The organism is Rhodococcus sp. IEGM 1381 (assembly GCF_030056795.1).
Classification (GTDB): domain Bacteria; phylum Actinomycetota; class Actinomycetes; order Mycobacteriales; family Mycobacteriaceae; genus Rhodococcoides.
Map to the genome: position 1 here is coordinate 288,188 of NZ_JASHKQ010000002.1, position 115,343 is coordinate 403,530.

A 115,343-nucleotide genomic window follows, 5' to 3' on the forward strand; every position below is an offset into this window, starting at 1 on the left:
CGAGTGGGTGCAATTGGTGCAGCGGAATACGGTGTCGCCACCCTGCTCGCAGCGGATGTACCGTCTCGTACCCGTCGACGATGTCCTCCAGGAGGGGGCACCCGAAGAGCGCCAACATTGCCAGATCGGTCTCACGGTGCCCGCCGTGCGCCGCCGGGTCGATCATCACCACGCCTTCCTCGGTCCAGAACACGTTGCCGCTCCACAGATCTCCGTGAATTCGGCTGGGCGGCTCCGCATCGTCGAAATCGCCGCCCGCAACGCGTCGGCACGCCGATTCGACGGTGGCAGCCTCAGTGGGCGTCACGGTGCCCGCGTCGACGGCGATTCGCAGAAACGGCAGTACCCGGCGGGCTGCGTAGAACTCACCCCACGTCCGGTGCACCGAATTGCTCATGGGCCGAGCCCCGATGAACAATCGGCCGGAGAAGGGCGCACCGTCGGAGCCTGCCGGCGGCGCGCCGAATCCATCAGCTCCACCGTTGTGCATCAGTGCCAACGCTTCACCGAATCTTCTCGCCGCGGGCTGCGTCGGATGCGCCGCGATCAGGCGTTCGAGTTCGATGTGTGTCGGCCCGTACCCGAGGACTCGAACTACAGGCGCGCCCGCCTCGCCGAGCCAGTGGAGCCCGGTTGCCTCGGCGGCAAAGAAGTCGGGAAGCGCCTGGGGGTTTCGTTTTACGAACGTATCGGAGGGTCCACTCACGAAGATCGACCCTACGCATGGCGTGTACGCACGGCCGCGTACCTGCCGACGTCATTAGTATGAGCTGATGGGATTCATCAACTCGGAAGTGCGCACGAGCATCATGCGTGAGCTGGCAGTGCAATCGACCATCGATCCGGTCACGGAGGTTCGCCGGAGGGTGGACTTTCTCAAGGATTATCTGTCGTCGACCCCTGCGACGGGCTTCGTGCTCGGTATCAGTGGCGGGCAGGACAGCACACTCACCGGCAAGCTCGCCCAACGGGCCGTCACGGAGCTGCGAGCCGACGGCCACGAGGCCGAGTTCGTCGCCGTTCGACTCCCCTACGGCGTACAGGCCGACGAGGACGATGCGTCGATAGCGCTCCGGTTCATCGACCCTGATCGGACGGTGACGGTCAACATCAAGGCGGCTGCCGACGCGTCGGCGGCCGCCACGGCAGACGCACTGGGAACCGCCGAGGTCCGCGATTTCGTTCGGGGCAACATAAAGGCTCGCCAGCGCATGGTCGCGCAATACGCCATCGCCGGAGAACTCGGCTACGTCGTGGTCGGTACCGACCACGCGGCCGAGGCCGTCACCGGGTTCTTCACCAAATTCGGCGACGGTGGTGTCGACCTGACTCCCCTCACGGGCCTGAGCAAGCGTCAGGGTGCCGCTCTGCTCCGTGAACTCGGTGCACCGGAGAGCACGTGGCGAAAAGTCCCCACGGCAGACCTCGAGGACGATCGTCCTGCACTGCCGGACGAGGAGGCACTCGGCGTGACGTACGAGCAGATCGACGACTATCTCGAGGGCAAAGACGTCTCCGACGACGTCGCCGACAAGCTGGAGAAGATGTTCATGGCGACCCGCCACAAGCGTGCGGTGCCGGTGACGCCGTTCGACGACTGGTGGAAGAGCTCCCACTGAGCCGGGCGGCCGGACGCCGGGCCGAACCCAACGATCAGCCGCCCGCGAACGGCGGCAACACGTCGACCCGGCTGCCGATCGCACGGCCCAGATCGCGCGTGAGGTCCTCGCCGACGAGATAGGCAGACACTCGCAGGATCGGGTCCATCGGCGCGCCGTGCCGGGACCGGATCACCTCTCGCAGGTCGGCGAGAGTGGCTCCGATGGGCACGGTGACGTACTCCGAGTCGCACCCCGACGCGTCGACGGCAGCGGCGAAGTACCGCACTTCGACCTCGGTCGAGGGCTCGGTATCCCCGCTCGACTGCAGGTCAACCACCGATGGCCCCCATACTGCGGGTCGGTGGCACAAAACCCTCGGCGTCGATACCGTGTCCGGCCCATTTGTTCCACATCGCTCCGCGCCACACGGCGGCCAACTCGTCGTCGGTGGCACCGCCCCGCAGCGCCGCGCGCAGATCGGTTTCATCGTCGCTGAACAGGCAGGACCGAATGGTTCCTTCGGCGGTCACTCTCGTGCGGTCGCACTCTCCGCAGAACGAGCGCGTGACCGACGCAATGATTCCGACGGTGGCGTCGGTACCGTCGACGCTCCACTCCTCGGCCGGTGCCGACGGATCGGCGCGCCCTACCTCACGCAAAACGAACTCGGTGGACAACTCGTCTAGCAAGGTCTGGGCATCGATCATGTTCGCGCGAGCCCACTCGTGGTCGGCATCGAGCGGCATCTGCTCGATGAATCGGAGTGCCACCCCTTCGTCGAGACACCAGCGCAGTAGATCGACTGCACCGGACAGGGTGTCGCGCATCAGAACTGCGTTGATCTTCACCGGACCGATGCCTGCTCGCTTCGCCGCTCGGATGCCGGCCAGCACCGACGGCAGTCGGTCGCGTCGGGTCAGCCGCGCGAAATCTTCGCGGTCGACCGAATCCAGGGACACGTTGACTCGGGTCAACCCGGCATCGACCAATGCCGCGGCCCGATGCTCCAGACCGACTGCGTTGGTGGTCATCGACAGCGGTACACCTGCCGCAACATCGGAGCACAGTCGCAGAATCTCGTCGAGGTCGCGGCGCATGAGGGGCTCGCCGCCGGTGAACCGCACGTCGCGAATACCCAGCAGCCGCACGGACACCGACACCACTCGCGCGATCTCGGCCGGCGTGAGCAGGTTCGCGGCAGGAATGGCCGGAAGCCCCTCCTCCGGCATGCAGTAGGTGCACCGCAACGAGCACTTCTCGGTGATGGAGATACGCAAATCGCGCGCGACTCGGCCGAAGCGGTCGATCAGATGGGGTACATCCGGCCGATCCGCCACGGAATTCACCAGCGGCGACCGATCGGTCGGAGCAACACCGCCGAACACCGGAATGCCCAGCGAGGTGACACTGTCCACCGTCACCTCGTACCTCACCTTCGTCGATCTCGAACACGCCTGTCGTAAGCATGTCTACCCAGTATGCCGCAGCCCACACTCGTCGGCATTGTCGGCGTGCTTAGGATTGGCACCCATGACTGCTGAGCACAAGCGCGCGATCACCGGACCAGCGCAGTGAGCGCGGTATCCGTCGAGGAGCATGCCGCCGCGGTCGAGACTCTTCTCGCGGCGCTGGGCACCAGAACTGAGCAGCGAATCCCCCTGGCCGAGGCCCTGGGACGAGTCTCGTTCGAGGATGTGCGGTCGCCGGTCGATCTGCCACTGTTCCGAAATTCGCAGATGGATGGTTACGCAGTCGATTCTCGTTCCGTCACCACGACCCCGGTGACGCTGGAGGTCTCGACGATCATCGCCGCAGGCCCTACGGAATCGGCCGCTCTCGTTCCAGGCAGCGCGGCGAAGATCATGACCGGCGCACCCATTCCCGACGGGGCCGACACCATCGTCCCCGTCGAGGACACCACGATACCGTCGGCTGGTTCGGTGACGATCGAAAGAGGCCGCGGCGCAGGCGAATTCGTTCGTGAACAGGGAAGCGACGTGCGCGTCGGAACAGTTCTGGTCGAGGCCGGTCGGGTACTCGAACCCCGGCACATCTCGGTTCTCGCGGCTGTAGGTTTTGCCGAGGTCGACGTGCGTTCGCGTCCGCGCGTGGCCGTCGTGACCACCGGTGCCGAACTGGTCGAGGCCGGATCGACTCTCACTCCCGGCCAGATCTACGACTCGAACGGCATCACTCTCGCGGCACACCTACGGGCCAGCGGCGCGGAAGTGGTTGCGGTCGCGCGTAGCTCCGACGACCCGAAGCGATTTCGCGAGGTTCTCGACGAAGCAAGACGATCGGCGGAACTGATCATCACGTCCGGCGGCGTCTCGATGGGTGACTTCGAGGTGGTCAAGGACGTCCTCGGGCCGCTCGGCGGCACCTTCGGGTCGGTCCGTATGCAGCCGGGCGGGCCGCAGGGCATGACACTGTTCGACGGTATTCCTGTACTCAGCTTCCCCGGCAACCCCGTCAGTACGGTTGTTTCGTACATCATGTTCGCGCGCAACATAGTTCGGCGAGCAGCCGGTCTTCCTCCAATAATCCCCAGCACAGCGACCTTGCACGAATCCGTCGTGTCACCGCCGGGCCGTCGACAGCTTCTTCGTGGCCGATTGCGTGACGACGGCCGAGTGCAGCTCGTGGCAGGCCCGGGCTCCCATCTGGTCGCGGCGCTGGCATGGGCCGACGTTCTGATCGACATCGACTCAGAGACAACCGAACTCGCTGCAGGATCCGACGTGGAGGTATGGCCGCTGTGACCACCGACGCACCGCAAACACACCTGTCTCATCTCGACGATCAAGGCCGCGCTCGCATGGTCGATGTGGCACACAAGAAGGAGACCTCGCGCACGGCCGTCGCCGCCGGTGAGTTCGTCACCACTGCCGAGGTCATCGCGCTCGTGCGGGCGGACGACATGCCCAAGGCCGATGTACTCGCCACTGCCCGCATCGCGGGCATCTCGGCGGCGAAGCGTACGTCGGAGCTGATCCCACTGTGCCATCAGCTCGCGCTCTCGTCGGTGAAGATCTCGTTCGGTTTCACCGACTCGTCCATCACGGTCGAGGCCACGGCGCGCACCACCGGACGCACCGGAGTGGAGATGGAGGCCTTGACCGCGGTCGCGGTCGCCGGACTGACGCTGCACGACATGGTCAAGGCCGTCGACCCGGGTGCCACGATGAACGGCGTTCGACTGATCACCAAAGACGGTGGCAAGCATGGCTATTGGCAGCGAGACGGGGAACCGATCACCCCCGCCGCCGACGCTGCCCCGACGTTCGACACGACGCGATCCGCAGTGGTGCTGGTGGCTTCCACCGGCGGCGCGAACGGAACTCGACCGGACACCACCGGCCCCACCATCGCGTCCTGGTTGACCGATCGAGGCTTCAGCGTGCGGGGTCCGCTGGTGTATGCCGACGCCGACATAGCAGTGGGCCTGCGGGACGCGTTGCGCGGCGAACCGTCGTTGATCGTCAGCACCGGAGGCACCGGCGTATCCCCCACCGATGCGACTCCCGAGGCAACCGCAGCTCTTCTTGACATCGACATGCCGGGGATCGCCGACGCGATTCGCACCCGCGGAACGTCCGCGACGCCACACGCGGTGCTCAGCCGAGGGGTTTCGGGGCTCATCGGCCGCACGCTGACAGTCAATCTGCCGGGCTCGCCGGGAGGCGTCAAGGACGGTCTCGCGGTTCTCGATCCACTACTCGACCACGTGTTGGCACAGATCGCCGGAGGGGGACCCCACGATGAGTGAACTCGTCGCTCGAATTTCCAGTGAACCGTTGAGCACCGCCGAAGTGGAGGCAGCCGTACAGGATTCACGCCACGGTGCCGTAGTTCTGTTCAGCGGGATAGTCCGCAACCACGATGGTGGCCAGGCGGTGGAAACTCTCGAATACCGCGCCCATCCCGACGCGGAACGCTTCTTGAACAGATGCTGCTCCGAGGTCTCCGCCGAGACCGGCCTCGAGGTCGCGGCGGTACATCGCGTCGGAGACTTGCGCGTCGGCGACCTCGCGCTCGTGGCAGCCGTCGGATCGGCCCATCGCGCAGAAGCATTCGAAGCCTGCGCGCGATTGGTCGAACGCATCAAGGCCGAGGTCCCGATCTGGAAGCGGCAAGGATTCGAGGGCGGACGCACCGAATGGGTCGGACTGTAGGAGTTCTACCCGGCGTCCAGATAACGGTGGACAGGAAGCATCGACGACGCATCGCAGTGCTCGGATCGCTCCCGGACGCATGCGCGTAGTCGTGTCTCGACGGCCGCTGCATCGAGGTCTGTACCGATGAGCACCAGTGAGGTCTGCTCGGTCTCACCCCGCGCCCACGACGTCGTCTCGAACCGAATGTGTCGGCCTACGGTGTGCACGATGAACTTCTGCGAATAGCCCGCTATGGCGAAGTGCACGAAACCTTTGATGCGGTAAAGATTTCCGGTGGGATTCTCCAGAAACTCGACCATTCGCCGCGGTTCGATGGGATCGGTGCTGACAAATTCGGTGTGAGCGTACTGGGCGTGCAGGTGATGCTCGTGGTCGTCGTCGCTGTGGTTCTCCCGTAGGAGCTCGTCGAACGACAATTGAACGGCGATCGCCGATTCGACCGACAGGTTCTCCCGCCGGTCGAACAGCAGCAGCGGATCCACCCGACCGAACGCGACCGGGACGACGGGGACGTCCCCCACGATGGAGCGCACGGTGGATACGACTGCGGAGCGACCGGAATCCGAGACCGCATCCGATTTGTTCAACACCACCAGATCGGCCAACTGCAGATGCTGGTCGATCTCGGGATGCAGTACGCGGGTCTGCGGAAACTCCACCGCGTCGACGACCCCCACGAGCCCGCCGTAGACGATGAACTCGTTCTCGCTGCCTCGGACCATTCGGATCAGATTGCGAGGTTCGGCGAGGCCACTGGCTTCGACCACGATGACATCGATCGCCGAACGGCGATGCGCGAGGGCGTCGAACATTGCATCCATGTCGCTGATGTCCACCGCGCAACAGATGCATCCGTTACCGAGGGAGACCATCGAGTCGACCTGCCCCGCCACGAGCATGGAGTCGACGTTGATCGCTCCGAAATCGTTGACCACGACGCCGATTCGAATTCCGGCATCGTTACGCAGCAGGTGATTGAGCAGAGTCGTCTTGCCCGCGCCGAGAAAGCCCGCGACTATCACCACCGGAATTCTTCGACGCGTCACGGCGTCCGAGACTACCGGGCAGCGACAATCTGTTTCAGCAGGCCTTGCGCGAAGGTGGACACACTGCTGACGTTGTCCGGGGTCGCGAGCCCCTTCAGACCGTCGACGCCGAACGTCTGAATGTACGGAGAGACGCTTTCGAGCAATCGAGAGAGCGAACTACGGCCCTCGACTGCGGTCTTCGCTCCGGTGGCCGACGGTGTGGCAGGGGCAGCGTTGTCGGTCGTCTCGGCGGGGGCCGCGGCAGTCGTCGCGGCCGGTGTGGCCGCGGTCGTGGGCGACGTCTCGGCACCGAGCAGATAGTCGATTATTCCGGTCGAAATTGTGATTGCGTGCTTCAACTGACCGTCGGAGCTCTCGAGAAGGGCCGCATCGTCGGGGTTCGATCCGTTGCCCATTTCGACGAAGACCAGCGGGACAGTGGTCAGTGCGGGCCCGGCCACATCCGAGCGCTCCTGAATTCCCTCGTCCACGCCTGCATAGTTCGCGGGGGCGAAGCCGGCCCGAACGTACGAGTCTCGCATCAGGCTCGACGCCGAACGCCCTCCTTCGGACTGGGCCTCATCGGCCGCTGCGTTCGGAATAGGCAACGTGGGCACTATCAGATGAAATCCGTGCTTGCCGTCATCGGTCGTCGCGCTCGTGGAGTCCGCGTGAATACTCACGGCGACGTCGGCTCCGGACTCGCTCGCGGCGCGCGCCCTGTCGTCGACGCATCCGCCCCACCCCGAGTCGTCGGCTCGGCTCGTCTTCACCGTTGCACCCAGGCTCTCCAGACTCGACCTTACGAGTTCGCTGACTTTCCAGTTGATCGTGTGCTCGGGCACGCCGTCCACGGTGGTCATTCCGGTGGTCTGGCAATCCTTCGTCCCGCCGCGTCCGTCGTTCACCTGGCGCTGCAGGTTCTCCGAATGTGCGGTGCCCTGGTGGCCCGGGTCGAGGAAAACCGTCTTACCCGACAACTCGCTACCAGTAGCCGACGGTGACGGTGTGGTTGGTGCAGCCATGGCAGGGGCGGCGACGATGACACCCGCACCGAGTATTCCCGCGCACATCAGGACCGCTGTTGCCGACCTGGTGATTCGTGCAGATTTCATATGCTCTCGAGCGCACCGGAGTGACTGGTGGCGCTACTCCCCTCTCGGCCCCTCGGTTGCGCTGATCGGAGCGAGTCGCCGATAACACGGGACACACACGAAACAGCAGACACTTGCGCCTCAAGTGAACCAGATGTCGTCATCGACGCGCCTTGGAAAATCTTTCGTTAGTGAAATGAGTGCGTTTCGTAATCGATCTGTTGCGAACGCGCCGTTGCTTCTCAGAACAGCGCGCCGACTCCCCCACTCGGACCATCGCGAACCGACTCGGGGATGGAAAAGCGCTCACGAACCGGCCAGTCAGTCTTTGATTTCGATAAGGACCGACATCGCGTCGGGGCAATGTTCTCGCATACACCTCAGCGTTTCGGTCACCGCTTGATTCGATTCCTGACAATTCTGCGAATCGAGTAACAATTCCCCGGCCCGCGTGGATAAACACATTGTCCGGCCGTATAGTCGTCTCAGTTCGATCTGGACATCCCCGCATCATCCCCTGCACCATTGGAGAGCTTCAGCATGGCCAGAAAAGTCTATGTGCAATTGGTCGACGACATCGACGAAAAACCGATCGAATCGGGTGGCGAACACATAACCTATTCGGTCAACGGGGTCAGCTACGAAATCGACCTGAGCGACAAGAACGCCAAGGAATTTCATCGAAAGCTCGACTATTACATCGAACACTCCACCAAGGTCGGTGGAAAGCGGACGAAGAAGTCGAGTACTTCTGCAACCGGTGCGAAGCGCGACGCCAATCAAACCAAAGCCATCCGAGAATGGGCCAAGGCGAACGGCCACAATATCTCCGCACGAGGCAGAATTCCCGCCGAGGTCGAGCAGGCCTTCGACGCAGCCCACTGAGTCACCGCTCACCTACAGCACCGAAGCAAGAAAAAGCGCCGCTCGAGAGCGGCGCTTTTTTGTTTCCTGAAACAGAATACCTCGGTGGATCCAACAATCTCGGTGGAGCTAAGGGGACTCGAACCCCTGACCCCCACACTGCCAGTGTGGTGCGCTACCAGCTGCGCCATAGCCCCGAGTTACTGCGTGCAACCGCTCATGCGGTTGCTCGAACGAAGTTACACCATCGGTCGCAACAGCAACAAATCACCTGGTCCGGCCGGTACCGAGAACTCGACCACCGGCCGCACCCATGGCAGTGGATCAGTTGATCGAGGCCAGCCATTCCGAGTCACCGAGAGCATCGACCACCTGTCCGTCGACCAGTACCCCCGGGGTCCCGCGCGCTCCCGACGCCGCCAGCGCGTCCCGTCCGGTGTTCGCGTCCGTCACCGCGGCGTCGCGTTGCGCGCCGCTGGCTATGCACTCCGTTGCCAGCTCGCTCGCTCCGGAGGAACGAGCGAGCTCCGCTAGTTCGGCGTCGGTTCTGTCCGAGTCTGCGCCTTCGCCTGGGCGGAATTCGGAGTCGAACAACCCGCCGTGAAAAGCGGAGTAGACTCGGGCGTTCTCCGTCGCTGCCACACAGTGCGACGCCGCGACGGCCCGTGTCGAATAGTCACCCGAGGCCGACTGCGGATTGAGAAAATTGACCAGGTGGTAATTCACCGAGACAACGCCGTCGTCGATCTTCTGAGCCAATTCCTGACCGTGCTTCGCTTCGAGATCACCGCAGAACGGGCACATCGCATCCTCGTAGACATCGATCACACGCTGCGCTCCCGGACGCGCCAGCTGCACCACACCGTCACCTGGCAACGACAATTCGACCTCAGGATTCTTCACGGTTCCGTAGCCATCGTTGCGTGGGGCGTCGCTTCCGCTCTGCCACATGATCGCAACCACGATGACGATCACCACCACGACGAATGCGATACCGCCCAATACGTACGTCACTGTGTTGGACGTAGCCTGCGGCGTGTGTTTCGTGCTCGACATCTTCTTCTGACTCACAGAGCGAATACTACGGATATACGCGTCAGCTGCGTTCGCGCCCGAGGGTGTCCGGAACGCGAGACCACCAGATTCCGGCCACCAGCAGCAGTGCACCCGTCACAGCGAAAGCGGGACCGAACGAGGCCTGCTGCACGATCAAGCCCGCCACGATCGGGCCGATCACCGCGCCGACATCGGAGGCCATCTGGAAAGCAGCCAGCACCGGCCCTCCGCGCGCTTTCGATCCGATCACATCGGCAACCGATGCCTGCTGCGCTGGACTCATCAGACCCGAACCGATCCCGGCGACAAACGACACCACCAGAAACAGCACCGGATCGTGCACGTATCCCATCACGACCGTTCCCAGGCCGCACACCGCCAAACCACCCACCATGAAGGGCTTACGTCCGCGCACATCGGAGAGCCGGCCGGCACTGGTGAGTACCACCGCATTTCCCACTGCGAACACGGTCAGAGCAATACCGACGAAGACCTCGGATCGCTGCATCGCCTCGACGACGAACAACGGCACCAACGCCACCCGGACACCGAACACTGCCCAACCGTTGGCGAAGTTCGACGCCAATGCGGCTCGATATGACGGGATTCGGAGTGCGACGAGCAGCGACATCGTCGGCGGTGCCGCGCCCTTATCCGGCTTCACGAGATCGGAATTGCCGAGGGTGAAGTACACGACGGCAGCGGCGATCACGAGAGCGACGGCATAGATGACGAACGGCACCCGCAGACCGAATCCGACGAGCGCACCGCCGACGAGCGGACCACCGATGGTTCCGAGCAAGAAGGCGGTCGCATACAGGCCCGAGATGCGACCACGGCTGGTGGGCGGACTGATCCTGATCAGCAGACCGAGAGCAGACACCGAGAACATCGTCGACCCGATTCCGCCGAGGCCGCGAAAGACCAGCAACTGCCAGTACGTCTGAGCCAGGGCGCACGCACCGGTCGACACCGCAACGATCATCAGTCCGATCAGGTAGACCGGTCGCTCACCGAGCCGCTGAACCAGCGAGCCACTTGCCGGGGCGAACACCAACCGCATCAGAGCAAATGCACTGATCACCGCAGACGCAGCAGCGACGCCGACCCCGAATTCACGGGCGAACTGCGGCAGGGCGGGGGCGACGATGCCGAAACCGAGAGCGATGACGAACGCCGCCGACACAAGCACCCAAATCTCGGGTGGGAGTGTGGTTCCCGGTTTCGATGCCGCCTCGGGAGTCGAACCCTCGTGCTCGGCAGAATCGGACGGATCGGGTGTGGGCGAGTTCGTCACGAGCTCTCGAGTGCGGAGGACACCAATTCGCGTGCTGCAGCTTGGACCTCGGCCAGGTGCTCCTTGCCGTGGAACGATTCCGCGTAGATCTTGTAGACGTCCTCGGTTCCGGACGGACGAGCCGCGAACCAGGCGCTCTCCGTCGTCACCTTCAGCCCACCCAGCGCGGCCCCGTTCCCCGGAGCCTCGGTCAGCGTGGCGGTGATCGTTTCGCCGGCCAACTCGGTGGCAGTGATCTGGTCGGGCGAGAGCTTGGCGAGCACGGACTTCTGCTCACGCGTGGCCGGTGCGTCGACGCGAGCGTACGAGGGATCGCCGAACTTTGCGGTGAACTCCGCGTAACGCTGAGACGGCGTCGACCCGGTGACCGCGGTGATCTCCGACGCCAGCAGCGCGAGGGTGATGCCGTCCTTGTCGGTGGTCCAGACCCGACCGTCGTGTCGGAGGAACGACGCACCGGCGCTTTCCTCACCACCGAAGCCGAGCTCGCCTGCCAATAGGCCCGGCACGAACCACTTGAATCCGACCGGCACCTCGAGCAGACGACGGCCTAGTCCTGCGACGACGCGGTCGATCATCGACGAACTCACCAGTGTCTTGCCCACCGCCGCCGTCGGCGACCATCCGGGGCGGTGGGTGAACAGATAGTCGATGGCAACCGCGAGGTAGTGATTGGGGTTCATCAGACCACCGTCGGGAGTGACGATCCCATGTCGATCGGAGTCTGCATCGTTACCGGTGGAGATGTCGAAGCGGTCGCGGGCAGCGATGAGCGACGCCATCGCATTGGGCGACGAGCAATCCATCCTGATCTTGCCGTCCGTGTCGAGCGTCATGAAGCGGAACGTGCCGTCCACCAACGGATTGACGACGGTCAGATCCAGGTTGTGGCGCTCGGCGATGGCGTCCCAGTAGTCGACACTGGCGCCGCCGAGCGGATCGGCACCGATGCGAATCCCAGCCGCGCGGATCGCATCGAGATCGACTACGTTCGGCAGGTCGTCCACGTAGGTGCCGAGGAAGTCGTACCGCGAGACGCTTCCCGCGAAGGCCTGCGCCAGCGTCACGCGCTTGATGCCCGAGATACCCTCGCGCAGAAGATCGTTGGCACGTGCAGCGATGATCGACGTCGCGTCACTGTCGGCCGGTCCGCCGTGCGGAGGGTTGTACTTGAAGCCGCCGTCCCGTGGCGGATTGTGGGACGGTGTGACCACGATGCCGTCGGCCTTCGCGGCCGGTCCCGACTCGTTGTAGCGAAGGATGGCATGACTGACGGCAGGGGTCGGGGTGTACCGGTCTCCGGAATCGACGAGTACGTCGACGTCGTTGGCGGCCAACACCTCCAGCGCCGTCGTCCATGCGGGTTCGGACAAGGCGTGAGTGTCCCGGCCGATGAACAGGGGCCCGGTGATCCCCTGCGCAGCGCGGTATTCCACGATCGCCTGCGTCGTCGCCACGATGTGAGCCTCGTTGAACGCCGAATCCAAGCTCGATCCGCGATGCCCGGACGTGCCGAAGACCACCTGCTGGCTCGGCTCCGACACATCGGGAATCCGCGAGTAGTACGCCGTCACGAGTTGCGAAAGATCCACCAGATCCTCCGGCAACGCAGTGGTTCCAGCTCTCTCGTGCGCCACGATGCGCCTCCTCGTTTGTGGACGAACCGAATTCGATCGATGAATCGAACTCCTCGACCAACCCTAACGCCGCCACCTCGCCCACGAGCTACTTGCTGGGTCCTTTCGGCGGACGAGGGAGGAAATAGCTGGTCCGCTGCTGGTACTCGCGATACCCCGGCCGCTTTTCCATGCTGCGCTCGAGCAACCGGGCACCGGTGGCGAACACCAGAAAGTACGTCATCGCGATGGGAGACAGGAGCGTGAACACTCCGGGCCACGCCGACGCCGAGACGAGGAACAAGCCCCACCACACCGCGGCGTCGCCGAAGTAGTTGGGATGCCGAGTCCAGGACCACAGACCACGATCCATGATCTTGCCCTTGTTCGACGCGTCGGCCTTGAAGGCTTTCAACTGCGCATCGCCCACTGCCTCGAACGTCCATCCGAGCATCCAGACCAGTACGCCGAGTACGACGACGGTTGGGACCGATCCGTGTGCGACAGCGGATACCTGCAACGGCAGGGACACGAACCACACTGCAACCGCCTGCGTCAGATAGATCTTGCGCAGGGCATACACGGTTTTGTTTCCGGTGGCCTTGGACAGCAGCTCGGTGTATCGCGGATCCTCACCGTGCCCGCGTGAGCGCTGAAAGACATGCAGTGCAAGACGAAGTCCCCATACACCGACGAGCGCGAGCAGAAGCAATCGACGCCATAATTCACCTGTTCCGGTCGCAGCCGAGATCAGCGCGATCAGAACGAAGCCGCCGCCCCACGTCACGTCCACGACGTTGTGCCGTCCGATACGCGCACCGATGAGGACGGTGACGATCATCAGGACTGCGGTACCGCCGAGGCTCGCCAGCGATACGGTCAGGAAGTCCGACCAGTTCATCCGGTGGTGGTCCAGGTCGGCCGCACCGGTTCCATCTCGGACGGTCCGTTCTCGGACCTGACCGCCAGGATCTGGTCGACGCCCATCCTGTTGTCCCGGAACGCCATTCCACCGCCGATCAAGTACAGCCGCCATACGCGTGCGACCTCTTCCCCGACCATCGCCACCACGTCGTCGAAGCGCGCCTCGAAGCGCTCGGTCCAGACGTCGACGGTTCGGACGTAATGCTCCCGAAGGGCGTGCACGTCGCGAACCTCGAGTCCGGCCTCCTCGATCATTGCGACTGTCCGCCCGACCGGGCGCATGTACATGTCCGGCGCGATGAACGATTCGATGAATGCTCCGCCGCCGGGGTTGTCGCCTTCCCTCCGCGACATCTGCTGGATCAGCACCCGTCCACCCGGCTTGACGTTGGCATGCAGTGCGGCGGTGTAGGTCGGGTAATTGGACTCCCCCACATGCTCACCCATTTCGATCGACGCCACCGCGTCGAAAGGCCCGTCCGGAATTTCCCGATAATCCTGGATCCGGATCTCGACCTTGTCCTGCAGTCCTCGGTCGGCGATTCGCTTGTCGATGAAGGCTTTCTGTTCGCGCGAGATGGTCACTCCGACGACCTGCGCTCCGTACTCCTGAGCCGCGTGCAGGCTCAGCGAACCCCAGCCGCAGCCGACGTCGAGAAAGCGTTGCCCTACACCCTTGTCGAGCCCGATCTTGCGACAGACGAGGTCGAGTTTGTCGCGCTGGGCATCATCGAGGGTGTAGTCCGGCGAATCCGAGGTCCAGTACGCCGACGAGTACGCCATGTGCGAGTCGAGTACGAGTTCGTAGAAGTCGTTGGAGAGATCGTAGTGATGGCTGATCGCAGCGCGGTCACGGAGCATCGAGTGCAGCCGGCCCTTCACCGAAGCCTGCGACATGGGCGGTGGTAGTGGTCGGCCGAACACTCCGAGATCCTTTGCCAGTCTTGCCAATCGCAGTAGCGACGCCGGCCCCGGTCGGACGGCCGAGAGTCGGCGCTCACGCACCACACCCCAGACGTGATCGAGGGCCGCGGCAAGATCGCCCTCGACGTCCAGTTCCCCGGTGACGTACGCCTGCGCAGCACCGAGTTCACCGGGGCTCCACAGCAATCGACGAAGGGCGCTCGGGCTCCGCAACAGCACCCTCGGTGCCGCGGCATCTCCTGCAACGGATCCGTCCCACGCCTGCAGCCGGACGGGAAGCGGACCACCCACCAGGGGTTCTATCAACTCGGCAATCCGATGCGCGACACCGACACTTCGATCGGTCCGGTCCACGGTGGGTGTCGAGGTGGTCATCGGTTGTCCCTTCGGTCGAGCACGATCTGCTGAACATCGAGGTACCCGGATCGAAATCCGGCCTCCGAGTAGCACAGGTAGAAGTGCCACATTCGCGCGAACACCTCGTCGAAACCGAGGTCCTCTGCCTCGCTGCGGCATTCGCTGAAGCGACTGTCCCACAGTGCGAGGGTTCGCGCGTAGTGGTCTCCCATGGACAGACGCTCGCGAACCCGAAGCGAGGTGTGCTGCTCGGTCACCTCCTCGATGGCCCGCACCGACGGTAGGAACCCGCCGGGAAAGATGTACTTGTGCACCCAGGTGTACGTGTTTCGAGTAGCCAGCATCCGGTCGTGCGGCATCGTGATGGCCTGGAGGGCAACCCGCCCACCCGGCGCGAGCAACGAGTCGATCGTCTCGAAGTACGTTCCCCAGTACTGGTGACCGACGGCCTCGATCATCTCGACCGACACGATCGCGTCGTACTCGCCGTCGACCAGACGATAGTCGAGGAGATCTATCTGGATTCGATCTCCGTAACCCGCAGCGGCACAACGTTTACGCGCCAGTTCCTGCTGTTCGGTCGACAATGTCACCGAGCGTACCGTCGCACCACGAGCGGCCGCACGGATAGCCAGCTCGCCCCATCCGGTGCCGATTTCGAGGACCCTGGTTCCATCGCCGACGCCCGCGCGGTCGAGTAGCCGATCGATCTTTCGACACTGAGCGTCGGCGAGTTCCTCACTGTCGTTGCCGCTTCCCGATCCGGCGAACAACGCACTCGAGTAAGTCATCGTCTCGTCGAGGAAGAGTTCGAAGAGGTCGTTCGACAGATCGTAGTGCCGGGAGATGTTGGATCGCGTGTTCTTGGTCGTATTCCGCTCGCTCCGTGGAGGTTTGGGAATATAGAGCCCTCGGAGGCGCTGCAGGGACTTCGGAATCAGCGACGCCATTCGCCGGGCGAAGACCTCGAGCACAGCAGTGAGGTCCTCGGCATCCCAGTCTCCGGCCATGTATGCCTCACCGAATCCGATGAGTCCACTGTCGCCGACCCGTGCGGCGAAGTCGTGTGGCCGATAGACGGTCATCAGCGGCGCGTCGGCCGACCCTGCCCCGATCACTTCGCCGTCGGGCATCTCCACCCGGACCTGCAATCCCGCGACCGCACGACGGAAGAGGAAGTCGGCGACCGGCGCGGCGGCAGTAACCTTCATACCTCCGGGAACATGGGCGATCTGAGGCCAGACCCGCGGATCGACCGACGGGTGCGGACCGGCAGCGGAACCGTACGGGTTCGACACAGAATTGGATTTCGACACAGTTGTCATCTGTGGGCCCCTTCCTTCTGGAATTTTCGTTCCCCCGGAGGGGCAGGTTTCTGCACGATCTTCAGACCCCGCGCCCAGAGCCGAATTCCTTGCCAGCGGATCTGTACCACCACTCGCAACGGCGCAATCGGGATCTCGAGTGCGGTTCGAAGAATCGACCGCGTCGTCACCTCGCGTCGACGGCCGTCGACGGTTGCCACGAACGGAGGCTGATCGGGCCGTTCGAGGACGATCGACAGCCGGAGTGCTGCGTCCGGCTCGGGTAGCCGCATGGAGTATTCACCGTCGACGTCGTTGAACGGCGAGACGTAGAACTCCTTGGTCGTGCGGGCCGCGCCGCGATGATCGGTGTGCAGCAGATACCGGTATCGCTCGCCGTAGGTGTTGTGCACCTCCGCCACCACGCAGCGGAGCTCTCCGTCACGATCGTGACACCAGTACACACTCAATGGGTTGAACGTGTGCCCGAACACCCGCGCGCTGGCCAGCATCGTGATCCGTCCGCCGCCCAGATCGATACCGTTCTCCGCCAGGAACGCGTCGACGTTCTCGCGAAGGGTGGCGTCGGGGTCACCGAGGTGGTCACGGGGATCGAACGAGGCCAGCGGTCGCAGTATCCGGGGCAACTCGGGGAGTGCGTCGAGGTCGACGAACCAGCTGTAACTCTTGTACGAGAACGTGTTTCGAATCGGCGCGCGTCGCACGTGATCGATCCGAGTGAGATACAGCGCCGCTCCGTGTGCGCGGGTGGCCGGCAGAACGGACGTCAAAGCCACGTGGCCCCCACCCGTTGTGCAGCGCGCGCTCCGGACAACGCACCGTCCTCGTGGAATCCCCAGCCGTGGTACGCCCCGGCGAACGCCACCGTGTCGGTGTCCAATTCGGGCAGACGACGCTGCGCTGCCACGGATTCGGGGGTGTACTGCGGGTGCTCGTAGGTCATTTCGTCGAGTACCGTGTTCGGGTCGATGCGATCCGCTCCACCGAGGGTGACCAGCATCCTTCGATCGGTTTCGTCCAAGCGCTGCAACCTCGTCAGGTCGTAGCTGACCAGCACCCGATCGGGCCTGGCGGTGCAGGTCGGGAGGTGGTAATTCCACGAGGCCCGTGCCCTGGTGTTTCGCGGCAGCACCGACGAGTCGGTGTGCAGAGCAGTGTGATTGACCGAATACGGCATCGCTCCGAGAACGCTGTGTTCGAGCGCAGTCGGTTCTGCGAGCATCTTCAGCGCTGCACCGGGATGGACTGCGACCACGGCTGCGTCGAACGTGCGCAGGTCGTCGTGGCCGTCCCGGATCTGCACGGAGTCCTGCGACTTGTAGACCGCGCGCACCGGGGTATCGATCAACACCTCGTCGATGTGCGACGCAACCCGGCGAACGTATTCGATCGACCCGCCCGTGACGGTGCGCCAGGTGGGAGATCCTGTGACGGTGAGCATTCCGTGGTGCCGAAGAAAGGAGAACAGGTAGCGAGCCGGGTAAGCGAGCGCAGTGTCCGGATCACACGACCACACCGCCGACACCAACGGCGTCATGAAGTGGGACTCGAAATATGCCGAGAACGAATGGTCGTCGAGAAATGTACCGAGTGTGGTCTCGGAATCCACCGAATCCGGATTGTCCAGAAGTTCGGTCGCCAGCCGGTGAAACCGCTTGACATCGAGCAACATCGACACGAATCGCGGCTTGAACACCGCCGTGCGTTGCGCGAGGATTCCGCGCATGCCCTGGCCACCCGAGTACTCGAGCCCGCACCCGTCGCAGCGCACGGACATGCTCATGTCCGAATCCTGAGTGGGCACATCGAGCTCGTCGAACAGTCGAAGCAGCGTCGGATACGTCCGGTCGTTGTGCACGATGAAACCGGTGTCGACGCCCACCGGACCGGCGGGGCCGTCCACGTAGTGGGTGTCCGCATGGCCGCCGAGGCGGGAGTCCGCCTCGTACAACGTCACCGACGAGTTCTTCGACAGTGCGTATGCGGCCGTCAGGCCGGCGACGCCACTCCCTACCACCGCGACGCGACGGCGCGTCACGACTGTTTGCCCATGCAGTCGACCTGCGCATCGGCGGCGATACCGAGAACGAAGTCACGCGTGGCCTGCGACCAGAGCCGCGGATTGCGGAGCATGAAATGCCCACCCGGAACGGAGAGGTAGCGAGCAGTCGCCCCGCGCTCCACCGCACGTTCGGTCGCCCGGAGTGAGGTTCGCGGATCGGTCCACCTGTCGGCAGTTCCGTGCATCACGAGCAGCTTCTTACCCGGTCCGAACGCATCGGCCTCCGCCCCCTCCGGCCACCACGGGGCCAAGGCGACGACACCCACGATAGAAGGGTCGTCGATCAGGGCAGCGGCTGTGCGGCCACCCATCGAATGGCCGACGACCACCACGTGAACGTCGGGATGCTCGGCGCGGATTCGGTTCAGTGCCCACCGGGCGTCCTCGACCGCCGTCCGTTCGGGGGCGTTCCAGCCGCGGAACCGGTACTGCAGCTGTTGAACCGATATGCCGCGTGCTCGGCCTGCCCGCCGAAGCGTCCAGGTGAACGGCCACATTCGCAGACCGGCCAGGTGCCACGATCTGCTGCGCGCCCGGCTCACGTCCTTTCCGCCGCCAAGGACCAACACGACCAACGCAGGATCGGACACCCGCCTGCCGGTGCGCAGTACTGGAGTCGGCTCGTTACTCATGCCGGTTATTCGGCACCGCGGCCGCTTCGGGTGGGATCGGTTCGAAAGGGGCGATTGTGACCTGTCCGACACAGACAAGAAGACCGGGCCGAGAGTGTGTCTCTCGGCCCGGTCTTCTGCGGTGGAGCTGCCGGGAATCGAACCCGGGTCCTCTGCTGCATTGCCAGGGCTTCTCCGTGTGCAGTCCGCTATGTCTCTACTTGGATCTCCCGATCTCGCGAACAAGTCAGGATGACGATCCCAGCCACTGTTTGATGTTCCTCATCATCCCGCGGCCGGATGAATCGGTGAGCCCTCTAGCTGATGCCAGCACCCGGGCCGAGGGCAAGCCCGGACTGACAGACACGCAGTCGCTACTTAGGCAGCGAGTGCGTAGTCGCGCTGATTGGAATCGGCGCTTATAAGGTTGCGATGACGCTTACGGTGGTCTCTCGCCTGCACCGACACGCTTCCCCTGACTCAACATACAAAGTCGAAACCGTTCAGCCCCGTATGTTCCCGAACACCGTGTCCGGGCTGTTCAGTGTAACGCCTCGGATGGCCACATTCATCCCATTAACTGTCGGCACGGCGATCCGTCGCGTGCGATGCGGCATCGGCGTCCACACGCTGCACGACAGTGCGCAGCATTCGGCGCGCCACGACCAACCGTGCCGGCAGAGACGCGTACCAGACTGCGCGACCGGCCAGTCCGCGCGGGAAGAACACCAACCGCTGCTCGATCGTCGGCTGCTTCGCGGTTCCGCCCACCGTGAGATCCAGCCACGCCTCGCCGGGCAGCCGGGTCGAAGACTTGAGCCGGGTGGTGTGTTCGGTGCCCGACGCCGAAGCGTCGGGTCCGGTGGCGTCGCGATGCCAGCCGGTGAGAACGTCGGCGTCGGCCAATCGCTCGAGTGCGGGCCTGATCGCGGTCGACTGCGCTGCGCTGCGGGCAACCCGGGTGTCGGTGTAGACGACCTCCCCGGCCCAATCCGGATCCGAGGGCAGCGGATCCGACGGTGCCGCGGTACCGGTGGCGTCGGTCCACCTCGTCTCGACCTCGCCGTCGTCGATCTTGCGCAGGGCCAATCTCACGGAATCTCGGTAGCCGGTCAAACCGCCGTCCGGGCGCGGTACGACGGCGTCGATGTCCATCTCGTGACCGACGGCGTCGTACTGCAGCGATTCGATGAGCGGCATCGCCAGCCCGCGGGGAATGGGTGTGACCAGCCCGATCCAGTGGCCGGCCAAACGCGGAGTCAACACCGGAAGCACGATGATGCGGCGCTGCCTCAAGCCGGCGACGTCGGCGTAGATGTTCATCATCTCTCCGTACTGCATGACGTCGGGACCACCGATATCGAAGGTCCGGGATTCGGCGATCGGCGCGCTCGCGGCCCCGATCAGGTAGTGCAACACGTCGCGCACAGCGATGGGCTGGATTCGATTGTGTACCCACCGCGGCGTGGTCATCACCGGAAGCCGGTTGGTCAGGTGGCGAATCATCTCGAACGACGCCGAACCCGATCCGATAACCACCCCCGCCTGCAGCACCACGGTGGGAACGCCCGACTCGATCAGAATGCGACCTACCTCGGCACGAGACTTCAGGTGGGGCGACAACTCCCCGGTAGGCGGGTGCAGTCCGCCGAGGTACACGATGCGACCGACGCCGCACTCGGCAGCAACGGCCGCAACGTTCTCGGCGCTGTCGCGTTCGGTATCGGCGAAATCTGAATGGCCTGCGGTGCCCATCGAGTGCACCAGGTAATACATGATGTCGACTCCGGTCAGCGCCTCCTTCAGCGATTCCCGGTCGCTCAGATCGCCCTTGACGATCTCGACGTCCGCCGCCCACGGCACGTTGTCGAGCTTGCTTGGGGTGCGAGCAAGCACTCGGACCCGGTACCCCTCGTCGAGCAGACGCGGTGCCAGACGCCCGCCCAGGTATCCCGTGGCACCGGTCACCAGGACGAGGGGAGGGCGTCCGTCGTCCTGAGCCGCGGGGATGTCGGACGGCGAATCGGAAGCTGTCATAAACGAGGTCATTACCCCCGAGCGGGTGAGTTCAACCTGCGAGGGCGATCATCGCGATCGCGCCGAGCGCCAGCGCCATTCCGATCTTCTGCAGAGTGCCGACTCTTTCGCCGAGCATCACCATGGCCAGCAAGACCGTTGCTGCCGGATACAACGAAGCGATGACGCTCACCAACGAGAGAAGACCGTCCTGATAGGCGTAGATCAAGGCGGCATTGGCGACCACGTCGAGCACGCTGACGAACGCCGCAAGTTTGAGCACGCTGCCGTGCGGGGGCGAGAAGTGCCCGGAAGCCAGGGCTACCACCCAGACCACCGCGGTTGCCGATGCACGCGACGCCGCAAGCGGCCACAGTCCACTGCCATCGCCGATCTGGTGCAGAAAAATGAACGCGAATGCGAACGTCACGCCCGAACCGACCGTCAACCAGGCCACGGTTCGGGTGAACCTCATCTCCCGACCGCCTGCCACTTCACCGGTCACTTCGTCGGGCGACTCCTTGCTGACGAGCACCACTGCTACCAGTGCCACCGCAATGCCGACGAACGCGATGACGCCCGGCCGCTCACCGATCCACAAACCGACCAGCACCGGAATTCCGGCGACCAGTACCGCGGTGACAGGCGAGACCACTGCCATCGGCCCGGCCGCGAGCGCGAGGTAGAACCACCACACCGCGACGCCGCCGGCAACACCCGAGGCCAGTCCCCACAACATCGCCGAGAGTTCGATCGTGCCGCCGACGAACGGTGCGACGAGCAGAACGATCACCAGAGACAGCGGGTAGGACACGATGACCACCCGGAGGGCGGCGACCCGGCGGGATGCGACACCGCCGACGAAATCGCTCACCCCATAGCCGACGGCAGCTACCAGAGCGAGCAGAACAGCGGTCAGCGCATTCCCTTCACACGACGCCCCAGCTCACGAGTGACCTCGCGTTCGGCGGTGCGCTTGGCCAGCGACTGTCTCTTGTCGTAGTCCTGCTTGCCCTTGGCCAGCGCCAGTTCGACCTTGACCTTGCCGTCGGAGAAATACATCGACAACGGCACCAGCGTCAGGTTTCCCTCTTTCACCTTGCTTGCCAGGCGGTCGATCTCGCGGCGGTGAAGGAGGAGTTTGCGGTTACGACGCGGTGCATGGTTGGTCCAGCTACCGAGCGTGTATTCCGCGATGTGCAGCCCCCGCAGCCAGATTTCGCCGTCGTCGACGGTTGCGAAGGCGTCGACCAGCGAGGCCTTGCCGTCACGCAGGCTCTTGACCTCGGTTCCGACGAGGGCAACTCCGGCCTCGACGACATCGAGGATGGAGTAGTTGTGCCGCGCCTTGCGATTGGTCGCGATGGCCTTGCGGCCCTTCTCTCTCACTGCAGGGCCCTTTCTCGAGCGTTCGCCGCGGGGATCGGTTCCACGGGCAACCGCTCCAGCATAGAACCGAACGGCAAGCGGATTTATTCGCGCACGTACAGGCGCAGCGTGATGTACGCCGTCACTGCTGCCATGCCGACTCCCACCAGCGCGAGGAACGGCGAGACGAGGAGGACGTCACTGTTCGATATCCGGGCCAGGATGTTGGCCTGATACACCTCCGAGAGAACATCGTCGATGAACATGTTCTTCGCTGTGAACAGGCCGGCAATGGCGAGCGCAGATCCGATCAGTGCCGCCACCACCGCCTCGAGCAGGAACGGCAGCTGGGTGTACCAGCGAGTGGCACCGACCAACCGCATGATGCCGACCTCGGTTCGTCTGGTGAACGCAGCAATCTGAACCATGTTGGCTATCAAGAGAATCGCGGCGATCGCCTGCACCGTGGCGATCGCGAAGGCAGCGTTCCGCACACCGTTGAGCACGCTGAACAATCGCTCGACCAGATCGCGTTGATTGAGCACGCTCTGCACGCCCGGTCGATTCTCGAAGTTGTCGTTGATCACTCCGAACCGCTCGGGATCACTGAGGCGAACCTTGAACGACGCGGGAAAGCTGTCGGCACTGACAAGCTCGGCCAGTTCGGGCTGATCCTTGAACACTCGCTCGGTTGCGTCCTTCACCGCATCCTCGCGGTTGAGGTATTGCACCGAGACCACCGATGGGGTGTTCTCCAGATCCGATCGCAGGGTGGCACAGGTCTCCTGTGCGCAGTCGGCATCTGTTGCCGAGATGTCATCGGTGAGAAAGATCTGCACTTCCACTCTGTCGAGGAAGATCTGCTGGGTCTTTCCCGCCATCTGCACGACGAGTAATCCCCCGCCGAACAGGCCGAGCGAAATGGCGGTCGTCAAGATCATGGCGATCGTCATGGTGATGTTGCGGCGAAGTCCGGTGAGGACCTCACTGAAGATGAAACTTGCGCGCATCGCGGAATCCGAGCCCTTCGATTCGTTCGGTCGAGAAGTCTGAGCGGTCCTGTCCGGTAGGGCGGCGTCAGCGCCCGACACCGTAGACCCCGCGGGCCTCGTCACGAACGACTCGTCCGTTGTCCAGCTCGACTACGCGGCGCCGCATCGAATCGACGATGTGGTTGTCGTGGGTCGCCATCAGGACCGTGGTTCCGGTGCGGTTGATGCGCTCGAGCAGCAGCATGATGTCCTGGCTGGTGTCCGGATCGAGGTTTCCGGTCGGCTCGTCCGCGAGCAGAACGAGCGGGCGATTCACGAAAGCCCGAGCGATGGCCACGCGCTGCTGTTCGCCACCGGACAGCTCGTTGGGCAGCCGATCGGACTTGCCGCCGAGTCCCACCAGGTCCAGCACCTCGGGGACTGTGCGCTTGATCATCGAGCGCGGCTTGCCGATCACCTCGAGCGCGAAGGCAACGTTCTCCACCACGGTCTTCTGCTGCAGGAGACGAAAGTCCTGAAAGACGCAGCCCATGCTCTGCCGCAGTCGCGGGACGCGACGGGCCGCCAGCCGGTTCACGTGGAAGTCGGCAACGTGGATGTCACCGGAGGTGGGCGTCTCCTCCTTGAGGAGCAGCCGCATGAACGTCGACTTGCCCGACCCGGACGGGCCGATCAGGAACACGAACTCACCCTTGTCGATGGAGACCGTCACCTTGTCCAGGGCGGGCCTGGTGGAGGTCTTGTAGGACTTGGACACATTCGAGGTGCTGATCACGGGTCGCCAGTGTAGTCCTTACCCGCCGGTAACAGTCGGAACCGTGCGGGTGCCGCGGCGAGTCCCGAGAGACGGTAAAGACGGACTCAGCGCGCGGATGTCGGCGCAGGTTGGGTGGGTATCAGCGACTGAATCGCCGGTGGAATCGGCACGCCGAACGGCGCGGTGGTCGTCGGCGGTGCGGTCGTGGTCGACGCCTGCCCACCGGTCTCTTCGACGCTTCCCGATGGCTCCGGATCGACGGTGGCCGACGGTGTCGGCGAGACCGTGGTTGTCGTATATCGCGGCTCGGAGGTCTGAGGCTGGGTGTAGGGGGTGAGCTCGGACGGATCGACAGCGACCGGGCCCTCGATCATTTGCTTGTCCCTTTCGGCGATATCGGCACTGACCTGGCCGTAGAACAGGCCTGTGAGCACGAAGCAGATACCGAACGCCACGGTGGACGTGCGGACGCGGCCGTAGATCTTGTTCGGAATGCGCCACTGCCGCCAATTTCGTTGCGAGCGTTCGGTTCCGGTGTCGGGTGTACTCACTGGTCGCCTGTCCGATCTCGCACTGACGATTCGGGTGCGACCCCGGCCGTACTGACGTCCGGGGCAACGTTGATGCCCTCGGGTTGCAGGGCAGCGGCCACTCTCACTCGAAGCTCTCGCCCCACCTGGAATTGCTTGCCCGGCAGCGTCCGCGCGACCAAGCGCACGTTGACCTGCCCCACCTCGATGCTCTCCACGCCCATCACGGTCGGTTCGTCGAGCAGGAGCGGACGCAACCGCGTGTCGGCGAATGCGTCACGGCCGACTGCACGGAGCAGCGCGTTGACCTGGGTGAGATCGGCGGTACTGGGGACAGGAACGTCGACGACGGCGCGAGCCCAATCCTTAGATAGGTTGATCGCCTTGACGATCTGCCCGTTCGGGATCGTGATGACCTCACCGTCGACGCTCCGCACCCGGGTCACCCGTAGCGTGACGTCCTCGACGGTGCCCTCTGCGTCCTCGTTCGAGCCGTTGACCGCGATCTGCACGACGTCACCGAAGCCGTACTGGCGCTCGGTGATGATGAAGAATCCGGCCAGTATGTCCTGCACCACGCGCTGAGCGCCGAAGCCCAGAGCCGCGCCGATGACCGTTGCGGGGGCCACAAGACCACCGACGCCGAAACCGAAGCGGCGGAGCACCTCGATGGTGACCAGGATGTAGATGAGCGTGACCAGCACCCAGGTGATGACCTGAGCCAGGGCGTGACGGTGTTTGGCGGCCTCGGACCGCACGAGGGCGTCGCTGTGCTGGTAGTTCTGGTCGATGCGGGCAGTGATGCGAGATCCGGTCCAGGTGACGAACCGCGCGGCCAGCATTCCGCCGAGGATGTACAGAACGATCCCGAGGGCGTTCAGCTTCAGGTCGAGCGTCGGGTTCAACCAGGCTGTCATCGGATCGACGGAGTGGAGCCTGCGGAATGACCGGTCATCTACTGCTCCCCTCGCATGCGCCAGCGGATTCCCGACTCCAGAAATCCGTCGATGTCCCCGTCGAGAACAGTAGACGGGTTGTTCACCTCGTACTCGGTACGCAAATCTTTGACCATCTGATACGGGTGCAGCACGTACGAGCGCATCTGGTTACCCCACGAGCTACCGCCATCGCCCTTGAGGGCGTCCATCTCGGCGCGCTCTTCCTTGCGCTTGACCTCGAGGAGCTTGGCCTGCAGCACTCGCATGGCGGATACCTTGTTCTGCAGCTGCGACTTCTCGTTCTGACAGGTCACCACGATGCCGGTTGGAATGTGCGTCAATCGTACGGCGGAGTCGGTGGTGTTGACCGACTGTCCGCCCGGTCCGGACGAGCGGTAGACGTCCACCCGAATGTCGTTCTCGGGGATCTCGATGTGGTCGGTGGTCTCGACGACCGGGAGTACTTCGACCTCCGCGAAGGAGGTCTGGCGTCGACCCTGGTTGTCGAACGGGCTGATCCGGACGAGCCGGTGCGTGCCCTGCTCGACCGACAGCGTGCCGTAAGTGTAAGGAGCCTTGACGGCGAACGTCGCACTCTTGATTCCGGCCTCTTCGGCGTAGGACGTGTCGTAGACCTCGACCCCGTAGCCATGCTTCTCGGCCCAGCGGATGTACATGCGCATGAGCATCTCCGCCCAGTCGGCGGCATCGATTCCGCCGGCACCGGAACGGATGTTGACCAGCGCGTCGCGGGCGTCGTACTCCCCGGACAGCAGGGTCCGCACTTCCATGGCGGCGATGTCCTCGCGCAGTGATGCGCGCTCGGCGTCGGCATCGGCGGTGGCAGACGCGGCTGCCTCACCTTCTTCACCCTCGGCGAGCTCGTACAGAACAGGCATGTCCTCGAGACGCTGCCGAAGCTCCTCCACGCGGCGCAGTTCGGCCTGGGCATGGGAGAGCTGACTGGTCACCTGCTGCGCGTGCTCCTGGTCGTTCCACAGATCAGGCGAGGCTGCCTGGTGTTCCAGCTCGTCGATGCGTCGCCGCAGTTCCTCGACGTCGAGAACCGACTCGACAGTGGACAGAGTGGTGTCGAGCTCGGCCAGGTCTGCAGAAACGTCGGGATGCACGAGAGTCAAGGTTACCGGCACGCGAACCCTCGCCCGACCGCCCCCGAGCCCCGACGGCACCGCCCGAGACGAATGGGCACCGTGGTCGAGGGTTCGAACCGTGCTGATTTCAACTCTCGTCAGGCCACCCGGAGACTGTTAGTTTTCGGCTCATCGACATATTCGCATGTCGACATGCCTGTCACCGCCCGGTGTCGGCCACACCTGCAGTACACAGGAGCGACTTATGACCGTCACCGATCAGTACCTCGAAAACAACAAGGCGTACGCCGCCCAGTTCGACGGTCCCCTGCCTCTGCCGCCGTCGAAGCACGTAGCGGTGGTGGCGTGCATGGACGCTCGACTGGACGTGTATCGAATCCTCGGCTTGGCCGACGGCGAAGCCCACGTCATCCGTAATGCGGGCGGTGTGATCACCGACGACGAGATCAGGTCGCTGGCGATCAGCCAGCGTCTGCTCGGCACCAGGGAGATCATCCTGATCCATCACACCGATTGCGGCATGCTCACGTTCACCGACGACGAGTTCAAGAACGATCTTCAGGACGAGACCGGAATCAAGCCGAACTGGGCAGCAGAAGCATTCCCCGACCTGGACCGCGATGTTCGCCAATCGCTGGCACGCATCGAGCAGAGCCCGTTCGTCACGAAGCACGAATCAATACGAGGCTTCGTCTTCGATGTTGCAACCGGAAAGCTGAACGAAGTCACCGGATAGGGCCAGCCCGACATATCGCCGCGTACGAGCAGGCCCGTTCGCGGCGATAGTCTTCTCCGGTGACCGACTACTCCGCCGATCTTGCCCTTGCTCTCAGGCTCGCCGACGAGGCCGACGCCATCACCCGTCGACGATTTCTGGCCTTGGATCTCTCGGTGGACTCCAAGCCGGATCTCACCCCGGTGAGTGACGCCGATCTGGCCGTGGAGACGATGATTCGCACCGAGCTCGGCTCACAGCGTCCGAATGATGCGTTGCTGGGTGAGGAGTTCGGCGGCACCGCGACCTTCAGCGGCCGGCAATGGGTAGTGGATCCCATCGACGGCACGAAGAACTTCGTGCGCGGCGTGCCCGTGTGGGCCACGTTGATCGCTCTGCTGGACGACGGCGTACCGCGAGTCGGAGTCGTCAGCGCCCCGGCATTGAACCGGCGGTGGTGGGCCGCACACGATCAGGGAGCCTGGACGGCCTCGGACAGGGGTACTCCGCGCAGGATCACGGTCTCGAAGGTCGATTCGTTGGCGTCGGCGAGTCTGAGCTTCTCCAGCCTCTCCGGCTGGTCCGATCTCGGTATCAGAGACAAATTCCTCGATCTCACCGATGCCGTGTGGCGGGTGCGGGCATATGGCGACTTCTTCTCCTACTGCCTGGTTGCCGAAGGGGCTGTCGATATCGCCGTCGAACCCGAGGTATCACTGTGGGACCTGGCGGCACTCGACATTCTCGTTCGCGAGGCCGGCGGCAACTTCAGCGCACTCGACGGCACCGCTGGGCCACACGGAGGCAGCGCACTGGCCAGCAACGGCCTGGTCCAACGAGAGGTACTCACGCGCCTGTCTCCCGACGCGTGAACGTCGACTAGAGAACTGCGGCGAGAACCAACGCAATCAGCGGCGTGACGCCCTGGACGAATGCGGCCCGGAAGTACTTGGCACCGCCGGTGGCCAGCACCAGCGCCGCTCCGACGATGCTCGCGCACGCGAAGTAGACGATCGCGTCACCCGCGGATCCACCTACGACGAGTCCGACCACGATTCCGACGGCGAGAAACAGGTTGTAGAAGCCCTGATTGAAGGCCATCGGCTTCACGACGTCGGCGTCGTGCTGGCTCGCGACTCCGAAGCGCGACCACACTGCGGGCTTGCTCCACACCACACTCTCCATGACGAAGATGACGACGTGAAGGGCCGCGGCAAGGGCGGCGAAGATCTGAGCTGTCGGATGCACGGAAACAGCCTGTCACACCGATACGACGCAGGATACGAACTGCCGCTGGGGTGTCGTGCGCCACCGGTCCTTACTCGACAGTAGACAGCTAACTTACTCGGGAGTAAGATCTGTGAAGTCCGTGACCGACGCCGAGGAACTGGTGATCATGAGCAAGCAAGACAGTGTGGTCGACGCGAAGCGCCCGAAGGTGCCCCGCGATACTTCTGCGGTTGGCCTCAACCCGTTCAAGAGAGATGCGATCGGAACCGCCATGCGCGTTCTGACTGCCATCACCGGATCGGAACTGGCGGAGAAGTACAACCTCCGACAGACCATCGACCGGGTGACGTACGAGAGCACCAAGACCGGGTTCAAGACACTCGGCGCGGCCAATCGCACATTCGCCAAGGTCACCGGAGGCGGCAAGCCGAAACGCCTCGACGACGGTGCCACCAAGAACCTGAGCTACTTCGACCTGACGCCCGACGACGAACAGCGCATGATCGTCGAGACGGTCAAGGAGTTCGCCGAGGAAATCCTCCGGCCGGCCGCCTTCGACGCAGATCACAACGCCTCCTCCCCGGAGGACCTGGTTCGTCGATCCGCCGAGCTCGGCATCACGCTGATCAACGTCCCCGAGGAACTCGACGGTGCCGCCACCGAGCGCGGAGCCGTCACCAACTCGCTCGTCGCCGAAGCTCTTGCACACGGCGACATGGGCCTGGCTCTGCCGATCCTCGCCCCCAGCGGTGTAGCCGTGGCCCTCACCCAGTGGGGTACGGACGCCCAGCAGAAGACCTACCTCCCGGCATTCGTCGGCGAGAAGGTGCCGAACGCCGCAGTGGTCGTCAACGAGCCACGCGCATTGTTCGACCCGTACGCACTGCAGACCAAGGCCGTCCGGTCCCCCAGCGGCTACAAGCTCAACGGCGTCAAGAGTCTTGTGCCCGCTGCCGGAAGCTCCGAGCTGTTCGTCATCGCAGCGGAACTCGAGGGCCGCCCGACATTCTTCATCGTCGAGTCCGACTCCAAGGGCTTGGTCGTCGAAGCCGACCCGAGCATGGGCCTGCGCGCAGCGGGCCTGGGCCGCCTGATCCTGACCGACGTCGCAGTTCCCGAATCGGCTCTTCTCGGCGACGGTGACGCAGATCAGCGGGCCGCCGAGTACAGCGCTGCCATCGGCCTCGCGCGACTGGGCTGGGCATCACTTGCCGTCGGTACCAGCCAGGCCGTACTCGACTACGTCGTTCCGTACGTCAACGACCGTGTCGCCTTCGGTGAGCCGATCAGCAACCGTCAGGCCGTGGCCTTCATGGTCGCCAACATCGCCATCGAGCTCGACGGCATGCGGTTGGTCACGCTGCGTGGTGCGTCTCGCGCCGAGCAGGGACTGTCGTTCACTCGCGAGTCTGCGCTGGCTCGTCGACTCGCCTCCGAGAAGGGCATGCAGATCGGTTCCGACGGCGTGCAGCTGCTCGGCGGTCACGGCTTCACCAAGGAGCACCCGGTGGAGCGCTGGTACCGCGATCTGCGGTCCGTCGGCGTCGCCGAGGGCATCGTTCTCATCTAGCTCGCCGCCCCGAATTCCATGGCACTCACCCAAGGACATACACGATGATCAATCTTGAACTTCCCAAGAAGCTTCGGGCGCAGGCGAATCAGGCTCACCAGGTCGCTGCCGAGATCTTCCGCCCCATTTCCCGCAAATACGACCTCGCCGAGCACGAGTACCCGGTGGAACTCGACACGATGGCGTCGATGGTCGAAGGCATGTCCGACGCCGGTGGCGAAATCGGCGGCGCTGCCGGTGGCCGCGAAAAGGACAGCGAGTCCGCTCCCAAGCCCAGCAAGACCGCGAATTCCAACGGCGGCAACATGTCCGCTCTGGTGAACGTGATCGAGACGTGCTGGGGCGACGTCGGCCTCACCCTGTCGATCCCCTACCAGGGACTCGGCAACTCGGCGATCGCTGCGGTGTCCACCGACGAGCAGCTAGAGCGCTTCGGCAAGGTGTGGGCTTCGATGGCCATCACCGAGCCCGGCTTCGGCTCGGACTCCGCAGCCGTCACCACCACCGCCGTGCTCGACGGAGACGAGTGGGTGCTCAACGGCGAGAAGATCTACGTGACCGCCGGCGAACGTTCCTCACACATCGTCGTCTGGGCAACGGTCGACAAGTCCCTCGGCCGTGCGGCCATCAAGTCGTTCGTCGTCCCGCGTGACGCTCCGGGCCTGTCGGTCGCACGCCTCGAGCACAAGCTGGGAATCAAGGCGTCCGACACCGCAGCACTGCTGCTCGAAGACTGCCGCATTCCGAAGGACAACCTCCTCGGTACGGCCGAGGTGAACGTCGAAAAGGGTTTTGCCGGCGTCATGCAGACGTTCGACAACACCCGTCCTCTGGTCGCAGGTATGGCAATCGGCGTCGCGCGCGCGGCACTCGAGGAGTTGCGGTCCATCCTGGTCGACGCCGGAGTCGAGATTTCCTACGAGACCCCCGCCTACAACCAGCACGCGGCCGCTGCAGAATTCCTACGCCTGGAAGCGGATTGGGAAGCTGCACACCTGCTCGCACTGCGCGCAGCGTGGATGGCCGACAACAAGGAGCCCAACTCCCTGCAGGCCTCGATGTCCAAGGCGAAGGCCGGTCGCTCGGCCGTCGACATCACGCTCAAGGCAGTGGAGCTTGCAGGCACGTACGGCTACTCCGAGCGTCCGCTGCTCGAGAAGTGGAGCCGCGACTCCAAGATTCTCGACATCTTCGAAGGCACCCAGCAGATTCAGCAGCTGATCGTTGCCCGTCGCGTACTCGGGAAGTCGTCGGCAGAACTGAAGTGACACATCTGGCTCGTCGTCGAGCCACGCAGTGAAGAAGGCGGCATCGGACCATAAATCCGATGCCGCTTTTTCGTGCACTCGAAAATTTTCGGTCGCCGGTGTCGATATCGTGTCTTCTCGAGCGTCGTCTTCACGTACGGCGACTCGCGCCGCGACACCGAGGTATCGAACCCAGGAGCGCACCATGAAGTACATCCTCTTGATCAACGCGAACACCGCGCCAGGCTCAGCGCCGGGCTGCAGCAGCGTGGAGGACTGGATGACATACGAGAAAGAGATGAAGGAGGCGGGCGTCTACGTCTCCGGTCACGCCATGGCGGATCTCACCACTGCCACGGCGGTGCGCGTCGATGCCACCACCGGAGAACGCACCGTCACCGACGGGCCGTACGCCGAGTCACACGAAGTACTGGGCGGCTACGACGTGATCGACGTTCCCGACCTCGATGCCGCACTCGAATGGGCAACGCGATGCCCCGGCTCGAAGGACGGCGGCACCGTGATCGTTCGTCCACTCGCAGAATTCTGACCTGCCGGACCGTTCGGTGAGCGAGTCCGAGGTTCATCGAGCGCTCGACTCGGTCTTCCGAGCCGAGCGCTCGATGCTGCTCGCGTCGTTGGTGCAGCGCTACCGCGATCTCGATCTCGCCGAGGAGGTGACGTCGGATGCCATCGAGGCAGCCCTGAAGCATTGGCCAATCGATGGCATACCGTCCAAGCGCGGAGCCTGGTTGCTCACTACTGCCCGCCGAAAGGCAGTCGATCGCCTGCGACGCGATCAGACGCTCGCCGCGAAAATCGGAGTGCTGCAGGCCGATTCGGATCGCAGCGAACCGCACCCGCCGAACTCGCTCGACGAAGATATACCCGACGACCGACTGCAGTTGTTCTTCACCTGCACGCATCCGGCGCTTGCAGCCGGAGACCGCCTCGCGTTGACCCTTCGATGCCTGGCCGGTCTCACCACCGCCGAGGTCGCCCGTGCGCTGCTTATCCCTCCGGCCACGGCAGCACAACGAATAGTGCGAGCCAAGAACAAGATTCGCGTCGCCCACATACCCTTTCGTGTTCCGGGCTCGGACGAGTTGGCCGGCAGAGTGCCGATGGTGCTCGAAGTCGTCTATTCGATCTTCACCGAGGGGTACTCGGCGACGTCGGGCGACCGAGTGGGGCGCATCGACCTCACCACCGAAGCGATCAGCATGGGCCGACTGCTGCACGCGGCACTGCCGACAGAGTCCGAGGTGACCGGCCTACTGGCGTTGATGTTGTTGACCGACGCCAGACGCCGCGCACGGATCGACGTGTACGGCGATATCGTGCTGCTGGCCGATCAGGACCGGCGATTGTGGAACGCCGAGTTCGTCACCGAAGGTACGCAACTCGTGGTCGACGCTCTCCGCAGCGGACCGAGCGGACCCTATGCGGTGCAGGCTGCGATCGCCGCGCTGCACGATGAGTCGCCGAACACCGACAGTACGGACTGGCACCAAATCGTTGCTCTGTACGACGTACTGATGACTCAGAGCCCGAATGCGATCGTCGCTCTGAACCGAGCGGTTGCTCTTGCCATGCGCGACGGTCCCGCAGCCGGCCTGCACGAGCTGGACCTGCTTGCCGACGAGCCGTCGCTGCGCCGCTACCACCCGTACCGGATGGCGAAAGCCGATCTGCTGCACCGACTGGGCTGGCTCGGCGAGGCAGCAGAGCAGTATCGACAGGCACTGGACCGCGCACGAACCGCACCGGAGAAGCGACTGCTCCGACGTCGGTTGGCCGATGTGAACAGCAGCGCTCAGGCGGACAGAACAGAGGCCACCTGAATCGAGCTCAACGGCCGATCTGCGTACACCAGGCGGATCGCCTTCGGATTCGGGTTGCCGATATCGGGCCCGCGTGTGAGGAGCGTGAGCCCCACGCGCTCGGCCACCTTGGCCGACGCGACGTTGTGTTCGAGGAGGTACGCCACGACCGGCAATTCGGACCGCGACTGGTGTGCGCTCTCGATGGCGGCCTCGCACATCTCGGTGGCGTATCCCTTACCGTGCACGTCCGGATGAAGACGGTAGCCGAGATTCCAGAACGCATTCCGCCGCAGGGAACAACCTCCGTAGCCGCTGATCGCGTCCCTACCGCGAACACGAATGATCCAGGTGCCCAGTCCATCCCGCCGCCACTGCTCCACCCAGCCCAACAACATTCGTTCGGTCGTGCCGATTTCGGTGTGTCGCAGGCTCGGGAAGTGTGTCCACGACTGCGGATCGCTGCAGATCTCGTACAGCGCATCGAGATCGGCAGCAACCGGCACATGGAGATCGAGTCGTGAGGTTCGAGAGTGCACACGATGGATCGTAGGGGCAGAAAGTCTGGTAGACCGGTGGTACACGATCGAGTGAAGGGTGTGACCGTCATGGCGGAGTGGGTCAAGAAAATCGAAGAGAACGCGAAGGGCCTCATCGCAGAGGCAGAGCAAGAACTGACGGCACTCGAGGGTGTGGACACGGTCGACCTCACCGCCGATGACGACGACGAGTCCGAGACGATCACCAGTGACGATGCGCGCGAGCAGGTCTCGGACTGAACCCTCGATGTCCAGTGAACACCCGCAGCGGTGTTCGGCGGATCAGTCGCTGAAAACGGACCAGCAGATCCTGTTTCTGTTCTTCTGGTCTTCCAGCACCAGTTCGCGCACACTGTCCGGTAGTCGATCCCGCTGCCACTGAAGTTCCTCACGCCGCGCGAATTCCTCTGTGCCTGGAAGCGCGGCAGCACGAACCGCCTTGATGGCGTAGGCAGCCGCTCCCAGGTCGTGTTCGGGTACGTGTGCCACACACGCGGCCTGGCCGGCGGCGTAGGCGGCAAATCGTGCAGCGCCGCTCAGGGGCCTTGCCGCACCCATGCTGTGGCCGCCGAGGGCGCGGGTCGCCATCATCGCGAGTTCACCGCGCATCCACGCCCGAATGCCCTCGATAGCCTCACGCGGCCGCGAATCGGAAGGCTCGGTCCCCTCGAACAAGCCGAGCACATGTTCGGCACACTCGGCCGACCAGAGCGCGAGGCTTCGATGGTCGTCGTCGGACAGTAGGCCGCCTCGATGCACAGTGATCAGTCGAGTGTCTCTGACGGCCGGGAGAATCATGCGAGCCGCCCCTGTCGACACAGTGGCGCAGCCGGTCGGATCATGCCCCGATAAGAACACGAAAGAGGCCCAAGACGATAGTCTTGGGCCTCTTTCGTAGTGGTAGCGGGGACAGGATTTGAACCTGCGACCTCTGGGTTATGAGCCCAGCGAGCTACCGAGCTGCTCCACCCCGCGATGCATCTACGAAGTTACTCCCGCGCGTACGGCCAATGCAAATCACGTGACATTCGTGCGCCTTCACGCCCACAGATCGCGTGCACTCGAGACAGCATCACTGCGCGGTTATCACGTCGAAGGGGATCAAAAATAGTGCTCCGCGTCTCTTTTGCTGCGTGTTTCGCATCACATAACGGTCGGGTTACGAAGAGGGAACATTAGCGCCACGAGCCCTACTGAGCTGGCAAAAGACACCCATCTGTCCCACCATGTGGTCTGGGACCGTCCCATTTCCGCTCCGTGACGGTACGAGAATCCTCGACTACCTTCACGGACGGCCCTAAACCGCTGGGCCTGCACCACCCCGCCGCTCCCTTCGCTCTGCCCCGCGGGTGTGGTCCCCAAGACGTACGGGGGCAGAGCCGCGACGATACGAAGTGCCTGGTCATTCTCGCCAACACACCGGCGAAACGATTGCAGGCCAGTCGCGCCAGTCGAGCGCGGAGAGGATTCACCCCGAATGACCACACAGAACAATTTCGGCAAGCGTGCACTCGGATTGGCCGCCATCGCAGGTGCCGCCGTAGCAATCCCCCTCGGCCTCTCTGCCGGAACCGCCAGCGCAGCCACCCACAACTGGGACGGCGTCGCACAGTGCGAAAGTGGTGGCAACTGGAGCATCAACACCGGAAACGGCTATTACGGTGGCCTGCAGTTCTCGCAGAGCACCTGGACGGCCAACGGCGGTTCCGGATCACCGGCCAACGCCTCCAAGGCCGAGCAGATTCGCGTAGCGGAGAACACCTTGCAGAGCCAGGGACCGGGCGCATGGCCCGTATGCGGTCAGCAGCTGACCACCGGTGCCTCGACACCCGAGCCCGAGGCCGCACCCGCGCCGAAGGCAGCACCGGCTCCGGCACCCGCACCGGCCGTCGCACCGGAGGCTGCAGCCGCTACACAGGCTGCACAGGGCGCGTTCGACGCAGCATCCAAGCTCGCCGACCAGTACGGCCTGAGCACGCAGTTCCAGCACCTCGTCGCTGCGAACGCTCCGGTGCTCGCGCCCCTCGGACGCTGATCACCCGGCAGTTCTCACGAACTGCCTCTGCACCACGCATGTGTGCGACGCACGCGAGCAGGTGACGAACAACGAAGGAGCCGCCTCACCATTCGGTGAGGCGGCTCCTTCGCTCATGTCAGCAGGCCGTGGCCGTACCGATCAACTACCTGCCCGGTTGTAGGTGTCGACGGCGGTCTGGAGGTTCTCCAGCGCTGTGCCGAGCTCCGCGAGATTTCCGCTCTGCTGCGCAGAGCGCACAGCCGACAGTGCGGAATTCAACCCGGTGACGGCCGCGTCCCGGGTCGTCGAAGAACCGGTGGCCGGTGCCGGAGTTGCCGAAGGCGTGCCACCGTCGGACGGCGTCGTCTCCGGCACAGCACCCGGCTGGGTGGTGCCGTCGGTCTCACCGGGTGCGGTGACGGTCCGTCCGGCACCCGCTCCGAACACCTGCTCGATGGCTTCGGGCAGGGTCGCGGCATAGCCGACTCGACCCTCGTACGAGACCAGCACTCGAATCAACTGCGGATACGCCGATGCCTCGTTGGTACGCGAGGCGTACACGGGCTCCACGTAGATCAACCCACCGTTGCCGACCGGCAGGGTCAGCAGGTTGCCGAACTCGACGGTGTTCTCACGGCGCACGATGCCCAGGCTCTCGGACACGTCCGTCGTTGTCGTCATCTGGTTCTGCACCTGATTCGGACCCTGAGTGGATGTATCCGTCGGCAATCTCAGCACGGTGATCTTGCCGTAATTCTCCGGATCGGAATCTGCACTGACGTACGCGCCGAGAACTTCACGCCGGTAGCCGACCAACGCGCTGGTCAGCTGGAACGACGCCTGGTTCTCCTCGTTGGAGACATCGGACGCGACCACGTAGTACGGCGGCTGCTTGGCCGAGGTGTTCTCCGCCGTCGGGTCGGTCGGAACCTCCCAGAAGGCGTTGTTGGTGAAGAACTCTCGCGGATCGTTCACGTGGTACTTGGTGAGCAGCTCACGCTGGACCTTGAACAGGTCCTCCGGGTATCGGAAGTGGTCCCGCAATTCGGGAGACACCTGATCCTTCGGGATGACGGTTCCGGGGAACACGCCTTCCCATGCCTTGAGCACCGGATCGTTCTCGTCCTGCTCGTAGAGCTTGACGGTGCCGTCGTAGGCATCGACAGTCGCTTTGACCGAGTTTCGGATGTACGACACTTCCTGGCTCGGCAGCGCACGCGTCGTGGTCGACTCGATGCTGTCGGCAGTGGCGTCTTCGAGCGACATCCGCTGGGCATACGGGAAGTTGTCCAACGTGGTGTATCCGTCGATGATCCAGACGAGCTTGCCCTCGACTATCGCCGGGTAGGTCGATCCGTCGGTGGTCAACCAGGGTGCAACCTTTTGGACCCTGTCACGGGGATCACGGTTGAACAGAATCTTCGACTCGTCACCGATCACACTCGAGAAGAGGATGTTGCGCTCGGCGTACTTGCTGGCGAACACCAGACGGTTGAAGAAATTACCGATGTCGACCCCGGCCGCACCGTCGTAGGTGTAGCTCTTGCTGTCGGTGTCGTACTCGCGAGGCTCGCCGGTGGAGCCGACGATCGAGTAGTCGGCATCGGAATTGGCGATGACCGGTCCGAAGTAGATGCGCGGCTGATCGAGGTCGCCGGGGCCGTCCTTGCGAATCGAGCCCTCGGCATCGTTCTCGATCCAGTTCACCTGATAGTTGGGGTAACCGCCCCGTCCGCCGCTGGATTCGTCGGCGACGGCTTCGTCGACGGAGTTGGCGGGTGCTGCCACGAAGCCGTTTCCGTGAGTGAACACCGTGTGCCGGTTGATCCAGTCGCGCTGGTTCGCGTCGAGCGTCTGCGGTGAGATCTCGCGCGCGGCAACGACGTAATCGCGTAGGTTGCCGTCTGCATCCGGGTACCGGTCCACGGCCAGCGTGTCGGGGAACCCGTAGAAGTTCCGGATCTGACGCTGCTGGGTGAAGGTGGGTGCCAGGATGTTCGGGTCGAGCAGACGGATGTTGGACATCGTCGCCGACTCCGACGCCACCTCGCCGGGGCTCAACGCTGCTTCGCCGGAGTAGTTCCGATAGGTGACCACGTCATCGGTCAACCCGTACGCGGCTCGGGTGGCCGCGATGTTGCGCTCGATGTACGTGCTCTCCTTGTCGGCCGCGTTCGGACGCACCGAGAACTGCTCCATCACCAACGGCCAGACTGCACCGATCAGAATGGACGAGAGCACCAGCAATGCCGTTGCCAACGCCGGAATTCTGAGGTCGCGCAGGAAAATTGCGGAGAAGAACGCGATCGCACAGATCACTGCAATGGCCAGGAGAATGAGTTTCGCCGGCAACACGGCATTGATGTCGGTGAATCCGGCTCCGGTGAATGTCGGCTCCTTGCGACCGCTGGACAACAACGTGTACCGGTCGAACCAGTAGGCCACGGCCTTGAGCAGAACGAAGCTGCCCGCGATGACGGCCAATTGAATTCGCGCCGAGCGGGTGAGTGCTCCCTCGCGTCCGGCGAGCCGGATCCCGCCGAATACGTACTGCGTCACCAGGTTCGCGAAGAAGGCAACCAAGATGGCAACGAAGAGCCAGTTGAGAATGAATCGGTAGAACGGTAGGTCGAACGAATAGAACCCGACGTCCAGGCCGAACTGCGGGTCGGTCTGGCCGAAGTCTCCGCCGTGCAGGAACAGCTGCACCGTCACCCAGTTGGTCTGGGCGATCATGCCGGACAGGAATCCGAACACCACCGGAATTCCGATGCCGAACAGGCGCAAACGGCTCATCACCGTGGTGCGGTACCGCGCGATCGGATCATTGGGACCGGCCACCGGAACGAACACCGGACGGTTGCGATACGCCAACAGCAAGGCGGCGAAAACGATGAGGCCGACGACCAGAGCGACGACGAGGAAGATCACCAACCGCGTCAACAGAGTGGTGGTGTAGACGCCACGGAAGTCGACTTCGCCGAACCACAGCCAATTGGTGTACATGTCGATCAGACGGGGACCGATCAGTAGCAGACCTGCTGCTACCAAGGCCAATACGAGCAAGATCCGGCTTCGCCGCGACAACGACGGCATACCGGTGGGGGGCCTCATGCCCACGAGCCACACTCCAACTTCGGGCGACGCCGACGGCGCCGCAGATGACTAAGGCGGTGCACATTCCGTGCACCGCATGTCCGTTTCGCCCTACTGTACGTACGTTGATCCTACGGCTGCGACGCCCGTACTGCGGCCACTGTGGACCGCAGGTCAGGACGGTCGGCATCTGTAGAACCATCCGGATGCGAGGATAGTGCCGTGAGCAAAGACAGCGACGGACTGCCCGGCCGAGACGATTTCGGTGACGAGTTCGACCCCGAGTCGGGTGGACAGGATGTGGCCCAGGCTTTGGCCCGGTGCGCGCGCGAAGTGGCGGACTTCGTCGATGCAGGCGGATGGCACCAGGCCCCCCAGATGTTCGCCTTGGTGCCCACTGCGACTCTCGCAGCAGCAGAACCCGGTCTGCTCGACGATTTGTCCGACGGCGCTGCACTGACTCCGATTCAGCAGCACTCGCTCCCCGAGGACATCACCGGCGGCTCCCCGGCCCTGGACGAATTCCTCGCCACCACGACGTGGCCCGAGGGTGTCGTCGGATGCGCTCTGGTGGAAGAGATCGTCGTACTTCCCCCGGCCGCCGAATCGACCCTCGACGACGCCTTGGTGCCGTTGCTCGCCGATCCGGACGCAGCAGACCGAGCGGCGCGCTCGGCCGCCGAGAACCATCCCGAGAAGCGGGATGCACGGTTGATCGTCGCGGTCCTCGAGGACGGCCCATCTCTGACGCTGCTGCAGTTGCATCCGGACGAGGACGCAGACCCCTTCGCGCCGATCGACCTCCGCGTCGCAGAGAATCTGGCACCCAACGTCGTACATGGGCTCTACGCCACCTTCGACACCGTCGAAGACGACTAGCCGGGTCGTCGACGCCAGAACTCGAAACAGGTCAGGTGCAGGACGGCGCGTCGGCACCGGAGCCGATCGCCTGCAGCGCCTCGACAGCGCCGTCCAGTGATTCGACGCGTACCAGGCGGAGTCCGTCGGGGACGTTCTGTATTGCCTCACCGCAGTTCGCGTCCGGAACCAAGAACGTGGTGGCCCCCGCTTCACGGGCAGCGATCAGCTTGTACGGAATGCCGCCGATCGGGCCGACCGTTCCGTCGGCATCGATGGTTCCGGTGCCTGCTACGAACTCTCCGTTGCTCAATTCACCGGGACTGAGCTTGTCCACCACGGCGAGGCTGAACATCAGTCCGGCCGAAGGTCCGCCGACGTCGGCGAGGTTGAACTTCACCTCGAACGGGACGCCGGGCTGCTCTTCGGGAGTGACGCCGAGATAGCCCTTGGACGCGTCGTCGGGCCGCGCTCCCAACACCACCGCATTCGTCTGCGTCGTACCTTCTCGCACGTACTCGATGTCCAGCGAATCGCCCGGCGCTCGGGCGCTGACAGCCTCACGCACTGCCGACGCGGTGGCTACCGGGCTGCCGCCGACCGAGACGAGCGTGTCCCCCACGTTCAGCACCCCGGCGGCGGGTCCGTCCTCGGCCACACTCGCCACAGCCAGCGACACAGGCAGATCCAGGTGGTGCAGGGCGGCAAGTTCAGCGCTGGACTCGGACTCCTCGAAATCCGCTTGGTTGCCCTCCTGCACTTCTTCCTTCGACTTGTCCGGCGGATATACCTCTTCGCGCGGAACGAGGCCCTGACGGCCGCTCGCCCAGAAACCGATGGCCTCGAACAGATTGAGCTGGTCACGCACGGCCACGGTCGTCATGTTCAGATGCCCTGCCGTCGGGTCGACGTCGGTTCCGTCGATCTGCACCACTGGCACCCCGTCGACATCGCCGAGGGTGTTGTATGTGGGGCCGGGGCCGAGGGCGGCGAACGGAACGGTGACGACCGATCCGGTGACGCCCAGCACCAGCACCGGTACCAGCGCAGCGACAAGAGTGGCGATCCTTCGGTTCACTCGGTAGACACTAGATCCGAACGCGCGGTGCCGTGGATACCGCCCCTGCCGTAGTCCGTTGCGCGTAGTGCCGAGCCTGTTCTGTTCGCCGTCAGCGTGACGATCTTCTGCGCTCCGCGTGCACATGGCTTGTACCGTTGAGACATGAGCAATTTTGGTTTCGGTGCCTCCGACGACGACCCGGACAAGAAGAAGGACCCGGACGGTTCGGGCAATCCTGCCGGTTTCGGCTTCGGTGCCGAGGGCTTCGACCCCGCACAGCTGGGCCAAATGCTCACCCAGTTCGGACAGATGCTCAGCGGCATGGGCGCTGCCGGTGGGGCCGGTTCCGGACCGGTGAACTACGACTTGGCCAAGCAGCTGGCTCGTCAGCAGATGGGTGATTTCAGCCCGGTATCGGCAGGCGAGCGTGAGGCGATCACCGATGCCGCACACCTGGCCGAGCTGTGGTTGGACGGGGCGACGACGCTGCCGGCCGGTGCTACGAAGACCGTTGCGTGGACGCCGGTCGACTGGCTCGACAACACGATCGAGACCTGGAAGCGACTGTGCGATCCCGTAGCCGAGCAGATTTCGGGCATGTGGACATCCGGCCTTCCCGCCGAGGCTCAGCAGATGGCCGGTCCGATGATGGGCATGCTGACGCAGATGGGCGGAATGGCCTTCGGTTCGCAGCTCGGCCAAGCACTCGGTCAGCTCTCCAAGGAAGTACTCACCTCCACCGACATCGGCCTACCGCTCGGACCGTCGGGCACGGCGGCGTTGTTGCCGTCGGCAATCGCGTCGTTCAGTGAGGGTCTCGAGCAACCCGAGCGTGAGGTTCTGGTGTTCCTCGCCGCGAGGGAGGCCGCACACCAGCGGCTCTACAGCCATATTCCGTGGTTGCGGCAACGGGTACTGGCCACAGTCGAGGAGTATGCGCGCGGGATCCGGATGGACTTCTCGGCTATCGAGGAGGCAGCAGCGGGCCTCGACCCGTCCGCGCTGACCGATCCGTCGAAAATCGAAGCAATTCTGCAGCAGGGTGCCTTCGAGCCGCAGACGACGCCGGGGCAGAAGCATGCACTCGAACGTCTGGAGACGTTGCTGGCCCTGGTCGAAGGTTGGGTCGAGACCGTGGTCGCGGCTGCGCTGGGCGACCGGCTGCCCGGAGCCGTGGCACTCGGCGAGACCATCCGCCGACGTCGGGCGTCCGGTGGCCCGGCGGAGCAGACCTTTGCCACGTTGGTCGGCCTCGAACTCCGCCCCCGCAAGGTCCGCGAGGCGGCAGACCTATGGCGCCAACTCCTCGCCGCAGCCGACATCGAGGGACGAGACGGCGTGTGGGCTCATCCCGACCTGCTGCCCGACTCGTCGGACCTGGACAATCCTGCGGCGTTCATCGACCGCGTAGTCGGTGGTGGAACGTCGAACTTCGATGACCCCATTGCACAGCTGGAGGCGATGGAGGCCAAAGAACGCGCGGAAGCCGAACAGGCCGCGGGCAAGGACGACGAGAGCACCGACGGTGATCCCGAAAAGGGTTCATCCACAAGCTGACGCACTGGTTTTCGCACGAGTTCCACTTCTCCGTCGAACGCCTGCTCGGAGGCACAGCCACCCTGTGGATAACGTGCCTCGGGCGGGTGTGAACGGGAGTGTTCGCTGTCAGAGTGTGTTCCATGATCACACCGACCGTTCGACTCGATCCTGCGGTGGCAATCCTGCCTCGACGGGACGGCACCGTTCAACTGGGCTGGAGCCCCGAGACCAGCGTCGTCGTCACTCCGCCTCCCGGTGCCGAGCCGGGTTCGATACTCGAACTGCTCCGGCTCCTCGCCGCAGGCCGATCGAGACCTCATATCGTCTGTCATGCAATGACATTGGGGCTCTCCGCCAATCGAACGTCGGCGATGCTCGGCGAGTTGGAAGAGTCCGGGTTGCTGATGCACGGCACCAGCGGGTTCGCCGCGTCGCCGCACGCTACGCCGGACCGGCCGGGGACGGTGCGGACCGTCCACCTGGTGGGGCGAGGTCCGCTATCGGACGCGTTGGCCTCGGGCCTGAGCCGGACCAGCGCCGCGGTGAGCCGATCGAGCCTGACGCCCACGCGTTACCCACAGTCGACGGTGAATTCGTGGACCTACGACATCGTCGTACTCGCTGACGATCTGGTCGCCGAGCCTCGATTGGTGACCGATCTGGTGCGTATGTGCATCCCACATCTTCAGGTGCGGCTACGGGACGGGAAGGGTGTGGTCGGCCCCTTCGTGCTGCCCGGCCGAACGAGTTGCCTACGCTGCGCGGATCTGACTCGCTGCGACCTCGATCCGGAGTGGCCGCATCTGTCGGCTCAGCTGCTCGGCACTGTCGGCCAGGCCAGCAGCGCGACGGTGCTGGCCACGGCGGCGTTTGCATTCGCCCAGCTCGAACCTCTCATCGGCCGTTCCGACGGATCGATGCCCGAAACCGCCGACTGCACGATGGAGCTGGATCTCGCAGCACGCGCAACCACGGTGCACAAAAGACTGTGGTCCAAGCATCCGCACTGTGATTGCTGGCATTGAACCGACGCGGTCACCTCGGCCGATACGGGTCGGAACAGGACGGTCCGAGCAATTGTCGGAAGGTTCAGCCATGATGGAGCTGTGTCTGACATACCGCGCCGTGGATCGACTCGTACTGCAAAACTGGCCAGCATTCCACTGGGAATGGCGGGGCGTGCTGCTGTGGGCTTCGGCAAGAAGCTTGCCGGCGGAAATCGCGACGAGATCGATGCGGACATGGCCGCGAAAGCCGCAGAACAGCTCTTCTCCGTTCTCGGGGAGCTCAAGGGCGGTGCCATGAAGCTGGGGCAGATGCTCTCGGTGATGGAGGCCGCCGTTCCGGAGGAGTATTCCGAGCCGTACCGGGAAGCGCTGACCAAACTCCAGGCCCAGGGTCCGCCCATGCCGGCAAAGACGGTCCACAGAGTGTTGGATCAACAACTCGGAACGGCGTGGCGATCGCGCTTTCTCGATTTCGACGACACTGCGATTGCCTCGGCGAGCATCGGCCAGGTGCACCGGGCCACGTGGTCGGACGGACGGGACGTCGCAGTAAAAATTCAGTACCCGGGTGCGGACGATGCATTGCGCTCCGACCTCAAGACTCTGTCGCGTTTCGCGAACCTGTTCAGCACCGTGCTCGCGGGCACCGACGTCAAGCCGGTGCTCGAGGAGCTCACTGCCCGCACCGAGGACGAGCTCGACTACCGTATCGAGGCCACGAATCAGCGGGTCTTCAGTAAGGAGTTCGCGGGAGATCCACAATTCGCAATTCCCAAAATCGTTGCCAGTGCACCCAAAGTCGTTGTCAGCGAATGGATGACGGGTAGACCGTTGGCGGACGTCATTGCCAGCGGTACGGCCGAGGAACGTAACCGGGCGGGCGAGCTCCTGGCCCTGTTCGCATTCGCGTCACCCGCTCGGGCGAAGTTGTTGCACGCCGACCCGCATCCGGGAAACTTCATGATGCTCGAAGACGGGCGCATGGGTGTCATCGATTTCGGTGCGTGCGCTCCGATGCCCGACGGTCTTCCACCCGCTCTCGGCCGGATGGTCTCGCTCGCGCGCGACGAGAAATTCGACGAACTCGTGGTGTTGTTCACCGAGAGCGGCTTCGTGGTGCCGGGCCGAACGGTGACAGAGAAAGAAATCGCGGACTACCTGCGTCCCTTCACCGACCCGATCCACACCGAATCGTTCCACTTCACCCGCGCGTGGCTGCAGAAGGCTGCGGGTACTGCCGCAGATTTCAACAGTGCTCAGTTTCGCACTGTTCGAGCATTGAACATGCCCGCCGAATACGTGATGATCTTCCGCGTTCTCGGTGGACTGGTGGGAATCTGCGCCCAGCTCGACGCCTACGCGCCGTACATGGCAATCCTCACCGAGTGGATGCCCGGCTTCACCGACTGAACGATTCGGTGAAGCCGGGTATCCGTTCCGGAGATCATGCTGCGTTCTTACGTGGTCGTCCGCGAGGACGCTTCCGGGCGATGACCACTCCCTGATCGAGGATCTCCCCGCCCCACACGCCCCAGGGCTCGGCACGGTCCAATGCCGCATCCAGGCAGGTACGCCGGATGGGGCACTGAGCGCACAGCGCCTTCGCCTGCTCGAGTTCGGCGGGGGTGTCGGCGAACCACATGTCGGGGTTGGCCGCTCGGCAGGGTACCGACAGCTGCAGCTCGGCCAATTCGGTCGAGCTCATTTCGGTCGAACCCTGTGCAGCGTAGGCACTTTCGGACTCTGGTCGGCATGTCGTCCGGATCGTGGCGGTTGACACGTCGGTCTCCTCTACTTTTCGTGCGGCGTCGTTATCGGTTCGAGGGGTGATGCGAACCTGTCGGCCTCACGCTCGGATAGAGGAACTACCTGAACGAGAAAGGCCACGGTCCGCGAGTGCGGGTCCGTGGCCTGGTGGGGCTTGTCGAAGCGTCTACCGACAGTGAAGTCGGTGTCTGCTGTCGAGCACGGACGCACGTGGTGCGCGGTGACGTCGGGTTGCCTGAGCAACGGCTTTCGCTCCCGGTGCCAGGGCGACCTGGGCGGAATTCGACCCCGAGGCCGCATATGCGGACTCGTGGATGGGGCCGAAAGCGGAGGAACGAATCCACGTCTGCGCAACAGAGCCTGCGGCGGCGGCATGAGTGCCGAGGGGGGCAACTCCGAATGGTGCCGTGCCGAGGACAGGGCTGAACGCGACGGTTGCGTCGGCAACGGCGGCGTGGAATGTGTTGATCATTTTTTCAGCTCCTGTTCTGGTCTCGTAGGCGGAATGGACAGTGCGCGATCTCCCGCCGCACGTGAAACAGACTAAGCCCCCCGCCGATATCTGCACAAGTTATTTTCTACCTGCGGTTTCACGGAGATTTTCATACCTCCGCTTCACGTGTCCGAGGCCCGCACCACGGTGAGGACTTCTTCGCCGAACCGCTCCAGTTTCTTGGCCCCGATTCCCGGAATCGCGACCAGCCCACGCTCGTCCTGCGGTTGCTGCTCCGCGATGGCCGTCAGCGTGTTGTCGCTGAACACCACGTACGCGGGCACCTTCAGTTCGCGGGACTTGTCCAATCGCCACGACTTCAGCGCATCGAGCAGTGCGATATCGACGTTCGACGGACAGCTTTCACATCGACCGAGCATGGTCGCGGACGTCCCGATCAACGGCTTTCCACACAACCGGCACTTGGGTCCGGATTTCTTGGCAGCGGGTGCGGCGATACGCGAGGCGGGCGAATCCTCGGGCACGAGACCGATGAGAAACCTGGATCGCCGGCGAGACTTGCGCCCACCCTCGTTGCGGGCGAGCGCCCAGGACAGATGCAGGTGCACTCGGGCGCGCGTGACACCGACGTAGAGCAGTCTGCGTTCCTCCTCGATCGCGGCCTCGTTGTTGGCGCTCGGGTCGTTGCCGATCGCGTGCGAGATCGGCAGAGTTCCGTCGGCGAGACCGACGATGAACACCGCGTCCCACTCCAGCCCCTTCGCTGCGTGCAAGGAGGCCAGAGTCACACCCTGCACCGTCGGAGGATGCCGCGCCTCGGCACGCGCAGCGAGCTCCCCCAGCAACTTCTCGAGGGTCAGGTCCGGCTCGTGAACGAGAAGTTCCTCGGTGAGTTGCACCAGACCGCCCAACGACGCCCATTTCTCGCGGGCCTGCGCACCGGTCGGCTCGGTCGCCGTCAGGCCCAGCGGTGCGAGCACGGCCCGCACCAGAGCCGTCAGGCCATCGCCGGACTGCGCGCCGTCGGGTAGATCGTCACGACCGGCCGCCTGCCGCAGCGCATTGACTCCCTGCCGCACCTCCGGTCTGGTGAAGAACCCCTCCCCGCCGCGCACCTGATACGGAATCTTCATTTCGGTCAACGCCTGCTCGTGCGCCTCCGACTGAGCGTTGATGCGGTACAGAATCGCGATCTCGGCCGGCTCGACCCCCTTGGAGATCAACCTCTTGACCGCCCGTGCCACACCATCGGCCTCCGCCGGCTCGTCGTCGTACTCGAAGAACTCCGGCTCGGGCCCTGGCTCCCGCTGCCCGATCAATTGCAGCCGGGTGCCGGCAATACGTCCACGAGCGGCTCCGATGACACGATTCGCCAGCGACACCACCTCCGGCGTCGACCGGTAGTCACGTTCGAGCCGAACCACGGTCGCCTCGGGGTACTTGCGAGAGAAGTCGAGCAGATATCGAGGGGACGCGCCGGTGAACGAATAGATCGTCTGGTTCGCGTCGCCGACGACGGTGAGATCGTCGCGATCGCCCACCCAGGCGTCGAGCACTCGTTGTTGCAGGGGTGTCACGTCCTGGTATTCGTCGACGACGAAGCAGCGGTAGCGCTCGCGGAACTCGTCGGCCACCGACGAGTGCTCTTCCAGAGCTGCGGCAGTGTGCAGGAGGAGGTCGTCGAAATCGAGCAACATGCCGTCACCGCCACGAGACTTGAGCTCCTCGTACCCGGCGTACACGGCAGCGACCTTGGCGGCATCCATCGGAACGTCGCGGCGATTGCTCGCCGCGATACGCGGGTAGTCCTCGGGTGCGATCAACGATCCCTTGGCCCACTCGATCTCACCTGCGAGATCGCGGATCGCGTCGGTCGAGGTCGACACTCCGGCGCGATTCGCCGCCTGCGAAACAACTGTGAACTTGCGATCGAGTAGCTGCCAGCCGGTGTCTCCGACGACCTGCGGCCAGAAGTACTTGAGTTGCCGCATCGCCGCGGCGTGGAACGTACGGGCCTGCACGGGAGGTCCGTCTCCCCCGACCCCGAGCTCGCGCAGGCGGCCGCGCATCTCGCCGGCCGCGCGAGCGGTGAACGTCACCGCCAGTACCTGCCCCGAGGACACATGCCCCGCCGAGACGAGGTGCGCGATGCGTCGAGTGATCGTGCGGGTCTTGCCCGTGCCGGCACCGGCGAGAACGCACACCGGGCCGCGAGGAGCCAGTACCGCCGCGGATTGCTCCGGATCCAGTCCGGTGGTCATCGCGTCGTCAGCCATGTGGACCATTGTGTCAGTGCGCACCGACAGTTCCGCCCGGGCCTGAACCTGCCGGAACAATGGCGTCGGTGCTCCTGTTGACTCTTGTCGTGACCACTACCGAGAACACTCCGCAGAACCCAGCCGCCCTCACCGTCTACTCCACGACGTGGTGCGGTTACTGCCGCCGACTCAAGACCCAGCTCGACGAGGCGGGAATTACATACGCCGAGATCGACATCGAGCAGAACCCGGAAGCCGCCGACTTCGTCGGAAGCGTCAACAACGGCAACCACGTGGTGCCGACCGTCCTCTTCGCCGACGGCTCGACTGCAACCAATCCCGGTCTCGCCGAAGTCAAGCGCGCGCTGTCGCTCTGATCGCGCGTCAGACCGTGGCCGCCCACGCTTCGAGCATTCCGCGCGCGATCGAGATGGATCCGGGAAGCAGCAATCGGGAGGTCGACTCAGATCCCCAATCGCCCAGTTCCAGCGCCGCGACAACCTCGGCTCGATCGAACCAGTGGGCTTCGGCAATCTCGCCATCCTGGAAAAGCAACGGCTGCTCCGGGTCGGCGACAGCCGAGAACCCGATCATCACCGAACGCGGGAACGGCCACGGCTGGCTGCCCAGGTAGTCGATGTCGGAGACGTCGAGGCCGACCTCTTCCTTGATCTCCCGTGCCACACAGGTTTCCAGGGATTCGCCGGCCTCGACGAAACCCGCCAGAACCGAAAATCGCCGCTCGGGCCAGGCCGGTGCGCGTGCCAGCAGCACTCTGTCGCGGCCGTCGTGGACCAGGCAGATGACTGCGGGATCGGTACGGGGAAATTCCTCGTGGCGGGTGGACGTACTGGTGCGAGACCACCCCGCGTTCGACGGAACCGACGGCGCGCCGTCGAGCGAGCTGAACTGTGCGCTCGCATGCCAATTGAGGATCGCCAACGCGCCGGTCACCATCGACAGTGCAGTGCTGTCCAGGCGATCACCGTCGGTGCGTAGGTCGCCGAGCGTGCCCTCCACGATCTCCACCCGCCTGGTCCACAGGTGCCGGTCCCCATGGATTCCGAGAAAGACCGCGTCAGCCGTCGGTTCCGGTGCAACATCGACGGCGGGAGTGAGGATCAGACCGTCCTCGTCGACGCCGAATCTGCCTCTGCCGTCGACGTTCAGCAGTCGGCCGGTCGACCAGCCTGCTGCGAGTACGGCAGTGTCTCGGCGTAATTCCTCGGCCCTGTTCAGCGGTGACCGGGAGAGGCGAGGTGGGTCTGAGAGGTGGAATTTCGGCACGCTCGGAACCCTACTCGGACTTCGTTACTCACCCACACGACGGATGTACAGCAGGCGATCGGACGCCTCGACGGCATCGACTTCCGGAGTGCCGACCCGGAAAAGTTTGCCGCCCCGCACGACTCCGAGCACGATGTCGGTGAGATGCCGCGGAGAGCCTCCCACCTCGTCGCGTTCGACTTCGCGCTCAGCAATCGCGAAGCCTGCCTCGGGCGTCAACAAGTCCTCGATCATCTCCACCACGGACGGTGTGGACGTGGCGATGCCGAGCAACCGGCCCGCGGTCTCCGAGGAAACGACCACCGAATCAGCACCGGACTGACGCAGCAGATGGGTGTTCTCCGCTTCTCTGATGGCTGCGACGATCTTGGCCTTGGGAGCGATCTCGCGAGCGGTCAGAGTCACCAGCACCGCGGTGTCGTCTCGATTGGTCGCCACGATGATGGCCGATGCATGCTGGGCTCCGGTGAGTCGGAGCACGTCGGACTTGGTCGCCGAGCCGTGGACGGTGACCAGGCCCAGGGCCGACGCGGCATCGAGCACCGTCTGATCGGTGTCGACCACGACGATATCGGACGCCGGTACACCGTCTCCGAGCATCGCGTCGACTGCGGTTCGGCCCTTGGTGCCGAAACCGATGACCACGGTGTGATTGCGCACGCTGCGTCTCCATCGCTGAATTTTGAATGCTTGTCTCGACCGCTCGGTGAGAACCGACAGCGTCGTTCCGACCAGCAAAATGAGGAACAGGACCCGAAGTGGTGTGATGACGAGAATATTGACCAGCCGCGCCGACGGGCTCATCGGCGCGATGTCACCGTATCCCGTCGTCGACAGCGATACCGTCGCATAGTAGAACGCGTCCAGGAAGGACAGTTCGCCGTTCTGGTTGTCGCTGTAACCGTCGCGGTCGAGGTACACGACGAACGCTGCGAGAAACAGGATGCTGAGCGCCATCAGTACCCGTTTGTAGATCGCGCTCCACGGACTCGATTCGAGCTCCGGGACTCGAAGCACTCCGACGAGCGCGAAGTCGGGCTTGTCGGTCAACGCGCCACTGTCGCTCAGGCGCGCGCGCAACCTACCTGCCACGTCGCCCGCCGAAGTGTGCGCAGAAGTCGAGATCATTCACGGCACGCAGCGTAACCCCATGCAACGAATCTGTGCCGACGACTCGGGATGTGGCACGGTAAGTGCATGACACAGCGACCAAGTCAGGCAGCCGCACTGCGCCTCGCCGGACTGCTCACCGGAGCCGGCATCCTCCACTTCGTCACCCCGACGTTCTTCGACGCGCAGGTTCCGACGGCACTGCCGGGTTCGGCTCGCACGTACACCCAGGTATCGGGGGTCGCCGAGCTCGCGGTGGCCGCGACACTGGCTGCTCCTGCGACGCGCCGTCTGGGCGGCGCACTGGCGGCCGCTCTGTTCGTCACGGTCTTCCCCGCCAACATCAACCTCGCATGGAAGTACGTGCAGAGCTCCAAGACTTCACCGGCGCTCAAAGCAGCCATGATCGCCCGTCTGCCGCTGCAGATCCCGCTGATCACCGAGGCTCTGAAGGCTCGTCGGAACGCGCCGTAGAGTCGATCGACGTCGCCGCGGCCGGGCCCTCGAGAAGTTCGGCCAAAGCTGTTGCGTCCGGAAGGTTCTCGGGCGAGATGGTGTGGCCGCTGCGGACATAGTGGAACGCCGCGCGTACGCGGTCCAGCGAAACCGGTTCGGCCCGCCCGATCGACATCAGCTCGGCCCACGCCAACCGGTAGGCCGCGAGTTGCATCGACACTGCCTGCTGTTCCGACGCCGTCGGCTCTGCACCGGTTTTCCAGTCGACGACGGTCCAGCCGCCGTCGGGGTCCGCGAACACGGCGTCGATTCGACCGCGCAGCACCGTGCCCGCAACGGACGTTTCGAACGGGACCTCCACCTCCACCGGGCTGCGCAACGACCATTCCGAGTCCAGAAACGCCTGCTGCAACGTTTCCAGGTCGACGTCGGCCGACGCACCTGTATCGGCCGAACCCGGTAACTCGTCGAGATCGAGCAACCGGGTTGCACCGAACCGCCGCTCGACCCAGGCGTGAAATGCAGTTCCTCTGCGCGCCAACGGGTTCGGAGGAAACGGCAACGGCCTACGCAGTCGCGATGCCAGGCCATCGGGATCTGCGGCCAGGTCCACCAACTGCGTCACCGACAGGTTGCCTGGTAAGGCCACGTCGACTCCCGCGACGGATCTCGCTGTCCGCTCCGCCAGCAGGGTCTCGACATCGGCTGCCCAGTTCTCCGGGTCGGTCAAGGTTGGGTCGTCAGTGCTCTCACTCGAATTGGGCTGCGCTGCAACACCATCTGCCAGTGCGTGTAGCACCTCCCGCGCACCGCTCTCGACCGCACCACGCCTTGGTCCGAGCGGGTCTCGCGGCCAGGATGCCGTGTGCGGCACAGCCCCGAGTGGGTTCTGCACTCCGTCCTCCGGAGCCGGGGCCCACTGCTCGATCACAGCCGCGGGGTCGTCGGATCCGCTGACCTGCCTGTGCAACTCGTCGAGAAACTCCGACGGCCCACGCGACTTCGTCGACGTGTGGTCCCAGTGGTGCGCAGACACCAACAGCACCCGTTCGGTTCGGGTCAGAGCCACGTAGAACAGTCGCCGGTCCTCCGCGAGCCGGCGCCGGGCCAGCGCATCCTTGTGGCTCTTCACTGCATCCTCGAGGTCCTTGCGGTTGTACAGCTGGTCGAGCTCGAGAACCGGAACACCCTCGGAGCCCTCACCGTCCAGTGCGCGATCACCGCGCAGCGACGGCGGAAGTTCGGCCATGGCTCCGAGCCAGGTCGAGGACGCGTTCGAGGACGGGAACACGCCCTTCGCTACGTGCGGCACGGCCACGACCTCCCATTCGAGGCCCTTCGCGGAGTGGACAGTGAGCACCTGAACTCGATGTGGGGCGACGTCGACCTCGCCGGGAGCGAGACCGTCCTCGACCGTCTCCGCGGCAGCGAGGAACGACAGAAACCCGGTCACCGTGGCGGTGGGATTGTCTCCGTAATCGGCCACCACGTGGGCAAATGCATCCAAGTGTTCGCGGCCGACTGCCCCGTCGGTACCGATCGGTGTCCGGGCTTGCGCTTCGACGCCGATGTTCATGATCCGCTCGATGTCGCCGACCAATTCCGTCAGCGGTTGCCCGATTCGGTCGCGCAGCAGGTGCAGTTCACCCGCGAGGGCGACGATCCGCCGGTAGCCGACCTCCGAGTACCGCTCGGCCGGACCTGGATCGGCTATGGCGTCTGCCAGGCCCGCCTGCTCGGACTGCTCGCCCGGCAGTGCGCTGCCGAGTGCGGCGTCCAACGTCTCGGGGTCGTCGACCCGACCCGCGGTGCCGAACCCGCTGCGGATCTCGAGTTCTCGGGCGCGCTGGGAGAGTGCCCGCAGATCCGTCGGCCCGATCTGCCACCGAGAACCGGTGAGGATGCGCATCGCGGAACTGCCGGCAGTCGGGTCGGCGACCAGTCGCAGCATCGCGATGATGTCTGCCACCTCGGGAACGTGCAGCAATCCGCCGAGCCCGACGACCTCCACCGGCAACCCACGACTGCGCAGTACCTCTGCGATCGGTTCGGCATCGGCGTTGCGTCGGACCAGTACTGCAGCGGTGGGCGGTGGCCGATCCTGCTCGAGGGCCGAGCGGTACTCCCCCGCGATCCGGTCGGCAATCCACTCGCGTTCGCCCAGAACCGTATCGGTGACGGCAATTCGGACGTCTCCGGGAACGGCTCCCGGACGCGCCCGCAGAGTCGGTACCGGAACACCGACGCGGCGCAGCGGATCGGTGATCAGATTCGCCAGAGTCAGCGCTTCGGGCGGATTTCTCCAGCTGGTGAGTAGTTCCAGTCGAGGGGCGGGGCCGCCGTCGGCCTGCGGAAAGTCGGTGGCGAACCGTGGCAGGTTCGCTGCCGAGGCACCGCGCCAGCCGTAGATCGATTGCATCGGATCGCCGACGGCCGTCAACGCCAAGGTTGGGTCGCCGCCGGATCCGAACAGTGAGGACAGCAGGACGCGTTGGGCATGCCCGGTGTCCTGGTATTCGTCGAGCAACACGAGCCGAAAACGTTGCCGTTCGGCCATTCCCACCTCGGCATGATCGGCCGCGACCCGCGCCGCCATCGACATCTGCGAGCCGAAATCCAGTGCGCCCTCCCGGCGCAGAGTCTGGCCCAGCCGTTCCACCAACGGCAACAACCCGATTCGTTGATGCTGCGCGTCGAGGATGTTCATCAGCTCTTTGGTCGGGCCACCGCGTTGTCGCGGACCAGGCCCCAGCGTGTGTACCAGTTTCTCCAACTCCACGTGTGCCTGGCGCAGTTCATCGGGATCGACGAGATGCTCGGCCAACTGGCCCGAGAGCGCCAGTACCGCCTCGGTCACCGACGTGGGGTTTCGATCGGTGTCCAGGTCGCCGTCCCAGGTGCTGACGACGCGGTGCGCCAGCTGCCACAGTTCGGTTTCCGAGAGCAGTGTCGCGGACGGTTCGATCGGCAGTAGCAAGCCGTGCTCGGTGAGCAGTCGGCCTGCATACGAGTGATACGTGCCCACTTCGGGCTCGGCACCGAGAATCCGTTCGCGCAGTGCCAGACTGGGATCGAGTGCGCGCACCAGATCGGATCCGGCCAGCCGCGCCAGCCGCGCCCTGATCCGAGACGTCAACTGCTGCGCAGCCTTTCGAGTGAAGGTCAGGCCGAGCACCTGGTCCGGGTCGACGAAACCGTTGGCCACCATCCACACCACACGGGCCGCCATCGTCTCGGTCTTGCCCGCCCCAGCTCCTGCCACCACGAGCATCGGGCCGGGCGCGGCTGCGATCACGGCAGCCTGCTCGTCGGTCGGCGGATGCTTCTGGCCGAGGGCCCGCGCGAGTTCGACCGGTGTCACGCGCGCAGCGCCGGCACGCGCTCGCGTCGATGCCGTCATTGCTCGGTCACCTGCCGTCCGGTCTCGTGCGCTGGGCAACTCGATTTGACCGGGCAGTGTCTGCAGCCATCGTTCACCCGCGCCTCGAATGTCGGCCCCTGTGTGGCCGATGCGGCCTGGTGCACGGTGTCCCGCCACTCCTCGAGTTTCTCCGGTGTCGGAACTTCCTGTACGCGCTGAGTCGCCCCGTCCTTGTTGTGCGGTTTGGCAACGAACACCAGCCGGGCTCCGCCGGGTTCGCCGGCGGGCTCGCCCTCGATCGCGCCGGCTGCAGCAGCAACCTGGTAGGTGGCGAGCTGATGGTGGTTACGTGCGTCCTCCTTCGACATGACGGTCTTCGCCGTCTTGACGTCGATGATCACCGGCCGACCGTCCGGGTCGTGTTCGAGTCGGTCGATGCGTCCACGCAACGCGACCGCCGGCTCGTCGTCCGAGCGGGCCTCGAGTATGCCCTCGACGCGCACCTCGACGCCGGCCTCGGTGAGCTCGCCTCGACTCCCCTGCAGCCAACTCTCGAATGTCTCCAGCATGGCCCCGGTTCGATCCAACTCGTGCCGCGAGTACCACTGCGAACCGAGATCGACTGCATCCCAGGCCGTTTCGAGTGCACGACGAAGTTGGTCCGGTGGTATCCGGCCGGCCACTGCCTGGACGAGAGTGTGCACGAGAGTGCCGGTGACCGCATGGGTGTTGGAGCCATCGTTGCCGCCGTGACGTTCGAGCATCCACCGCAGCGGACAGGTGGTGAGTTGTTCCACCGTCGACGGCGACAGTGGCACCGGACCGTCGCCGAGCTGCCACAACGGAGCGTCGGTGCTGAGCCCTGCCACCCCGAACCACTCGTCCGGATGTGCGCCTCGGACACCAGCATCGGCGAGAGTTGCCAGATGGCGAGCAGCTCGGGCTCGCTTGTCCGGATCATGTTCGGCAACGACTGGATCGCACACGACACTGCGCAGCTCGGCAACCAGCATCGGCAGCGCCAACACCCGATGTGCGGACTCGGGCGCTTCGGGCAGAAGGAGCGGCTCGCCACCGACGTCCACCCCGCGCAGTTCGTCGACGAAGCGCGAACGGACGAGGTCGGCATCTCCGGTACTGGAATCGACAGCAGTGACGAGCAGAGTCGATCGAGCGCGACTGCACGCAACCAGAAACAGCGTGCGCTCCTCGGCGAGCAGCGGTGCCGACTTCGACAGACGCCCGTCGAGTGCTGCTCCGGCGTCGAACTTCCCGGACACGAGGTCGACCAGTGTGTCGGTCCCGAGGAGGCTTCCGCGCGCTCGAAGCCCCGGCCACAGACCTTCCTGAACCCCGGCCACCGCAACGAGCTCCCATTCCCGACCCGCAGCAGAGTGCGCACTGAGCAGGGTGACAGCGTCGGCTCGAACCGTGGCGCGATGAGAATTCAGAGTGGGAATCTCCTGCTGCGCAATGTAATCGAGAAATCCGCCGATCTGTGCCCGCGGCAGCCTGTCGACATAGGCGGCCGCCGCGTCGAACAACGCAACCACTGCATCGAGGTCACGGTCTGCCTGGGCACCGGCCGAGCCACCCCACGCGGACGCTCCCGCCCAGCGACGTTCGAGACCCGATGCCTGCCAGGCTGCCCACAACACGTCCTCGACACCGCGGCCCGTCCGGGCAACCGCCCTGGCCTTTCGGATCACCCCGAGGGCTTTGCGCAGTGGCGCGGACTCCACATCCGACAGTCCGCCGATCCATCCGGTCTTTCCGCGAGAATCCTCGGTGAGGACGCCCCTGAGAAGTTGGGCCGAGTCGCGTTCACCGCCCGATGCGAGCTCGAGTCTTCTCATGCCCCTACGCAGTCGACGGAGACCCACCGGATCGGCTCCGCCGATCGGCCCGGACAGCAATGCCAGTGCATCTTCACCGTCGAAGGTCGGATCGGAGATCGCCCGCAGCACCAGCAGTAGACCCACCGCCCCGTGCTGGCGATGCAGCGGAAGCTCGGAGGTGGGCGTGACCATCGGAACACCTGCTGCGTGCAGCGCCCGGCGCAACGGTGCAACGGTCCTGGGCACCGACCGCACCACGATGGCCATCTCGGACCACGGCATACCGTCGATCAGATGAGCCCGCCGCATGGCGTCGGCGATGATCGCGGCTTCCTTGGCCGGCGAGGACGCGACGTGCACCCGCGCCGCAGGGTTGCCGAATCGGGCAACGGCCACCGGCTCGGGACACCGGTGCCGACCGAGCCCGGGCAAACGCCTCGCCATGATGTCGGTCAGCTCGGCAACCTCCGGCACGGACCGGTGATTGCGCGTCAGCACCACTCGCCGTGGCGAATTCACCTCGACCAGGTCGGCCACGAATGCGGGATCGGCACCACGAAAAGTGAACACGGATTGATCGGGATCCCCCGCGACGACGGTCGATTCGGTATCGGTACCGATCAGTCGAACCAATTGTGCCGCTTGCGGATCGAGGTGCTGGGCATCGTCGACGACGAGGTGACGGATGCGGGCACGTTCACTGCGCAGAAGTTCCGGATCGGTGGCGAACGCCATCAGCGCGGCACCGATGAGCTCGGCGGCATCCAGACCCGGTGCCGTGGCTCCCGCAGCTTCGACGCCCACTGCCCCGCGCAGCAACATGGCTTGTTCGTACCGAGCGGCGAACCGTCCGACCGCAACCCACTCGGGTTTGCTGTGCTTGCGACCGAGTTTTATCAGGTCTTCCGGCCCGATACCGCGTTCGGCGGACCTGAGCATCATGTCCCGCACCGCGGTCACGAACCCCGCGGTGCCGAGCGCCGGACGCAACCTATCCGGCCACTCGGCGGCACCGTCCTCGAGGTCGCCCCGCAGCATCTCGCGCACCACGGCGTCCTGCTCGGCACCGGTCAGCAACCGCGGTGGCGGGTTGCCGTACAGAGACGCCTGGAGTCTGAGCACCGCAAAGGCATAGGAGTGCACTGTACGAACCAACGGTTCACGTGTCGCCCTCAGCGCGTGGTCTCCACTGAAGAGGCCGGAGGTGATCACCTCGCGCACCGCGGTTGCCGCCCGTTTGGACTGCGTGAGCACCAGAACCGACTCCGGATCACCGGTCACGATGCGCGAGACGGCGTAGTCGGCCACGAGCGAGGTCTTACCCGTGCCGGGGCCACCAAGGATCTGCCACGGATTCCAACGCGGAGCACCATGCGCCGCGTCGGCCGCCGAATCCGGTCGTGACGAGAGAAGCTGAGCAGCCGCGCCGGACCACGTGCGGGCGGGCCGAGCCACCTTGGGTGCCCGGACGAGGGTCACCGTCGCGCCGTGTCTGCCGTCCGTGCTCATGAGTACAGATGCAATCACGGACCACCGACAACGCTCGCCTCGGTGCCGAGGCGTCCGCACTGGACCGGCAGAATCCGCGGCGGCACGCCATGCGGCATAGTGGTCGACGTGCCCGAGTTGAATCTGCATACGTTCGGACCCGAAGACGGTCCTGAAATCCTCGCCGTTCACGGTGTGACCGGCCACGGTGCCCGCTGGTGGGATCTCGCCGAGAATCACCTGCCCGAAGCCCGAATTCTGGCTCCGGATCTGATCGGCCACGGCTATTCCCCGGCCACGCCGCCCTGGGACATCGATGCGCAGGTCACGGCTCTGAAGGCCGTGCTGGACGCCCACGCGCGCGGTCCGGTCGTGGTGCTCGGACATTCGTACGGCGGCGCGTTGGCCGTCCATCTCGCGCAGAGGTTCCCGGACGCGGTGCGGGCGCTGGTTCTGCTCGATCCCGCGATCGCGCTGCCGCCGGACGAGCTGCTCGAGGTGGCCGAGGCCACCGCGAAGTCCCCGGACTACACCGACGCCGCTGAGGCGCGATCGGAGAAGATCCACGGGGCGTGGGCGGACGTGCCCACCGAATTGCTCGACCGCGAGGTCGCCGACCATCTGGTTCCCGCCGACGGCGGAAAGGTGGCGTGGCGAATGTCGATTCCGGCGATCGTTGCCACGTGGGGTGAGCTCGCTCGTCCGATCGTCGTGCCCGCCGAGAGCGTCCCGACCATCGTGGTTCGGGCCATGCGCGTCGAACCTCCTTATGTCACCGACGAATTCCTTGCTGCACTGCGGGAACAACTCGGTGAGAACCTGCGTACCGTCGAACTCGACTGCGATCACATGGTCGGCCAGGCCAAGCCGGTCGAGGTGGCCGAGCTGGTGCGATCCGTGCTCTAGATGGCCCCGATCACCGAGGCTCAGGTCGAACGTGTCCGCGCGCTGGTCGCGTCGATTCCCTCAGGATTCGTCGCCACGTACGGGGACATCGCGGCCGCTGCCGACCTGTCGAGTCCGCGCATCGTGGGATGGATCATGCGCACCGACTCCGCCGACCTCCCGTGGCATCGCGTCCTCGGAGTCAGTGGCAGGCCCGCCCGGCACCTCGCCACCCGGCAGCTCGAGACGCTGCGCAGCGAAGGAGTGGCAGTCCACGACGGCCGAGTGCCGCTGAAGTCGATTCGATTCGACTTCGGGGCGCTCCCATCGCCGGTCGAGTCGACCACTAACCTCGGAGGATGAACATCAGAGACGGGCTCGGGCAATTCGATCCCCGCCCCACGGCGAAGTTCGCCCTGTCGAAGGCGAGCACCTTCGTCGCCTCTGCCGGACTCGTCGTCGACGAGGTCTCGGGCACCCGGGTGGCGGGTCACATCGACTTGACGGACGAGCACTTCACCCCGTGGGGAGTCGTACACGGCGGGGTCTACACGACCGCTGTCGAGAGCGCCGCGAGCATCGGTGCAAGTGAAGCGGTGAAGGACCGCGGTGAGTTCGCGGTAGGAGTGCACAACGGCACCGACTTTCTCCGCGCGAGCAAGGGCGGTCGCGTCGACGTTGTCGCAGAACCGTTGCAGCAGGGTCGTGTTCAACAATTGTGGCTGGTGACGATCACTGCCTCCGACAGCGGCAAGACCATTGCACGCGGTCAGGTTCGGCTGCAGAACGTGCCTCTGCCGACATGACAGCGCCCGCACCATGACGCCGGTCTGCGATGCGATCGTCCTCGCCGGCGGTCGCGGATCGAGGATGGCCGATCCCGAGCATCCGATGTCGCCGCAGGAGGTGGACAAGCCGGCCTTGACCGTCGGCGGCCGTCGAATGGTCGACATCGCAGTGGACGCCGTATCGAACTGCCGCCGAACGGTTCTGGTGGGTCCACCACGCGACGGTGTGGCGGACCATGTCGTCCAGACCCGCGAGTCGCCTGCCGGCGGTGGGCCCGTTGCGGCCCTGGCCGCGGGACTCCGCTCCCTCGATGACAGTGCACATTCGGAGCACACTGCAGACCTGGTGGCCGTCGTCGCGGCGGACATTCCACTCCTCGACTCCGCCGCAATAGGGTCCCTGATCGATTCCATCGCGCACTCCTCAGCACGTGCAGTATTCGCTCGCGACAGCGCAGGCCGCACGCAGTTCCTACTGGGGGTGTGGCAGCATTCAACGCTACGAGCCCTTATGGCACAGCTGGATTCGGTAGAAGGTGCACCGATGCGCCGGATCGTTCCGGTCGATCATCAGGTCATCACGCTTCCCGATATCGAGGACTGCGACACCCCTGCCGACCTTCTGGCCGCTCGCCTCGCCGCGCAGCCGTCTCGGACGCTCGAGGTCGCCGACGCATTGGAGCGCATTCGACGCAGTCTCCCTCCCCTTCCGATCCGTCGAATTTCCCTGCCGGACAGTGCCGGAACCGTCCTCGCAGAACCCCTCGTGTCCCAGACCGCACTGCCGGCAGTCGACATCTCCGCGATGGACGGTTACGCCGTCTGCGGCTCCGAGCCGTGGACGCTGCGGCCCGACATCGCCTACGCCGGAAGTGTCGACATCGCCGGACTCACCGCCGGAACAGCGGTGCGCATCGCGACCGGTGCTGCGCTCCCGCCCGGCGCGACGTCGGTGGTGCGCGACGAGCACGTGACCCACGATCCGGACGGGTCGGTGCGTCGACTGTCGACCACAGCGCAGTCCGACGACACCCGTCGGTGCGGCGAGGACTGGCTGCCGGGCACCGAACTCGTCGCCACCGGAACTCCGATCGATGCGGCGGTACGGTCTCTCGCCGCCAGCGCGGAAGTTCCCGACGTGACGGTGCGCGGTCCGGTTCGTGGTCGAATAGTGATCAGCGGCAACGAGATTCGATCAAGCGGGCCACTGGCCCCCGGCGAGACCCGAGACGTTCTCGGATCGGTGTTGCCGGAGTACCTGGCGCACTGCGGCATCGCGGTCGTCGATGTGACACTGCTCGACGACTCGGCCACGGAATTTCGAGACGTCCTGACTCGCACGCAGGACCTGGACGTCGTCATCGTGGTCGGAGCGACCGGTGGCGGTGCCGCCGATCAGCTGCGCACGACACTGGCGACACTCGACGCTGAATCCATCGTCGGCCGGATGCGTGTCAGACCCGGCGGATCCCAGATCACCGCGGCGCTGCCCGACGGTACAGTGGTTCTCGGCTTACCCGGCAACCCCCTGGCGGCCGTCGTTACGGCACTGCTGACGGCGCCCGCGATCGTCGACGCGTTGACCGGCAGAACGGTGCGTCCACCACGAATGGGTCTGTTGTCCAATGCCGCGGACGTTCGATCTGCGGTCCCACGCATCGTCCCTGTCACCGTCGACGGCACGCGTTGGCGGGCAGATACAGAGGTACGCACTGCACATCTCGCTCACCTGGTCGGCCGGGATGCGCTCGCACTGGTCCCGGCCGAGATCAGCGCCGACGAACCGGTGACCATTCTTCCGTTGCCGTACTGAACGATTCACTGTCCAGGGATCGAACGCCCTCGAAGTAGCGGGCCACCACCAGATCGACGATTGCTGGATGGACCCCCAACGGCTCACCGAGGCCGTCTGCACCTGCGTCGGCCAAACGATTGTGAAAGAGCCCGCGCGCCAACAGATACGACGCAACGAAGATTCGAGCGTGTCCCTCCTCCCGCAGAGCCGACACCGCCTCGGACACAGTGGGGACAGCGGTGGCGACGTACCCGATGCGCACCGGGCCTCTCGCGACGTCGGCCAGCATCGCTGATGCTCGAACGTGTTCTGCCAGCGCCCGGGGGTCGGACGACCCTGCGGCGGCGAGCACGATCGAATCGCCTGTGCGCCAACCGGCGTCGCGTAACCGATCGAGCATGACCTCAGCGAGTACGGGGTCCGGCCCAAGAGCACGGGTTACCGCGACCGAGGCATGAGCGCTGTCGGCAATTTCTCGCGGTACGTCGGTGTGGACGTGGTACCCCGACGCCAGGAAGGCGGGAACGACGACCGCCGACTCCGGCGTGTCTCTCAACACCTCGGCCGGGGAAGGTCCGAGTACGTCGACGAATGCCACACGGGTGGTACCGATCCGGGTCGATACCGCGTCGGCCAGTGCGGCGATCATCTCGACACCACGCGGATTTCGGGTGCCGTGCGCGACCAGCACCAGCTTCGGTGTCATCAGTACTTTCCCCCGTCTACGACGGCCACACGCGCGTGCACGGCGGGCTCGTCGGTATCACAGTCCGATTCGGTCTCGACGTGATCGAGTGCGATCCGATACCCACGCTTGACCACGGTCTGGATCGCCTTCGGCGCGCCGAGAGAGGACCGGAGTCTGGTCATCGCTGTTTCGACCGCGTGGGTGTCACCTCCCCCACCGGGCAAGGACGCGAGCAAGGCCTCCCGGGAGACGACGCGGCCGGGATTGCGAGCCAGGGTCTTCATCAGTGCCATTCCGGCCGGCGACACCGTCCGCACTTCACCGTCGACCACCACACATCTGCCGCGGACACTGACCACGTGTCCGCCTGCGTGCAGTCGACCGGTTCGTCTCGGTAGTTCCTCGGCGATGTGCCGCGCCAGTGCTCCCAAACGCGCCCGCGCGGGCTGTGTGGTGGCCACGTTCAGTTGTTCGAGGGGTGCCGCCGTCACCGGCCCGACACAGACCGGAAGTACCCGCGTGCGCAGCGATTGCAGCAGGGGTTCGAGCACCCCGTTCTCGTCGGCGCGCATCAGCATCGACGCCACCGCGGGTGCCGAGGTGAAGCTGACAGCGTCCAGATCGCCGACGACGACGGCTTCGATCATCCGGTCCATCGGGCCCTGGTCGTCGGGGGCCGTCCAGCGATACACCGGTACCGGAACCACTTCGGCTCCAGCACAGCGCAGTACCTCGCAGAAGTCCGGAATCGGCTCCCATTCGGTCGTCGCGCCGTGCAGTTGCACGGCGATACGTTTGCCTTCGACCCCCTCGGCGAGTAGGTGCTCGAGGACCTCCGCGGAGGATTCGGAGGCGGGCGACCATTCCTCGCGGAGATCGGCGGCCCTGATCGCGCCGGTTGCCTTGGGGCCGCGGGCCAGCAACCGAGACGCCCCGAGCGCCGAACCGAGTTCTTCTGCCCGCCCCCATCCGTCTGCGGCCTCGACCCAGCCCCGGAATCCGATCCCCGTGGTGGCGACGGTAATTTCGGGTGGATCCGCAATGATCGCGGCAGTCACGCGTTCCAGCTCGGCATCGTCCGCGAGCGGGATGATGCGGATCGCGGGGGCATGCATCACGGTTGCTCCCCGCCGCTCGAGCAGAGTTGCGAATTCCTCGGCCCGACGCGACGCCGTGATCCCGACGGCGAACCCGGCCAGAGGCGTTCCTGCCCCCGCGATTTCGCTCACGTAGAGCCGCCGCGGACGAGCACGACACCCTCGACGCAGGAGACCTCGAAGGATCCGAGACCGACCTCCACATCGTCGAGGCAGCGCCCGTCGACCAAGGAGAAGACCTGCTTGAGCAACGGCGATGCGACCGTGGGCTCGCCACCGCGGTCGCCCACGAGGCCGCGCGACATCACCGCTGCGCGTCCGAACGGATCGATGTTGCCCACCGCGAACAGTCGTCCGTCGTCGAGCAGAAACAGCGCCGCTTGGGTGCCGCCGCGCAGGAGCACCGCTACCCCGCGCCCCGGAATCAGCGTGTCGTGTGTGCAGGCCGGGGTCCACTCTCGCGAAAGATCGTTCGGTACCGATGTAAGGGAATCGATGACAGTCATGGCGTACCTCCTGGTCAGCTATTTGACGCTGCTCGTGTTTCTAGGCCGTTAAGTCGCGATTACTCACCTGTGCACATGCGCTCAGTTTCGTGACCTGCCGGTTGTCAGGATCACCTCACGCGCCGATACGCGGCATTCCCATCAATACGGGGACCTTGCGGGCTCCGGACTCGTCGAACGCGATGGTGGGATCGGCCTCGCTCGGGGCATTGACGAACGAGACGAATCGACCGAGCTTCTCGTCGTCCTCGAGCACGCCTGCCCACTCGTCCTTGTAGCCGGCGACGTGGCGCTCCATGTCGGCTTCGAGTTCCGCACCGATGCCGAGTCTGTCGTCGCACACGACGGCTTTGAGATGATCGAGTCCCCCGTCGAGCGACTCGAGCCACGGAGCGGTCCGTTGCAGTCGATCTGCGGTGCGGACGTAGAACATCAAGTAGCGGTCGATGAAGCTGACCAAGGTGGCATCGTCGAGGTTGGAGGCGAGCAACTGAGCATGCTTGGGTGACTGCCCGCCGTTTCCGCCGACGTAGAGGTTCCAACCACCCTCGGTCGCGATGATTCCGACGTCCTTGCCGCGGGCCTCGGCGCACTCGCGCGCACAGCCCGAGACACCGAACTTGATCTTGTGCGGGGACCTCAGCCCTCGATATCGGTTCTCGAGGTCGACGGCCATCCCCACCGAGTCCTGCACGCCGTAGCGGCACCAGCTGGATCCGACGCAGCTCTTGACCGTCCGCAGCGACTTCCCGTACGCCTGGCCCGATTCCATGCCTGCGTCGACGAGGCGCTTCCAGATCGCAGGCAGCTGCTCGACGCGGGCACCGAACATATCGATGCGCTGTCCGCCGGTCACCTTGGTGTAGAGCCCGAAATCGCGAGCGACCTCGCCGATGACGATGAGCTGTTCGGGCGTGCACTCGCCGCCGGGCATCCGCGGGACCACCGAGTACGTGCCGTTCTTCTGGATGTTGGCCAGGAAGTGATCGTTGGTGTCCTGCAGCGAGGCCTGCTCGCCGTCAAGAATGTGATCGGACGACGTCGACGCGAGGATCGATGCGACGACGGGCTTGCAGATGTCGCAGCCGGTTCCGCTGCCGTACTTGGCGATCAGCGACGAGAAGGTGCGTGTGTTCGTCGCCCGAACGATCTCGAACAGCTCGGCCCTGGATTGAGAGAAGTGCTCGCACAACGACTTCGAGAGCACCACCCCGGATGCCGCCAACAACGACTTGATGGACGGCAGACATCCGCCACAGGTGGTGCCTGCGGTGGTGCAGCTCTTCACAGCCGCCAGATCGCAGGCTCCGTCGGCGATCGCCGAGCAGATGGCGCCCTTGTTCACGCCGTTGCAGGAGCAGATCTCGGCGTCGTCGGGCAGCGCACCGATACCGACCTGTTCGGCTGCCGGTGAGATGAGGGCTCCTGGGTCGCCGGGCAATTCTCGTCCGACGAGCGGACGCAGCAGCGAGTACGCGGAAGCGTCGCCGACGAGGATGCCGCCGAGGAGAGTCTTCGCATCGTCGGTCACGACGAGCTTGGCGTACGTCCCCTTGGGCGCATCACTGAACACCACCTCGAGAGCACCCGGAGTGGCCGCCATCGCGTCGCCGAAGCTCGCGACATCGACGCCCATGAGCTTGAGTTTGGTGGACATGTCGGCACCCGGGAATTGCGCCGCGCCGCCGAGCAATCGGTCGGCCACCACCTCTGCCGTCGAGTATCCAGGGGCAACCAGGCCGTAGCATCGACCCTCGACTGCGGCACACTCGCCGATCGCGAATACGGCGGGATCGGATGTAGTGCAACCGATGTCGACCATGATGCCGCCGCGCTCGCCGACCTCGAGGCCACTCTCGCGAGCCAGCCGATCCTGGGGACGCACACCGGCCGAGAACACCAACAGAGCGGCGTCGATGGTGCTGCCGTCGCTCAGCTCGACCGTCAGGCCGGCGCTGTCGTTCTCGGATATCGACGATGTACCGACTCCCACATGGACGTTCAGCCCGAGTTCGGTGACCAGACGAGCCAACAGCGCGCCTCCGCCCTCGTCGACCTGCAGCGGCATCAATCGTGGAGCGAACTCGATGACGTGCGGGGTCATGCCCATCTTCTGCAGCGCGTTTGCCGCTTCGAGACCGAGTAGACCTCCGCCGACGACGACCCCCACCGCACCAGGACCCGCTGCGTCCGCCCGGGCACGGATCTTGTCCAGGTCGTCGAGGGTCCGGTAGACGAAGCAGGCAGGTAGATCGTGCCCGGGGATCGGCGGCACGAACGGATAGGACCCGGTGGCGAGCACGAGCGCGTCGTACTCGACCGTGTCGCCCGCGGACGTCTCGACGGTCCGGTGGTCACGGTCGATGCGATCGGCACGCACTCCGGTGCGCATCTCGACGAGTCTGTCACCGGGATAGTCGTTACCCGCCAGCGCCAGCTCCTTGTGGTCCCAGGCACCGACGTAGGACGACAGGCCCACTCGGTCGTACGCCGGCAACGCTTCCTCGCAGAGGACCGTGACCTTCCACTCGGCCGCCTCGTCGCGCGCACGCAACGCTTCGACGAATCGGTGCCCGACCATTCCATGACCTACCACTACCGCGTTCTTCATTGCGGGTCCTTCCGAATTTGCGTTGCCGTGCAGAGTTTTTCGTGCGTCCAACGAGAGTGCGTCAGACGGCTACCGGTGCGTCGGCAGCGGCAGAGCTGGTCTTGCGCAGGTAGATCGCCCAGGTGACGATCGCGCACACGATGTAGAAGCCGAGGAACACCCAGAACGCGGTCGTCGCGGACTTCGCAGTGCCCGAGTACGACGCTCTCAGAACCAGATTGATTCCGACGCCGCCGAGCGCGCCGATCGCACCGGCAATACCGATGAGAGCACCGGACATCTTGCGCGACCAGTGCTGCTGCTCGTCGACCGTCATACCCTGCAGCGCAACCGATTTTGCGGCGAAGATGGCCGGGATCATTTTGTAGACCGATCCGTTGCCCAGGCCCGAGAGCAAGAAGAGTGCGATGAATCCGATGACGAAGAGCACCATGACCGTGCCGCTGGCCGCGCCGGGCGTCGAGTCGTCCCAGGTACTGGCCGCGACCAGAATTCCGGTGGCGAACGTCATGGCCACGAACGTGTACAGGGTGATCTTGCCGCCGCCGATCTTGTCTGCGAGCTTGCCGCCGAACGGCCGCGACAGCGATCCCAGCAACGGTCCGATGAAGGCGATCTGAGCGGCCTGCAGCGATGCCTGCGCCTGAAGCGCAGGGGTTGCCGGGGCCCCGTCGGTGAGTCCGGCGAGGAAGTTGATCTGCAGCACCTGGCCGAACGCGAAACTGAAGCCGATGAACGAGCCGAAGGTACCGATGTAGAGGAAGGCGATCCACCACGCATCGGAGAACTTCAGCACGTCGATCATGGAGCGGCCGTTGGTCTTCTGGTTGTCGAGATTGTCCATGTACAACGCGGCACCGACGGCGGCGCCCGCGATGAACACGAGATATACGGCGCAGACGATCTCGGGCGCGGTGTTGCCGATGGTGGCGATGACGAGCAACCCGATGAGCTGGATGACGGGCACGCCGATGTTGCCGCCGCCTGCATTCAGTCCGAGCGCCCAACCCTTTTCGCGCTGGGGATAGAACGCGTTGATGTTCGTCATGGAGGATGCGAAGTTGCCGCCGCCGAGGCCGGCGAACGCCGCCACGATGATGTACGTGGTGTACGACGCCGGGTTCAGCATGAAATACATCGTCAGCACCGTCGGAATCAGCAGCACCAATGCGCTGAAGATGGTCCAGTTTCGCCCACCGAACTTGGCGGTGGCGAACGTGTAGGGAATCCGCAGGATGGCACCGACGAGGGTGGGAACGGCAACGAGGAAGAACTTGCCCGCTGCATCGATGCCGTAGACCGACAACGGCATGAACAGCACCATCACCGACCAGATCGACCAGATCGAGAAACCTACGTGCTCGGCGACGACCGACCAGATCAGGTTGCGCTTGGCGATCTGCTTGCCGCCTGCTTCCCAGGCCTCGACGTCCTCGGAGTTCCAGTGCGCAATGTGATGGTCGACGGAAACAGGAACGGTTCCGGGGGGAACGGGCGCGGTGGTCGCTGAGCCGGCGTCTGCCGAAGCGCTACGAGAAAGGCTGGTCACGTGTGGCCTCCTGATCGGTGTGTGAACCGAACATAGGAAAGCCATGTTGCCGCGGCGCTGCGTGCGGTGACTCGAAAGATTAACTTGGTCTCACCCGCGCCGGCGTCACGACGTGAGCTGAAGCGTCACCATTCGCCGAGCGTCACCAGGTGTCTTCGAGCATCCGCGGTCGGCAGCACAGAAACCCGCCGACCAGCAGCACCGCCACACATCCGGTCAACAGAACCAGCGGAAGTCCCCAGCCCCCGGACTCGGTGTGCAACAAGCCGAACAAAATCGGCCCGGTCGAGGACACCACATAACCCAGCCCCTGGGTGAACCCCGACAGCGAGGACGATCCCGCCGCGGTACGAGTCCTGAGGTTGATCAGCGTGAGCGACATCGGAAAGGTCATCGTGCCGAGTCCTATCAGGCACACCCACAGCACCGTCCCGGACGCAGGAGACCAGTGCAGACCGGAGAAGCCGCCGAAATAGCAGACCGCGGCGACAATAACGAGGCCGAACGGATTGCGCATCTTCGCGCACAGAGTCGGAGTAGCCAATGACGTGATGAGGCCCATCGCACCGAATGCAGCGACAGAAGCACCGGCCAAGCCTTCGCCGATGCCCGAGTCGATCAACAGGGTCGGCAACCAGGTGAGCATCGAGTACGTGATCAGCGACGTCATCGCGAACATCATGACCATTCCCCACGCCATCGAGGAGCGGTGAATCCGACCGACGTGCCGGGTGTGCACAGCCGCCGAACCCGCCTCGGCCGAGGTGTCCTTCGTGTCGCGACCGCGTCTAGCGATCACGACCCCGAGCCACGGCAGTGCTGCGGCAACTCCGACGATTGCCCATACTCCGATGGAGACCCGCCACCCGTGGGCGTCCGCGACCGGAACCGCCAGCAGCGGCGGAATCATCGTGCTGATCTGCATCGTGCAGATATAGATGGTGCTGACCAACGCGAGTCGATCCGAGAAGTACCGCTTCACCAGAGGCGGGATGACGACGTTCCCGATGCCCATACCAGCGAGCGCGATCGCGGACAGCGCGAGCAACGATGCGGTATTCGGCGCGAATGCCCGACTCGCCATGCCCACGGTGGTGAGCGCCATGGCCAACAGCGCTGCTCGCTCGAGGCCGGTGCGCTTGGCCAGAAAAGGCGTGGCCAAGCCGAAGACCGCGAACATCGCCGGCGGCAGCATCCCGACGATGCCGATCACGGAATCTCCGAACTGCAGATCCGCAGCGATCCTGCCGAACAACGGGCTGATGGACGTCACTGCAGCGCGCAGTGTCAGCGCGGAAAGAACGATGGCGGCGAATACCAATATGCGGCCGCGGACGAGCGAAGTGCCGGTCGGGGTGATCTCGGAAACGGTAGGCGCACTCACTACGCAATCATAGGATGACCGGATCATCGGGTGCAAAGCATTACTATCGACCGCGAAACGTTCACAGCCCGAGGAGCCCACGTGCGGCAGGTCCAGCGATCGAGCCTGATAACCCAGGTCACCGCACAGTTGCGCGACGAGATCACGTCGCAGCGATGGCCGGTGGGCACCCGCATCCCCACCGAGCCAGAACTGTGCGAGATCACCGGCACCGGTCGCAACACCGTTCGCGAAGCGGTCCAAGCTCTCGTGCACGCCGGCATGGTCGAGCGCAGGCAGGGTTCGGGCACCTTCGTCATGACCTGCTCCGACCTCGGCGGCACCCTGGGTAAGTACTTCTCGGACGCCCGGCACCGCGACGTCACCGAACTCCGCGAGACACTCGAGGTCACTGCGGCTGCGCTCGCCGCGGACCGACGCGACGACGAGGACATCCGGGTCATGCTGGGCGCGCTGAAGGATCGCAACACGGCGTGGTCGGACGAGACCCCACTGGCGGACGCGGTCCGGATCGACGCGCACCTGCACCGCGCCATCGTCGCAGCAAGCCACAACGCTATCTATCTGGAGTTCTACGACTCATTGCTTCCGGTGATCCACGAGGCGATGAGGGACCATGTCCTCGATCACGACGACGACTACGTTGCCGAGCACACCGCTCTGGTCGACGCAGTCATCGACGGTGACGCCACCCGCGCGACGGATGCCGCCCGATCACTGTTCCACGAACTGTCCGAACCCCCAGCTCGCGCAGCGGAATTCACAGCTCCCGCAGCGGAATTCACAGGATGAGGCGCACCAGGTCTGCTGTTCGTGCCAGACCTGGAAAGGCCTCCGACGTCGAACGCGGATGAAGCGCGTGAACGGCGAGACGAAACATCAACGCGCGCAGCAGCATCTGTGGCCACTCGGGTAGATCGTCCCAGCGACCCACCAGACCGTCGTCGGCGTCACCCCAGGACAGCGCATCCACCACCGCTACTCCAGCGGCCCACGGCGCTGGACGCCAGTACGGCGTGATGTCGCTGATTCCGGGTGCGTCGCTGCCCGAGAACAACACCGTTCCGAACAGGTCACCGTGTACCAGTTGATCCGGTGACTCGACAGGTTTACGCAGTGTCGCAAGCTGTTTGACCAACTCGAGACTGCTTTTGCCGTCGCTGGAGGACGGCTCGGGTGCGCCTGCACCGCGCGCCGATCGGAGGGGGACGGCCTCCCATGCCGCTCTGTCGGCCGCGACGAACACGTCCACATCTGCCCAGGGTGCGACGGGCGGCTGAACCAGGAATCGCGGACGCTCGAGTTGCGCCGTCGCCGAGTGCAGACGCAACGACAACGAGACCACCTCGTCGTGCCGGGGCTCGGGTTCGCCGGGGACGAAGGTGTCTGCGCGCCAGCCCGACACGACGTAGCGACCGTCGGTGGAACGCACAGGGCGAGCGAGTCGAACTCCGTCCACCGTCAACGTCTCACGCACCTTGGCCGACCAGGCTGCGCGGGCGTGGTCGGCTACCGGAGACAGCACGACGTCACCCAGACGCCACCCTCCGTCCCAGTCCGCGCCGAGGGGCGCCGGCTCGACATCGCGCAGCCCGAACGTAGAGATCACGTGCTGAGGGGGTTCGACAGAGCTCACGCTCGCCACGCTACCGCCGATCGGTGCGCCACTGCGGACGACGCGCACACACGCACCGCTTCAGTAGATGGGCAAACCGGGGTCTATTTGCTTGGCCCACTCCACTATTCCGCCCTGCAGATGGGACGCATCGGCAAAACCGGCACCGACCACTGCACCGAGCACTTCCGCGGACCTGATACCGGTTTTGCAGTAGAGCACGATCGGCACGTGCTGCGGTAGTTCGGCCATGGCCGCACCGGAGAGGATTCGATCCTTCGGAATCAGGCGTGCGCCGTCGATGCGAACGATGTCCCACTCGACCGGTTCACGCACGTCGATCAGAGCTACCTCGCGCCCGGACTCCATCATTGCCAGTAGCTGCACGGGGGTAACTTCCTCGCCTGCGGATTCGACGGCCGGAACAACTCCACAGAACGCCTCGTAGTCGATCAACTCGGTGATCGGAGTCCGATGCGGATCGCGGGTCAACCGCACCGTTCGATAGCTCATCGCCAGGGCGTCGTAGATCATCAATCGACCCAACAGCGTATCGCCGATTCCGGTGATCAGCTTGATGGCCTCGGTCACCATGATCGAACCGATCGAGGCGCACAACACTCCCAGCACGCCACCTTCTGCACACGAAGGCACCATGCCCGGCGGCGGGGGCTCGGGATACAGGTCGCGATAATTGATGCCCGCTCCCCCCGGCGCGCCATCCCAGAACACCGAAACCTGGCCTTCGAATCGATAGATCGAACCCCACACGTACGGAATGCCGACCAAGGCGGCTGCATCGTTGACGAGGTATCGGGTTGCAAAATTGTCGGTGCCGTCGAGAACGAGATCGTAGTGCCCGAAAAGTTCGAGCGCGTTCGAAGAATCCAGTCGGACCCTGTGCAACGTCACCTCGACGCCGTCGTTGAGTTCGAGAATCGAGTCCCTGGCACTGTCGGCCTTCGGACGACCCACGTCGGACCGGCCGTGGATAATCTGCCGTTGCAGATTGGACAGTTCGACATCGTCGAATTCCACGATTCCCAGAGTCCCGACACCTGCGGCTGCCAAATAGAGCAGTGCAGGTGAACCCAGTCCTCCGGCACCGACGACGAGTACGCGGGCGTTGCGCAGGCGCTTCTGACCGTCCATTCCCACGCTGGGAATGATCAGATGGCGGCTGTATCGCGCGACGTCCCCGGGCGTCAGTTCGCCCGCGGGTTCGACCAGCGGAGGTAGGTGGACCACGATGCAGCGACGCTCCTCGACTCGACACGGCGGCGGTGACCCCGATCGCCACGTTCGAACCTAATCCCCAACCAGTCCGAAACCCAGCCGATCATGCCCGTGGGTACGGCCACGGATTGAAGCGACATGTTTTGCCGTCCATGGGGACCACACCCTCCGGATCCAGTCGCGCGATGTCGTCGTTGGACGTGCCGAACGTCTGCTGCATCATCACCGGTGCCAGGCCACCGTCGGTCTCGCACGGCTGGTGCTGCTGGTAGCCGATTGCGTGGCCCACCTCGTGGTTGATCTGATACTGGCGGTACGAGCCGATGTCTCCTTGAAACGAGATCGCCCCGCGAACCCATCTCGGTTCGTTCAGGACTACTCGCTCGATGCCCGGGTTGTAGCAGGAGACTTCGAGTTGAATGTCGTAACCGCAGGCCTGCCGGATGGACATCTGCGACGTCAGAGAGATCCTGAAATCGGGATCACCCTGATCGATTCGCCGAAACGCGAATCGCGGGTCGTTCGTCCAGCTCTTGGGATTGGCGAGTGTCTGGTCCACCAGGCGGCCGAACGACTCGTCGCCGCCGAATCCGACCGTGTCGACACCGTCCTCCACCTCGACCGTGTACGTGAACACCCGCTCGGTGCCTTGGCCCACCTGCTCGGTGGAACCGGCCACGGTGTGCCACGTTCCGGCACCTTGGACCGCGAAGGGGCCACCGTCCGGCAGTTCACCCGAGGAGATCGACGACGCGAAATTACCGTCCGCCTGTGGCGGTACACCGATGATTCCGGTGCCCGATGTCGTATCCGAGCTCAGAGTGCCGAACCCGGGATCGGCATTGGTGGACTGCGCCGTGTTGCCGGTGACCGGGTCGCCGGTGCGCACGGCGTCGAATACCACGAGCGCGGTGACCACGATCAGAATGGGAACCGCGTACGCCCGCCAGCCGTACGTCGAGGCGAACTTTCCGATCTTGCTCTGCTTACGAACGTCGCGTTCGGGTCGACGATTGCGTTGCTTGACTTCGCGCTGCGTCGGATCCCACTGTGCGCGCAATGGTTGATGAGACCCGCGGCTACCCACCGTGCGTGGAAAATCGTCCGACCGATCGTCGTACTCGTCGTCGACGCCGCCCGACTGCACACCACCGCGGATTCGCGGCCCGCCTCGGTCAGTCACTCGATCACGATCTCACAATCCTCACCGCCCGCTGCTCGGCACGCCGACAACGAGATCGGAACTATCGGGTTCTCGGTACGGAAACATCCTACAAACAAACCATTCGACGTCATTCGGCTTCGATGTAATTCGCTACCGGTCCCCCAGGATCCCGACCGTGCCGGACGCCACGAGTATCGTTGCCCGTGATCTGCGCTACGAGTGATCCGAACCCATGGCCACCCGCCGGAAGTTCATGACGGATCGCTCGCTGTCGAACCAAGACGAGCGCAGTTGTCGACGCGGATGGGAACGGAATTGATGACAGATCTCGACGACCGGAGGTCCTCGGACCGGCCGGCCACCACCGGCAATCGACGCAGCGCACGGCTGCCACGCGATGCCCGTCGGGCGCAGCTGCTCGCCGCTGCGAGCGAAATTTTCGTGACCCGCGGCTATCACGCGTCCGGAATGGACGAGATCGCCGAATGCGCGGGTGTCAGCAAACCGGTCCTGTACCAGCACTTCCCCGGGAAGCTGGAGCTGTATCTGGCGGTGCTGCAGAGCTATGTCGACACGTTGATCGCGGGCGTTCGACAGGCCCTTCGCTCGACCACCGACAACCGACAGCGCGTACGCGCCGCGGTACTGGCGTTCTACGACTTCGTCGACACCGACACGCAGGGCTTCCGCCTGGTTTTCGAGTCCGATCTGATGGGCGATCCTCAGGTCAACTCGCGCGTGGAGCAGGCGACCGAAGCGTGCGTCGACGCCGTTTTCGATCTGGTCGCTCACGACTCGGGACTCGACCCGTATCGGGCTCGCGTGCTCGCCGTCGGTCTGGTGGGAGCAAGCCAGTTCACCGCCCGATACTGGCTGGAAGCCGACCGGCCCATTTCCAAGGAAGACGCGGTGGACACCACGGTGTCGCTGGCCTGGGGCGGTCTGTCGCACGTTCCGCTGCAAGCCCCGTAAGCGCTCGTCCCGTTTACGCCACACGCCCCTCACTCGAAGTCGAGTGAGGGGCGTGCGTTGCTTTTCCCGGCCGTCTCAGGAGGTCGCGAATCCGACCCTCCGAGCATCGGACGGACCGATCTCGACGTACGACACCTTGGCGGCCTGAATCAAGAACTTGCGTCCCTTCTCGTCCTCCAACGACAACACTCCGTCCTTACCGGCGAAGGCGGTCGATACGAGCGCTTCGACCTCGGCCGGGGACTGCGTGCTGTTCACGACGAGCTCACGGGAACTCTCCGAAACACCGATCTTGACCTCCACGGTCAACCTCCGAACTCTCGACAACTCTGCTCACGCCAGGCTAGTGCAGCAGGGTCGGCCCAGCCGCCCGACGCCCTGTGCTGTCAGCGAACACCGCCCTGTGCTGTCAGCGAACGCCGGCGTCGGACGGGTCAGTCCAGGCCGAGTGAGGACATCCGCTCCGAGTGCTGTTCCTGCATCCGATCGAACAGTGCGACTACTCCGTTGAGGTCGCCCGAGGCAGTGATGACGAGATCGGTCAACGACTCGCGCTGTGCGAGCACGAACTGCGCCTGGGTGATGGCTTCGCCGAGCAGACGGCGGCCCCACAGCATCAGCCGCGCCTTGTCCTGCGAGCTCGCGCGAACCCTCGCGGATACTTCGTGGACGACGAACTCCGAATGTCCGGTCTCGGCCAGCACATCTCGCACGATCTCCGCGACATCGGGATCGAGGCTGTGCGCGATCTGCCGGTAGAAATCCGCTGCGATCCCGTCGCCCACGTATGCCTTGACCAGGGACTCCAACCACGTCGACGGAGTAGTCGATGCGTGATATTCGTCCAGGGCACGCACGAACGGAGCCATCGAGGCATACACGTCGAGACCTCGAACGGACAACGCTCGTTCCAGCGTCTCGAAGTGGCTCATCTCCGCCGCCGCCATGCTGGCCAGGGCCACGCGCCCCTCCATAGACGGAGCCATTCGCGCATCCTCGGCCAGGCGATAGAACGCCGAGATCTCGCCGTAGGCCAGGACCGCGAACAGGTCCGGAACTCCCGGGTGATCGTGCGCGATGGCCGGCTCGTCCGACTCGACGAGCGTGATGGATGCATCTATGGACGACGACGACTCCGGCGAGTGGGCTCCCATGGGTGGCAATCGTAGTCCCGTGAGCGACGCCCCGCCGCGGCGCGCGTCGTACCTGCCGCGACCGGCCGACGATGGTGAATTCGGCTCGGCAAGCTACCATGGTGCTCGATCGTCGCTCGCGGACCGATGGAACGGACCGAAGAACACGCGATGGTCATCGATAATGTGTGCGCACCTGATCCGGGTCGCCTCGACAGCTTCGCCGCAGCGGACTTCGCAGTCCGTGGCCGCGCTGAGGCTGACGGCGACATCACATCGGATTGAGGGCATCGACTTCGGCCGGCAATAGGCCTGTGCCCTTCCTTGTGCGCGCGTTCGAACACGAGGAAGGCCAGTCCCCTGAGCAAGATAGTCATCGACCAAGAATCCGAGACCGGCGACACGACGTTGTCGGCTCAACTGGACGACACCCACGTACCTCCTACGTTCGCAGAACTGAACGTCGACGCGGCCATCGTTCGCGCGCTCTCCGAGATGGGAATCGAGCGCACCTTCGCCATCCAGGAGCTGACGCTGCCGCTCGCCATCGCGGGCGACGACCTCATCGGTCAGGCACGTACCGGCATGGGCAAGACGTTCGGCTTCGGTGTTCCACTTCTGCACCGGCTCGCTACGGACAACTCCGGCACCACCCCGCTCGACGGCACTCCGCGTGCCCTGATCATCGTGCCGACCCGCGAACTGTGCGTCCAGGTCAGCTCCGATCTCGAGAACGCCTCGAAATACCTCAGCGGTGCCAACGGCCCCGTCAAGGTACTTTCGATCTACGGTGGCCGCCCGTACGAGGCGCAGATCAGCGCGCTGCAGAACGGGGTCGACGTCGTCGTCGGAACTCCCGGCCGTCTGCTCGACCTCGCCAAGCAGAACCACCTGATTCTGGGCAAAGTCGGCGTACTGGTTCTCGACGAAGCCGACGAGATGCTCGACCTCGGGTTCCTTCCCGACATCGAACGCATCCTCGGCATGGTGCCCGACAAGCGTCAAACGATGCTGTTCTCTGCCACGATGCCCGGCCCGATCATCACGCTGGCGCGCACGTTCCTGACGCAGCCGACGCACATCCGAGCCGAAGAAGCGGAGTCCTCCGCCGTCCACGACCGCACCGCACAGCACGTCTACCGGGCACACGCACTCGACAAAGTCGAGATGGTCGCCAAGGTCCTCAAAGCTGAGGGCCGCGGCGCGACGATGGTGTTCACTCGCACCAAGCGCACCGCTCAGAAGGTCGCAGACGAGCTGGCCGAGCGTGGCTACTCGGTCGGTGCGGTGCACGGTGACCTCGGTCAGGTCCAACGCGAGAAGGCTCTGAAGGCGTTCCGCACCGGCAAGATCGACGTCCTGGTGGCCACCGACGTCGCTGCACGCGGCATCGACATCGACGACGTCACCCACGTCATCAACTACCAGTGCCCCGAGGACGAGAAGACCTACGTCCACCGCATCGGTCGCACCGGCCGTGCCGGACGCACGGGCATCGCAGTCACCCTGGTCGACTGGGACGACATCCCCCGCTGGCAGCTGATCGACAAGGCGCTCGATCTCGGTATGCCGGATCCGGTCGAGACCTATTCGAGCTCGCCGCACCTGTTCACCGACCTCGGTATCGCCACGGACGCCACCGGCACTGTGCGCACAGCACCCTCGCGCGCCCCGGAGAAGACAGAGGAAGACAGCGAGACCGGCGCGGCAGCGCCTGCGGCCGACGCGGCGTCGGCGGCGACCAAGCCCCGCCGCTCACGCAGTCGCCGTCGCACTCGCGCAGGGCAGGGCGGCGACAACACCGCAGGCTCCGCCGCGGCGTCGAACGATTCCACATCTGCCGCGACTTCGGTTGTCGGACAATCGGATACGACCGATACTGCGTCCGCCGACACGGCCACCAAGACCGCCCCGCGCCGCCGCAGGCGCCGTCGTTCCACTGGATCCTCGGCCGATGTCGGACCGTCGACTGCGAGCGATTCGGAGTAGTCTCCCTTCGTGTTGGCTCCAGAACGTCGGACGAGAACCGACCTCGTTGTCGCCGCAGTCATCGCGGTTGTGGTGGTCGTGGCCGCGAGCATTGCCTGGTTGACCGGCGATGCCCGCGGTACCACGTCGATTTCGGCCGTAGAGCCGCTGCCTCAGCCCGAGCCGGCAGCGTCGGTGCCCACAGCCCTCACCGAACTGTGGCGTGCGCCGAGCGCGGCAACGGATTCGACGCGTACCCCGGCTCCCGTCGTCGCCGGATCCACGGTGGTGACTGCCGACGGCGGCTCCGTCCTCGGCCGCAATCCGCGGTCGGGTGAGCAGTCCTGGTCGTACACACGCGATCTCCCACTGTGCTCGGTGGTCTCGGCATGGAACACGGCAGTCGCGGTCTACCGCGACGATCGCGGTTGCTCCCAGGTGACCGAACTCGACGGATCCACCGGTAAGCGCAAGGCGCAGCGCACTTCCGACGCCGACGATGCGGTTCGCCTGTCATCCGACGGCACCTACGTGACGTCGAGGGGCGACGCCCGCATGGAGTTGTGGCGATCGGACATGGTGCGCACCCTCGAGTACGGCCGAGTCGACGCCCCGGTCAATCCGGGTAGTCAGCCGAGAACCGGGTGCACCCTGCTGTCCTCGGCGTCGACGAACTCGCGGACAGCCGTGCTGGAGCAGTGCCCGGGCGAAGCGGCCGCGCGCTTGTCTCTGATCAACCCTGCCCCCAAGGACGCGAGTGAACCCGAAGAGTACGGGTCGACGGTAGTGCCCGAACTCGTTCCCGGGCCCGACTCCCCTACTGCCGGACACATCATTGCCGTCACCGGAAACGTTGTCGCGCTGTACCTTCCAGCCGAGAACGGCGCGCCCGACCGAATCGGACTCTACGACGACACGGCTTCGCGGATATCCGAATCCAACTTGGCTTCCAACCTGTCCCCCGAGCAGGACTCACCGAATTCGCCTGCGACGAAGGCAGGTTCGGTGTTCACCTGGTTCACCGGTGCCGGGGTACAGGCGCTCGATTCCACCGGCTTGTCCCCCGTGTGGTCCATCCCCGGGGCCCTCGGAAGCGGAGCCGTCATGGCCGGCCGGCTGCTCGTCCCCGTGCCCGTCGGTATCGCGGTGGTCGATCTCGCCACCGGCGTGCCGATCGACGACATATCCGTCGACCGAGGCGACTACATCGGTCCGGTGCAGACGTCGGTGATCGGCGATGTGATCGTCGAGCAGCGCGGTGACGACGTGGTCGCTCTTGGTTGATCAGGCCGTCACCAGCCTGGTGCTATACAGCCGGATCGTAGGTCTTCAGCTCGGCTCCGTCGTTCCAGTGCGCCAGTAGGTTCTCGGCGAGTTCTCGATACGCCTGCGCGCCCTTGTTCTTTCGTCCCGACAGCACCGTCGCGCCCGACGCGCTGGCCTCGGCGAAGCGAACGGTCCGCGGGATCGGCGGCGCGAGGACCGGGAGCGAATATCGGTCGGAGACATCGCCCAGCACGTCCCTGCTGTGGGTGGTGCGAGCATCGAACAATGTGGGGAGCGCACCGAGCAGCGTCAGGTCGGGGTTGGTGATCTGCTGCACCTCGGACACGGTTCGCAACAGCTGCCCCACTCCCCGATGGGCGAGGGTTTCGCACTGCAGAGGTACCAACACCGACTGCGCGGCAGTGAGTCCGTTGAGGGTCAGTACCCCCAGCGACGGCGGGCAATCGATGACAACGACGTCGAAGTCGTCGAGAATGGGAGCGAGCGCGCGCTTGAGTGCGAATTCGCGACCCGCCCGCATCAGCAGTAGCGCTTCGGCACCGGCGAGATCGATCGTAGCCGGCAACAGGACGATTCCTTCCGCCGTTTCGATCAGCACATCCTCCACCTTGGCGTCCCCGGTCAACACCTCGTGTACGGAGGAATCGAGCTTGTCGGGGTTGTGCCCCAGAGAGAACGTCAGGCAGCCTTGCGGGTCGAGGTCGACCACCAGGACGCGTCGATCGAGCGCGTGCAGCGCTGCTGCGAGCGAGGCCACCGTGGTGGTCTTGGCCACGCCGCCCTTCTGATTCGCTACCGCAAGAATTGTCGTCACGGCTTTGATCCTTGCCTACATTCTGCGGATGAGCGAGAGTTCGGCACCTCTCGGGCGCGTCAGTGCAGGACGATCGGTGCCGCCGACCCCTCGCTCACGTGCTTGGTTCGGGGCAGGAAGAACGCGGGTACGAACGTGGCGACGATCAGAACCAAGGCAACCATGAAGGTGGTACCGAAAGCTCTGGCCGAGATGTCGAACGCATCGGCCTGGTCGGTGGCGGTCAGTGCGGGCTTCTGCTGAGCTGTCAGCACCACTGACATCAGGGCGGTACCGATCGAGCCGGCGGCCTGCTGAACGATGTTCATCAAGGTGGAGCCGCGCGCGACGGTTTCGTCGGTCAGCGTCTGCAGGGCCGCCGTCATGATCGGCATCATCGTCGAACCGAGGCCGAGTCCCATCACGAACAGGGCGCCGATCAGCACCGTGTAGGACGTGCTTGTACCCACCTGAGTGAACACCGCCATACCCGCGGTGATGAGCACCATGCCCACGAGCACGATTCTGCCGGGGCCGGTCTTGTCGGCGATCACCCCCGCGATCGGCATCGCGATCATCGCGCCGATGCCCTGCGGGGCAAGCAGCAGCCCGGCGGTCAACGTCGTTTCGCCGCGAAGCAGGAAATAGCTCGGGAACAGCAGACCCGCGCCCATGAAGGCCACCATGAACAGCGTCGTGGTGATCACGGCCACGGACAGCGATCGGTTCCTGAACAGTCGCAAATCGATCAGCGGGTGCTCCACACGGAGTGCGTGGAAGACGAACAGGACGATCAACACCAGGCCGACGAGGACCGGAGCCAGCACCTTCACGGCAAGGACGGTTTCGGTTTCGACGACCGAGGACGCGCCGTAGAGAAACAGTGCCAGACCCGGCGAGAGCATCAGCATGCCGCGGAAGTCGAAGGATTCGGACGGAGTCGGATTGTCCTTGGGGAAGATGGCCACAGCGGCAACGAGCGCAACGATGCCGATCGGCAGGTTGATCAGGAAGATCCAGTGCCAGCTCGCTGCCTCGATCAGCCAGCCGCCGAGAATGGGGCCTGCGATGGGCCCGATGAGCATGGGAACACCCAGCACGGCCATCACTCGGCCGATGCGCTCGGGACCGGCAGCGCGGGTCATGATCGTCATGCCCAGCGGCATCAGCATTCCGCCCCCGAGCCCTTGCAGCACTCGGAACACGATGAGCGAGGTGATGTCCCAGGCGAAGCTGCACAGCACCGAACCGAGCACGAACAGCACGAGCGCGGTGATGTAGAGGCGTTTGGTTCCGAAACGATCGGCGGCCCACCCGGTCAGCGGTATGACGGTTGCGAGCGCGAGCGTGTAGCCCGTCATCGTCCACGCGGCGTTGGCATACGTCGTGTCGAACACGTCGGTGAATGTCCGGAGAGCGACGCTGACGACGGTGACGTCGAGGATGGACATGATCGCGCCGAGTACCACGACGCCGGCAATTTTCAACAGCGCTCCGTCGAGCTTCTGCGGTGCCTCGGTCGCCGCGGGCTTGCTCAGGTCGGTCATGGTTCTCCAGATCGGTGGTCGAAAGCTACGAGGCGTGCCGAGGCCGCACGCAGGGGGTCGCAGCGGTGGCGTGCGGCGGCGGCGAAGATTCAAGTGAGGGTAGCCGTCCGGTATGGCTGTGCTCAATGGAATTTTCGGACATATATCCAGGGTGCCTATGACAAAGGCCACATCATGGCTACAGGCATGATCGTCTCCATGACCACACACGGCGGCGTCGAGGCCGGCAGAGTTGTCCTCCTGCGGCACGGGGAGACCGAATGGGCCCTGGCCGGTAAACACACCGGAAGCACCGACGTCCCTCTCACGACCGTCGGCGAGCAACAGGCCGTCGACGCCGGGTCACTGCTGCACCTGCTGAAGTTGCGCGATCCCTTGGTGATCTCGAGTCCGAGGGAGCGCGCCCGTAGAACCGCCGACCTGGCGGGCCTGCATGTCGACCGAACGTGGGATGCGTTGTCGGAGTGGGACTACGGCGACTACGAGGGCACTACGTCGACGCAGATCCACGAGACGGTTCCGCACTGGACCGTGTGGACGCATCCCTGTCCCGGTGGAGAGTCGATCGGTGACATCGCCGTGCGGGTAGAGCTGGTGCTCTCGGTCGTCCTACCGTTGCTGAGTGATCGTGACGTCGTGTTGGTCGGTCACGGCCACTTCTCCCGCGCACTCATCGCCGGCTGGACCGAGGCTCCGATCACCGAGGGCAAGCGGTTTGCACTCTCGCCTGCCGCGTATTCGCTTCTCGGTTTCGAGCATTCGTTCCGCCAGCTCGTCGCCCACAACGTGCACCCGTCGATCCTGACCGCAGCGTCCACTCGGAAGGAAGGCAGTCGATGATCCGCCGCGCCACCGAGGCCGATGTTCCCGCCATAACCGGTTTGGTCCACGAGCTCGCTGAGTACGAGAAGTCGTCGTCTCTGTGCACCGTTCGCGACGAGCACCTTCGTCGTGCGCTGTTCGGTGCCCAGCCGTCGGTGTTCGCGCACGTCGCCGAGCAGGAGGGGGTCGTGGTGGGGTGCGCACTCTGGTTCCTGAACTTCTCTACGTGGGACGGTGTCAACGGTATCTATCTGGAGGACCTCTACGTGCAGCCCGCCGCGCGCGGAGGAGGCTTCGGAAGAGGATTGCTCGCCGCGTTGGCTGCCGAGTGCGTCGCCCACGACTACACGCGGATGACCTGGTCGGTGCTGGACTGGAATACCCCGTCGATCGGCTTCTACCGATCGTTGGGTGCGCAGCCGCAGGACGAGTGGACCACGTTCCGGTTGACCGAGGATGCGTTGGCCGAGTTGGCCGCGACGGCGCGGTGACCGGTCCGGTTCAGCCGAGCTCGTCGTCGACGTCGCTGTATTCGGCTGCCATCCACCGCGATGAGGGCGGGCTGAACAGCAGAACGAGCACAGCGATCACCACGATGCCGAGAACGACGCCGTAGACGGTCTGGTGCGATCCGGTCAACAACGACCAGACGACGGGCAGCAGCAGCAGCTGCACGACGGTGGCGATGGCCCTGCCCCAGCGTTTGCCGAGGATGAGGGCGACGCCCGCAGCCCCGACTCCGACACCCAGTACGCCGAACCACCCGGCGGTGCCGTACCCGTTGGCGACAGCGTTGTCTCCTTCTCCGGAGACCGCCCGAACGAGTAGAACGAACGCGGCAATCAAGGAGGCCGCGCCCTGTGCTGCGACGAGGACCCCGGCGGATCGGAAGGTGGCCGGCGGACTGAGGTTCTCGGGTGTCGATGTGGGCACGCGACCAGCCTAGGACCCGAGAGTGGAGCGTGTGGAACGACCCACTCCAGGCGGGAGTGAAGCCTGCGGAACGGTCCCGATAGTGTTGGTTCTCGTGCGTGCGCTGTTGATCGTCAACCCCAATGCGACTTCTACGACGGCTGCGGCTCGGGATCTGCTGGCCCATGCGTTGTCCAGTCGGGTGCGGGTGACCGTTGCGCAGACGACTCATCGTGATCATGCGTCCGAGCTCGCGCGGAGTGCCCGTGAGGACGGGATGGGTCTGGTGATCGTGCACGGCGGTGACGGCACGGTCAACGAGGTCATCAACGGTTTGCTCGGAGTGCCGTTGCCGACGTCGATGCAGGCGGTGACGATCGGTGCCATTCCGCCGCTCGCCGTCGTTCCCGGCGGCAGTGCGAACGTGTTCGCGCGGTCCCTCGGTATCGCGGCCGATCCGGTCGCGGCGACGAATCAGTTGATCGGCCTGCTCGATGCGCGAGCTCGGCGGACGATCGGGTTGGGACACTGCGACAACCGATGGTTCACGTTCAATGCGGGCATGGGTTGGGATGCGGAAGTGTGTCGGGCGATCGATGCCGGTCGTAAGGATGGAAAGCCGGTATCGGCGACCCGGTACGTTCGATCGGCGGTTCAGGAATTCTTCAAGCTCAAGCGGCGTCCTGCCCGCTTGACGGTGGAGGTTCCCGGGCAGGAGCCGTTCGACGAGGTGCACTACGCGTTCGTCTCGAATTCGAGTCCGTGGACGTACATGAACGAGCGGCCGGTGCACACCAATCCGGGCACCGGTTTCGATTCGGGTCTCGGAGTGTTCGGCATGCGCTCGACTGCCCTGTTCCCCACACTGCGGGTGTCTCGTCAGATGCTGACCAAGGGCGCAGAACCCAAGTCTCGCAAGCTGATTCGCATCGATGACGTTCCAAGTGTCCGAATTTCTTCCACGGAGCCGGTCGGGTTGCAAATGGATGGTGACTACTTGGGCGAACGTACGGAAGCTGAGTTCTTCGCCACGCCCGACGCGTTGGAAGTTGTCGCTCCGACCAGGTGATACGCGGTCGTTTCTAGTGCACAGAGATGCCAGGACGACAGTCTCCTGCGAAAAAACGAGCGAAATCCGGCCGCTCGGGGTACAAAGGAGCGCAGAAGGCTAAAGCGAGCCTAACAGAGTGAGCTTGACCACGGTCACGCGCGTATCCCTTGACTTCACCTGAGTTCGTGAAAGCATTCACAAGCAACAGTGCGGAAACATTGGTTACCCACTCGTGAACAGAAGAGAAACGAAACGGCGCTTCGGCGCCCGGTAAGGAGCAGAGGATGGACTGGCGCCACAAGGCAATTTGTCGCGATGAAGATCCGGAACTATTTTTCCCGGTGGGAAACAGTGGTCCGGCGCTCGCGCAGATCGCCGATGCCAAAGTCGTCTGTACTCGGTGCCCCGTCACCGCTGAATGCCTGTCCTGGGCACTCGAATCCGGCCAGGACGCAGGAGTATGGGGCGCAATGAGTGAGGACGAGCGCCGTGCACTCAAGCGACGCAACGCACGTACGCGCGCACGTAGCTCCGTCTAGGACGTACTACACGACAACGCGGAAAAGCCCGGTACTCGCATACGCGACTACCGGGCTTTTCTGTGTCCTGTGGCGTCGGGACAACGTAACGCACTGTTCATCGAGTCTTCCATCATGGTCTCGGAACGCGTCGTCCCAATGGAACCCTGAGCATCGCGTCCGTCCCCCCACCCGCTGCAGGATGTAGGCCGAGCGATCCGTTCAGCTCCACCGACACCAAGGTGCGAACGATCTGTAGGCCGAGCCCGTCCGAGCGCTCCAGCGAGAACCCGCTCGGTAACCCACGCCCGTCGTCGTGGATGACCACGTCCAGCCATTTCGCGGAGCGATCGGCGCTGATTCTCACCACTCCGGCAGATCCGGCGTCGAAACCGTGCTCCATCGCGTTCTGTACCAATTCGGTCAGCACCATCACCAGCGGTGTTGCTCGCTCTGCCGAGAAGACTCCGAGCTTGCCTTCGCGTGCTACCCGGACCCGCGGATTGACCGTCGCGATGTCGAGCATTATCGGCACCAAGCGGTCGACGATCTCGTCGAGGTCAACTTCCTCGTCCACCGACATCGACAACATTTCGTGTACCACCGCGATGGACGTCACCCGACGGACCGATTCCGCCAGCGCTGTGCGTGCTTCCTCGTTCTCCAGTCGACGAGACTGCAGCCGGAGCAGGGCCGCGACGGTCTGCAGGTTGTTCTTCACTCGATGATGGATCTCCCGAATGGTCGCGTCCTTGCTGAGCAGGGCACGATCGCGTCGCTTCACCTCCGTGACATCACGGACGAGCACTGCAGCACCTGCCGACCGCCCACGGGGCTGCAGCGCCAGAGTGCGCACGAGGACGGTGGCACCGCGGGCATCGACCTCCATACGATGGCCTACATTGCCACTGAGGGACGACCGAATGTGGTCGGCAACCTCTTGCGAGTCGAACGGGTCGGTGACCAGCGATCGAGTGACCGACGCGAGGTCTCGGCCGGACAGTTCCGTCGTCAGTCCCATCCGGTGGTAGGCCGAAAGAGCGTTGGGGCTCGCGTAGTCCACCCTGCCCTCGGTGTCCACGCGAATGAACCCGTCGCCTGCTCGGGGAGACGAGTTCACGTCGGTGCGCTCCTCCGGTGTGGGAAACGTTCCTTCGCTGATCATCAGACACAGATCGTCGGCGCATTCACGGTAGGCCACCTCGAGCGCACTGGGCGGTCGAAGCTGCGCCGGGTTGGTGTCACGCGTGAGCACCGCGATCACGTGCTCGCCGCAGCGCACCGGGATGGCCTCGCTTCGCGTCAGTACGCCTCCGTGCACGATCTCCTGCTGCTGCAGTGCAATCATCACGTCAGGATGCTCGGACTCCGAGATCGCCGTGCCCACGATGTCGTGGGTGAACACCGTCGGCGCAGTGGTCGGCCGACACTGGGCAACGCACAGCACGTCGGCGGTTCCGCTGGACACGTCGTCGGTACCGACCCACAACAGCACGTCCGCGAACGAGAGGTCGGCCAAGAGCTGCCACTCCCCCACGACACGTTGCAGGTGGTCGACCGCAACGCCCGGGAGGTCGGTGTGTTCGGCCAACAGGTCACTGAGGGTCGACACGAGATATCGGTCGGCCGTGGCTCAGGATACGACGGCGATGAGGTCGCCTTGTTGAATGACGTCGCCGACGGCCACGTCCACGGACGTGACCGTGCCCGCCGTCTCGGCCAGCACCGGAATTTCCATCTTCATCGACTCCAGGATCACCAGGGTGTCACCCACCTCGACCGCGTCGCCTCGGGTTACGACCACCTGAAACACCGTGGACACCATCTCCGCGCGAACGTCCTCGGACATCGGCGAACCCCTCTCTCACGTCACCACGAACTGCGCTGGACACCCACCGGAGACCAGGCCCGTCACAGTAAGCCAATCACACGTGGGAGACTGTAGTGAACAAACGAGAGGAGCCCATCATGGGAAAGCGTGGACGTAAGAAGCGTGCTCGTAAGGGCAACAAGGCCAACCACGGCAAACGTCCGAACAGCTGACGGTTTGCCACAAGCCGCGAGGGGCCGAGAAGCAGTTGCTTCTCGGCCCCTCGTCGTTCGCCCTGTATTCGTTCGACCCGTCTTCTTTCGCCCCGTCGTCGGCTACTCGGAGTCGATTTGCCGAGTGAGCACGGTCCGTCGGATCTCGATGCTGAGCCGTTCACGGAGACCGGCCGGAGCCTGGTCTCCTCCACATTTGCGCGAGATCAGTCTCTTGACCTTCTCTTCGATTCCGTAGGCCTCGAAGCACGACCCGCACTCGTCGATGTGCCTCTGCAGTCGCGTCCGGCTGGCCTCGTCACACTCGTTGTCGAGCATGATCCACACGTCCGCGATGACTGCCGAGCAGTCGAGTCGCTCGAACTGCTCGTCTCCGTCTGTGTTTCCGGTGCCCGTCACTGGACTACCTCCTGCTCGTGCCGGTCGACTGCGCCGTCCCGGTTGAATCCACGCTCACGTGCCACATCGGCCAGCAGTCCGCGCAGTTGTTTGCGTCCGCGGTGCAGACGCGACATCACTGTTCCGATAGGAGTTCCCATGATCTCGGCGATCTCCTTGTACGGAAAGCCTTCTACATCGGCGTAGTAGACGGCCATCCGAAACTCTTCGGGAAGGGACTGCAACGCCGCTTTGATGTCGTCGTCCGGCAACGCGTCCAGCGCCTCCACCTCGGCGGAGCGCAGTCCTGTCGACGTGTGCTCGGCGGTCGCAGCGAGCTGCCAGTCGCTGATCTCGTCGGTGGGGTACTGAGCGGGCTGGCGCTGCTTCTTGCGGTAGGAGTTGATGTAAGTGTTGGTGAGGATCCGGTACAGCCAGGCCTTCAGGTTCGTACCCTCACGGAACGACCGGAAAGCCGAGTAGGCCTTCACGAACGTTTCCTGAACCAGGTCCTCGGCGTCGGCGGGGTTTCGCGTCATCCGCAACGCCGCGCCGTAGAGCTGATCGAGCATCGGCAGCGCGTCGCGCTCGAAGCGCTCGGTCAACTGCACACCGGTCTCGGCTGCCCTCTGCTCCGCGATCGCCTTCTCGTCGTCTACTGGAGCGACGGGATTGCTGGCTTCTGTCACGCTGATCCCTTCGATAGCTTCCACCGCCCAGGCTACCGCGCCCGAAGTCGACTTCTGCGAAGAGATCACCCCCTTCAACGCGAGGGGACGTCCCGCGGTCAGCACTGCCATTCGTCATTCCTTCCGCCTGCATCCGTATCTGTGGTTACACAACACAGGTCGCCGCCGCCGTGTTCCCGCGCCGGAACTAGAGTTCAGCGGATGGCTGCGTCGACCCCCGCTCTCGCGCTGCTCACCGCGCGAAAGGTGGCGCACGTCGTACATACGTACGACCACGATCCGAGAGCGCAATCCTTCGGCGAGGAGGCGGCGCAGGTACTCGTCGATCGACTCGGGGTCAGACCGGAACAAGTTTTCAAGACCCTGATCGTCGAACGGGCGGACCGGTCACTCGCCGTCGCGATCGTCCCTGTCACAGGGATGCTCTCACTCAAGGCCGCGGCGACCGCTCTGTCCACCAGAAAGATTGCAATGGCCGACAGGGCTGCCGCTGAACGTTCCTCCGGCTACGTCTTCGGTGGAATTTCACCTCTGGGGCAACGCCGATCTCTGCCCACAGCGATCGACGACTCCGCTCTGAAGTTCGAGACGATTCTGTGCAGCGCAGGCCGCCGCGGCCTCGAAATCGAACTCGCCCCGGCCGACCTCGTCCGGCTCACCCTCGCCACAACCGCTCCCATCGCCGCGCGCTGATCGCGAATGAGCGAAGATGGACGCGTGAGCAATTGGACAGCACCCGTCGCGGCCGCACCCGTCGATGCGACAGTCACTCTGCCCGGATCGAAATCCATCACCAATCGCGCACTGATCATCGCCTCCCTCGCATCCGGCCCGTCGACGATCACCGGTGCACTACGCAGCCGTGACACCGACCTCATGATCGACGCTCTGACGACTCTGGGGATCGAGATCACCGCCGCAGTCGACGACAAGACGACATTGAGAGTCACCCCGGCACCGCTGCACGGCGGATCGGTGGACTGCGGGCTGGCAGGTACCGTCATGCGCTTCGTGCCGCCTCTCGCTGCACTCGCCGATGGCGAAGTGTCGTTCGACGGCGACGAGCAGGCACGCATCCGCCCTCTCGACACGATCCTCGACGCACTGCGCGCCGTGGGTGCCGAGATCGGCGGCAGCGCGCTTCCGTTCACGATGCGCGGTACGGGGTCACTGCGCGGCGGATCCGTCGAGATCGACGCCTCGGGATCCTCGCAGTTCGTCTCCGGTCTGATGCTCTCGGCGGCGGCTTTCGACGAGGGAATCGAGATCCACCACACCGGTAAGCCCGTTCCGTCCATGCCGCACATCGACATGACCGTGGAAATGTTGAGGCGAGCCGGAGTGCGCGTGGACACTCCCGAATCCGGTGGTGACGCGAACACCTGGCGTGTGTACCCGGGTCCGATCACACCGATCGAGTGGATCATCGAGCCGGATCTGTCCAATGCCACGCCGTTCCTGGCCGCTGCAGCAGTCACGAGAGGCAGAGTGCGCGTTCCGAATTGGCCGCAGTCGACCACCCAGCCCGGTGACGCGATCCGCGAGATCCTCGCGCTGATGGGCGCTCGGGTCGATCTGACTGCCGGCACCCTGACGGTGGAGGGTCCGGATACGTTGCGCGGCATAGACTTCGATCTCCACGATGTCGGCGAGCTGACACCGACGGTCGCGGCGCTCGCAGCCCTCGCCGAGGGACCGTCGATTCTTCGTGGAATCGCTCACCTGCGTGGTCACGAGACCGACCGACTCGCGGCGCTCACCACGGAAATCGTCCGGCTCGGTGGGCGTGCAGCGGAGACCGACGACGGCATCAGGATCGATCCGGCACCGCTGCACGGCGGCAGCTGGCGCGCCTACGCCGACCACCGAATGGCCACGGCCGGTGCCATCGTCGGATTACGCGTACCCGGCGTCGTGGTCGACGACATCGGAACCACGGCCAAGACCCTTCCGGGCTTCGAGAAGCTTTGGGACGCAATGCTGTCCACTACCGCATCGAGCGAGGTCGGCTCCTGACCGCCCGTCGATACGACGAATCCGACGTCCGCATTCGACCGGGCAAGAGTTCTCGCCCACGCACCAAGACTCGACCCGAACACAACGACGCCGAAGCAGGAATGGTCGTCTCGGTCGACCGAGGACGATGGGGCTGTGTGCTCGGCGGCGACCCTACCCGACCGGTCGTGACGATGCGCGCCCGCGAGCTGGGCCGGACCCCGATCGTGGTGGGCGACGAAGTCGACATAGTGGGAGACCTGTCGGGCAAGGTCGACACCCTGGCTCGTATCGTGCGCGTGGCCGAACGCCGCACGGTCCTGCGGCGCACCGCGGACGACACCGACCCGTTCGAGCGCGTCGTGGTGGCCAATGCAGACAGGTTGCTCATCGTGGCGGCACTCGCAGACCCGCCGCCGCGCACCGGTTTCGTAGAACGAGCGCTGGTCGCTGCCTACGTCGGTGGGCTCGAACCCGTACTGTGCCTGACGAAGAGCGACTTGGCCGCCCCCGAGGACTTCACCGCAGCGTTCGCCGATCTCGATGTCCCTGTGGTGTTGGCAGGCCAGTCCGAGGACCTCACCGAATTGACCGCGATGCTGACGAACGAGGTGACCGCCCTCATCGGCCACTCAGGCGTCGGAAAATCCACGCTCGTCAACAGATTGGTTCCCGATGCCTATCGGGCCACCGGGGTGGTCTCGGGCGTCGGAAAGGGCCGACACACCTCGACTCAGTCGGTGGCACTACCGCTGCCGGGCGGCGGCTGGGTAGTCGACACTCCGGGTATCCGGTCGTTCGGACTGGCGCACATCTCACCGGAGAACGTCGTCGCCGCGTTCTCCGATCTGGCCGACACGATCGAAGACTGCCCACGTGGGTGCACCCACCTCGGCCCTCCGGCCGATCCCGAATGTGCGCTCGACTCCCTCACCGGAGACGCGGCCCGTCGCGTCGCGGCAGTTCGCCTACTCCTCGAGGCCGTTCGAACGAACGACGCTTGGTAGCTATGGACAGGTAGGGATTCGGCAGCGGTCGAAGTCTGCGTTGGAACTTCGATGGTGACGGTGCGGCAGCCGGTTGTGCGCCGGGCCCGTGCACCCGCCGAAAAGGTACAGAATCGAGCCACCAGACCACCACCATGTGCGGCACGGTGAGCGCGAGCAGGAGGCGCAGCACTTCGGCCACCATCGTCGTCGGGTTCGGTGACGCAACGGTGAACCAGCCGAGGGCGAGCACCGCTGTCAACGCCGCCAGCGACGGCACTGCGGAAAGCCGAACCAGCCGCCAGGTCGCCGCTCGCCCCCGACCATCGCCGAGGAGTGCGGCGCAGCCGGGCTCGACCGTCAACAATCGGGCGGTGTGGCGCAGCGCGTGCCAGCACCCGAACCAGACCGCAAAGGCCACCAACGGTGGCGCCGCCATCCCCAGTGCACCGATGAGCACGACGTCGAGCGCCACGGTTCGATGACCCGACCGCAGGGCGGCGGCCACTGCGACGGACGCCGCAACGCACCATGTCGACAACAGTGCTGTCTGAACCGGCGCAGCCGAAATGAGGACGGCCAACTCCGGCGAAACAGCTGTCGCCACTCGAAGGAGCTGATCGCCCGAACGCGCCAGCGGCAACACGAGAGCACCGGAGCCCGCTACGACGATCGCAGCAGCCGGAATCCGTCGTGGCCGCCACGCTGTCAGCAACCGGGAGACCTCGAGTTCTCCCAATCCGAAATGCACCGCGCTGAACAGCACGGCCGCGACCAAGGCGATCGGACCGACCCATTGCAGCAGTGCCCATGCTGCGGCAGCCGCGCCCACGTAGACCGCGGCTACCGCCAGTAGCGGGGTACCCCCCGACAATCGCTTTGCCATCAGATGGTCGATCGCCCCGTGCGGGATACCTGCGAGGAAAGCCAGGCCCGCGACAACCAACGCCACCGGCGCGGTGATGGCGGGCAGCCCGAACATGTGGCCGCACGACATCACCACCGTCCCCACCACCAACCACCGCGACCATGTCGCAGCAGTCAGCAGCGGGGCGGTGGTGCTTGTCGTCGAGTCGCCCGATTGTTTCGTGACACTCACGATCGTGCGCTACGAGCCGTTCGTCCCGGCCGACGCGGGCCGAACTTCGAGCTCATTTTCCCGCGCCGCGAAATCGGGGTCATCGGCGAAGGACTTCAGGCGAGCGATCTTGTAGATCAACAGGCCGTACAGCACCTTTGCAAGGATGTCGGCGATCGAGTATCCACCCTGCTTCGCAACCCATGCCGTGGCTCCGGCGTCCGAGAAGTACAGCGGGATGATGTATGCGATCGGGTACACACCCCAGGTGGCCAGGAGAAGAATCCTCATCCGACTGACGGTTTGCCGCACTGCCGGGGGCTGCCGGTCGAGCGAACGCGTCAGCTCTACGAAGAGCACGTAGAGGATGTAAAGGAACGGGATGGTGGACAGCAATCCGAAGACGTTTCGAATGGTGTTGTCAGCACTGATCTCACCCGGGTAGCCCAGTGCGATCATCAGAGCAGACGCCGGAATCAGTCGGTAGAGCAACGAAGCCTGCAGCTTCTTGGCGAGTGCCAGAACGACGATGAGCTCGGTCAGCAGCAGCGGGACCGTGAGCAACCAGTCGACGTAGCGATACCCCTCGTTGAAGGACTCGCCCACCGCCTGCACGTACGTTCCGCGCCCACCTTGGGCGTCGGTGACGAACGCGGACTTGAAGGATTCGAAGATGCGGAAGTAGTGGTACGCAGCGATGCCACACACGATCGCAGAGATAACCAGGGCCTGGCGATACCGCGCAAGCACCCGTGGCTGAGCTGCGAGCAGGAACAGCGAACCGAACAACTGCGCGGCGATGACCAGGGACAAAAAGTTGTACACCGTGTCGAACTGTGACTGAGTTAGTTCCTCGGGAATCATCTCTCACCTTTGAGCGCGTGTTACTTACCGGACGAACTAACCGTACTGTACTGAACTATAAGTTCACTAGTGATTAATCAATCCAGAACTGATCTTTCTGTACATCAGCTATTTTGAACGCAGCGGCGTATATTCAGCCGCTTCACACGTGAGGCGAGGTGAACCACACATGGCATTCGGTCAGAAGCTCGAGCAGCTCACGGTGCCCGCCGACTCGCGGGTAGCCCGCACCCGAGCGGACGTCGCGCGTAGCGCTTTGGCGGTTCTCACCCAAGAGGGTTCGGACGCATTGACCCACGCCCGAGTAGCCGAGATCGCCGGGTACTCCAAGACGACCCTGTACTCACATTGGCCTTCCAAAATCGACCTCGTGCTCGTCGCACTCGATGCCATGGGGGACATGCCTCACCACGAGGCCACCGGCGACCTGCGGATCGACTTGATCGCCGAATTGAAGTTGTTTCGCCACGCAGTGATCGAGCTGCGGCTCGATCGCGTGCTCATTGCCATGTCCCAGTGGGCGAGCGTCGAAACCGTGAGTCGACTGCGGGACGCCATCAACACCAATGCGCAGCGTCCAGTCCGGCAGATGCTCGAAAAGTCCTTCCAAGGACCACAATTGGAAGCGGCCATCTCCATGCTCGCCGGCGTGGTCGCCTGCCCGTCGCTGATGTTCGACACCGTCCCGAGCGACGACGTCATCGAGGCGGCCGTGGACATGATCGTCCGCAGCGACTGACGGGCCTCCGCGCCGAAAACCCGCCATGGGACGCAGGTCGACGACCGCACGTTGCCGGCGATGATGTCATCGCGTCAATTCACCAAAGGGGCAGGCTAACCCGACAGAACGGGCAACGCCCTCGGAAGGTGTCGTCGTCGGTCCGCCTACTTCTCGAAGCCGATCGAACGAACGAAGCCTGGTAGCAACCGACTCGTTGGAGGAGTCGACTGCGACCAGGCTTGCTCGCGATCGAGAGTGCTTACGCGGCGGAACCGACAAGCTTGCGAATTCCCTTGCGCTTCTTGGTTTCTGCGATTGCGGTGCGTAGACCGCGACGCTTACCGGTCTCCGGGTCGACGGTGAACAGACCGGCGGGAGCATCGGCCCACTTACGCTCCGACGCGGTCTCGGGGGCGTCGTCGCTTGTTGCCTTCAAGTACTTGTTGGGCAGCGACAGCTTCGCGATGGTGCGCCACGACAGGAAGTACTGGTGCACGATCGAACCGGTCGTGTACGGCAGGTCGTACTTCTCGGCGAGCTCGAGAACCCGAACCTTGATCTCGCGCAGTCGATTACTGGGAAGGTCGGGGAACAGGTGGTGCTCGATCTGGTAGCACAGGTTGCCACTCATGAACTCCATGACGGGACCGGCATTGAAGTTCGCGCTGCCGAGCATCTGACGCAGGTACCACTGCCCCTGTGTCTCGCCTTCCATGTCGGACTTGGTGAATTTTTCGGCACCGTCCGGGAAGTGACCGCAGAAGATGACCGTGTTGGTCCACACGTTGCGCATCATGTTGGCGACGATGTTCGCGGTCAACGTGCTCTTCCAGGCAGGACCGGTCAGCAGCGGATGCAGGATGTAATCCTTGCCGATCTGCTTGCCGACCTTCTCGAGAACCTCGCGCCGCTTCTGCTCGAACTCCTCGCGCGGCACGCGTCCCTTGGCGACCTTCCCCAGTTCGAGGTGCTGCAACGCTACGCCGTATTCGAAGAACAGTTGCAGCAGCAGGTTGTAGACGGGGTTGCCGAGGTTGAACGGCTTCCATCGCTGGTCTCGGGTGACCCGAAGCAGGCCGTAGCCCACATCGTCGTCCATGCCCAGGATATTCGTGTACTTGTGGTGGATGTAGTTGTGCGTCTGCTTCCAGTGCGCCGACGGCCCCGTGTTGTCCCACTCCCACGAAGTGGAGTGGATCTCGGGGTCGTTCATCCAGTCCCACTGGCCGTGCATGACGTTGTGGCCCAGTTCCATGTTCTCGATGATCTTGGCGACCCCGAGCATGGCAGTTCCGACCAGCCACGCCGGACGGCGGCGGCTGGCGAACAGCACAGCTCTGCCGCCGATATCGAGGGAGCGCTGCAGGCGGATCGTGTTCTTGACATACCGGGCGTCGCGTTCGCCGCGGGATGCCTCGATGTCGCGTCGGATGGCGTCGAGTTCGTGGCCCAACGTTTCGATGTCGGCATCGGTCAGATGCGCGTATTCTTTGACGTCCGTAATCGCCATGGGAAACAACCTCCTGGCAGTCGTGGACACACAGCTCGCATAATCAGGCCGTGTGCAATTCCGTCACCTACCGTACCGTAACTTACGGTTCCGTAGGTTACGGGCGGAAATCTGTGTGACGATTCACAATCGAACGCGGTCGCCCGAACGACGAAGAGCCTTCGCCTGACGCTTGGCTTCCTTCTTGGCGTTGCGCAAGGTCACGCGCGCCTCCTGCATGGCCGAGCGCAAGCCTCGGCGCTGTCCGGTGAGCGGGTCGATCCTCAGGGCGTGAACGGCGGGCGAATCGCCCACCCGCCATCGCCGCTCGGACGATGTTTCGGGAGCGTCGTCGGACGTGGCGCGCAACCACTTGTCGGGCAGCGACAGCTTGTGGATGGTCCGCAGAGCAAGCAGGTACTGCTTTCCGAGCGATCCGGTCGTGTACGGCAGGTCGTACTTCTCGCACAGGGCGTGCACCTTCTCGGCTATCTCCGAGTACCGGTTGCTCGGCAGATCCGGGAACATGTGGTGCTCGATCTGATAGCACAAGTTGCCACTCATGAAGGCCATGACCGGACCGGCCTCGAAGTTCGCACTGCCCAGCATCTGGCGCAAGTACCACTCGGGACGCGTCTCGGTCTCGAACTGCCCGATCGTGAACTTCTCTGCACCGTCCGGGAAGTGACCGCAGAAGATCACCGCGTAGGCCCACAGGTTGCGGACCAGGTTGGCCGTGGCATTGGCGGTCAACGTGGATTTCCACGCCGGGCCGGACATCGCCGGGAACAGGACGAAGTCCTTGCCGACCTGCTTGGCGATCTTGCGCGCGAAAGCGCGGCTCGCGGGTGACTTGAACAGACCCTTCTCGTCCTCGCCGTCCAACTGCTTCTGAGCGTCGTAATCGTGCAACGCGATGCCCCACTCGAACGTGGTGGCCAGCACGATGTTGGCGAGCGGCTGAATCAGGTTGATCGGCTTCCACGGCTCGTCTCGGGTCATCCGCAGGATGCCGAAGCCGATGTCGTCGTCCATACCGACGATGTTGGTATACGTGTGGTGCGAGTAGTTGTGGGCGCGTTTCCACTGCTCGGACGGCCCGGTCTGGTCCCACTCCCACGACACGGAATGGATCTCCGGGTCGTTCATCCAGTCCCACTGCCCGTGCATCACATTGTGCCCGAGTTCCATGTTTTCGATGATCTTCGCGACACTGAGCATCGCCGTGCCGGCAATCCAAGCCGGCCGGTACTTACTGCCGAGCAGCACTGCACGACCGCCGAGTTCCAGCAGTCGCTGCAAACGGATGGTGCGGCGAATGTACGCAGCATCTCGCTCGCCGCGACTGTCCTCGACGTCTCGACGAACAGCGTCCAGTTCACGACCGAACGCTTCCATGTCCTCTTCGCTGAGGTGAGCGAACTCTTTGATGTCGGTGATGGCCACCGGGGTCCTCCAACAGTTGTGTACAGAGCCCGAAATATCGGGTTTCGGCGTGGGCAACCTACGTCAGCGTAACCGAGCGGCCTGAGAAGGTCGTGTGCGAGAAACAGACCTACAGTTCCAATGTGCAGTTGCCTGCAGCAGCGGAAATGCACGTTTGTACGCGGTCACCCTCGCTGTGTTCCTTACCCGACCGCAGGTCTATTACATGCCCCGAAGTCAACGGCACCACACATGTCTGGCAAATACCCATCCGGCAGCCGAACGGCATCTGAACGCCGAGACTCTCGCCGGCTTCGAGCAGGCTCGTGGCCCCGTCGACAGCAACGTTCTTGTCCGATTTGGAGAACGTCACGGTGCCGCCTGCACCGGAGGTATCGGCTCTGGAGATCTCGAACCTCTCGAGGTGAAGTCTGTCCTCGATGCCCTCGCGCTTCCAGGTCTTCTCGATCTCTTCGAGGAGAGCCGCGGGGCCACAGGCCCAGGTGTCGCGCGTCCGCCAATCGGGGTACAACTCGTCGAGCGAGGCCAGCGCGAACTTGCCGTCGGATCGCGTCAGCTGCACATGGGAGGTGAAGTTGGGATGAGATTTCTCCAACGCGGAAAGTTCCGCGGCGAACATGACCTCGTCCTCGGTGGGAGCCGAGTGGATGTGCACCGTGTCGGGCATGTCCCCGTGTCGATCCAGTGCCCGCAGCATCGAGATGATCGGAGTGATGCCGCTACCCGCAGTGACGAACAGGATCTTGTTCGGCGGCGGAACCGGCAGTGCGAAATTTCCCTTCGGAGCGGCCAGGCGAACAATTGTTCCCTGCGGCACGCCGCCGACGAGGTGCGAGGACAGGAAGCCCTCGGGCATCGCCTTGACCGTGATGGAAATGAGTTTGTCTTCCCAGTTCGGCGGCGAGGTCAACGAGTACGACCGCCAGTGCCACCGTCCGCCGAGGTGCAAGCCGATTCCGATGTACTGACCCGGCTTGTAGTCGAAATTGAAGCCCCAACCAGGCCTGATCACCAGCGTCACCGCGGTCGCGGTCTCCTGCTCCACGCGCACGATGCGGCCTCGCAACTCACGCGCCGACCACAACGGGTTCGCCAGATGCAGGTAGTCGTCCGGCAACAAGGGAGTGGTGATGCGGGTGAAAGCACCGCGCACCATGTTCAGTCTGGGACGCCTGGGTGCCGAGACGTCGGCCGCAGGAGCTTCCAGCCACTTCTTCACATCCATCGGGTGTTCCATCCCCTCGATCGAGACTCCGAGCCGCATCCGGCCATCGAGGTTACGCTACCGTAGGTTCGGGGTCAGGGTCACCTTCGCAGCAATGGCGCAGGGACGATCACAGCGAAATCACAGCAGTTCGAGGAGAAACGGCAACTCCTGTGGGGCGTACCACGCCAACGTGTGATCCTCGGCGTCTCCGAGGACGAACTCCGCGTCGGCGTCACCCATGTCGGCAGCATCGACGGCCGCCGCAGCCTTGGCGACTGCCGATTCGGCCCCTTCGAGATCGACGTGCACCGACGCGACTTGATCCATCCGTAGGGGCTCCTTCAACCGGACGACGGCATCGTCGAGATCGGGTCGCAGGGTGGGTTCTTCCACATCGGCTGCGATCACCGCTCGCCGATACACCACACCCTCGGCGACCGTGCCGGTGTCGGCTTCGTCGTCGACGGCCGCTGCGATCAAGCGCAGCGAGGCCCGAGCGGCCTCCCCCATCGCCACCTCGGCCAGTTCCTCGTCGTCGCCGGAGGAATATGCCTCACGCAGAGTCGGCGTCACCGCGAACGCCGTCCGCGAGACCGGGCTGAATTCACCGTCCGCCGACAACACTCTCAAGAACTCCAGCGTCGCTGGAACGTAGACACGCATTGCAGAAGACCTCACACTCTCGATTCGTTACTCGCGTCGACCAATTCTTCCAACGCCTCGTGCAGCAACGCCGTCACCACGTCAACGTCGGGCATGGCACCTCGATCGGCATTGAGCCCGAAGAACACGAAACCGTCGTACGACGTCAACCCGATACTCATCGCCTGGTTCTCGAACAACGGCGAGACCGGATACATCTCGAGCATGCGTGCGCCGCCGACGTAGAGGGGAAACTGCGGTCCGGGAGCGTTGGTCACGATCAGGTTGAACACCCGCTGAGACAGTCGACTGCCTGCCCGCGCGCCCATGGCGTGCAGACTCGCAGGCGCGAATCCGGTGATGCGCATCAGCGTCTGCGCGGTGACGCCGCGACTCTGATGGGCGTGCGCCTCGGTGGCATGCGCGATGTGCGAGAGCCGAACCACCGCGTTCGATTCACCGACGGGCAGGTCCACGAGGAAGGACGAGATCTCGCTGCGATCGTCCTCGGTCGGCTCGGCAGGCCTGTCGCCCACATCGCCGAAGCCGACACGATCGGCGGAGACGTAGACCGACATCGGCACCATGGCCCGGACCGTCGACGAGGCGGTCACGGGTTCGCCTCTCGAAAGCAACCAGTTTCGCAGCGCGCCGGTGACGACCGCGAGCACCACGTCGTTGATCGAGCAACCGAAGCGATTATGGATCTTGCGATAGTCCGACAGCTCGGTCTTGGCCACCGCGAATCTGCGGTTTCGCGAAATCGGAGCGTTGAGCGGACTCGACGGAGCGCTCTGGGTTGCGGTGCGCAACAAGGCCGCAACCTTGGCCGCAGCACGCACCGCGTCACCCGCGACACCGGCCATACCGTTCACTGCGCCACGCAGAGACTCGAGACTCTCCCCCGGCCGCACGACCAACTCGGTCAGCGCGTCGATGACGAGGGCAGAATCCTTCGGCTCGCGAGCGGGCATCCACAGTTCCTCGGCAACCGGCGGCGGATTCTTGCTCGCGTCGAGGATGACCTGACCGATGTCGAGTGCGTGCTCGCCGTCGACGAGCGCCGAGTGGGACTTGGTGAAGATGGCGAAACGGTTCTTCGACAGTCCCTCGACCAGATACATCTCCCACAGTGGCCGAGTGCGGTCGAGGGGTCGCGAGGTCAGCCGTGCAATCAGATCGTGCAACTGATCATCCGAACCCGGCTTCGGAAGCGCCGAGCGCCGGATGTGGTAGGTGATGTCGAAATCCGCGTCGTCGACCCATACCGGTCTGGCGAGCCCGAAGGCGACTTCGCGAACTTTCTGCCGATACCGAGGAACCAGCGCCAATCGCTGTTCGACCAACGACAGCAGACGCTCGTAACTGAAGCCGCTGCGCGGGGTTCGAAAGATTGCGAGCGAGCCGAGGTGCATAGGACTGCTACTGGCCTCGAGAAAGTAGAACGACGCATCCTGCGCTGTCAGCCTGGTCGCCATCGCGTGTTCCAGTCTCCGTCCTTGCGTGGAGTTCGCACCCGTTCGAGTAGGTCGAGCGCGCGGTGTGGCTCGAACCTAGAGTACGTGGCGGACGACCGCCGGTCGCGGGGTCGTTCGAGGACTCGTGTCGCGGGAATCGACCTGGTTCGTCGGGGAACCGAACGCCGCCATGGACCGTCAATGTCGGTGTGAGCGTCATGGAATCGAACGAACCGCCCGACACCCCCAGTATTACCGGGCCGAGCCCCCGACTACCCGCCGAGCCGCACTGCTTCCTCTCACGTGCCGCTCCCTTCGAGCCGCCGCTCTCGTCCACGACCGTCCACACGTGGGATCCGGCGGCAGCCGCCGAGCCGAGGCCGGTGGTGCACCGAACGCCGGTGCGCAGCAACCGTTCTCGACGTCGCGCCGAGCCGGCCGGTCGGCCGGTCGTGCCCGCCGACGCACGGTTGTCGGCCGACCGCGCGATGCGCATGTTGATCGAAGTGATCGACCGCCGCCGCAGTGCAGATCAACTCTCTGTGTTGTTCACCACCCCGATGATCGACCTGGTGCGAACCATCGTGCGGAACCCACCGCCGGGGAGACGGCTCGGATTCGCCGCCGTACACCGAGTGCACGTCGTGTACCAGTCCGATGTCTCCGCGGAAATATTCGGCTCCTACACCCGCGGACCGCGAATGTTCGCTTTCGCCGGCCGGATCGAACTGGCAGTCGATCCTCGCCGTCCCGGGTGGACCGTCACCTCATTGCGAGTGGGGTGAGGCTCACCTCGCGGTGAGGCGACCGTGATCCCCTACTTTTTGCGCTTGGAGCGAGCTGCCTTCTTCGGGGCCTTGCTCTGCGCCCTCGCCGCTTCGCGACGCTCGCGGCGAGTGCCATCGGCGGTGGATTCAGTGCCGCCGGCCGACGCACCCGATCGGCGGACATCGGTGCCGCCGCCCTCGGCCGGACCGGAAAAGGTCAATCTCTGCTCTTCCTGCTCTTCGAGACCCTTCGCCCGCAGAGCCGAGGGCACTGCAGGAGCGGTAGGTGCCGGAGCAGTGGGTGCCGGAGCAGTGGGTGCCGGAGCCGTCGGTGCCGGAGCCGTCGGTGCCGGAGCCGTCGGTGCGGGTGCTGCGGCGGGTGTCGTTGCCGGGCGGCCGGAACCCACCGGAGAGGCCAGTCCCGGAGCCACGGCGAGACCTGCCGAGGCCGCAGGTCCTGTCGGAGCCGGCGTCGCCTCGACCTGCAGGTTGAACAGGAAGCCGACCGACTCCTCTTTCAGACCGTCGAGCATGCCCTGGAACATGTCATAGCCCTCGCGCTGATACTCGACCAGCGGGTCGCGCTGCGCCATCGCACGCAGGCCGATGCCCTCTTTGAGGTAATCCATCTCGTAGAGGTGCTCACGCCACTTGCGGTCGAGCACGGACAGCAGCACTCTCCGCTCGAGTTCGCGCATCCCGTTCTCGCCGGCGATACCGTCGATCTCGGCTTCACGGCTGGCGTAAGCCGCCCGCGCGTCCTCGAGCAGCGCCTCACGTAGTTCGTCGCGGCTCAGGTCGCCCTTTTCGCCGTCCTCGTTCTCGCCTGCCAGAACCTTGTGTTCCAGGCCGACCGGGTACAGAGTCTTGAGTGCGGACCACAGCTGCTCGAGATCCCAGTCCTCCACATACCCCTCAGCGGTGCCACCGTCGACGTAGGCGGTGATCACGTCGGTGATCATCCCCTCGACCTGCCCCTCCATGTCGGCACCCTCGAGGATGCGCCGCCGCTCCTCGTAGATGACGGTTCGCTGCTGGTTCATCACCTCGTCGTACTTGAGGACGTTCTTGCGAATCTCGAAGTTCTGCTGCTCGACCTGCGTCTGCGCACTCTTGATGGCCTTGGACACCATCTTGGCCTCGATCGGCACATCGTCGGGCAGGTTGAGCCGGGTCATGATCGACTCGAGTGCGCCGCCGTTGAATCGACGCATCAACTCGTCGCCCAGCGACAGGTAGAAACGCGATTCTCCCGGATCACCCTGACGCCCGGAGCGGCCTCGAAGCTGGTTGTCGATACGGCGCGAATCGTGCCGCTCGGTACCGAGCACGTACAGGCCACCGGCCTCGCGAACAGTATCCGCGTCGGCCTTGACCTGCGCCTTGACCTCCTCCAGAGCAGGCTCCCACGCGGCCTCGTACTCCTCGGGGGTCTCGACCGGGTCCAGGCCCTGCTTCCGCAGCTGCAGGTCGGCGAGGATATCCGGGTTGCCACCGAGAACGACGTCGGTACCGCGGCCGGCCATGTTGGTAGCGACCGTCACCGCGCCCTGACGACCGGCCTCGGCGATGATGGTCGCTTCCTGCTCGTGGAACTTCGCGTTCAGCACGTTGTGGGCCACGCCCCGCTTGGTGAACTGCTTCGACAGGTACTCCGAGCGCTCGACGCTGGTGGTACCGATGAGCACCGGCTGACCCTTCTCGTGCCGCTCGACCACATCGTCGACCACGGCGTCGAACTTGGCCTCTTCGGTCTTGTAGATCAGGTCTCCGTTGTCCACGCGGACCATCGGACGGTTCGTCGGAATCGGAATGACGCCCAAACCGTAGATCTGATGCAGCTCTGCGGCCTCGGTCTCGGCAGTACCGGTCATGCCCGAGAGCTTGTCGTACAGGCGGAAGTAGTTCTGCAGTGTGATCGTGGCCAGAGTCTGGTTCTCGGCCTTGATCTCCACCTTCTCCTTGGCCTCGATCGCCTGGTGCATGCCTTCGTTGTAGCGGCGTCCCACCAGGATGCGACCGGTGAACTCGTCGACGATGATGACCTCGCCGTCGCGGACGATGTAGTCCTTGTCCTTGGAGTAGAGCTCTTTGGCCTTGATCGCGTTGTTCAGGTAGTTCACCAGCGGCGAGTTGGCGGCCTCGTACAGGTTGTCGATGCCGAGCTGATCCTCGACCAATTCGACGCCTGCCTCGTGCACGCCGATGGTCCGCTTGCGAATGTCGACCTCGTAGTGGGTGTCCACCTTCAACATCGGCGCGATACGGGCGAACTCGCCGTACCACTTGCTCGACGCGTCGGCCGGCCCCGAGATGATCAGCGGCGTTCGAGCTTCGTCGATGAGGATCGAGTCGACCTCGTCGACGACGGCGAAGTTGTGCCCACGCTGCACGAGGTCGTCGAGCGAGTGCGTCATGTTGTCGCGCAGGTAGTCGAACCCGAACTCGTTGTTGGTGCCGTAGGTGATGTCGGCGGCGTACGCGGCGCGGCGTTCGACCGGCGTCATACCGGAGAGGATCACGTCGACCGACATTCCGAGGAAGCGATGGACGCGGCCCATCCACTCCGAGTCACGCTTGGCCAGATAGTCGTTGACCGTCACCACGTGCACACCGTCGCCCGAGATGGCGTTGAGGTAAGCGGGAAGAACACAGGTCAGTGTCTTGCCCTCACCGGTCTTCATCTCGGCGATATTGCCGAAGTGCAGAGCGGCACCGCCCATCACCTGAACATCGAAGTGCTTCTGCGAGAGAACGCGCCACGACGCCTCACGAGCAACCGAGAAGGCCTCGGGCAACAGCTGGTCCAGGCTCTCCCCTGCGGAGTACCTCTCCCTGAACTCCGCGGTTTTGCCGCGCAATTCGTCGTCGGAAAGGCTCTCGACGTCGGGAGACAGGGTCGAGACGTGGTCAGCGATGTTCTTGAGCCGCTTGACCATGCGACCTTCACCAACACGGAGCAGCTTGGAAAACGACAGCGACGGCACGGGCTTTCTCGTCCTCGATCCTCGGTTCACGGGTACTGACACGAACAACTGCATCACCAACAACGCTGCGTTGCGAACAACACTGCATCACTGTACGAGCTCACGGGTCCATCACCACGGCATCTGCGCGGCGGGTGACCCGAACGCGTCCATGGTAGGCGGTGCCGCTGCGGGCGCGGCAAACCGAGTGTCGGTCGTAGGACATCCCGGGTTCGCCATCCGGACAACACCGACACGGCATCGATACAGCACTGCAGGCTCGACGTGGGGATCATATCCTCCGGCATCGAGCCTGCAGTGGTGATGTGATTTCACGGACGGCGAACGAATTCTGCCACCGCGAACGGGCGGGTCAGGTGAGTCTGATCAAGCCGTAATCGAAGGCGTGCCGTCGATACACGACCGATGGTCGGTCGGTGGCGCTGTCGTGGAACAGGAAGAAATCGTGGCCGACGAGCTCCATCTCGTACAGTGCATCGTCGACGCTCATGGGAGCGGCCGAGTGGGTCTTGGTGCGCACGATGTGCCCGGGGCCGCTCTGATCGTCCTCGAAAGAATCGAGCTTCGTATCGGGGTCGAGTGCGAGCGTGTCGTCCTCGGCGAGTTCGGCGGTGGCCTCGGCAACGGAGACGGGCCGTTTCTCTCCGTAATGAACCTTCCGACGGTCCTTGGTTCGCCTGAGTCTGCTCTCGAGTTTCGACGTCACCGCTTCGAGAGCGGCATAGAAACTGTCGGCGCACGCTTCGGCACGAACAACGGGACCCTTGCCCTTCGCGGTGATCTCCACGCGTTGACATGCTTTGGCCTGGCGGCGATTTCGTTCGTGCTGCAGTTCGACATCGAACAAGTAGATGGAGGGGTCGAAGCGCTCGAGGCGAGCAAGTTTTTCGGAGACGTATATCCGGAAATGATCCGGTATCTCGACGTTGCGGCCCTTGACCACAACGTCCGCGTTGCTCTTGGCGGGTTCTTCCGAAGGCTTCTCGTCGAAGAAAACCGAGGCTTGTGAAGGGGTCGTCACGCGTACCTCCCGATATCGGCCACGCCCACTGTTGGACGTGGCAAGTGTGCATGCCGAATGGGGAACCTTCCGGCATCAGAGTCCGGGGCATCACCTCGCATCTTGTCCAGTGGGTGCGTGTCCGCGACGTTAGTCGGTCATCGACTCGTGTGCCACCGTTCACCACGAATTGGTTGTCGGCGTGTCTTCCTCGGGCGTAGTCAGGCACTCGCCACGACGAGTGCGCCGGCGATAGGTACTCCGAAATCGCTTAACACTCTTGCCGATTCGGCCAGTGTGGCACCGGTGGTCACGACGTCGTCGATCAACAGAACGGCGAAAGCCGCCGCCTGCGACGCAGCTCCGCCGACCCGTGGACGACGCACCCCGACGGCCTCGATCCGACCCGCCACGTTGTGCTGACGTTGACCGGCCGACAACCCGACCGAATCTTTGGCTCCACCGGACATGCGCAGCAACTCGGGCACGAGAACTCGCTCCGGTGCCAATTCTTCGGCGGCGATCCGAGCGCATCGCAGAACAGGATCACCCCCGCGTGCCCGGGCCGCACGGGCCCGAGAGGGGGCGCAGACCAGAATCAGCGAGCCGAGCTCCGGAGGATCGATCTCACCCGCCTCGCGCAGATGTCCGACGGCCACTGCCAACGCACGTCCGAGTGGCCGAGCCACCGACCGGCGACCCCGTTCCTTCATGGCGATGACGGCGCTGCGACGCGGTCCGCTGTACGTGCCGAGAGCCCAACAAGGCACACCGGGATCGACACGCGGACGAACGGGGATGGGTGGGACGAACAGTGCCTCGCCACACGCCCGGCACCAGTTCTCCCCCGGCACTCCACAACCGGCGCACTCGAGCGGGAGAACCAGATCGAGGAGTGTTCGCATGAGCGCCGAGTCTGCCTGCACCCACCGACACGCGACTCGCCGACATCAGCCGGGCAGAATCGGCACTGCTTTCACGCCGGCCAGGCCGGTGACCTCGCGCCAGTAACGGTCGCCGACCGGATCGGCGTTGTTGAGCGCGAACACCGCACGCGCGTCGGCCACGTACTCCGTTTCCGGCGACGCATCGACCGCCAGCACCGGAGTGGTCAGGTTGCGCGACGGAAGGGCGTCCATCCTGGAACCATCGACCGTCACCTGCACCACCGGTGTGTCCGTGGCGACTCTCGCGATCACGATGGTGTCTCCGGTGGACCAGTCCAAACTGGTGGCGTCACTGCCCAGTCCGATGGCCACCGCGCGGGGCGAGGTCAACGAGTACACGCCCGTCGGATCGCGCACCACCGTCGCCACGTACACGACGCCGTCGACGATGAGCGCTGCTCGTACGCCGTCGCGGGCCAATCGCAGTTCGGTGATTCGGGTGCCCAGGGTCGTGACGGCGGAGGCGTCGACGGGGATCACGGAGACCTGACCGGTGGAGGGATCACGAGCGGCTCGGATGACATTGGTGCCGTCGATCACCGCCCAGGCCGCGTTGTCGTCCGCCCCCCAGGTGGGCCGCGTGATCGACTGCCCTTCGGCCACCGGGAACGCGCCACCGTCGTAGCTGCCCACCATGAGAGTGCTCGACGGGGCAGGCGCAGGGCGCCCGGTGTCGGCGACTCCAGCCACGAGAGTGCCGTCGTTGGACAACGCCACCGAGCGCAGATTGCGCGCCTGTCCGAAGTACCCGGGGGCGGGTGTGGTCTCCGCCTCGTCGACCCGGAGCAATCCCCCCGACGCGAGGGCGTGCAGCCCGATGCCGGCGTCGGTGCCCCCGAGTGGATCGAAGGAATCGACGCCTGCGGTCGTCCACCCGTCGGGCTTGGTCGTGTCGATCGGTTGACCGTCGGCCAGCAGCACGTACGGGCCGGCCACCTCGGCCGACGCCAGGGTCCAGATCACCTGAGCGGCAAGGAGTTCGCGATCGCGGTCACCCTTGTTCTGCAGGCCGCCGAAGTCGATCTTGATGCCGCCGAGCCCCACCCCCACCTGAGAGGTCTGACCGTCGGCCTTGGTGATGGGTCCGCGAATGCTCACGTCGTCGGACAGTTCGTTGCTCACTGCCGCCGACAGAGCCGACTTGGGACCGTCGATGAGCAGCTGCACGAGTTGATTGGCCAGCTGGTCCTGCGATCCGCTCGTCCAGCGCACCTCGGGCACGAGCACGCCGCCGAGAGGATCCACGAAGTAGAGCGATCGCTGCTGATACGTGTTCAGAAATGCGGACCGATCGATGACGACACCGGGCGGAAGCTTGGAGATGCGCCATTGTCCGTCCACCCGCGTCATCTCGATCGCAACGTCGAAGGTGTCCGAACCTGCCTGGTATTCCCCGCCCGAGGCCAGCATCCCGGCCTTCGTCGAACGAATCGTGAACTGCGCGGTCTCGGACGTACGAGGTCCGGACAAGGTGTCGATCCGGTCCGCGACGACGGTTCGCGCTCCGTCGTCCCAGGTTCCCGACGCCTCCTCGGTGAGAAATTGCCGAGCGGCCTGATGCCTGTTGGCGGAGACGGCGCTGGCCTCGAAGAAGTCGTCCAGCAAGCGATCCGGCTCGCGTCCGGGTTCGGGGGCCGGGGCACTCGTCGGCACCGCACCATCTGTCAGGGTTCCGATTGCCTGCGGACTGGAGGACTCGGGCAGGCTGGCGCAGCCACCGACGAGCGCGATCGCGAGTGCGCAGATCGCCAGTACCCGACTACCGCGACGAGCCGATCGAATCACGTCACCGACTCCGGTGCCGACGTCTTCTGTGCGGTGATCGCCGGAATCGGCTGCCCCTGCGCGTACTTCTTGGTGCTGGGCTTGAGGGGCAGCGGAGATCCGATCACCTTGTGTCCGCGCACGAGTGGCAGGGTGAGTCGAAAGCATGCACCTTCCCCTACTGCACCCCACGCTTCGAGCTTACCGTCGTGCAGTCGGGCGTCCTCGACGCTGATCGCCAGCCCGAGTCCGGTACCGCCGGAGCGACGGACGCGTGAGGGATCCGAGCGCCAGAACCGGTTGAACACCAGCTTCTCTTCTCCCGGTCGCAGGCCGATTCCCTGATCGCGCACCACGAATGCTGCCGCGTCGGCGTCCGAACGGAGCCGCAGCAGCACTGGCTTGCCTTCGCCGTGATCGAGTGCGTTGGCCAGAAGGTTCCGCAGAATCCGCTCCACTCGCCTGGGGTCCACCTCGGCGACGACCGCGGTCTCGGGCATGTCGACGATCACTTCGGTACCGGTCTCGCGCGCCAGGTGCCGAACGGTGGACACCGCGGCGCGCGCGCACATCCGAAGATCGAGCTGTTCGGCAGCCAGTTCGGCCACACCCGCGTCGTGTCGACTGATCTCGAGCAGGTCGCCGAGCAGAGTCTCGAAGCGATCCAGCTCGTTGACCAGCAGCTCCGACGATCTCTTGAGTGCGGGTTCGAGATCGTCGCTGGCGTCGTGGATGAGGTCCGCGGCCATGCGCACGGTCGTGAGTGGGGTCCGCAGTTCGTGGCTGACATCGGAGGTGAACCGGCGCTGCAGGTTGCCGAATTCCTCGAGCTGGGTGATCTGCTTGGACAGGCTCTCGGCCATCTCGTTGAACGACATCGCGAGCCTGGCCATGTCGTCCTCACCGCGAACCGGCATGCGCTCCTTGAGCCTGCCGTCGGCGAAACGTACCGCGATGCGCGAGGCGGATCGAATGGGCAGCACCACCTGCCGTGCGACGAGCATCGCGATCGCGGCGAGCAGCACCAGAAGCACCACTGCGCCGATGAACAACGTTCCGCGGACGAGCGAGAGTGTTCGGTCCTCGCTGGCCAACGGGAAGATCAGGTAGAGCTGCAGAGCCGAGATGTCGGATCCGGTGGGCGATCCCATGATCAGTGCCGATCCGGAGTAGCCGCCGTCACTGTCGGTCACGGTCGCGTACTGCGAACTGATCAGGCCTTTCTTGACGAAGTCGCGCAGGCTGCTCGGGATCTGATCTACCGGCCCGACCGACGCCTCGGCCCGGGTGGCGTCACCTTCGACGATCAACACCGGATCGAACGATCCCGCCGACCCGGTGGTCGAGGCGGCGTCCAGGTCCTGGTTGGTCAGTGCTGCTCGCGCTCGTTCGAGGCGCGTCGCGAGTCCACTCGAATCGTCGGCACCAGCGAGGTTGCCCTCGACGGTGGTTCGCGATCTGTCTAGTTCCTCGGTGGCCGCAGACAACTTGGCTTCGAGTAGCCGATCGGTGATCTGGGAGGTCAACACCACACCGAGGATGAGGATGACCACCAAAGACAACGTCAAGGTCGACACGACGACGCGGAGCTGCAAGGACCGTCGCCAGGCATGGCCCAGCGATGTACTCAGCGAACGAAACCACCGCAGCAGAGGGGAGAATTTGCCGTTGATTCGCCGCCGAGAATGGGAGAAACCGATCACGGCGGTCCGGCCTTGTAACCGACCCCCCTCACGGTCAACACCACCTCCGGGTTCTCCGGGTCCTTCTCGACTTTGGCGCGCAGGCGCTGCACGTGCACGTTGACCAGTCGGGTGTCGGCCGCATGACGGTAGCCCCACACTTGTTCGAGCAAGACCTCTCGGGTGAACACCTGTCGCGGCTTGCGAGCCAACGCCACCAACAGATCGAACTCGAGTGGTGTCAGCGACACCAGTTCGTCGCCGCGGCTGACCTTGTGTGCGGGCACGTCGATCACGATGTCTGCGATGGACAACAATTCGGCGGGTTCGTCCTCGGTCCTGCGCAGGCGCGCTCGAACGCGTGCGACCAGTTCCTTGGGCTTGAAGGGCTTCATGATGTAGTCGTCTGCGCCGGATTCGAGGCCCAGCACGACATCGACGGTGTCGGTCTTGGCCGTCAGCATCACGATCGGAACGCCAGAATCGGCCCGCAGTACGCGGCATACGTCGATGCCGTTCATACCGGGAAGCATCAGGTCCAGCAACACCAGATCCGGCCGGTTCTCGCGCACGGCCGCCAATGCTTGGGTGCCGTCTCCGACCACGAAGGGCTCGAATCCCTCACCGCGCAACACGATGGTGAGCATCTCCGCCAGAGCCGAATCGTCGTCCACAACCAGAATCCGAGGCTTCATACTCCTATGGTGTCACTCTCGGCTCGCCTGATGGCTGATTGGTCAACTCGGCGGCGAGTCGATCGGGATCTACGTCGGCGGTGACGACATGCCACGGCGACACCCAGTTCGCCGCCGCGAGAGCGCCGTACACGGCCGACGTTCGGCTCTGGAGCGAGCCGTCCAGCTCGTACGCGTCCCGGGTCCGGGCGGCGTCCGCACTCTCGCGCGCCGCAGCCCGCTCGGCGGCGAGTGCCACGGGCACGTCGAGCAAAATCTGAGTGTCCGGAATCGGAACTCCGAAACGCTCGAATTCGAGCGCTCTGATCCACTCGACGGCCCCGCCGTCCGCAGTCTGCTCCAACCGAGCAGCCGTGTACGCGGCATTGGACGCCACGTACCGATCGAGAAGAACTACATCGTTGTGCGAGAGCAGCTTTCGGATCTCGTCGACCGCATCCCGGCGATCGAGCGCGAACAGCAGAGCCATCGCGTGCACACTACCGGCGGTATCGCCGTGTTCGCCGTGCAGCGCCTCCGCCGCAAGATCGGCGTGCACCGATCGGTCGTACCGCGGAAATCCGATGCGCGCGACGTGGAGGCCGTCGCGTTCCCATGCCGAAACGAGCCGACGGGCGAGCGTGTTCTTGCCCGCACCGTCGACTCCTTCGATGACGAAAAGCAGTCCCACCGTGGGTCAGTAGCGGTAGTGCTCGGGCTTGTACGGGCCCTCGACGTCCACTCCGATGTACTCGGCCTGCTCCTTGGTGAGCTTGGTGATCGAGCCACCGAGCGCTTCGACGTGGATCCGCGCGACCTTTTCGTCCAGGTGCTTGGGCAGGCGGTAGACCTCGTTGTCGTACTCGTCCGGCTTGGTCCACAGTTCGATCTGAGCGATGACCTGATTGGAGAAGCTGTTGCTCATGACGAACGACGGGTGACCCGTCGCGTTGCCGAGGTTCAGCAAGCGTCCCTCGGAGAGCACGATGATCGAGTGCCCGTCCTTGAACTGGTACTCGTCGACCTGCGGCTTGATGTTGATGCGCGTGACATCGGGGGCCTTCTCCAGACCGGCCATGTCGATCTCGTTGTCGAAGTGGCCGATGTTGCCGAGGATTGCCTGGTGCTTCATCTTGCGCATGTGCTCGAACGTGATGATCGACAGGTTGCCCGTCGAGGTGATCACGATGTCGGCCTGCTCGATGAATTCTTCGACCGTGCGCACGTCGAAGCCGTCCATGAGCGCCTGCAGCGCGTTGATCGGGTCGGCCTCGGTGACGGTCACACGTGCACCCTGGCCCTTGAGCGCCTCGGCACAGCCCTTGCCCACGTCGCCGTAGCCGCACACCAGAATGGCCTTGCCGCCGATGAGGACGTCGGTGCCCCGGTTGATGCCGTCGATCAGCGAGTGGCGCGTGCCGTACTTGTTGTCGAACTTGCTCTTGGTCACCGAGTCGTTGACGTTGATGGCAGGGAACGTGAGTTCTCCCGCGGCCGCGAACTGGTAGAGCCGGAGCACACCGGTGGTGGTCTCCTCGGTCACGCCCTGAACGGACGCGGCTACCTCGGTCCACTTGGTCTTCGACGCTTCGAGCGAACGACGGAGGAGACCGAGGAACACCTTGTACTCGTCCGAATCGTGATCGTCGTCGGTCGGCGGAACCACGCCCGCCTTCTCGAACTGCGCGCCGCGCAATACCAGCATCGTGGCGTCACCGCCGTCGTCGAGGATCATGTTGGCCGGCTGCTCGGGCCACGTGAGCATCTGCTCGGCCGCCCACCAGTACTCCTCGAGGCTTTCGCCCTTCCAGGCGAACACCGGAACGCCCTTGGGATCCTCGACGGTTCCGTACGGTCCGACGACCACGGCCGCAGCCGCGTGATCCTGTGTGGAGAAGATGTTGCACGACGCCCAGCGAACCTCGGCCCCGAGTGCCACCAGGGTCTCGATCAGCACGGCGGTCTGCACCGTCATGTGCAGCGATCCCGAAACCCGGGCTCCCTTGAGCGGCTGAACGTCCGCGTATTCGCGACGCAGCGCGATCAGACCGGGCATCTCGTGCTCGGCGAGTCTGATCTCCTTGCGGCCGAATTCTGCCAGCGACAGGTCTGCGACCTTGAAGTCGATTCCACCGCGGTGTTCCACGGTGAGTGCCGATACTGACGTAACTGAGGTCGTCATCTTGCCTCTCCTGTTGACTGAGTGTCTGTCCACCAGGCTATCGGGTCCGCGCGGAGGAAGTACCGACTGCCCGGCGGGACGAGTCCGCACCGACCGTCTGCACTATCCGTTTCGTCCGGCTCGCGCCAGAATTCGGGCGCGCTTGCGGGGAAGGATGTTGGCACGGGTGACATCGCCTTGGTAGTGCGCGTGTACCCGTGGGTCCATCACTCGACGCCACAGCGGCGGGATTGCGGCAAGGATCACCATCGACGCGTATCCGGCCGGCAGCTGCGGAGCTTCGTCGCAGGAGAGCAGGGTCTGATAACGCTTGCCGGGATTGGCGTGATGGTCGCTGTGCCGTTGCAGGTGGTAGAGAAATATGTTGGTGCAGATTCTGTCGCTGTTCCAGCTGTGACGGGGTGAGCATCGAACGTATTTGCCGCGGTCGTTCGTCTCGCGGAGCAAGGCGTAGTGCTCCACGTAGTTCACCATCTCGAGGAGCACGAATCCGACCACGGCCTGCAGCAGTAGATACGGCGCGATGGCCGGGCCGAAGGTGACCAGCAACGTGCCGAACAGCACTGCGCTCAGTAACCAGGTGTGGAGCAGCGCATTGGTAGGGCTCGCGACCGAGCGACCCTTGCGCCGCAGACGCTGCGCCTCGAGCCTCCACGCGGAGACGAGCCCCAACACCGTGCTGCGCGGCACGAAGGTCCACACGCTCTCGCCGAGCCGCGCGCTTGCGGGATCGTCCGGAGTCGCTACCCGAACGTGATGACCGCGGTTGTGTTCGACGAAGAAGTGCCCGTAGAGCGTCTGAGACAGCGCGATCTTGGCCAGCCACCGTTCGTGCTGCTCGATGCGATGACCAAGCTCGTGAGCGGCGTTGATACCGGTGCCTGCCACCAGCCCCACCGTCACGGCGAGCCCGATCTTGTCCACTACGGCCAGCTCGCCGTACGCCCACATCCAGCACGCGACGATCAGCCCGATGAACTGAATGGGGAGAAAGAGGTAGGTACACCAGCGGTAGTAGCGATCGTTCTGCAGTTTCTCACTCGCCGACTCGTCCGGGTTGTGCCCGTCCTCACCGGCGATCAGGTCGATCACCGGAATGATCACGAAGAACACCAGAACACCGCTCCACCAGAAGATCTGCATGCCCGTCCAGTAAACCAACTGTGACGGCAGCAGTGCCGATGCCGGGGCCAACAGCCCCAGCATCCACAAATAGCGTTTGTTGCCCTGCCAGCGAAGCGAACGTTCGCCGGCCGTCGAATCCCGCCCCCCGAAAGCGACACCCGAATCCTTCGTGGAAGTGATTCGGCCGTCCGCACTCACTGCTTCAACACCCTCTCATCGAACCGTATGAGTCCTCCAAGTCTGTTTTCGAGGGTATAACATTCTCGCGGTTCGATGTGACACCGACCGAATTCGACCGGGCATCGTAGGACGGGCTCCAAAGACCGCACCGGCTACTTCTCGGTCTTCACCTTCTCTGCTTCCCGCAGTCCCATCACCGAATGACGCCTGCTGTACAGCACGTAGATCACGACACCCGCGGCCATCCAGACCAGGAAGCGCAGCCACGTCTCCACCGACAGGTTCAGCATCAACCACAGGCACGCGAGCACGGCAAGGATCGGCACCAGCGGAACCCACGGCACCCGGAAGCCGCGCTCGAGGTCCGGTCGAGTCTTGCGCAGAACCAGAACACCCGCCGACACGAGCACGAATGCGAACAGCGTTCCGATGTTCACCATTTCCTCGAGCGTGCCCAGTGGAACGAAGGCCGCGAGAAGGCCGACGATGACGCCCACGAGAATCGTCGTCCGAACCGGCGTGCCCTTCTTTCCGGTGTGGGCCAATCCACGCGGCACCAATCCGTCTCGCGACATCGCGAAGAGCACCCGGGTCTGGCCCAGCATCAACACCATCACCACGGTCGTGAGGCCGGCAAGCGCGCCGAACGAGATGATGTTCTTGGCCCAGGTCAGGCCGTTCAGCTCGAACGCCGTTGCCAGCGTTGCACTGTCGCCCGCCAAATCGGTGTACTTCACCATTCCGGTCAGCACGAGGGTGACGGCCACGTAGAGCACGGTCACGATCGCGAGGGAACCGAGGATGCCGCGCGGCAGTGCCTTCTGCGGCTCCTTGGTCTCTTCCGCCGTCGTCGCGACCACGTCGAAGCCGATGAACGCGAAGAACACCAGGGACGCCGCGGCCAGCAGTCCGTACCAGCCGAAGGAGCTGCCGCCCGCACCGGTGACGAACGAGAACAGTGACTGACGGAGGCCTTCGCCGGTGGAGCCGGGCTGCGACGGAGGAATGTACGGGTCGTAGTTGGAGACCTTGATGTAGAAGGCACCGAGCACGACGACGAAGAGAACGACGACCACCTTGATTGCAGTGATCACGAGCGAGACCCGCGAGGACAACTTGGTGCCCGATGCGATGAGCACCGTCAGCACCACCACGATGAGCAGTGCGCCCCAGTCGAAGTTCAGCGAACCGATCTGGAGCACAGGTGCGGCCGTACCGAGCAGATCTCCCAGGTACAACGACCACGCCTTGGCCACAACGGCAGCCGCCAGACCGAACTCGAGGATCAGATCCCAGCCGATGATCCAGGCGATGAACTCACCGAACGCGGCATAGGAGAACGTGTACGCGCTGCCGGCAACGGGAACCGTCGAGGCGAACTCCGCGTAACACAGTGCCGCCAGACCGCAGGCGATCGCCGCGAGCACGAACGCCACCGACACCGCCGGTCCCGCCACGTTTCCGGCGGTTCGCGCGGTCAGGGTGAAGATGCCTGCACCGACGGCAACGGCGACGCCGAACACGGTGAGGTCCCAGGAACCGAGTTCTTTCCGGAGTTTGGTATCCGGCTCGTCGGTGTCCTCGATCGACTGCTCGATCGATTTGGTCCGGAACCACCCCGTCGTGCGCGGGGTCTTGGCCGGCCGGTCTGCTCTGCTCATCGGACCTCCGTAGCGCGTATTCGTCTCTGTCCACGGATCACACCCGTCGCAGAGTTCACTGTGACACCAGACTATTGCCTTCGGGCACGCCGCTCGCGCACTTCGGCAGTTCGAAGAGACCTCCGCACAAGTACGACAGGCCGGAAGGGATCTACAGGCGGCCGACGGAGGCCACGAACACCTCGGCCACGCCCGAATCGGCAGTCACGGTGACCGATCGATCCGCTGCCGGTATCCAGGCCGAGCTGCCCTGCGGCACCGTCAGCCCGGACTGTCGGCCACCGGTACTCGCCACGACGGTTCCGTCGGTACACAGCAGGATTCGGGGACCGGATCCGGGTATCTCGACCGTCTCCCCCGCTGGCACCGCCGTCCGACTCAGCGCGAATTCCGGTGCAGGCGTGCGGTACAGGTAGGTGGGCCTATCGTCCTCACCCGGAGTGATGGGAGAGATGTCGGCCGGCTCGAAGTCCAGTACGCGCAGCAATTCTGGAACGTCGACGTGCTTGGGAGTCAGTCCTCCGCGCAACACGTTGTCGGAGTTCGCCATGATTTCCACTCCGGTACCGCGCAGGTAAGCGTGCAAGTTTCCGGCGTCCAGGTACAGGCCCTGGCCGGGAGTCAAGGTCACTCTGTTGAGCAGCAGTGCTGCGAGCACACCGGCGTCGCCGGGATAGGACTCGCCGAGCTCGAGCAGGGTCCTGGCCTCGGCCGCGAATCGTCCACCGTCCGTGCGCGCGGGACCGGAAAGATAATCGATGCATCCCTGGGCAACGGCCGGAAGAATATCGTCCAGCGACTGCCCGGGAAGCGTGATCCACGAGGTGAACACCGTACGCAGTCCGGACGCATCGGGCTGTGCGGCAAGCAATGTTCGATATCCACCGAGCGCGGAGACAGCCAACGCGTCGAGCAGTTCCACGGTCTCCGTGGGGCTTCGGAAGCCTGCCAGTGCCTCGAACTCGGTGAGCGCCACGATCAGTTCCGGCTTGTGATTCGGATCCCGATAGTTGCGCACCGAAGAATCGATGGGGACACCGGCCGCATTCTCGCGCGCGAAGCCTTCACGGGCCTGGGCACTGCTTGGGTGGGCCTGCAACGACAAAGGCTCTTCTGCAGCAAGCAGTTTCAGCAGGTACGGCAGTCGGGACTCGTACTGCTGAGCCGAGCTTCCCAGCTGCGTCGCCGGATCCCCGTCTATCAATGTCAGCAGTGGGGTGCTGCCGGCCTCGTGCACCACATGCGCCGAATCTGCCGGGTGAGCACCGAGCCAGATCTCGGCCTCGGGATGATCGGACGGAACCGGGCGACCCTGAATTCTGGCCAGAGCGGTACGCGACCCCCATGCGTACGACCGAACCGCGCCACGCAAGAGCTGCACTAGCTACCGCCCATCAACAGCAGATACGCGGCGGTCGTGTCCAACCGCGTCGCCAACACGGACATGGTGTCGAGCACCGAAAGTGTAGCCGGACCGGGAGACGTGGCGGCGATGTCGAGTTCGGACCCCGGCCTCGCGCCGCCGAACAATGCCTCACTCGACTCGGCGAGCAACAATTCCGACTCGGGCACACCGGCCACTCGTCGTTCGGTCATCGCGCGATCGACGTCGGATGCGACGACGATGACGCGCATCGGCAGTGCCGGCGGCGGGCCGTCGAGCTGCTCGTCGTGGAAGAAGGAATCG

Annotated in this window: 108 protein-coding genes, 2 tRNA genes and 1 other RNA gene (2 of these 111 running past the window's edge); 37 read left to right on the forward strand and 74 right to left on the reverse strand. The window is 64.4% G+C overall.

The window, feature by feature from the left end; translation table 11 throughout:
• On the reverse strand, positions 1 to 712 hold the 5' portion of the coding sequence (locus QM797_RS11360; protein WP_283275826.1) for a fructosamine kinase family protein. 77 nt of this gene lie to the left of the window's left edge; the window shows 712 of its 789 coding nt (coding positions 1–712); its start codon is at positions 710 to 712; its stop codon lies off the left edge, out of view.
• 61 nt (positions 713 to 773) lie between these two features.
• Here QM797_RS11360 and nadE point away from each other — a divergent pair, with 61 nt between their 5' ends.
• Entirely contained in the window at positions 774 to 1,619 is an 846-nt protein-coding gene (nadE, locus tag QM797_RS11365) for an NAD(+) synthase (RefSeq protein WP_283275659.1), read from the forward strand.
• A gap of 34 nt (positions 1,620 to 1,653) precedes the next feature.
• Here nadE and QM797_RS11370 read toward each other — a convergent pair whose 3' ends face one another.
• A complete protein-coding gene (locus tag QM797_RS11370; RefSeq protein WP_283275660.1) occupies positions 1,654 to 1,938 on the reverse strand; it encodes a MoaD/ThiS family protein in 285 nt (94 codons plus the stop codon).
• Positions 1,931 to 2,992, reverse strand: coding sequence for a GTP 3',8-cyclase MoaA (moaA, locus tag QM797_RS11375; protein WP_502942329.1), 1,062 nt, complete (start codon positions 2,990 to 2,992; stop codon positions 1,931 to 1,933). Before moaA ends, QM797_RS11370 begins: the two co-directional genes overlap by 8 nt.
• 180 nt (positions 2,993 to 3,172) lie before the next feature.
• On the opposite strand from moaA, the gene QM797_RS11380 reads away from it, so the two are divergent.
• The 3 genes from QM797_RS11380 to QM797_RS11390 are packed head-to-tail and all read left to right on the forward strand — an operon-like array spanning position 3,173 to position 5,776.
• Positions 3,173 to 4,363 (forward strand): molybdopterin molybdotransferase MoeA, encoded by a 1,191-nt coding sequence (locus tag QM797_RS11380; protein WP_283275661.1) that lies wholly within the window; start codon positions 3,173 to 3,175, stop codon positions 4,361 to 4,363.
• Positions 4,351 to 5,370, forward strand: coding sequence for a bifunctional molybdenum cofactor biosynthesis protein MoaC/MoaB (gene moaCB, locus QM797_RS11385; protein WP_283275662.1), 1,020 nt, complete (start codon positions 4,351 to 4,353; stop codon positions 5,368 to 5,370). The genes QM797_RS11380 and moaCB overlap by 13 nt, the downstream gene beginning before the upstream one ends.
• Positions 5,363 to 5,776: a molybdenum cofactor biosynthesis protein MoaE gene (locus tag QM797_RS11390; protein ID WP_057477528.1), complete on the forward strand. Its 414-nt coding sequence runs from the start codon at positions 5,363 to 5,365 to the stop codon at positions 5,774 to 5,776. The genes moaCB and QM797_RS11390 overlap by 8 nt, the downstream gene beginning before the upstream one ends.
• A 5-nt stretch (positions 5,777 to 5,781) precedes the next feature.
• Here QM797_RS11390 and QM797_RS11395 read toward each other — a convergent pair whose 3' ends face one another.
• Together QM797_RS11395 and QM797_RS11400 are read right to left on the reverse strand one after the other, a co-directional pair.
• On the reverse strand, positions 5,782 to 6,825 hold the full coding sequence (locus QM797_RS11395) for a CobW family GTP-binding protein (protein ID WP_283275663.1): 1,044 nt from the start codon (positions 6,823 to 6,825) through the stop codon (positions 5,782 to 5,784).
• Positions 6,826 to 6,836: 11 nt separating this feature from the next.
• Positions 6,837 to 7,922, reverse strand: a complete 1,086-nt coding sequence (locus tag QM797_RS11400; RefSeq protein ID WP_502942317.1) for an N-acetylmuramoyl-L-alanine amidase — start codon at positions 7,920 to 7,922, stop codon at positions 6,837 to 6,839.
• 519 nt (positions 7,923 to 8,441) lie between these two features.
• Here QM797_RS11400 and QM797_RS11405 point away from each other — a divergent pair.
• Positions 8,442 to 8,786: a histone-like nucleoid-structuring protein Lsr2 gene (locus QM797_RS11405; RefSeq protein ID WP_032378160.1), complete on the forward strand. Its 345-nt coding sequence runs from the start codon at positions 8,442 to 8,444 to the stop codon at positions 8,784 to 8,786.
• Between the two features lie 103 nt (positions 8,787 to 8,889).
• Here QM797_RS11405 and QM797_RS11410 read toward each other — a convergent pair.
• The 19 genes from QM797_RS11410 to prfB form a co-directional block, all read right to left on the reverse strand.
• Positions 8,890 to 8,962 (reverse strand) — tRNA-Ala (locus QM797_RS11410).
• A 127-nt stretch (positions 8,963 to 9,089) separates the two neighbouring features.
• Complete coding sequence (locus QM797_RS11415; protein ID WP_283275664.1) at positions 9,090 to 9,836, reverse strand: DsbA family protein; 747 nt, start codon at positions 9,834 to 9,836, stop codon at positions 9,090 to 9,092.
• A gap of 25 nt (positions 9,837 to 9,861) precedes the next feature.
• Positions 9,862 to 11,118, reverse strand: a complete 1,257-nt coding sequence (locus QM797_RS11420) for an MFS transporter (protein ID WP_283275665.1) — start codon at positions 11,116 to 11,118, stop codon at positions 9,862 to 9,864.
• Positions 11,115 to 12,755, reverse strand: coding sequence for a phosphoglucomutase (alpha-D-glucose-1,6-bisphosphate-dependent) (pgm, locus tag QM797_RS11425; protein ID WP_283275666.1), 1,641 nt, complete (start codon positions 12,753 to 12,755; stop codon positions 11,115 to 11,117). The genes QM797_RS11420 and pgm overlap by 4 nt, the downstream gene beginning before the upstream one ends.
• An 88-nt stretch (positions 12,756 to 12,843) precedes the next feature.
• Entirely contained in the window at positions 12,844 to 13,635 is a 792-nt protein-coding gene (locus QM797_RS11430) for a DUF1295 domain-containing protein (RefSeq protein WP_283275667.1), read from the reverse strand.
• Positions 13,632 to 14,957 (reverse strand): class I SAM-dependent methyltransferase, encoded by a 1,326-nt coding sequence (locus QM797_RS11435; RefSeq protein ID WP_283275668.1) that lies wholly within the window; start codon positions 14,955 to 14,957, stop codon positions 13,632 to 13,634. The genes QM797_RS11430 and QM797_RS11435 overlap by 4 nt, the downstream gene beginning before the upstream one ends.
• Positions 14,954 to 16,264, reverse strand: a complete 1,311-nt coding sequence (locus tag QM797_RS11440; protein ID WP_283275669.1) for an SAM-dependent methyltransferase — start codon at positions 16,262 to 16,264, stop codon at positions 14,954 to 14,956. Before QM797_RS11440 ends, QM797_RS11435 begins: the two co-directional genes overlap by 4 nt.
• Positions 16,261 to 17,040 carry a DUF1365 domain-containing protein gene (locus QM797_RS11445; RefSeq protein ID WP_283275670.1) on the reverse strand — a complete coding sequence of 260 codons (780 nt, stop codon included), beginning with the start codon at positions 17,038 to 17,040 and terminating at the stop codon, positions 16,261 to 16,263. The genes QM797_RS11440 and QM797_RS11445 overlap by 4 nt, the downstream gene beginning before the upstream one ends.
• Positions 17,031 to 18,320: an NAD(P)/FAD-dependent oxidoreductase gene (locus QM797_RS11450; RefSeq protein WP_502942330.1), complete on the reverse strand. Its 1,290-nt coding sequence runs from the start codon at positions 18,318 to 18,320 to the stop codon at positions 17,031 to 17,033. The genes QM797_RS11445 and QM797_RS11450 overlap by 10 nt, the downstream gene beginning before the upstream one ends.
• On the reverse strand, positions 18,299 to 18,958 hold the full coding sequence (locus QM797_RS11455) for an alpha/beta hydrolase family protein (protein WP_283275672.1): 660 nt from the start codon (positions 18,956 to 18,958) through the stop codon (positions 18,299 to 18,301). Before QM797_RS11455 ends, QM797_RS11450 begins: the two co-directional genes overlap by 22 nt.
• Positions 18,959 to 19,077: 119 nt before the next feature.
• Positions 19,078 to 19,448, reverse strand: a transfer-messenger RNA (tmRNA) gene (ssrA, locus tag QM797_RS11460).
• Between the two features lie 65 nt (positions 19,449 to 19,513).
• The gene (locus tag QM797_RS11465; RefSeq protein ID WP_283275673.1) at positions 19,514 to 20,974 is read right to left on the reverse strand and encodes an SDR family NAD(P)-dependent oxidoreductase; all 1,461 of its coding nucleotides are present in this window, start codon (positions 20,972 to 20,974) and stop codon (positions 19,514 to 19,516) included.
• A 31-nt stretch (positions 20,975 to 21,005) separates the two neighbouring features.
• A complete protein-coding gene (locus tag QM797_RS11470) occupies positions 21,006 to 21,872 on the reverse strand; it encodes an EamA family transporter (RefSeq protein WP_502942331.1) in 867 nt (288 codons plus the stop codon).
• The gene (gene smpB / locus QM797_RS11475; protein ID WP_283275674.1) at positions 21,869 to 22,342 is read right to left on the reverse strand and encodes an SsrA-binding protein SmpB; all 474 of its coding nucleotides are present in this window, start codon (positions 22,340 to 22,342) and stop codon (positions 21,869 to 21,871) included. Before smpB ends, QM797_RS11470 begins: the two co-directional genes overlap by 4 nt.
• Before the next feature lie 83 nt (positions 22,343 to 22,425).
• Positions 22,426 to 23,331, reverse strand: coding sequence for a permease-like cell division protein FtsX (gene ftsX, locus QM797_RS11480; protein ID WP_283275675.1), 906 nt, complete (start codon positions 23,329 to 23,331; stop codon positions 22,426 to 22,428).
• A gap of 67 nt (positions 23,332 to 23,398) precedes the next feature.
• A complete protein-coding gene (gene ftsE, locus QM797_RS11485; RefSeq protein ID WP_027496574.1) occupies positions 23,399 to 24,088 on the reverse strand; it encodes a cell division ATP-binding protein FtsE in 690 nt (229 codons plus the stop codon).
• Between the two features lie 86 nt (positions 24,089 to 24,174).
• Positions 24,175 to 24,621: a hypothetical protein gene (locus QM797_RS11490; protein WP_283275680.1), complete on the reverse strand. Its 447-nt coding sequence runs from the start codon at positions 24,619 to 24,621 to the stop codon at positions 24,175 to 24,177.
• On the reverse strand, positions 24,618 to 25,517 hold the full coding sequence (locus tag QM797_RS11495) for a mechanosensitive ion channel family protein (protein WP_283275681.1): 900 nt from the start codon (positions 25,515 to 25,517) through the stop codon (positions 24,618 to 24,620). The genes QM797_RS11490 and QM797_RS11495 overlap by 4 nt, the downstream gene beginning before the upstream one ends.
• Before the next feature lie 38 nt (positions 25,518 to 25,555).
• Entirely contained in the window at positions 25,556 to 26,668 is a 1,113-nt protein-coding gene (gene prfB, locus QM797_RS11500) for a peptide chain release factor 2 (protein WP_027496571.1), read from the reverse strand.
• Between the two features lie 226 nt (positions 26,669 to 26,894).
• On the opposite strand from prfB, the gene QM797_RS11505 reads away from it, so the two are divergent.
• Positions 26,895 to 27,386, forward strand: a complete 492-nt coding sequence (locus QM797_RS11505; protein ID WP_283275682.1) for a beta-class carbonic anhydrase — start codon at positions 26,895 to 26,897, stop codon at positions 27,384 to 27,386.
• A 59-nt stretch (positions 27,387 to 27,445) separates the two neighbouring features.
• Entirely contained in the window at positions 27,446 to 28,237 is a 792-nt protein-coding gene (gene hisN / locus QM797_RS11510; protein WP_283275683.1) for a histidinol-phosphatase, read from the forward strand.
• Between the two features lie 7 nt (positions 28,238 to 28,244).
• On the opposite strand, the gene QM797_RS11515 is transcribed toward hisN, so the two are convergent.
• Positions 28,245 to 28,613, reverse strand: a complete 369-nt coding sequence (locus QM797_RS11515; RefSeq protein ID WP_283275684.1) for a DUF1304 domain-containing protein — start codon at positions 28,611 to 28,613, stop codon at positions 28,245 to 28,247.
• A 142-nt stretch (positions 28,614 to 28,755) separates the two neighbouring features.
• Between QM797_RS11515 and QM797_RS11520 the strand changes: the two genes are divergently transcribed.
• The 4 genes from QM797_RS11520 to QM797_RS11535 all read left to right on the forward strand — a co-directional run bounded on the left by QM797_RS11520 (position 28,756) and on the right by QM797_RS11535 (position 33,256).
• Positions 28,756 to 30,165, forward strand: a complete 1,410-nt coding sequence (locus QM797_RS11520) for an acyl-CoA dehydrogenase family protein (RefSeq protein ID WP_283275834.1) — start codon at positions 28,756 to 28,758, stop codon at positions 30,163 to 30,165.
• A 44-nt stretch (positions 30,166 to 30,209) separates the two neighbouring features.
• Positions 30,210 to 31,433, forward strand: a complete 1,224-nt coding sequence (locus QM797_RS11525) for an acyl-CoA dehydrogenase family protein (protein WP_269603372.1) — start codon at positions 30,210 to 30,212, stop codon at positions 31,431 to 31,433.
• Positions 31,434 to 31,617: 184 nt separating this feature from the next.
• On the forward strand, positions 31,618 to 31,962 hold the full coding sequence (locus tag QM797_RS11530; protein WP_283275685.1) for a YciI family protein: 345 nt from the start codon (positions 31,618 to 31,620) through the stop codon (positions 31,960 to 31,962).
• Positions 31,963 to 31,978: 16 nt separating this feature from the next.
• Positions 31,979 to 33,256: an RNA polymerase sigma factor gene (locus tag QM797_RS11535; RefSeq protein ID WP_283275686.1), complete on the forward strand. Its 1,278-nt coding sequence runs from the start codon at positions 31,979 to 31,981 to the stop codon at positions 33,254 to 33,256.
• On the opposite strand, the gene QM797_RS11540 is transcribed toward QM797_RS11535, so the two are convergent.
• Positions 33,229 to 33,774 carry a GNAT family N-acetyltransferase gene (locus QM797_RS11540; protein ID WP_283275687.1) on the reverse strand — a complete coding sequence of 182 codons (546 nt, stop codon included), beginning with the start codon at positions 33,772 to 33,774 and terminating at the stop codon, positions 33,229 to 33,231. The two genes, QM797_RS11535 and QM797_RS11540, sit on opposite strands and share 28 nt — an antisense overlap.
• A 60-nt stretch (positions 33,775 to 33,834) precedes the next feature.
• On the opposite strand from QM797_RS11540, the gene QM797_RS11545 reads away from it, so the two are divergent.
• Positions 33,835 to 34,014: a hypothetical protein gene (locus QM797_RS11545; RefSeq protein ID WP_283275849.1), complete on the forward strand. Its 180-nt coding sequence runs from the start codon at positions 33,835 to 33,837 to the stop codon at positions 34,012 to 34,014.
• Positions 34,015 to 34,056: 42 nt separating this feature from the next.
• On the opposite strand, the gene QM797_RS11550 is transcribed toward QM797_RS11545, so the two are convergent.
• Positions 34,057 to 34,572 carry a putative immunity protein gene (locus QM797_RS11550; protein WP_283275688.1) on the reverse strand — a complete coding sequence of 172 codons (516 nt, stop codon included), beginning with the start codon at positions 34,570 to 34,572 and terminating at the stop codon, positions 34,057 to 34,059.
• Between the two features lie 100 nt (positions 34,573 to 34,672).
• A tRNA-Met gene (locus QM797_RS11555) sits at positions 34,673 to 34,749 on the reverse strand.
• A 502-nt stretch (positions 34,750 to 35,251) separates the two neighbouring features.
• Between QM797_RS11555 and QM797_RS11560 the strand changes: the two genes are divergently transcribed.
• Positions 35,252 to 35,809, forward strand: coding sequence for a transglycosylase family protein (locus QM797_RS11560; RefSeq protein WP_283275689.1), 558 nt, complete (start codon positions 35,252 to 35,254; stop codon positions 35,807 to 35,809).
• Between the two features lie 141 nt (positions 35,810 to 35,950).
• Here the strand turns inward: QM797_RS11560 and QM797_RS11565 are convergent, their stop codons facing one another.
• Complete coding sequence (locus QM797_RS11565) at positions 35,951 to 38,911, reverse strand: UPF0182 family protein (RefSeq protein ID WP_283275690.1); 2,961 nt, start codon at positions 38,909 to 38,911, stop codon at positions 35,951 to 35,953.
• 276 nt (positions 38,912 to 39,187) lie between these two features.
• Between QM797_RS11565 and QM797_RS11570 the strand changes: the two genes are divergently transcribed.
• On the forward strand, positions 39,188 to 39,766 hold the full coding sequence (locus QM797_RS11570) for a PPA1309 family protein (RefSeq protein WP_283275835.1): 579 nt from the start codon (positions 39,188 to 39,190) through the stop codon (positions 39,764 to 39,766).
• A gap of 31 nt (positions 39,767 to 39,797) precedes the next feature.
• Here QM797_RS11570 and QM797_RS11575 read toward each other — a convergent pair whose 3' ends face one another.
• Entirely contained in the window at positions 39,798 to 40,823 is a 1,026-nt protein-coding gene (locus QM797_RS11575; protein WP_283275691.1) for a YlbL family protein, read from the reverse strand.
• A 144-nt stretch (positions 40,824 to 40,967) separates the two neighbouring features.
• On the opposite strand from QM797_RS11575, the gene QM797_RS11580 reads away from it, so the two are divergent.
• The 3 genes from QM797_RS11580 to QM797_RS11590 all read left to right on the forward strand — a co-directional run bounded on the left by QM797_RS11580 (position 40,968) and on the right by QM797_RS11590 (position 44,761).
• On the forward strand, positions 40,968 to 42,362 hold the full coding sequence (locus QM797_RS11580; protein ID WP_283275692.1) for a zinc-dependent metalloprotease: 1,395 nt from the start codon (positions 40,968 to 40,970) through the stop codon (positions 42,360 to 42,362).
• Between the two features lie 122 nt (positions 42,363 to 42,484).
• Positions 42,485 to 43,369: a hypothetical protein gene (locus QM797_RS11585; RefSeq protein ID WP_283275693.1), complete on the forward strand. Its 885-nt coding sequence runs from the start codon at positions 42,485 to 42,487 to the stop codon at positions 43,367 to 43,369.
• Positions 43,370 to 43,450: 81 nt separating this feature from the next.
• On the forward strand, positions 43,451 to 44,761 hold the full coding sequence (locus QM797_RS11590) for an ABC1 kinase family protein (protein ID WP_283275694.1): 1,311 nt from the start codon (positions 43,451 to 43,453) through the stop codon (positions 44,759 to 44,761).
• A 34-nt stretch (positions 44,762 to 44,795) separates the two neighbouring features.
• On the opposite strand, the gene QM797_RS11595 is transcribed toward QM797_RS11590, so the two are convergent.
• The 3 genes from QM797_RS11595 to QM797_RS11605 all read right to left on the reverse strand — a co-directional run bounded on the left by QM797_RS11595 (position 44,796) and on the right by QM797_RS11605 (position 47,848).
• The gene (locus QM797_RS11595) at positions 44,796 to 45,056 is read right to left on the reverse strand and encodes a WhiB family transcriptional regulator (RefSeq protein ID WP_283275695.1); all 261 of its coding nucleotides are present in this window, start codon (positions 45,054 to 45,056) and stop codon (positions 44,796 to 44,798) included.
• A gap of 228 nt (positions 45,057 to 45,284) precedes the next feature.
• Positions 45,285 to 45,590, reverse strand: coding sequence for a hypothetical protein (locus tag QM797_RS11600; protein WP_283275696.1), 306 nt, complete (start codon positions 45,588 to 45,590; stop codon positions 45,285 to 45,287).
• A 143-nt stretch (positions 45,591 to 45,733) separates the two neighbouring features.
• A complete protein-coding gene (locus QM797_RS11605) occupies positions 45,734 to 47,848 on the reverse strand; it encodes an ATP-dependent DNA helicase UvrD2 (protein ID WP_371833836.1) in 2,115 nt (704 codons plus the stop codon).
• Between the two features lie 89 nt (positions 47,849 to 47,937).
• On the opposite strand from QM797_RS11605, the gene QM797_RS11610 reads away from it, so the two are divergent.
• On the forward strand, positions 47,938 to 48,207 hold the full coding sequence (locus QM797_RS11610) for a mycoredoxin (protein ID WP_283275697.1): 270 nt from the start codon (positions 47,938 to 47,940) through the stop codon (positions 48,205 to 48,207).
• Positions 48,208 to 48,214: 7 nt separating this feature from the next.
• Here the strand turns inward: QM797_RS11610 and nudC are convergent, their stop codons facing one another.
• Positions 48,215 to 49,117 (reverse strand): NAD(+) diphosphatase, encoded by a 903-nt coding sequence (nudC, locus tag QM797_RS11615; RefSeq protein WP_283275699.1) that lies wholly within the window; start codon positions 49,115 to 49,117, stop codon positions 48,215 to 48,217.
• A gap of 24 nt (positions 49,118 to 49,141) precedes the next feature.
• On the reverse strand, positions 49,142 to 50,209 hold the full coding sequence (locus tag QM797_RS11620) for a potassium channel family protein (protein ID WP_057477500.1): 1,068 nt from the start codon (positions 50,207 to 50,209) through the stop codon (positions 49,142 to 49,144).
• Positions 50,210 to 50,314: 105 nt separating this feature from the next.
• Here QM797_RS11620 and QM797_RS11625 point away from each other — a divergent pair, with 105 nt between their 5' ends.
• The gene (locus tag QM797_RS11625) at positions 50,315 to 50,701 is read left to right on the forward strand and encodes a DoxX family protein (RefSeq protein ID WP_283275700.1); all 387 of its coding nucleotides are present in this window, start codon (positions 50,315 to 50,317) and stop codon (positions 50,699 to 50,701) included.
• Here the strand turns inward: QM797_RS11625 and QM797_RS11630 are convergent.
• Together QM797_RS11630 and QM797_RS11635 are read right to left on the reverse strand one after the other, a co-directional pair.
• On the reverse strand, positions 50,664 to 54,083 hold the full coding sequence (locus QM797_RS11630; RefSeq protein ID WP_283275701.1) for an ATP-dependent helicase: 3,420 nt from the start codon (positions 54,081 to 54,083) through the stop codon (positions 50,664 to 50,666). The two genes, QM797_RS11625 and QM797_RS11630, sit on opposite strands and share 38 nt — an antisense overlap.
• Entirely contained in the window at positions 54,080 to 57,391 is a 3,312-nt protein-coding gene (locus QM797_RS11635; protein ID WP_283275703.1) for an ATP-dependent helicase, read from the reverse strand. The genes QM797_RS11630 and QM797_RS11635 overlap by 4 nt, the downstream gene beginning before the upstream one ends.
• A 108-nt stretch (positions 57,392 to 57,499) precedes the next feature.
• On the opposite strand from QM797_RS11635, the gene QM797_RS11640 reads away from it, so the two are divergent.
• Genes QM797_RS11640 through QM797_RS11655 form a run of 4 tightly spaced genes read left to right on the forward strand, consistent with a single transcriptional unit; the run spans position 57,500 to position 60,856 of the window.
• Entirely contained in the window at positions 57,500 to 58,276 is a 777-nt protein-coding gene (locus tag QM797_RS11640) for an alpha/beta fold hydrolase (RefSeq protein WP_283275705.1), read from the forward strand.
• Positions 58,277 to 58,618 (forward strand): MGMT family protein, encoded by a 342-nt coding sequence (locus tag QM797_RS11645; protein WP_283275707.1) that lies wholly within the window; start codon positions 58,277 to 58,279, stop codon positions 58,616 to 58,618.
• Complete coding sequence (locus tag QM797_RS11650; RefSeq protein ID WP_283275708.1) at positions 58,615 to 59,061, forward strand: PaaI family thioesterase; 447 nt, start codon at positions 58,615 to 58,617, stop codon at positions 59,059 to 59,061. Before QM797_RS11645 ends, QM797_RS11650 begins: the two co-directional genes overlap by 4 nt.
• Before the next feature lie 13 nt (positions 59,062 to 59,074).
• A complete protein-coding gene (locus QM797_RS11655) occupies positions 59,075 to 60,856 on the forward strand; it encodes an NTP transferase domain-containing protein (protein ID WP_283275709.1) in 1,782 nt (593 codons plus the stop codon).
• Here QM797_RS11655 and QM797_RS11660 read toward each other — a convergent pair.
• The 6 genes from QM797_RS11660 to QM797_RS11685 form a co-directional block, all read right to left on the reverse strand.
• Positions 60,813 to 61,544 carry a sirohydrochlorin chelatase gene (locus QM797_RS11660; RefSeq protein WP_283275710.1) on the reverse strand — a complete coding sequence of 244 codons (732 nt, stop codon included), beginning with the start codon at positions 61,542 to 61,544 and terminating at the stop codon, positions 60,813 to 60,815. The genes QM797_RS11655 and QM797_RS11660 overlap by 44 nt on opposite strands.
• Complete coding sequence (locus QM797_RS11665) at positions 61,544 to 62,755, reverse strand: uroporphyrinogen-III synthase (protein ID WP_283275711.1); 1,212 nt, start codon at positions 62,753 to 62,755, stop codon at positions 61,544 to 61,546. The genes QM797_RS11660 and QM797_RS11665 overlap by 1 nt, the downstream gene beginning before the upstream one ends.
• Entirely contained in the window at positions 62,752 to 63,129 is a 378-nt protein-coding gene (gene nirD, locus QM797_RS11670) for a nitrite reductase small subunit NirD (protein WP_283275712.1), read from the reverse strand. Before nirD ends, QM797_RS11665 begins: the two co-directional genes overlap by 4 nt.
• Before the next feature lie 115 nt (positions 63,130 to 63,244).
• Positions 63,245 to 65,740: a nitrite reductase large subunit NirB gene (gene nirB / locus QM797_RS11675; RefSeq protein WP_283275715.1), complete on the reverse strand. Its 2,496-nt coding sequence runs from the start codon at positions 65,738 to 65,740 to the stop codon at positions 63,245 to 63,247.
• Positions 65,741 to 65,801: 61 nt separating this feature from the next.
• Positions 65,802 to 67,193: a nitrate/nitrite transporter gene (locus QM797_RS11680; protein ID WP_283275837.1), complete on the reverse strand. Its 1,392-nt coding sequence runs from the start codon at positions 67,191 to 67,193 to the stop codon at positions 65,802 to 65,804.
• Between the two features lie 238 nt (positions 67,194 to 67,431).
• Positions 67,432 to 68,673: an MFS transporter gene (locus tag QM797_RS11685; RefSeq protein ID WP_283275716.1), complete on the reverse strand. Its 1,242-nt coding sequence runs from the start codon at positions 68,671 to 68,673 to the stop codon at positions 67,432 to 67,434.
• Between the two features lie 81 nt (positions 68,674 to 68,754).
• Between QM797_RS11685 and QM797_RS11690 the strand changes: the two genes are divergently transcribed.
• Positions 68,755 to 69,465 carry a FadR/GntR family transcriptional regulator gene (locus tag QM797_RS11690; protein ID WP_283275718.1) on the forward strand — a complete coding sequence of 237 codons (711 nt, stop codon included), beginning with the start codon at positions 68,755 to 68,757 and terminating at the stop codon, positions 69,463 to 69,465.
• On the opposite strand, the gene QM797_RS11695 is transcribed toward QM797_RS11690, so the two are convergent.
• From QM797_RS11695 to QM797_RS11705, 3 genes are all read right to left on the reverse strand, one after another.
• Complete coding sequence (locus tag QM797_RS11695) at positions 69,455 to 70,309, reverse strand: TIGR02569 family protein (protein WP_283275719.1); 855 nt, start codon at positions 70,307 to 70,309, stop codon at positions 69,455 to 69,457. The genes QM797_RS11690 and QM797_RS11695 overlap by 11 nt on opposite strands.
• Positions 70,310 to 70,369: 60 nt before the next feature.
• Positions 70,370 to 71,536, reverse strand: coding sequence for an adenylyltransferase/sulfurtransferase MoeZ (gene moeZ / locus QM797_RS11700; RefSeq protein ID WP_283275720.1), 1,167 nt, complete (start codon positions 71,534 to 71,536; stop codon positions 70,370 to 70,372).
• A 91-nt stretch (positions 71,537 to 71,627) separates the two neighbouring features.
• Positions 71,628 to 72,707, reverse strand: coding sequence for a DUF3152 domain-containing protein (locus QM797_RS11705; protein ID WP_502942318.1), 1,080 nt, complete (start codon positions 72,705 to 72,707; stop codon positions 71,628 to 71,630).
• Positions 72,708 to 73,007: 300 nt separating this feature from the next.
• Between QM797_RS11705 and fasR the strand changes: the two genes are divergently transcribed.
• On the forward strand, positions 73,008 to 73,661 hold the full coding sequence (gene fasR, locus QM797_RS11710) for an HTH-type transcriptional activator FasR (RefSeq protein WP_032378141.1): 654 nt from the start codon (positions 73,008 to 73,010) through the stop codon (positions 73,659 to 73,661).
• 75 nt (positions 73,662 to 73,736) lie between these two features.
• Here fasR and QM797_RS11715 read toward each other — a convergent pair whose 3' ends face one another.
• Positions 73,737 to 73,964, reverse strand: a complete 228-nt coding sequence (locus QM797_RS11715; RefSeq protein ID WP_283275721.1) for a DUF3107 domain-containing protein — start codon at positions 73,962 to 73,964, stop codon at positions 73,737 to 73,739.
• 131 nt (positions 73,965 to 74,095) lie between these two features.
• On the reverse strand, positions 74,096 to 74,815 hold the full coding sequence (locus QM797_RS11720; protein ID WP_283275722.1) for a ferritin-like fold-containing protein: 720 nt from the start codon (positions 74,813 to 74,815) through the stop codon (positions 74,096 to 74,098).
• A 303-nt stretch (positions 74,816 to 75,118) separates the two neighbouring features.
• Between QM797_RS11720 and QM797_RS11725 the strand changes: the two genes are divergently transcribed.
• Entirely contained in the window at positions 75,119 to 76,783 is a 1,665-nt protein-coding gene (locus QM797_RS11725; protein ID WP_283275723.1) for a DEAD/DEAH box helicase, read from the forward strand.
• 9 nt (positions 76,784 to 76,792) lie between these two features.
• Positions 76,793 to 78,046: an Rv3212 family protein gene (locus QM797_RS11730; RefSeq protein ID WP_283275725.1), complete on the forward strand. Its 1,254-nt coding sequence runs from the start codon at positions 76,793 to 76,795 to the stop codon at positions 78,044 to 78,046.
• A gap of 22 nt (positions 78,047 to 78,068) precedes the next feature.
• Here the strand turns inward: QM797_RS11730 and QM797_RS11735 are convergent, their stop codons facing one another.
• Positions 78,069 to 78,863, reverse strand: a complete 795-nt coding sequence (locus QM797_RS11735; RefSeq protein ID WP_032376913.1) for a ParA family protein — start codon at positions 78,861 to 78,863, stop codon at positions 78,069 to 78,071.
• A gap of 59 nt (positions 78,864 to 78,922) precedes the next feature.
• Positions 78,923 to 80,389, reverse strand: coding sequence for a DHA2 family efflux MFS transporter permease subunit (locus QM797_RS11740; protein ID WP_283275726.1), 1,467 nt, complete (start codon positions 80,387 to 80,389; stop codon positions 78,923 to 78,925).
• A gap of 174 nt (positions 80,390 to 80,563) precedes the next feature.
• Here QM797_RS11740 and QM797_RS11745 point away from each other — a divergent pair, with 174 nt between their 5' ends.
• A complete protein-coding gene (locus QM797_RS11745) occupies positions 80,564 to 81,229 on the forward strand; it encodes an acid phosphatase (protein ID WP_283275727.1) in 666 nt (221 codons plus the stop codon).
• Positions 81,226 to 81,702 carry a GNAT family N-acetyltransferase gene (locus tag QM797_RS11750; RefSeq protein ID WP_283275729.1) on the forward strand — a complete coding sequence of 159 codons (477 nt, stop codon included), beginning with the start codon at positions 81,226 to 81,228 and terminating at the stop codon, positions 81,700 to 81,702. The genes QM797_RS11745 and QM797_RS11750 overlap by 4 nt, the downstream gene beginning before the upstream one ends.
• A gap of 10 nt (positions 81,703 to 81,712) precedes the next feature.
• Here the strand turns inward: QM797_RS11750 and QM797_RS11755 are convergent, their stop codons facing one another.
• On the reverse strand, positions 81,713 to 82,144 hold the full coding sequence (locus tag QM797_RS11755) for a hypothetical protein (RefSeq protein ID WP_283275731.1): 432 nt from the start codon (positions 82,142 to 82,144) through the stop codon (positions 81,713 to 81,715).
• A gap of 94 nt (positions 82,145 to 82,238) precedes the next feature.
• On the opposite strand from QM797_RS11755, the gene QM797_RS11760 reads away from it, so the two are divergent.
• Positions 82,239 to 83,192 carry a diacylglycerol/lipid kinase family protein gene (locus QM797_RS11760; protein WP_283275732.1) on the forward strand — a complete coding sequence of 318 codons (954 nt, stop codon included), beginning with the start codon at positions 82,239 to 82,241 and terminating at the stop codon, positions 83,190 to 83,192.
• Positions 83,193 to 83,458: 266 nt separating this feature from the next.
• Positions 83,459 to 83,713: a WhiB family transcriptional regulator gene (locus QM797_RS11765; protein ID WP_032366305.1), complete on the forward strand. Its 255-nt coding sequence runs from the start codon at positions 83,459 to 83,461 to the stop codon at positions 83,711 to 83,713.
• A 112-nt stretch (positions 83,714 to 83,825) separates the two neighbouring features.
• Here QM797_RS11765 and QM797_RS11770 read toward each other — a convergent pair whose 3' ends face one another.
• Positions 83,826 to 85,304: a sensor histidine kinase gene (locus tag QM797_RS11770; protein ID WP_283275735.1), complete on the reverse strand. Its 1,479-nt coding sequence runs from the start codon at positions 85,302 to 85,304 to the stop codon at positions 83,826 to 83,828.
• A gap of 21 nt (positions 85,305 to 85,325) precedes the next feature.
• Complete coding sequence (locus QM797_RS11775) at positions 85,326 to 85,541, reverse strand: biotin/lipoyl-binding carrier protein (protein WP_283275737.1); 216 nt, start codon at positions 85,539 to 85,541, stop codon at positions 85,326 to 85,328.
• 119 nt (positions 85,542 to 85,660) lie between these two features.
• On the opposite strand from QM797_RS11775, the gene QM797_RS26345 reads away from it, so the two are divergent.
• On the forward strand, positions 85,661 to 85,735 hold the full coding sequence (locus tag QM797_RS26345; RefSeq protein ID WP_370878772.1) for a 50S ribosomal protein bL37: 75 nt from the start codon (positions 85,661 to 85,663) through the stop codon (positions 85,733 to 85,735).
• Between the two features lie 102 nt (positions 85,736 to 85,837).
• Here the strand turns inward: QM797_RS26345 and rsrA are convergent, their stop codons facing one another.
• Positions 85,838 to 86,134 (reverse strand): mycothiol system anti-sigma-R factor, encoded by a 297-nt coding sequence (gene rsrA / locus QM797_RS11780; protein WP_283275738.1) that lies wholly within the window; start codon positions 86,132 to 86,134, stop codon positions 85,838 to 85,840.
• The gene (locus QM797_RS11785) at positions 86,131 to 86,913 is read right to left on the reverse strand and encodes a sigma-70 family RNA polymerase sigma factor (RefSeq protein WP_269603453.1); all 783 of its coding nucleotides are present in this window, start codon (positions 86,911 to 86,913) and stop codon (positions 86,131 to 86,133) included. Before QM797_RS11785 ends, rsrA begins: the two co-directional genes overlap by 4 nt.
• 90 nt (positions 86,914 to 87,003) lie before the next feature.
• On the opposite strand from QM797_RS11785, the gene ybaK reads away from it, so the two are divergent.
• Genes ybaK through rsgA form a run of 3 tightly spaced genes read left to right on the forward strand, consistent with a single transcriptional unit; the run spans position 87,004 to position 89,804 of the window.
• The gene (gene ybaK, locus QM797_RS11790; protein ID WP_283275739.1) at positions 87,004 to 87,495 is read left to right on the forward strand and encodes a Cys-tRNA(Pro) deacylase; all 492 of its coding nucleotides are present in this window, start codon (positions 87,004 to 87,006) and stop codon (positions 87,493 to 87,495) included.
• A gap of 6 nt (positions 87,496 to 87,501) precedes the next feature.
• On the forward strand, positions 87,502 to 88,818 hold the full coding sequence (gene aroA, locus QM797_RS11795) for a 3-phosphoshikimate 1-carboxyvinyltransferase (RefSeq protein WP_283275741.1): 1,317 nt from the start codon (positions 87,502 to 87,504) through the stop codon (positions 88,816 to 88,818).
• The gene (rsgA, locus tag QM797_RS11800; protein ID WP_283275743.1) at positions 88,770 to 89,804 is read left to right on the forward strand and encodes a ribosome small subunit-dependent GTPase A; all 1,035 of its coding nucleotides are present in this window, start codon (positions 88,770 to 88,772) and stop codon (positions 89,802 to 89,804) included. The genes aroA and rsgA overlap by 49 nt, the downstream gene beginning before the upstream one ends.
• Here the strand turns inward: rsgA and QM797_RS11805 are convergent.
• A complete protein-coding gene (locus QM797_RS11805; RefSeq protein ID WP_283275745.1) occupies positions 89,728 to 90,882 on the reverse strand; it encodes a Brp/Blh family beta-carotene 15,15'-dioxygenase in 1,155 nt (384 codons plus the stop codon). The genes rsgA and QM797_RS11805 overlap by 77 nt on opposite strands.
• A 9-nt stretch (positions 90,883 to 90,891) precedes the next feature.
• A complete protein-coding gene (locus QM797_RS11810) occupies positions 90,892 to 91,686 on the reverse strand; it encodes a bacteriorhodopsin-like (RefSeq protein ID WP_283275746.1) in 795 nt (264 codons plus the stop codon).
• A gap of 208 nt (positions 91,687 to 91,894) precedes the next feature.
• Here QM797_RS11810 and QM797_RS11815 point away from each other — a divergent pair, with 208 nt between their 5' ends.
• Positions 91,895 to 92,464, forward strand: a complete 570-nt coding sequence (locus tag QM797_RS11815; RefSeq protein WP_283275747.1) for a TetR/AcrR family transcriptional regulator — start codon at positions 91,895 to 91,897, stop codon at positions 92,462 to 92,464.
• Positions 92,465 to 92,705: 241 nt separating this feature from the next.
• On the opposite strand, the gene QM797_RS11820 is transcribed toward QM797_RS11815, so the two are convergent.
• From QM797_RS11820 to QM797_RS11840, 5 genes are all read right to left on the reverse strand, one after another.
• On the reverse strand, positions 92,706 to 93,956 hold the full coding sequence (locus QM797_RS11820; protein WP_283275748.1) for a fatty acid desaturase family protein: 1,251 nt from the start codon (positions 93,954 to 93,956) through the stop codon (positions 92,706 to 92,708).
• A 123-nt stretch (positions 93,957 to 94,079) separates the two neighbouring features.
• Positions 94,080 to 95,381 (reverse strand): fatty acid desaturase family protein, encoded by a 1,302-nt coding sequence (locus QM797_RS11825; protein WP_283275749.1) that lies wholly within the window; start codon positions 95,379 to 95,381, stop codon positions 94,080 to 94,082.
• A 109-nt stretch (positions 95,382 to 95,490) separates the two neighbouring features.
• Positions 95,491 to 96,606: a ferredoxin reductase gene (locus tag QM797_RS11830; RefSeq protein WP_283275750.1), complete on the reverse strand. Its 1,116-nt coding sequence runs from the start codon at positions 96,604 to 96,606 to the stop codon at positions 95,491 to 95,493.
• 120 nt (positions 96,607 to 96,726) lie between these two features.
• Positions 96,727 to 97,251 carry a DUF6912 family protein gene (locus tag QM797_RS11835; RefSeq protein ID WP_283275751.1) on the reverse strand — a complete coding sequence of 175 codons (525 nt, stop codon included), beginning with the start codon at positions 97,249 to 97,251 and terminating at the stop codon, positions 96,727 to 96,729.
• 11 nt (positions 97,252 to 97,262) lie between these two features.
• Positions 97,263 to 98,708 (reverse strand): WS/DGAT/MGAT family O-acyltransferase, encoded by a 1,446-nt coding sequence (locus QM797_RS11840; protein ID WP_283275753.1) that lies wholly within the window; start codon positions 98,706 to 98,708, stop codon positions 97,263 to 97,265.
• A gap of 197 nt (positions 98,709 to 98,905) precedes the next feature.
• On the opposite strand from QM797_RS11840, the gene QM797_RS11845 reads away from it, so the two are divergent.
• Positions 98,906 to 99,472 carry an Rv3235 family protein gene (locus QM797_RS11845; protein WP_283275754.1) on the forward strand — a complete coding sequence of 189 codons (567 nt, stop codon included), beginning with the start codon at positions 98,906 to 98,908 and terminating at the stop codon, positions 99,470 to 99,472.
• Positions 99,473 to 99,504: 32 nt separating this feature from the next.
• Here QM797_RS11845 and secA read toward each other — a convergent pair whose 3' ends face one another.
• The 12 genes from secA to QM797_RS11905 all read right to left on the reverse strand — a co-directional run.
• Positions 99,505 to 102,441: a preprotein translocase subunit SecA gene (gene secA / locus QM797_RS11850; protein ID WP_283275755.1), complete on the reverse strand. Its 2,937-nt coding sequence runs from the start codon at positions 102,439 to 102,441 to the stop codon at positions 99,505 to 99,507.
• 352 nt (positions 102,442 to 102,793) lie between these two features.
• Complete coding sequence (gene hpf / locus QM797_RS11855; RefSeq protein ID WP_283275756.1) at positions 102,794 to 103,462, reverse strand: ribosome hibernation-promoting factor, HPF/YfiA family; 669 nt, start codon at positions 103,460 to 103,462, stop codon at positions 102,794 to 102,796.
• A gap of 200 nt (positions 103,463 to 103,662) precedes the next feature.
• Positions 103,663 to 104,346: a ComF family protein gene (locus tag QM797_RS11860; protein WP_283275757.1), complete on the reverse strand. Its 684-nt coding sequence runs from the start codon at positions 104,344 to 104,346 to the stop codon at positions 103,663 to 103,665.
• A gap of 45 nt (positions 104,347 to 104,391) precedes the next feature.
• Positions 104,392 to 106,173 (reverse strand): MtrAB system accessory lipoprotein LpqB, encoded by a 1,782-nt coding sequence (gene lpqB / locus QM797_RS11865; RefSeq protein WP_502942319.1) that lies wholly within the window; start codon positions 106,171 to 106,173, stop codon positions 104,392 to 104,394.
• Positions 106,170 to 107,855: an MtrAB system histidine kinase MtrB gene (gene mtrB / locus QM797_RS11870; RefSeq protein ID WP_283275758.1), complete on the reverse strand. Its 1,686-nt coding sequence runs from the start codon at positions 107,853 to 107,855 to the stop codon at positions 106,170 to 106,172. The genes lpqB and mtrB overlap by 4 nt, the downstream gene beginning before the upstream one ends.
• Positions 107,852 to 108,529 carry an MtrAB system response regulator MtrA gene (gene mtrA, locus QM797_RS11875; RefSeq protein ID WP_027496508.1) on the reverse strand — a complete coding sequence of 226 codons (678 nt, stop codon included), beginning with the start codon at positions 108,527 to 108,529 and terminating at the stop codon, positions 107,852 to 107,854. The genes mtrB and mtrA overlap by 4 nt, the downstream gene beginning before the upstream one ends.
• 4 nt (positions 108,530 to 108,533) lie before the next feature.
• Complete coding sequence (locus QM797_RS11880) at positions 108,534 to 109,199, reverse strand: dTMP kinase (RefSeq protein ID WP_283275762.1); 666 nt, start codon at positions 109,197 to 109,199, stop codon at positions 108,534 to 108,536.
• A gap of 6 nt (positions 109,200 to 109,205) precedes the next feature.
• The gene (ahcY, locus tag QM797_RS11885; RefSeq protein ID WP_283275763.1) at positions 109,206 to 110,690 is read right to left on the reverse strand and encodes an adenosylhomocysteinase; all 1,485 of its coding nucleotides are present in this window, start codon (positions 110,688 to 110,690) and stop codon (positions 109,206 to 109,208) included.
• A 102-nt stretch (positions 110,691 to 110,792) separates the two neighbouring features.
• Entirely contained in the window at positions 110,793 to 112,013 is a 1,221-nt protein-coding gene (locus QM797_RS11890) for an alkane 1-monooxygenase (RefSeq protein ID WP_371833833.1), read from the reverse strand.
• A 134-nt stretch (positions 112,014 to 112,147) separates the two neighbouring features.
• Positions 112,148 to 113,656, reverse strand: coding sequence for an amino acid permease (locus tag QM797_RS11895; RefSeq protein ID WP_283275764.1), 1,509 nt, complete (start codon positions 113,654 to 113,656; stop codon positions 112,148 to 112,150).
• Between the two features lie 151 nt (positions 113,657 to 113,807).
• The gene (gene manA / locus QM797_RS11900; protein WP_283275765.1) at positions 113,808 to 115,037 is read right to left on the reverse strand and encodes a mannose-6-phosphate isomerase, class I; all 1,230 of its coding nucleotides are present in this window, start codon (positions 115,035 to 115,037) and stop codon (positions 113,808 to 113,810) included.
• Positions 115,037 to 115,343, reverse strand: partial view of a tobH protein gene (locus QM797_RS11905; protein ID WP_283275767.1) — the end only. The gene runs 836 nt beyond the window's last position; the window shows 307 of its 1,143 coding nt (coding positions 837–1,143); its start codon lies off the right edge, out of view — the gene reads right to left on this strand; it ends in the stop codon at positions 115,037 to 115,039. Before QM797_RS11905 ends, manA begins: the two co-directional genes overlap by 1 nt.

Bases quoted from the DNA above. Each gene is read 5' to 3' on its own strand.
- QM797_RS11580 (WP_283275692.1), top strand. From the start codon at position 40,968: ATGAGCAATTTTGGTTTCGGTGCCTCCGACGACGACCCGGACAAGAAG.
- QM797_RS11560 (WP_283275689.1), top strand. From the start codon at position 35,252: ATGACCACACAGAACAATTTCGGCAAGCGTGCACTCGGATTGGCCGCC.
- QM797_RS11405 (WP_032378160.1), top strand. From the start codon at position 8,442: ATGGCCAGAAAAGTCTATGTGCAATTGGTCGACGACATCGACGAAAAA.
- QM797_RS11740 (WP_283275726.1), bottom strand. From the start codon at position 80,389: ATGACCGACCTGAGCAAGCCCGCGGCGACCGAGGCACCGCAGAAGCTC.
- QM797_RS11785 (WP_269603453.1), bottom strand. From the start codon at position 86,913: ATGGCAGTGCTGACCGCGGGACGTCCCCTCGCGTTGAAGGGGGTGATC.
- QM797_RS11750 (WP_283275729.1), top strand. From the start codon at position 81,226: ATGATCCGCCGCGCCACCGAGGCCGATGTTCCCGCCATAACCGGTTTG.
- QM797_RS11835 (WP_283275751.1), bottom strand. From the start codon at position 97,251: ATGCGTGTCTACGTTCCAGCGACGCTGGAGTTCTTGAGAGTGTTGTCG.
- QM797_RS11455 (WP_283275672.1), bottom strand. From the start codon at position 18,958: ATGAGTAACGAGCCGACTCCAGTACTGCGCACCGGCAGGCGGGTGTCC.
- QM797_RS11895 (WP_283275764.1), bottom strand. From the start codon at position 113,656: ATGAGCAGAGCAGACCGGCCGGCCAAGACCCCGCGCACGACGGGGTGG.
- ftsX (WP_283275675.1), bottom strand. From the start codon at position 23,331: ATGCGCGCAAGTTTCATCTTCAGTGAGGTCCTCACCGGACTTCGCCGC.
- QM797_RS11525 (WP_269603372.1), top strand. From the start codon at position 30,210: ATGATCAATCTTGAACTTCCCAAGAAGCTTCGGGCGCAGGCGAATCAG.
- QM797_RS11815 (WP_283275747.1), top strand. From the start codon at position 91,895: ATGGCATTCGGTCAGAAGCTCGAGCAGCTCACGGTGCCCGCCGACTCG.
- QM797_RS11550 (WP_283275688.1), bottom strand. From the start codon at position 34,572: ATGATTCTCCCGGCCGTCAGAGACACTCGACTGATCACTGTGCATCGA.
- QM797_RS11605 (WP_371833836.1), bottom strand. From the start codon at position 47,848: ATGGCTGACGACGCGATGACCACCGGACTGGATCCGGAGCAATCCGCG.
- mtrA (WP_027496508.1), bottom strand. From the start codon at position 108,529: ATGAAGCCTCGGATTCTGGTTGTGGACGACGATTCGGCTCTGGCGGAG.
- QM797_RS11435 (WP_283275668.1), bottom strand. From the start codon at position 14,957: ATGACCACCTCGACACCCACCGTGGACCGGACCGATCGAAGTGTCGGT.
- nadE (WP_283275659.1), top strand. From the start codon at position 774: ATGGGATTCATCAACTCGGAAGTGCGCACGAGCATCATGCGTGAGCTG.
- QM797_RS11440 (WP_283275669.1), bottom strand. From the start codon at position 16,264: ATGACAACTGTGTCGAAATCCAATTCTGTGTCGAACCCGTACGGTTCC.
- QM797_RS11430 (WP_283275667.1), bottom strand. From the start codon at position 13,635: ATGAACTGGTCGGACTTCCTGACCGTATCGCTGGCGAGCCTCGGCGGT.
- QM797_RS11585 (WP_283275693.1), top strand. From the start codon at position 42,485: ATGATCACACCGACCGTTCGACTCGATCCTGCGGTGGCAATCCTGCCT.
- QM797_RS11775 (WP_283275737.1), bottom strand. From the start codon at position 85,541: ATGTCCGAGGACGTTCGCGCGGAGATGGTGTCCACGGTGTTTCAGGTG.
- fasR (WP_032378141.1), top strand. From the start codon at position 73,008: ATGACAGATCTCGACGACCGGAGGTCCTCGGACCGGCCGGCCACCACC.
- QM797_RS11765 (WP_032366305.1), top strand. From the start codon at position 83,459: ATGGACTGGCGCCACAAGGCAATTTGTCGCGATGAAGATCCGGAACTA.
- QM797_RS11845 (WP_283275754.1), top strand. From the start codon at position 98,906: ATGGAATCGAACGAACCGCCCGACACCCCCAGTATTACCGGGCCGAGC.
- QM797_RS11745 (WP_283275727.1), top strand. From the start codon at position 80,564: ATGGCTACAGGCATGATCGTCTCCATGACCACACACGGCGGCGTCGAG.
- QM797_RS11465 (WP_283275673.1), bottom strand. From the start codon at position 20,974: ATGACAGCTTCCGATTCGCCGTCCGACATCCCCGCGGCTCAGGACGAC.
- QM797_RS11625 (WP_283275700.1), top strand. From the start codon at position 50,315: ATGACACAGCGACCAAGTCAGGCAGCCGCACTGCGCCTCGCCGGACTG.
- QM797_RS11645 (WP_283275707.1), top strand. From the start codon at position 58,277: ATGGCCCCGATCACCGAGGCTCAGGTCGAACGTGTCCGCGCGCTGGTC.
- ahcY (WP_283275763.1), bottom strand. From the start codon at position 110,690: ATGACGACCTCAGTTACGTCAGTATCGGCACTCACCGTGGAACACCGC.
- QM797_RS11840 (WP_283275753.1), bottom strand. From the start codon at position 98,708: ATGGCGACCAGGCTGACAGCGCAGGATGCGTCGTTCTACTTTCTCGAG.
- QM797_RS11660 (WP_283275710.1), bottom strand. From the start codon at position 61,544: ATGACACCGAAGCTGGTGCTGGTCGCGCACGGCACCCGAAATCCGCGT.
- aroA (WP_283275741.1), top strand. From the start codon at position 87,502: ATGAGCGAAGATGGACGCGTGAGCAATTGGACAGCACCCGTCGCGGCC.
- QM797_RS11630 (WP_283275701.1), bottom strand. From the start codon at position 54,083: ATGACGGCATCGACGCGAGCGCGTGCCGGCGCTGCGCGCGTGACACCG.
- QM797_RS11650 (WP_283275708.1), top strand. From the start codon at position 58,615: ATGAACATCAGAGACGGGCTCGGGCAATTCGATCCCCGCCCCACGGCG.
- nirB (WP_283275715.1), bottom strand. From the start codon at position 65,740: ATGAAGAACGCGGTAGTGGTAGGTCATGGAATGGTCGGGCACCGATTC.
- QM797_RS11600 (WP_283275696.1), bottom strand. From the start codon at position 45,590: ATGATCAACACATTCCACGCCGCCGTTGCCGACGCAACCGTCGCGTTC.
- QM797_RS11820 (WP_283275748.1), bottom strand. From the start codon at position 93,956: ATGGCGATTACGGACGTCAAAGAATACGCGCATCTGACCGATGCCGAC.
- QM797_RS11830 (WP_283275750.1), bottom strand. From the start codon at position 96,606: ATGGATGTGAAGAAGTGGCTGGAAGCTCCTGCGGCCGACGTCTCGGCA.
- ybaK (WP_283275739.1), top strand. From the start codon at position 87,004: ATGGCTGCGTCGACCCCCGCTCTCGCGCTGCTCACCGCGCGAAAGGTG.
- nirD (WP_283275712.1), bottom strand. From the start codon at position 63,129: ATGACTGTCATCGATTCCCTTACATCGGTACCGAACGATCTTTCGCGA.
- moaCB (WP_283275662.1), top strand. From the start codon at position 4,351: ATGGCCGCTGTGACCACCGACGCACCGCAAACACACCTGTCTCATCTC.
- QM797_RS11635 (WP_283275703.1), bottom strand. From the start codon at position 57,391: ATGAGCACGGACGGCAGACACGGCGCGACGGTGACCCTCGTCCGGGCA.
- QM797_RS11860 (WP_283275757.1), bottom strand. From the start codon at position 104,346: ATGCGAACACTCCTCGATCTGGTTCTCCCGCTCGAGTGCGCCGGTTGT.
- QM797_RS11720 (WP_283275722.1), bottom strand. From the start codon at position 74,815: ATGGGAGCCCACTCGCCGGAGTCGTCGTCGTCCATAGATGCATCCATC.
- QM797_RS11530 (WP_283275685.1), top strand. From the start codon at position 31,618: ATGAAGTACATCCTCTTGATCAACGCGAACACCGCGCCAGGCTCAGCG.
- QM797_RS11400 (WP_502942317.1), bottom strand. From the start codon at position 7,922: ATGAAATCTGCACGAATCACCAGGTCGGCAACAGCGGTCCTGATGTGC.
- QM797_RS11495 (WP_283275681.1), bottom strand. From the start codon at position 25,517: ATGACAGCCTGGTTGAACCCGACGCTCGACCTGAAGCTGAACGCCCTC.
- QM797_RS11505 (WP_283275682.1), top strand. From the start codon at position 26,895: ATGACCGTCACCGATCAGTACCTCGAAAACAACAAGGCGTACGCCGCC.
- QM797_RS11655 (WP_283275709.1), top strand. From the start codon at position 59,075: ATGACGCCGGTCTGCGATGCGATCGTCCTCGCCGGCGGTCGCGGATCG.
- QM797_RS11595 (WP_283275695.1), bottom strand. From the start codon at position 45,056: ATGAGCTCGACCGAATTGGCCGAGCTGCAGCTGTCGGTACCCTGCCGA.
- QM797_RS11390 (WP_057477528.1), top strand. From the start codon at position 5,363: ATGAGTGAACTCGTCGCTCGAATTTCCAGTGAACCGTTGAGCACCGCC.